We start from the raw sequence: 113,028 nt of genomic DNA on the forward strand, positions 1-113,028 counted from the left end.
TGAAATTCTTCACCCCGGCGCCCTGGCCGTCGTGGTTCATCCAGAAGTAGTCGTTGATCCCCTGTTGCGGGCGCTGGTGGAAGTCGCGGCCGGCCCAGATATAGGCGTTAGGGTTGGATTCGAGGACGTTGGTGACGCCGACGTAGGCTTTTTTCAGGTTAACCTCGTCGCTCCAGTGGTCAAACATGACGTTGAGATCCCAGATGGCCCCCTGCGCGCTTTTGAACGCTTTGCTGATCTGGAATTCGCCGCCGTTGCTTTCGTTACCGAGACGACCGATCGCCGAGGCGCCGTTATAGGAGCCGTCGACGCCGACATATTTCTGGTCGCCGGTCTGGAAGTGGGCGCCATAGCGGGCGTAACCGCTAAATTTCAGGCCGAATGGAATCGCCATATCCGGCGAAGCCGCGGTGGTTTGCGGGTTGGTAATAACATCGACCTTTTTATTGGCGGCGGCGTCGATTTTAGCCTGGCGGTCGGCCAGCGCTTTATCGACGGCTTTCGCGACGATGGCGTCGATCTGCTCCTGGGTAAACTCCTGCGCCAGTACGGAAATTGGGCACAGCGCGGCGATAACCGCCATGGCCAATGGCAGCTTTTTAACTGTATTCATGGTTATCTCACTTTAATAATTAATATATGCAGACAATAACCGCCCCATTCTGGTTAAAATAAAAATAACCAAAATAAGCTGATTTGTTTTTTTTAGGGTACAGCTACGCCGGAGAATAAATATCTTATTCCCAGTGGCGAAAATTAACGACTAATACAGATGGCTTAATTTATTAGAAAATAGATCATAATATTTCCTGAGGTTATTGAGTTTATAATCAGGTCAGTTGGTGAAAATCCCTTTTCCGCATAAATTCATATTTCAGGTAAGACAATAATTACTGGCTAACGGCTCCGGCGACTGGTGCCACGCTTTTCGCCTTTTCGACTTCATTCTTTATTAATGAACGCTCATAGGCGCGCAGGAATGGCAGATAAATCACCGCCGACATCACCATGCAGATAACGCACATCACCACCGGGCTTAAGGTCCAGTTAGCCGCCCACGAGGCGCCAATCGGCGCGGGCGTCGTCCACGGCGTCAGCGACACCACCTGGCTCAGCCAGCCAAGGCGGGTTGCGCCGTAAGCCAGCACCGCGTTGACCATCGGCACGCAGACGAAGGGAATAAACATCATTGGGTTCATGATGATCGGCGCGCCGAACAGAATCGGTTCGTTGATATTAAAGAAGCTCGGCACGATGCCCATTTTGCCGATAGTCCGCAGATGCGTGACCCGGCTACGCAGCAGCAGGAAGGCCAGCGGCAGGGTCGAACCGACGCCGCCAATCAGCAAATAGTGATCCCAGAAGCCCTGCAGGTAGACGTGCGGCAGCGCCGCGCCGGCCGCCAGCGCCGCCTGGTTTGCCGACAGGTTGGCCATCCAGAACGGGTTCATAATCCCGGTGACGATAAGCGAGCCGTGAATACCGGCGAACCAGAAAATCTGGCACATCAGCACCGACAGCAGAATCGCCGGCAGCGAATCGGAGGCGGAGACCAGCGGTTCCAGCAGATGCATAATCGCCTGCGGCAGGATCATGCCGGTTTGCGCTTCAATGAACAGGTTGAGCGGATGCAGAGTACCGATGACCACCAGTACCGGAATGAGGATCTCAAATGAACGGGCGACGCCGGTCGGCACCTCTTTCGGCAGGCGGATGGTCACATTGTTTTGCTTAAGCCAGGCGTAAACGCGGGTGGAGTAAATGGCAGTGATCAGCGCGGTGAAAATGCCCTGGCCGGATAAATACTGAGTAGAAATTTTGCCATCGGCATAGGGCGCGGCGACCAGCAGGAAGGCCATAAACGCCAGCAGGCCTGACATGACCGGATCGAGCTGGAACTGGCGTCCGAGGCTGGCGCCGATGCCGACTGAGATAAAAAAGGTCATCACGCCCATGCTGAGGTTAAACGGCAGCATCAGCTGTTCACGGTACTGCTGGGAAAAATCCAGCCAGCCGCGGGCAAAGCCGTTAGTGGTCTCCGGCGAGAAAGGCGGAAAGATAAATACCAGCATGAAAGAGCCGATGATCATGAACGGCAATGCGGCGGTAAAGCCATCGCGGATGGCGATTACATATTTCTGTTGCCCAAGGCGTCCTGCCAGCGGAGTAATAGACTGCTCGATCACGGCAATCATCGACTGATACAGAGAACTCATTTGAACACCTCTTAGTGCGCCGCGGCGATCAGCGACAGGGCATAATTCAGAACGTTATCTCCCCGCTGCATTCCGTAATCCATCGTATCGATAGGCTGGACGGGAATATTCAGGGGAGCGGCTTTCTCGCTAAGCATTTTCAGCATGTATTTGACCTGGGGGCCAAGCAGCACCACCTGGTATTGCGGAAACTGCATATCAAATTCGGCAACGCCATAGGCGTCAATCTGCACCGGCAGGTCGCGTTCCTTTGCGGCATCCACCATTTTCCTCACCAGCAGGCTGGTGGACATCCCGGCGGAGCAACACAGCATAATCTTGTACATCGACGGCTTTCCTCATATGTAAAAAGTTATTGCGAGGATGATTTGATATCAGACGGAAACCGGTTTCCATTTATAAAAAACAGAACTGTGAGCGCGGTCAATAACTCACCGTTAGCGGCCTTACTAATTAGATTTCGCTCACAAAATAATGTCGATTTGGCGTGGTTTTTTGCCTAAATGGAAAATCGGTTTCCAAATAAAAAAGGAAACGGCTATACTGCCGCTGGTTATAATTGAAGCGATTCAGGACACAGCGTTACAGGGGCTAAGCCGCACCTGCCAGGGGAAAAAAGATGTCGACAATCAATGATGTATCACGGTTAGCCGGGGTATCGAAAGCCACGGTTTCGCGCGTGCTGAGCGGTTCGCGCGGGGTAAAAGAGGCCAGCCGCCAGGCGGTGCTTCAGGCGGCGGAAACGCTGAACTACCGGCCCAATATGATTGCCCAATCCTTACTGAGCCAGTCGACGGGCTGTATCGGCGTGATTTGCGCGCAGGACAACATCAATCAGACCACCAGCTATCTCTACGCCCTGGAAAAACAGCTCAGCCAGCATCAGAAGCATCTACTGCTGCGCTTCGCCAATAACCGCGGCGATGTATTAAGCGCGCTGGATGAACTCACCTGTGGACTGTGCGATGACGTGCTGATCATCGGCGCGCGCTTTCCGCTGCAGATCGAGCGCCCCGATGTGGTGCTGATTGATTGTCTGGAAAGCGATGGCGAGAACAGTATTCAGTTTGATCACGCCTTCGCCGCGGAAACCGCGTGTCATTATCTGATTAATCAGGGGCGGCGGCAGATTGCGCTAATCCATCCGCAGGGGAGCGGCTTTGCCGACCAGGTGCTGCTGGGCTATAAGCATGCGCTGGAGAAGAACTTCCTGCCGTTTAATCGCAACCTGGTCTTCCTGGACTGTGCCTCGTCGTCGGTGGCGGTGCAGGAGCTGATGAATAACGCCACTACCCTGAACTTTAATGCGCTGTTGGTGAGCGATGAACTGCAGGCGCAGCGGGTAGTGCCGCAGCTGCAGGCGTTTAACCGCGCGGTGCCGGAAAAGGTGATGGTCTTCAGTCTCGCGGGTTCGCTGCAGATGCCGGGTATTCCAACCATCCCGGCGATTGAGTATTCGATGGATGCGATGGCTTCGCGGATCGTCAACTGGCTGATCGGCAAAAGCCCGCAGCCCGGCGGCAGCCTGCTGCGCGGCGACTTAATTATTCCCGAGCGTTGGGGGAAATAAAAAAAACCGTCGCGGCAGGCAACGGTTTTCCTGATAATTCAGCCCGTTATTTACCCGGGCAGCGAATTTTATCAATGGCGGCCAGATAGCCTTTTTGATTATTGCGCTCTTTCGCCAGCGTCGCTTCGCGAACGTAACTCTGGTTGTCTTTCGAGGCGAGGATTTTATTGGCGAAATCGGTATCGCTGAGGGTGCTCGCCGGAGCGCATTTTTCCTTCACCGCTTTCAACACCTGCTGTTTTTGCTGCTCAAACTGCAGGCTTTGCAGTGGCGATTCGGCCCACACCGCGCTGGCGCTAAGGGCAGTAACCAGACACAACATCCAACACGCTTTCATGGCGCTTCTCCTTCACTTTTCGCTTCAGTCAACTATATGCGCAGCAGGTGAATTGCGCAAATGTTAGACATTTTTTGTTGTTTAAAATCAGACGATTGCTATTACGCCGCGCGTACCCGCCGCCGGGAATCCACCGCGATAAGAATGACCGAAGAGAGAATCAACAGCGTCCCCAGCCAGTCCGGCAGGGTAAAGGTAATACCCAACAGCAAGAGAGAGAGCAAGGCGCTGCTCAGCGGCTCGGCGCAGCTGAGGATCCCGGCTTTCGCGCCGCCAATCTGCTGGGCGCCGTTGAGATACAGGCTGAAGGTCAGCGAGGTACCGATCACCACGAGATAGAAAAACGCCAGCAGCAGACGGCCGTTCACCACAAAGTTCGCGCTTTGGCTGCCATAAAACGGCAACAGCATCGCCCCGCCAATCAGCATGCTCCAGCCGACGATCGGCAGCGTGCCGTAGCGGGCGATAAGCGTTGAGGGATAGGTGGTATAAAACGCCGCCGCGAAGGCTGAGGCGATCCCCCAGAACAGCGCCGCCGGCGAGATGGAGAGCGAGGTCGGGTTGCCGTGGGTGACCAGCAGGAAGGTGCCGGCAAGCGAGGTGCCAATCGCCAGCAGCACAAAGGGACTGGGCCGCGCTTTACGCGCCAGCGCGAACCAGGCGACGATAATCGTCGGCGACAAAAACTGTAGCACCGTGGCGGTGGCGGCGTTCGACTTCTCGATGGTCATCAGGAAGGTGTACTGCACGGTTAACGCGCCGACCAGCGAGAAAAACAGCAGGCTAAGGGCATCTTTGCGGTTTTGCATGACGCGGAAAATTTTGTCGCCGTGAACGAAGGCGAGCATCAGCAAAATCAGCCCGGCGAACAGCAGGCGGATCATGGTCAGATAAGGCGATGACATCTGACTTTGCTGCATAATGTACTGCGCGCAGACCCCGGAACTGCCCCACAGGACGGCGGCGATCAATACGTTCAACATCCCTCTTTTGCTGGAACCCATTTTTCCCTCGCGTGAAATAGCGCAAAGCAGGAATCATAGCACGGCGGCGACGCGGCGCGTGTTTTACTGCCGACGCCACTCGCCCGGCGTCATGCCGTAGTGTTTTTTAAAGGTTTTCGCAAACGAAGCCTGTGATTGAAAACCGCAGCGTTCGGCAATCACTTCCAGCCGCGTCTGGCGATCGAGATGCAGCAGGCGAGCGGCCATCGCCATCCGCAGCTGCGACAGCCACGCCTGCGGCGTCAGATGATAGACGCGGGCAAAATGGCGGGCGAAGGTGGCGCGCGATAAAAACGCCCGCGCCGCCATGCTCTCGATAGTCCACGGCTGTTCCGGCGCGGCCAGTACCGCGAGAACGGCCGGCATCAGCCGCGCATCGCTCATCAGGCGCAGCAGGCCGCCCGGCGGCTCCTGTGCGCCGAGCAGGGTACGTAACAGCAGTACCAGCAGCGTATCGCCAAGGCTGCGCACGATAGCGCTGCCGCCGGGATGTTCCGCCAGGCTTTCGCGCACCAGCACGTTAAGCAAAATATCCAGTTCCGGGCAATCTTCGCGCTCATCGGTATGTAAATGGATCAGCGCCGACTCTTCGGCGAACAGCCAGTTGACGTGCGGGCCGAAGTAAAACTCGCCGCACAGCATCTCCAGCGCATCGCTCTCTTCGGCGGTGCGGACTTCCGTCAGCGTGCCGTTAAAGCGGTGGGCGACGGGCAGTACCTGGCCCCACTCCACCAGGCTCTCCATCAGATGCGGCGAACCGTGCGGCAGCAGGATCACGTCGCCGGCGCGCATGTGGCGGGTTTGATGACCGACGGTTAGGCGCCCTTCGCCGCGCAACACAAAGTGCCACGGCACCACGCCTGCGCGCATTTGATCGTGTCCGGCCTGCCAGCGGCCGCCGAAACGGCAATGCAGATTCACTTCGCAACGCGGGGCCAGCAGCGTCAACAGATGGCTCAAACTATCCATGCGACTCCTGAGACGATAAGACAAAAAAATGAGACGAAGAGCGCCAGTCTAGCACGTCGCCGACCACTAAGATGTCTCCATTGCCACAACTACCCACCAATAACAGGAGTACACCATGAGCCGTTTAGCCGATATCCGTGAACAAGATGCCACCGGGAAAGCCGCCGATATTTTCGCCGGAATTAAAAAAGCGATGGGTAAAGTACCGAATGCCTATCTGACCATCGGCGGCCACTCGCCGGCGGCGCTGCAGCAGGCGCTGGCGCACAACGCGATGCTGCATAAAAGCAGCCTCAGCGCGCAGGAGCTGGAAGCGATTAATTTATCGGTCAGCGAAGCGACCGGCTGTGATTACTGCCTGGCCGCCCATACCCTGATGGCCAAAAAAGCGGGCTTCAGCGGCGAGCAAATCCACGCCCTGCGCCGCGGCGAGTATACGGAAGATGCGCGCCTGGACGCGCTGGTGAAATTCGCCCAAACGCTGGTGACCACCACCGGTACGCTGCCGGAAGCGGACGTCGCCGCGCTGCGTCACGCCGGTTTTAGCGACCAGCAGGTGATTGAGATCATCAGCGCCGTCAGCGCTATCCTGTTCACCAACATGGTGAACCGGGTTAACGACACGGTAGTGGACTTCCCGAAAGCCGATTAACCCGTCGTCGCGCGCCTGTTTACAGTCCCAGTTCGCTTAGCCCCGGATGATCGTCAGGGCGGCGACCCTGGGGCCAGTGGAACAGGCGCTCGCTTTCCGCGATCGGCAAATCGTTAATGCAGGCGTAGCGTGTGGACATTAGGCCGTGCTCATCAAACTGCCAGTTTTCATTGCCGTACGAACGAAACCAGTTGCCGCTGTCGTCGCACCACTCATAGGCGAAGCGTACGGCGATGCGATTCTCCTGCCACGCCCATAGCTCCTTAATCAGCCGGTATTGCAGCTCTTTACGCCATTTTCGCTGCAGAAACTCCACGATTTGCCCCCGTCCGTGGACAAATTCGCTGCGGTTGCGCCATTCGCTATCCACGGTATAAGCCAGCGCGACTTTTTGCGCATCGCGGCTGTTCCAGCCATCTTCTGCGGCGCGCACCTTCTGCACTGCACTGTCGCGGGTGAACGGCGGTAACGGGGGACGTTGTTCGCTCATCAGGACTCTCCTTTTGGGGATAATTGATGCTGCAGGCGCTGATTCTCCTGCTCCAGTTCATGAATACGCTCTTGCAGGCTCTGGCTGTATTCCGCGACCTGCTGTGCGCTGTAGCGCGGCGTAATGTGCTGCGGGCAGTTCCAGTCAAAAGCCTGCAGATGAAAACGAAACAGGCGTTCGATGCGGGCGCGATAGTTTGCCGGCGTCACTAACGCCAGCAGCTCAGGCTGCTCTTCCGCCGCCAGCACCTCGACGGTAGCGTAGATTTTCAGCCTGGCACGGCGCGGGTAATCCATCAAAAACAGGCAGGCCCGGTCGCTGCCGCGCAGGTTGCCGGTGGTGATGTACTGGCGATTACCGCCGAAATCGGCCATGGCCAGCGTGGTGTCATCCAGCAGGCGCAGAAAACCCGGCGGGCCGCCGCGATGCTGAATGTAGGGCCAGCCGCTTTGCGACACCGTCGCCAGATAAAAACTGTCGCGGGTAGCGATCATCCCTTCTTCGCTGGCGCCGAAGCGATCCGCCTGACGGCGGCTGTGCGGCGTTTGCCACAGCTGGTCGCTGCCCATTTCATGTTGCACATCCATGACATCCGGGGTGATAGCGATATCGAGAAAGGTTGCTGCCATAACGCCTCCTGAAGGTAGGGGGCTATCATGGACTGTGCTGTGAAAAATGATAATACTGCTTATCTGGTAATCATATTTCCAGATAACGGGAGAATAATGGACCGATTAAGCGCTATGGCGCTGCTGGTGAAAGTCACTGAACTGGGCAGTATGTCGGCGGCGGCGCGGGCGATGAATACGCCGTTGACTACCGTGAGCCGTAATATCGGCGAGCTGGAGAGCGCGCTGGGAGTCCGTTTATTGACGCGCACTACCCGTAAACTCACCCTCACTGATGTCGGCGTCGATTATGTCGCCGCTGCGCGGCGGATCCTCGAAGAGGTGGAAAACGCCGAACGCCGGGCAACGGGTGAATACCAGGAGCCGAAGGGCGAGCTGGTGATCTCCGCGCCGACGATGTTTGGTCGCCAGCACGTTCTGCCAATCATTAGTGAATTTATCTCCCGTTATCCGCAAATTCGCGTACGTTTGTTACTTAGCGACAGTAATGCCGATCTGGTCGGCGACCATATCGATCTGGCGGTACGGATTGGTGAACTGGCTGATAGCAGCATGGTGGCGACCCGGCTGGGCGCGATGCGTATTGTGGCCTGCGCCCATCCCGCGCTGTTGGCCAAATACGGCGAACCGCAGCGTCCGCGCGATCTGGCGGCGTTGCCGATCATCCGTATTGAATCGCCGATGCCCTATCGTGGCTGGCGCTTTCGCGCCGTTGAACGGGAAGATCAGCTGATTAATCTGCCGCCGGTGTTGGCCGTCACCACGCCGGAGAGCGCCGCCGATGCCGCCCGACTGGGCGTTGGGGTGGCCCGCTTGCTGCACTATCAGGCGTTGGATGGTCTGCGCTGTGGGGAACTGCGTCTGCTGCTGGAAAGCGTCGAGCCGGAGCCCGCGCCGGTTCATTTGTTATATATCGCGCGGGAGCTGGCTCCGCTTAAGCTGCGGAAATTTATCGATTTTGCCGCGCCGGCGCTGCGCCAGTCCTTGCTACGCATTGCCGGGGCCGCTTAATGCGCCGCGCTTTTCAGCGGCGCCTCCTTCAATAGCCAGGAAAGGACAAACGCGACGGCCATAATGCAGGCCGCCATCAGGAATGCCGCATGGATCGCCGCGCCGAAGGCGTCGAGATAATCGAGACGGATCGCCGCTGGCAGATGCTGTACCGCCACCGGATTCATGGCTGGCGGCAGCACCGCGCCCTCAGGCAGCAGTTTCTGCAGGTTATTTTGCAGCACATGGGTAAAGACCGCGCCGAACAATGCCACGCCGATGGAGCCGCCAATCGAGCGGAACAGGGTCACGCCGGAAGTGGCAACACCGTACATCTGCGCCGGCATCGCGTTCTGTACCGCCAGCACCAGTACCTGCATCACCAGCCCCAGACCCGCGCCGAGCACGCCGGTAAACAGATAAAGCTGCCACATCGGCGAATGAATGGTGATGCGGGTCAGCAGCACCATGCCGGTCACGCCGAGCAGGGTACCGATAATCGGGAAAATCCGGTATTTCCCGGTGTGGCTAATCACCCGGCCGCTGATGATGGAGGTCAGCAGCAGGCCGCCCATCAGCGGGATTAACTGTAACCCGGCCTCGGTTGGCGTCGCCTCTTTCACCACCTGCAGATAGAGCGGCAGGAAAGTGACCGAACCGAACAGCGACATGCCGATAACAAAGCCAATCAGGCTGCACAGCAGGAAGCTACGGTTGCGGAACAGCGACAGCGGAATAATCGGCTCGGCGGCAATCCGTTCTTCGTAGATAAAACCGATGATCCCCACGATGCCGAAGGCCAGAATGCACCACAGCTGCGGGTCATTCCACGCATGGACGCTGCCGCCTTCCGAGGTAAACAGGATGATGCATAACAGCGCCATGCTGAGGTAAATCGCCCCCAGCCAGTCAATCTGATGCTGGCTGCGTTTGTTGCTGCTGTGGAATACCGCGCCGATAACCAGCAGCGCGAACAGACCCAGCGGCAGGTTGATATAGAAAATCCAGCGCCACGAGGCGTGCTGTACCAGGAAACCGCCGATCAGCGGGCCGATAACCGTCGCCAGGCCGAAGACGCCGCCGAACAACCCCTGATAGCGCCCACGATTGGCGGGTGGGATAACGTCGGCGACCGCCGCCATGCTGATCACCATCAGGCCGCCGCCGCCGAGCCCCTGCAGCGCGCGCATCAGTACTAATTGCGTCATGTTTTGCGCCAGCCCGCAGAGCGCGGAACCGGCAAGAAACAGCACGATCGCCACCTGCAGCACGATTTTGCGCCCGAAAAGATCGCCGAATTTACCGTACAGCGGCACTACGATGGTCGAGCTGAGGATATAGGCGGTGACCACCCACGAAAGTTTATCCAGCCCGCCGAGCTCGCCAACGATAGTAGGCAAGGCGGTGGAGACAATGGTCTGGTCCAGCGCCGACAGCAGCATCACCAGCAGCAGGGCGCTGAACAGCAGGCGGATTGAGGGCGCCGGTTGGTTTGCGACTTCAGATGTCATTGCATCACTCGCTTGAAATTAATTAAATGCATAATTAATATTTAGGGAAATGATGAATCGGGTCAAGAGATCGCCAGCATATGCCAGCACTAAAAGCTAATGAAGCGCCGCGCCGCCCCGGTCGGCCACGCGGTAAAAAGCCGGGAACCGCTAACCGCGAGCAGTTGATAGATATCGCCCTGGCGCTGTTTGCTCGTCACGGCGCGGCCCGCGTGTCGCTAAATGCCATTGCCAAAGAGGCCGGGGTGACGCCGGCGATGCTGAATTACTATTTTACGTCGCGGGAAGCGCTGATTGAGAATTTGCTGGAAGAGCGCTTTATGCCGCTGCGTAACGATATCAGCCGCATTTTTGTCGACCATCCGCAGGATCCGGTGACGGCGTTGACGATGATGGTTGAGACGCTGGCGGACATGGCGGAGCAAAATGCCTGGTTCGCGCCGCTGTGGATGCAGGAGATCATCGGCGAGATGCCGATGCTGCGCCAGCACATGGATGCGCGCTTCGGCGAGGAGCGTTTTCAGGTGATGCTGGAGACGGTTCGCCGCTGGCAGCAGGAGGGGAAAATTAACCCGGCGCTGGCGCCGGAACTGCTGTTTACCACGGTGATTAGCCTGGTGCTGGTGCCATTCTCGCGCATCCATAGCGACCCGCGTTTACAGGCGGTAACCCGGCAGACCATTGTTAGCCACGCGCTGGCGTTAATGGGCCACGGGGTCGGCGGTTAAGGTATGATTTTGTGTTAATTCAGATACCGACACTGCTTCTGCGTTATGGCTCTCCTGGCACAGGGATTTTCCCGGAGGCGGCGCGTTGCGCCTTGTCCGGGCTACCAAAGAACTGTAGGCCGGATAAGGCGTAGCCGCCATCCGGCGCAAAAGTCGCGCCTTATCCACGGTTATCGTTACAGCGTTTTCGATAAATAGTGGCGTTGCATACCCGCGTGCGGGAAATCGGGCAGCGACATCTGCAACTGATAGCCTAATTTCTGATAAAACGGCAGCGCCTGGAAGCTAAAGGTATCGACCAGCAAATGACTGCAGCCCAACGCCTGCGCCTGCTGTTCCGCTTCCTGCATAAGCTCGCGGCCCAGGCCGTTGCCGCGCATCTCTTCGCTCACCCACAAGTATTCGATACACAGCCAGTTGCCTTTGCGTTTGGCGATAAGCCCGCCACGCATCACCGCTTGCTCATCGCGGGAGTAAATGCCCAGATCGCCAAACTGCGTCGGGTCGAGGTAGCGTGAATTGTATTCACGCAGGCCTGCCAGCAATTCTTGTTGATCGTCGGGATTAATGCTTTTTGTAATTATTAGAGCCATTAAGTTTCTCCAGTTGCACAGGCTATCGTTATATTTTCCTCTCCTGACTTTCACAAAATATTCTTATTTTCTCCATTATTTTTTGTCTTAATTTTGTCGTTCAAAGTAAGCGAAATAACCTTTCCATGACTTTCGAAAGGGCGGGCTGAGAATCCCCACAATAATAATAGTGTTAAGGAACATCTACGCTCCATTTCGATATTTTCATTGAGACGAAAATGTCGCAGCGCCCCTCTTTTCCTCGCGATTTAATTCACGGGGGGACGTCTTACATCTTGAGAAAATAAAATGAAACACATCATAGCCCCCATCGCGACAGCATTATTTCTCCTGAGCGGATGCGATAATGCGCAGACAACTGCACCGCAACAACCCACGCCGGAGGTGGGAATTGTAACGCTGCAAGCCCAGCCGGTGCCGGTTGTCAGTCAACTGACTGGCCGCACGACCGCCTCGCTCAGCGCCGAAGTGCGTCCGCAGGTCGGCGGTATCATTCAGAAGCGCCTGTTTACCGAAGGCGATATGGTGAAGGCCGGGCAGGCCCTTTACCAGATCGATCCCTCCAGTTATCGCGCCGCCTGGAACGAAGCGGCGGCCGCGTTGAAGCAGGCACAGGCGCTGGTGGTCTCTGATTGCCAGAAAGCTCAGCGCTACGCGTCGTTGGTCAGAGATAACGGCGTCTCTCGCCAGGATGCCGACGACGCTGCCTCCGCCTGCGCCCAGGACAAGGCCAGTGTGGAGTCGAAAAAAGCGGCGCTTGAGAGCGCGCGCATCAACCTGAACTGGACCACCGTCACCGCGCCGATTGCCGGGCGCATCGGCATCTCCTCGGTCACGCCGGGAGCGCTGGTCTCTGCAGACCAGGATACCGCGCTGGCGACGATCCGCGGCCTCGACACCATGTATGTCGATCTGACGCGATCCAGTGTCGATCTCCTGCGTTTACGCAGGCAGAGCCTGGCCAGCAACAGCGATACCCTCAGCGTGACGTTAACCCTTGAAGATGGCAGTACCTATCCCGAAAAAGGGCATTTGGCGCTCACCGAAGTCGCCGTCGATGAATCCACTGGCTCGGTGACCCTGCGCGCCATCTTCCCCAACCCGCAGCACGTCCTGCTGCCGGGAATGTTTGTCCGCGCGCGTATCGATGAAGGCATCATGAACGACGCGATCCTCGCGCCGCAGCAGGGTATCACCCGCGATGCCAAAGGCGACGCCACGGCGCTGGTTGTCGATGCCGACAACAACGTTGAGCAGCGTACCGTGCAAACCGGAGATACCTACGGCGATAAATGGCTGGTGCTGAGCGGTCTGAAAGCGGGCGACAAGCTGATTGTCGAAGGCACCGGTAAAGTGTCCCCCGGACAAGCGGTGAAGGCCGTTGCCGTCAAAAATAACGGAGGCAATGCCTGATGTTCTCCCGTTTCTTCGTGCGTCGCCCGGTCTTTGCCTGGGTGATCGCTATCCTTATCATGCTTGCCGGGGCGCTGGCGATCCGCACGCTGCCGGTGGGACAATATCCGGACGTCGCCCCGCCGGCAGTAAAAATATCCGCGACCTATACTGGAGCTTCCGCAGAAACCCTGGAAAACAGCGTCACCCAGGTTATCGAGCAGCAGCTCACCGGGCTGGATAACTTACTTTATTTCACCTCCACCAGCAGTTCGGATGGTACGGTAAGTATTACCGTCACCTTTGAGCAGGGAACCGATCCGGATACCGCTCAGGTACAGGTGCAAAACAAAGTGCAGCAGGCGGAATCGCGTCTGCCGAGTGAAGTACAGCAATCTGGCGTAACGGTAGAAAAATCGCAAAGCAGTTTCCTGTTAATCCTCGCGGTGTATGACAAAACCAACCGCGCCACCAGTTCTGATATCTCCGACTGGCTGGTCAGCAATATGCAGGACCCGCTGGCGCGCGTGGAGGGCGTCGGCAGCCTGCAGGTATTCGGCGCCGAATACGCGATGCGCATCTGGATGGATCCGACCAAACTCGCCTCTTATTCGTTGATGCCTTCCGACGTACAGTCGGCGATTGAGGCGCAGAACGTGCAGGTCTCCGCGGGTAAAATCGGCGCGCTACCGTCGTCCAATGCCCAGCAATTGACCGCTACCGTGCGCGCGCAGTCGCGGCTGCAAACACCTGACCAGTTCAAAGCGATCATTGTAAAGAGCCAGTCAGACGGTTCAGTGGTGCGCCTGAGCGATGTCGCGCGGGTGGAAATGGGCAGCGAGGATTACACCGCTACCGCTAATCTGAACGGCCACCCCGCCGCCGGGATTGCGGTAATGATGGCGCCCGGCGCCAACGCGCTGGATACCGCGACGCTGGTGAAAAGCAAAATCGCTGAATTCCAGCGTCAGATGCCGCAGGGCTACGATATCGCCTACCCGAAAGACAGCACCGAGTTCATCAAAATCTCGGTCGAGGACGTCATTCAGACCCTGTTTGAGGCGATTATCCTCGTGGTCTGCGTAATGTATCTGTTCCTGCAGAACTTCCGCGCGACGCTCATTCCGGCGGTAGCGGTACCGGTCGTGTTACTTGGCACCTTTGGGGTGCTGGCGCTGTTCGGCTACTCCATTAATACCCTGACGCTGTTTGCCATGGTGCTGGCGATCGGCCTGCTGGTGGATGATGCCATTGTGGTGGTGGAAAACGTCGAACGGATTATGCGCGACGAAGCGCTGCCCGCCCGCGAAGCCACCGAAAAATCGATGGGCGAAATCTCCGGCGCGCTGGTGGCGATCGCCCTGGTGCTGTCGGCGGTATTCCTGCCAATGGCCTTTTTCGGCGGTTCGACCGGGGTAATCTATCGCCAGTTCTCGGTGACGATTATCTCGGCGATGATGCTGTCGGTGGTCGTAGCGTTAACCCTCACTCCGGCGCTGTGCGGCGCGCTGCTAAGCCACTCCAAACCTCATGACAAAGGTTTCTTCGGCGCCTTTAATCGCCTGTGGGGGCGTACGGAAGATGGCTACCAGCGTCGTGTACTCGGCGGCCTACGCCGCGGCGCGGTGATGATGGGCGCTTACGCCTTGATTTGCGGGGCGATGGCGTTGGCGATGTGGAAACTGCCGGGCAGCTTCCTGCCGGTGGAGGATCAGGGCGAAATCATGGTCCAGTACACCTTGCCTGCCGGGGCGACGGCGGTGCGTACCGCCGAGGTGCGCCGTCAGGTGACCGACTGGTTCCTCACCAAAGAGAAAGCCAATACCGAGGTTATCTTCACCGTCGACGGCTTCAGTTTCAGCGGCAGCGGTCAGAACGCCGGAATGGCCTTCGTCTCATTGAAAAACTGGTCGCAGCGCAAAGGCGACGAAAATACCGCGCAAGCCATTGCGCTGCGCGCCAACAAAGAGCTGGGCGCGATCCGCGACGCCACCCTGTTCGCCATGACGCCGCCATCGGTGGACGGCCTTGGGCAAAGTAACGGCTTCACTTTCGAGCTGATGGCCAGCGGGGGTACCGATCGCGATAGCCTGATGAAGCTGCGCAGCCAACTGCTGGCCGCAGCCAATCAGAGCGGCGAACTGCAGTCGGTTCGCGCCAACGATCTGCCACAAATGCCACAGCTGCAGGTGGATATCGATAACAATAAAGCCGTCTCGCTGGGGCTGTCGCTCAGCGACGTGACCGATACGCTCTCCAGCGCCTGGGGCGGCACGTACGTCAACGACTTTATCGATCGCGGCCGGGTGAAAAAGGTCTACATCCAGGGCGAGAGCGACGCGCGCGCCGTGCCGTCCGATCTTGGTAAATGGTTTGTCCGCGGCAGCGATAACAGCATGACGCCGTTCACCGCGTTCGCCACCACCCATTGGGAATACGGCCCGGAAAGCCTGGTACGTTACAACGGCTCGGCCGCCTTTGAGATCCAGGGGGAAAACGCCGCGGGCTTCAGCTCAGGGGCGGCAATGGACAAAATGGAAAAACTGGCCAATAGCCTGCCGGCGGGTTCCACCTGGGCATGGAGCGGTATTTCGCTACAGGAAAAACTGGCCAGCGGCCAGGCGATGAGCCTGTACGCCATTTCGATTCTGGTGGTGTTCCTGTGCCTGGCGGCGCTGTATGAAAGCTGGTCGGTGCCGTTCTCGGTGATCATGGTCATCCCGTTAGGCCTGCTTGGCGCGGCGCTGGCGGCCACGCTGCGCGGCTTAAGTAACGACGTCTATTTCCAGGTGGCGCTGTTGACGACTATTGGCCTGTCGTCGAAGAACGCCATCCTTATCGTTGAATTCGCTGAATCCGCGGTGGATGAGGGCTATTCGCTCTCGCGGGCGGCGATCCGCGCCGCGCAGACCCGTCTGCGCCCGATTGTCATGACCTCGCTGGCATTTATCGCCGGAGTACTGCCGCTGGCCATTGCTACCGGCGCCGGGGCCAACAGCCGCGTGGCGATTGGTACCGGGATTATCGGCGGCACCCTGACGGCGACGCTGCTGGCGGTGTTCTTCGTCCCGCTGTTCTTTGTGCTGGTGAAGCGTCTCTTTACCCGCCCACGTCCTTCTCAGGAGTAAGTTATGTTTCGTTTGAGTTTAATGTTTATCGCGCTCCTGACCGCGGGCTGTGTCTCTCTTGACCCGCACTACGAGCGCCCGGCCGCGCCGGTGCCGGCGACCCTTCCCGGCGCGCACGGCGAATCAACGGCGGTGGTCGGCGACTGGCAAAAAGTGGTCAATGATGCGCGGTTAAAAAAAGTGGTCAGCATCGCGCTTAATAGCAACCGCGATGTGCAAAAGGCATTGGCCGATATTGAAGCCGCTCGCGCCCAGTATGGCGAAACGCGCGCATCGTTGTTTCCCACCGTCGATGCCGAGCTGAGCCATACCCGCAGCAAAACGATCGCCAGCGGCCTAAGTTCTACCTCGCAGGCTGACGGCGCGGTCTCGAGCTTCGAACTGGACTTGTTCGGCAAGAACCAGAGCCTGTCGCGCGCGGCGCGAGAAAGCTGGCTTGCCAGCGAATTCACCGCGCAAAATACCCGACTGACGATGATTGCCGATTTGACCACCGCCTGGGTGACGCTGGCGACGGATAATAGCAATCTGGCGCTGGCGCAGCAGACGATGGATAGCGCAGAGAACTCGCGCAAAATCGTCGCTCGCCAGATGGCGGTGGGCACCGCCTCCGCCGGTGATTTAAGTTCGGCGGAAAGCGTCTATCAGCAGGCGCGAGCCAGCGTCGCCAGCTATCGTACGCTGGTGGCGCAGGATAAAAACGCCATTAACCTACTGGCCGGGGAAACCGTGCCGGAGAGCCTGCTGCCCGGCACGCTGGAAAGTCTGGGCGCCAACAGCATTGCACTGGTGCCGGCGGGTGTGTCTTCATCGGTGCTGCTGCGCCGGCCGGATATTCAGGAGGCGGAACATAATCTCAAGAGCGCTAATGCCGATATCGGCGCGGCGCGAGCGAACTTTTTCCCGTCCATTTCGCTGACCGCCAGCGCCGGGGTCGGCAGCGACTCGCTATCGTCGCTGTTCAGCCACGGCATGCAGGTGTGGTCGTTTGCGCCCTCTATCAGCCTGCCGCTGTTCACCGGCGGCAGTAATCTGGCCCAGCTACGCTATGCGCAAGCGGAGAAAAAGGGGCTGATTGCCACCTACGAGAAATCCATTCAGAGCGCCTTTAAGGACGTTGCCGATGCGCTGGCGCGCCGGGAAACGCTGAGTGAACAGCTCGATGCCCAGCAGCAGTATGTTGCCGCCGAGCAGAAGTCGCTGGATATCGCGATGAAGAGTTACCAGGCCGGGGTTGGCGATTATCTGTCGGTGCTGACCGCCCAGCGGACGCTGTGGTCGGCGAAGGCGACGCTGCTGTCGCTGCAGCAGACCGACCTCAATAACCGCATTACGCTCTGGCAATCGCTGGGCGGCGGCGCCAGTTAATGTTCCTCTTCGGAGGCGTTATAGCACCTTAATCACTCCTGGCACATGCGTTAACTCCAGGTTGCGGTAATAAAATATTCCACCTTTATTACCGCAATATCTCTGGCTATACCTACAATTCTCCTATTATCCCAAGCGTATTAATCGTGATACTCTTCACATGAATGGAATAAAAAATTCCTTATACTGCGCGCAACTGAGAATAACGAGGTTTTTATGAGTATCGACCTGAGCAAACTGCTGACCGAGCGACGCAACGCCAACAGCGCCAACATTGACACCCTCTCCACCGTCGACATGCTGACGGTGATAAACCAGGAAGATCAGCAAGTGGCGCAGGCGATAACGCCTTATTTGCCGCAGATAGCGGAAGTCGTGGATAAAGTGGCGGCGGCGCTGCGGGCCGGGGGACGGCTGATTTACATCGGCGCCGGTACGTCGGGACGTTTGGGTATCCTGGACGCCAGTGAATGCCCGCCGACCTTTGGCACCCGTCCGGAGCAGGTGGTGGGGATTATCGCCGGCGGACATAAAGCGATTCTGAGCGCCGTGGAAAACGTGGAAGACAATAAAGCGCAAGGGGCGATGGATCTGCAGAACCTTAACTTCAGCAACCGCGATGTGCTGGTGGGGCTGGCGGCCAGCGGGCGTACGCCGTACGTCATTGGCGCGATGGAATACGCCCATAGCCAGAATGCGTTTGTCGCTATCGTCAGCTGTAACCCGCACGGTGAAATGGCGCAGCTGGCGGACGTGGCGATTACCCCGGTGGTCGGCCCGGAAGTGGTTACCGGATCGACCCGCCTGAAAGCCGGCACCGCGCAGAAACTGGTGCTGAATATGATCTCCACCGGGGCGATGATCCGCATCGGTAAGGTCTACAGCAACCTGATGGTGGATGTCGAAGCGACCAATGCCAAGCTGATTGAGCGCCAGGTGTCTATCGTGATGGAAGCGACCGACTGCGATCGCGCCACCGCGCAGAATGCGCTGGATGCCTGTGGCCGCCACTGTAAGACGGCGATTGTGATGGTGTTGGCTGACTTAAGCGCCGCAGAAGCGCAGTCGCTGCTGGCGAAAAACAACGGTTATATCCGCAAGGCGCTAAGCAACACCTGAGCGCCGACAGACAGGTAACAGGCAATGGCAAAAATAACTAAAGAGATGATAGCGCGGATCCTGGCTCACGTCGGCGGGGCCGCAAACGTGGCGCAGGCGGGTAACTGCATGACGCGCCTGCGCTTGACCCTGCGCGATGAAAGCCTGGCCGATAGCGCCGCCATTCGCCAGATTGACGGCGTGATGGGGGTTATCGTCAGCGATGAACAGTTCCAGGTGGTATTAGGGCCCGGCAAGGCGCAGACCGCCGCGGAAATGATGAACGGCCTGATGGAAGCGGCGCCGCAGGCAGCCGCCTCGCTGGCGGATGTGGCAGCGGAGAAAAAGCAGGCGCTGAAGAGCAAGCAGACCAGCGGGGTACAGAAATTTCTCGCGAAGTTCGCCACTATTTTTACGCCGCTGATCCCCGGCTTTATCGCCGTCGGGCTGTTGTTAGGCTTCGCCACACTGGCGGAACAAATCTTCGTGCTGGAGAACGCGCATCCTAACGCCAGTCTGGTGGCGCTGATTGGTTATATGAAGGTATTCAGCAAAGGGATGTTTACCTTCCTGAGTATCCTGATTGGCTATAACGCTCAGAAAGCCTTCGGCGGTTCGGGCGTGAACGGCGCGATTATCGCCTCGCTGTTCGTGCTGGGCTACAACCCGGAAGCGACCAGCGGATTCTACGCCGGAATTTCGACCTTCTTCGGTCATGGTATCGACCCGCGCGGCAATATTATCGGCGTGCTAATCGCCTCGATTCTTGGCGCGTGGGTGGAGCGTCAGGTGCGGCGGATAATGCCCGCTAACCTCGATATGATCCTTACCTCGGCGGTGACGCTGCTGATTATGGGCGCGGTGACCTTTACGGTGATTATGCCGATTGGCGGCTGGCTGTTTACCGGTATGTCGTGGCTGTTCCTGCATCTTAACGGCAATCCGTTTGGCTCGGCGGTGCTGGCAGGGCTGTTCCTGCTGGCGGTGATGTTCGGCGTGCATCAGGGGTTTGTACCGGTCTATTTTGCGCTGGTGGATGCGCAGGGCTTTAACTCGCTGTTCCCGATCCTGGCGATGGCCGGGGCCGGGCAGGTGGGCGCGGCGCTGGCGCTGTTCTGGCGCGCAAAGCGCGATTCGCTGCTGCGAACCCAGATCAAAGGGGCGATTATTCCGGGCTTCCTCGGCATTGGCGAACCGCTGATTTACGGCGTGACCCTGCCGCGTATGAAACCATTTATCACCGCCTGTATCGGCGGCGCCTGCGGCGGTTTCTTCGTGGGCCTGATCGCCTGGCTGGGGCTGCCGGTCGGCCTGAACACGGTGTTCGGACCGTCGGGGCTGGTGGCGCTGCCGCTGATGACCTCCGGAAGCGGAATTTATGCCGGGATGGCGGTGTACGCCGGCGGTCTGGTGGTTTCGTATCTATGCGGTTTTGTGCTCACCTGGCTGTTCGCCAGCAAAAACGTTGACCTGAGTTAAGCGTATTTCCCCGGCCACGGTTGGGTATTCGGTTAGTAGCCCCGGTAAGCGTAAGCGCCACCGGGGAAGGCGCTTAGACGATTTTCATCTTATTGATACCTTTTCGTGTTTAAAAATCGAGCACAAAATCGTTATAGTTTTGCTCGAAAAATAATAATGATTTTCCATGGACTGATGGGGTACTAACGATGAAATTGCGTTTACGCACGGCGGCGGCAGTGATGCTGGCAGGCCTGCTGTTAGTGGGCTGTGACCAGAAGAATGACAATGCCAAACACATAAAAGTCGGCGTGATTAACGGCGCGGAACAGGATGTGGCGGAAGTGGCGAAGAAGGTGGCGAAAGAAAAGTATGGCCTCGACGTCGAGCTGGTGGGCTTTAGCGGCTCGCTGTTGCCGAACGATGCTACCAACGCCGGGGAGCTGGATGCCAACGTCTTCCAGCATCGTCCCTATCTGGAACAAGACAACAAAGCGCACGGCTACCACCTGGTGGCCATCGGCAATACTTTCGTCTTTCCCATGGCCGGCTATTCGCGCAAGATTAAATCCGTTGCCGATATTAAAGATGGCGCGACTATCGCCATTCCCAACGACCCGACCAACCTCGGCCGCGCGCTATTGTTATTGCAAAAAGAGCAGCTGATTACCCTCAACGCGGGTACCGGCCTGCTGCCGACGGCGGTGGATATCACCAGTAACCCGCGTAATCTGAAAATTATGGAGCTGGAAGGGGCGCAACTGCCGCGGGTGCTGGACGATCCGAAGGTCGATGTCGCTATTATCAGTACCACCTACCTGCAGCAAACCGGGTTATCGCCGGTGCGCGACGGCATCTTTATTGAAGACAAAAACTCGCCGTACGTGAACATCATTGTGGCGCGTGAAGACAATAAAGATGCCGAAAACGTGAAAGAGTTTATGCAGTCGTACCAGTCGCCGGAAGTGGCGAAGGCGGCAGAAACCATCTTCAACGGCGGCGCGGTACCGGGCTGGTAATCATCTACGCTGCGCCATCAGGTGCAGCAGCGGCACCAGAGACAGCCCGTCCGGCATTTCGCCGCGGGCGATCAGCTGGTTTATCTCCTCGAAGGTAAACCAGCCGGTTTCCATCACTTCATCCTGATCTGCGTCCATGCCAACCCAGCTTAAATCGGTGGCGAGCCAGGTGATAAACAGCTGGTCGCTGCTGCCGTATGACGGGTTGTAGCGGATGATTTCCTCTGCGTGTAGCGCCTGCCAGCCGGTCTCTTCGCGCAGTTCGCGCAGCGCGGCGACGGCGGGCTCTTCCCCTTCATCGACGCCGCCAGAGGGAATGGCCCACACCACCTTATCGATCAGATAACGGTAGTGGCGAATCAGCAGCACTTTGTCGTCCTGGAGCGCCACAATCCCGACCGCCGGGCGTGGGTAGTGAATGGAATAAAAGTCGCGCCGCTCGCCGGGGGCGACATCAATACCTACCTTGCGCATGCTGAACCACGGCGTCTCGGCGATGACCTGCGGATTATGCATATCGGCGGCGGTTAGTTTCTTTTTCATCCTGCCATTCCTGTAGAAAGTCTAACCTTCAGAACAACATAGCCGGCTGTGATTGGCAACCGTCGCAGGTTGGCCCGATTCCATCGATCATTGCCCAAACGCCCATATTGCGCCAGGCTGGTACTCAGTACGATGTTCGTCAGATTACCCCACAGAGGAACGCTAACATGAACATCACTCATATCCGTAATGCTACACAGGTTATTGAATACGCAGGTAAAAAATTCCTGATCGATCCCATGCTGGCGGACAAAGGCGCCTGGCCGGGATTCCCTGGAACCGCGCGCAGCGAGCTGCGCAATCCGCTGGTGGCGCTGCCGTTTTCCCGTGAAAAAATTATCGACGTTGACGCGGTTATCGTCACCCATACCCATGACGATCATTGGGACGAGGCGGCGATCGCGGCGATCCCGAAAACTCTGCCGGTTTTCGTCCAGCATGAGGCCGACGCCGCGCTGCTGCGCAGCCAGGGATTTCAGGATATCCGCCTGCTGTCGGCAGATAGTGAATTTGCCGGCGTTAGTCTGCAGAAAACCACTTCCGGGCAACATGGCAGCGACCGTACCTACGCGGTACCGGCGATGGCTGAACGTCTGGGCGAGGCCTGCGGCGTGGTGTTCCGTCATCCGCAGGAGAAGACGCTGTGGCTGGTTGGCGATACCATCTGGCGCGATGAGATTGAAGCCGACATGCTGAAGCTGCGCCCGGATGTGGTGGTGTTGAACGCCGGCTACGCTCACGTTATCGGCTTTGGCCCGATCATCATGGGTAAAGAGGACCTGTTGAAGGCGCATTTCGCCCTGCCGGAAGCGAAAATCATGGCCATCCACCTGGAGGCGGTCAACCATTGTCTGGTGAGCCGCGAAGAGATGCGCCAGTACGTCGCGGATAATCAGATTGCCGGGGTAGTCAGTATTCCGCAGGATGGGGAAACCGTTGTTTATTAATCTGCTCAAGGGGAAGGGATGATGAAATTAACCGACGTGGCGATTGTCGCCGTAGAGGGCTTTAGCCCGTTTCATTATGCCGTCCCCTGTATGCTGTTTGGCGATACGGTCTCGGAAACCAAACGTTTTAATCTGCAGATTTGCGCCGAACAGCCGGGATTACTCAGCGCCCGCGACGGCTTTGCGTTGTACGCCAGCGGTGATTTTACCGCGATGGAACAGGCGGATATCGTGGTGGTGCCCTACTGGGGCGAGGTCAATCAGTGCCCGCCGCAGGCGTTGATCGCGAGCCTGATTCGGGCGCGGGATAACGGCGCGGAAATCGTCGGCCTGTGCCTCGGCGCATTTGTCCTTGGCTACGCCGGGCTGCTCGACGGTAAGCGGGCGGCGACCCACTGGGAGTTCGAGCAGGATTTCCAGCGCCTGTTTCCGCAGGTGCAGCTCGATATCAACGCCCTGTACGTCGATGACCAGAAGGTAATTACCTCGGCGGGTACCGCGGCGGCGCTAGATTGCTGCCTGTATATCATTCGCCAGCGTTTTGGCAGCCTCGCCGCCAACCAGATCGCCCGGCGGATGATCGTGCCGCCGCACCGCGAGGGCGGCCAGGCGCAGTTTATCGCCCAGCCGGTGCCGTGCAACACCCGCGATGCGCGGATTAACTGCTTGCTGGATTATCTGCAGCAGCATATTGCCGAACCGCATAATCTTGATTCGCTGGCCGAGGTGGTGGCGATGAGCCGCCGTACCCTGACCCGCCACTTCGCCCGGGCGACCGGGATGAGCATTGCCGACTGGTTGACCGCCGAGCGCCTGCGCCGTAGCCAGAGCCTGCTCGAAGCGGGGGATTTGCCGGTCGAGCAGGTGGCGGAAGCGGTGGGCTATCTTTCCGCCGTGACCTGGCGCCAGCAGTTTAAAGCGCGTTTTGGCGTTAGCCCGACGGAGTGGCGGCGGACTTTCCGCCGCGGCGTTTAGCCGGCGAGAGTCGAACTGTCGATCACGAAGCGATATTTCACGTCGCCCTTGACCATTCTTTCCCATGCTTCGTTGATCTGATCGGCGCGAATCAGCTCGATATCGGCGACGATGCCGTGTTCGGCGCAGAAGTCGAGCATCTCCTGGGTTTCCGGGATACCGCCGATCATCGAGCCGGCAATCGAGCGGCGGCGGAAGATCAGATTGAACACTTCCGGCGATGGATGCGGCGTAGCCGGGGCGCCAACCAGCGTCATGGTACCATCGCGTTTCAGCAGCGTGGTGAAGGCATCGAGATTGTGCGGCGCCGCCACGGTGTTGAGGATGAAATCGAAGCTTTTGACGTGGGCCGCCATTTCGTCTTCGTTGCGCGACACCACGACCTCATCCGCGCCCAACGCTCTGGCCGCGTCACGCTTGGATTCCGAGGTGGTAAAGGCCACCACGTGGGCCCCCATGGCGTGGGCCAACTTGATCCCCATATGCCCCAACCCGCCGATGCCGACGACGCCGACTTTTTTACCCGGCCCGGCGTGCCAGTGGCGCAGCGGAGAATAGGTAGTGATCCCGGCGCACAAGAGCGGCGCGACGGCGGCGAGCTGGGCTTCGGGATGATTTATCCGCAATACGTAGCGTTCATTGACCACGATCTGCTGTGAATAACCGCCAAGCGTGTGTCCCGGCGCGTCCTGGGTCGGCCCGTTATAGGTCAGCACCATATGGTCGCAGTAGTTCTCCAGTCCCTCAGCGCACTCCTCGCACTTCTTACAGCTATCCACCATACAGCCGACGCCCACCAGATCGCCAACGGCGTAACCTGAGACGGCATCGCCGACCGCCGTCACCCGGCCAACGATTTCATGCCCCGGCACGCAGGGATACAGCGTCCCGGCCCATTCCGCTCGCGCCTGATGAAGATCGGAATGGCAGACGCCGCAGTATGCAATGGCGATCTGCACATCCTGTGGGCCGGGTTCGCGGCGGGTGATAGACATCGATTCGAGCGGCTGGCTGGCGGAGTACGTACCTATAGCGTTGATCTGCATAGCATTACCTCTTGTGCAATAGCGTGATAAATCAAGCGGAAGGGAGTGAACGTTTTTTGCGCGGCAAGGGTAAGCGTAGCCTGGTTAGGGCAGGATGAGAAAAGCGCAGCTCGAAGGGTTAAAAAAGGCGCCTCACCGAGGTGAGACGCTCGTGATATCAAGGCGCGATGGGCGAAATGGCCTCATCGCGCATTTAAAAACCCTCCAGCACGATTTTGCCGACCGAGCGCCCGGTTTCCAGCTTAGCGTGGGCTTTTTGCAGGTTGGCGGCGTTGATGGTTCCGTAGTGCTCGCCAAGGGTGGTGCGCAGCGTGTTATCGTCAATCAACGCGGCGACGCGGGTCAGTAGCTGATGTTGGGCGATCATGTCATGCGTCTCAAACATTGAGCGGGTGAACATAAATTCCCAGTGCAGCGAAATGCTTTTCGCTTTCAGCGGCACCACGTCCAGGCTCTCCGGGTCATCAATCAGCGCCAGCTTACCCTGCGGGGCGAGCGCGGCGATCAGTTCGTTAAAGTGCTGATCGGTATTGGTCAGGCTGGCGACGTGGGTCACGGCATGAATGCCGATTTTCGCCAGTTCTTCACTGAGCGGTTGGCTGTGGTCAATGACGTGATGCGCCCCGGCCTCGCGTACCCACTTCTGGCTTTCCGGGCGCGATGCGGTGCCAATTACCGTCATATTGGTGAGTTTGCTGGCCAACTGGGTGAGGATAGAGCCAACGCCGCCCGCCGCGCCGACAATCAGCAGCGTATCGCCGGCGTTACCGCCTTCCTGCACGCCAAGGCGGTGGAACAGTAATTCCCAGGCGGTGATAGCGGTCAGAGGCAGCGCGGCGGCGGCGGCATTCTCCAGCGAGCGCGGCTTCAGCGCCACGATGCGTTCATCAACCAGCTGCAGTTCGCTGTTACTGCCGGGGCGGCCCAGCGCGCCGGCGTACCACACTTCATCGCCCGGCATGAATAGCGTCACCGCATCGCCAACGGCTTTCACCACGCCAACCGCATCCCAGCCCAGCACCCGCGGGGTATCGGCATTAAAACCGGCGCGCACTTTGGTGTCGACCGGGTTCACCGAAATGGCTTTGACCTCGACCAGCAGATCGTGGCCCTGCGCCTGCGGATCCGGCAGATCGATATCGCGTAAAAAGGGAATGTTGTTGCCGTCGGCGGCGGCCTGGGTAATAGCAATGGCTTTCATAGGTTCTCCGGTCTACAAAAAGGATTCATGGTGCGAATGCGTCGAGGATAGACCGGTCTAGCGTCGGGAAAAACGGCCCGGCGGCGATAACAGTTATATAAAAAAAGTGAAAATCGGCGACACCACCCATCCTGCGCCCGCCTGTCACTACAGATAAACAGTGCGATGGTCAGGTACCAGGACCATGATGGTTCAACAATATAAATTATCACAAGCATAGCGTTTCATATTTGAGAAAGTTTCCTCCTCCATGTCGCAAATATTAATATCACTCCGGAAGAATAATAAGATTGCGTTATGGCTCAAGGTTTATACCTTGACGCCCGACATCCTGCGTGCGATTTTTCTTCTATCAAATAATAAACAGAGTTTCATATTTGGAACAAAAATAAAATCATCGTGCTATTTAATTAAGAGTTTCACCGCTGAGACACAATAATAAGTCGATATTAATCGACGGTCTTTTATCGCTTATAAAAATAAAGTGAGGGATGTGCTATGCGTAAAATACTCCTTTCTCTGCTGCTGGCTGCCGCGACCAGTGGGCTGGCGCTGGCGGACGACGGCAAGCCGTTCCCGCATATCGGCTGGCGCAGCGCGGATAATCTCGCCGGGCTAGATTTCGGCGGCGCGCTGCGGGCGAACTATCGCTATGAGGACTGGAAAGGCAGTAATTACCGCAACCCGCCGCATCTGCGTTTTGATACCTTCCGTATCGACAGCAGCGGCTTCTATGATAATTATTTCTTTGATGCCGGGTTCTGGTTTCAGGATCACCGTAAATACGCCATCGACCGCGCTTACGTAGGGTATCGCTTCGACAACAATAATAATATTCAGCTGGGGATCCCCGGCAAACCATTTGGCCTTGAGCCTTATCCGCAATTTGGCTGGTCCTACGGTATTCCGTTTTATTTAGGCTTTGGCGTGAGCGCCGGGAGCGGCGTGAACTATCAATATCATGATAATAACTGGTCGCTGGATGTGGCCTATTTCCCGTGGATGGAACCGGAGAATTTGCGCTATGCGCCGGACGTTGGCGATTACGATCGGCTGAAAAACACTATCTATCCGACTCAGCATCAACAGCATAATGAAAAGCGCGACCAGGTGAACGTGCGTATTGCGCGGGATTTTCACGGCGGCGGCTGGAATAACGAGCTGGGCGGCTCGCTGGCGCTGGCGCGGTTGCACAACCGCGAGACCGACGACGACGGCACCTTCTGGGCAGCAGGCGTGCACGGCATGTTGCATAACGGGCCGTGGCAGCTGACTTCGCAGCTGATTCGCTACCAATACGATCCGAAGAACCCGGCGGGCGTCAGCGACGATACGATTCTGATGGGCGGCAACGGCCTGACGCCGGCCTACCTGATCCCGGCGAAAGCGACGACCGCGTCGCTGAACGTCGCCCGCGATGTTGATGTGAAGTGGGGCGGCGTGTCGAAGCTGCGTTTTTACAACGACTACAGCGTGCTGTGGAAAGATAAAAGCGGCTGGAGCGATTCGCAGATGAACACCCTTGGCGTACAGGTCTTTGCGCTGCCGGTGATGTTCTGGGTCGATCTCAGCTGGGCGAAGAATGTTAATCCGTGGGGCGGCGCGCTGAACGCCACCGGCTGGACCAGCACCCAGTCCGAGGGCAGCGGCAAATGGTACTTCCGCACTAACGTTAATATTGGCTATTACTTCTGAGGCGGGAATTTTCCCTGCTCGCGCTGCGCTCAGCAGGGCTACTGTTCTGCGCCCTTTGGTAGCCCGGGTAAGGCGCTAGCCGCCACCCGGGGGTTAGCTCGCGCTATCATACCGTAGGCCGGATAAGGCGCAGCCGCCATCCGGCGCAAAAGCGGCTCTTTACCCGCGGTTATTGCCCGGCGGCGCTACGCTTGCGCGGGCCTACAGATCACATGCCGGGCGTAGGGCGTAGCCCGGGTAAGGCGTCAGCCGCCACCCGGGGACTTGCTCGCGCTATCAGGCATCCTGAGCTACTTTTTAGGCTCTGTTTTCCACTGTAGCAAACCGGCGATATCCTTTTCACCTTCGGCTTCCTTTAAGCGCCGCTGTTGCTCAGCAAACTGACTATATTCCGCCTGCGCTTTTTCATCGGCCATTTTCTTACTGACTTTACCTGCGCCTTGCAAAACCTCACGGTCGTTAAATTGCAGGAACTGATCCAGCTTATCCTGCCAGTCGCGTAAAAAGACCTGCTGACGACGACGGGCCTGATCCTCGGCAAAATCCAGCCACATGTTAACTACGCGGTTAAGCTCGTTGACTTCATCCTGAGTGAGATAATTTTTTGCCACCGTCACGTCACACTTATGCACCTCTTCACCTTTATAGCTGGTCAGCCCCATATGCGGCAGACTGGTGTCAGCACGCTGATGAATGAGTTCAGCGGCGGTATGCCCGGTACAGGCAAAATGTAATTTGTTCTGGATAGTTTGAAAAAACTGCGTGGTTTCTTTTAACGACGGTTGATAGTCAGCCGCTAATGCAAAAATCTCTCGCACCCGCAAATAAACGCGGCGTTCGCTGGCGCGAATATCGCGGATACGCTCCAGCATCTCATCGAAATAGTCGGGTACTGCCGATGAACCCACAGGCGGATTCTTCAGCCGCTCATCGTCCATCACAAAACCTTTGATCAGGTATTCCTGGAGCGTCTGGGTTGCCCACTGACGGAACTGCGTGCCGCGAGAGGAGCGAACGCGATAGCCAACAGCGAGTATGGCTTCAAGGTTGTAATGGTCTATCTCTCTGGAAACCTGGCGTTTTCCTTCCTGGCGAACTATCCGGAATTTCCGGATAGTTGAATTTTGAGCAAGTTCACCTTCAGAGAAGATATTAATTAAATGCTCATTAATAGTCCGAACGTCTTTATCGTACAGTTCAGCCATTGTCGCCTGGGATAACCAGATTGTGTCTGACTCAAAGCGGCATTCAACGCGCACTTTCCCATCACCGCTGGCAAACATAATGAACTCACCTGCTGGGGACGACGTTATATTTTCCTTTGCCATATAGTCTCCGGGTCAACCTGTTCACAACGGTAGAGTATGTCAGAAGCGGCGCATAAATTTCATTAGACGAACGATTAATCTGGCGCGTTTGCGAGCGGTTATCCGGAAAGTGAAGGTATTAAGACGCGGGGATTTCCCTGCTCGCGCTGCGCTCAGCAGGGCTACGGTTCTGCGCCGTCTGGTAACCCGGGTAAGGCGTTAGCCGCCACCCGGGGATTTTTCTTGCTCGCGCTATCAGGTATGTTGCAGCGTGCCGTTGACGCTTTTCAGCGATTGTTGAATATGCCGTAATTCGGCTGTTAATTTCTCTTCTTTATCGCTGAGCGGCAGCAACACAATGCAGCCATCCATCACCTTAACCGTGACCGGCTTCCCGGTATCGAATCCCGCTTCACGCAGCCACTTGCCGGAAAGGGTAAGACTTGGTGTACTGGTATCCCGGCCATTGGGTCGATAGCTAACCAGCAGCCGACGCTCGGTTCCGCTAGCGGTGATATCTGGGGTAGAATGCAAATCAGCCATAATCAACTCCTTGATAGTTGGTGAGGTTAGACGCTCATAAGTGTTGCCGCACTTTTGGGCGCGATTACTTTAAGCTTTCATGTGGTAGGTACCGCGTGAAGATAATTTAACCATAGTGGTACCTACCATGCAAGATAAAAAGAAACCAAATTTCGATCGCAGCAAAAGCACGATGAAGAACATCCGTTTTGAAGATGAGCTTTTGGAACAGATTGAGAAAGCTGCCGGAAAGGGCAATTTCAGTAAGTGGGTGAAAGAAGCGTGCAGAACACGTTTACTTTTAGGTAAAACTCAATAAAAATTTCGTGAAGAGTTTATAATGAATCTTTTGATAAAAAATGATAGACATCGAAAATCAAGCGCGGATCATAATTCTTTATTGGCTGCAACGCAAAGTGATCGTGCAAGACTTATTTATTCAGCTGCATTTCGGCGATTACAGCAAAAGGCACAAGTTTTTTCTTTAGAAAGCAATTCATCAGTACGTTCAAGACTAACTCACTCGATTGAGGTTTCTCATATCGGTAGATATTTAGTTGGGGCCATATTCGAAAAAATAACAGAAAGCAAACATTTTCACTCAGATATAAAAGACTATTGGATTAAAAATAATTTATCCATTTCTAATATTGTTGAAACAGCTTGCTTAATGCATGATATTGGAAATCCTCCTTTCGGCCATTTTGGAGAAGCTGCAATAATTAACTGGGGGAAATCTAACGAAATTATAAAAGCTATTAAAGAGGCATTGGGTTCAGAAATATCTGAGGGGGATGTTAAGGATTTATTATGCGATATTCAAAATTTTGATGGTAATCCGCAAGGGTTTAGGGTTATTACTAGGCTACAAGGAGATGATGGTTTTTATGGATTAAATCTGACCTATACGCAGTTATCTGTGTTTCTTAAATATACATGTAGCCCAGAGGATAAGAGAAATGACAAAGCTTTCTGCAAAAAAATTGGATATTTTTGTAGCGAGAAGGAAATAATAAAATCTGCTTGGGACAATTTGGGGATGCCTGAACATTCTCGCCATCCTTTAGGATTTTTAATGGAAGCATCTGATGATATATCCTATTGTATTAGTGATATTGAGGATGGATTAGAAAAGCAAATAATAGTTTTTGAGAATTTCAAGCAATTTACAATCGATGGTTTAGAGCATCTCAAAATTGATTTTAAGAAAAATAAAACAATCTGCGATGAACTTATATATAGCTTGAGTAAAGACAACTCGTCACCGATAGGTAACTTTCTAGCTTTTAAAACACGACTATCAAACTTTCTGGTTGAAAGCGTCTCAAATCGTTTTGTTTATAACTATGAGCGCTTTGTTAATTTTGAGTATAATAATGAACTGATTGCCGAAGGTGATTTTTAATTCCAACTATTAAAAATACTAAAAGACTATACATCAAAAAATCTTTTTACCTCTGATGAAGCTGAAAGGATGGAGTTATCTGGTTTTTATATAATTAAAGGGATCTTAGATGAATATATTAAGTTATTATGTTTGACAAAAGATGATTTTTCCCTGTTAATTAACAAAGATAATAAAAATATAAGAAAGAAAGATTTAGATATACAAAGACGGCTTTTTAATAGATTACCATCAAAGCACTTAAATGCATATAAAACATCTGTAATCAATCTGCCTATAAATCATCCTGACTTTTCTGAAACCGCAGTCTCTGATAAACTAAAAAGTATTGATGAAAAAAGAGAGTGGCTTCTTCGGGTGCATCTCATTGTAGATTTTGTGTCGGGAATGACAGATCAATTTGCAATGGATATGTATCAGATGTTAAAGGGCATAAAGGTGATGTGATGAATTATCTGAGAGCTGCGCATCAATTATCTCATAGGCATCCTGTTTCATGGGTCAGACGGGTTTTATCTGAACATGTTAATGAGGGTTATATATCTAATAGTTCTTCCTTTACATTCAGCAAATATACATACTTGCCGCAGAGTTTCATAGACGAAAGAAATGTCTTTACTGTGAATAGTTGGTATTTGAATGATGAAAATTTGATGAATATAATAAATAGCTTAGGTCAAGGGGAAGAGCTTGCTTTTCATTCACAGATTTTTGATTTCGGGAAACAATATCATCTCCCTTTGATAGATTTCGGTAATGTCGATCGAGGTATTATTGATAGCAGTGTCTTGCGTGATTTGGCATCTCATTGGAATTTATCATTTAATATTTATAATAGCGGGAGATCTTACCATGCATATGGCAATAGGCTGGTCAGTAATGATGAATGGTTAAAGTTCATGGGTAGTCTGCTTCTTTTAAACAAACCTAGTGGATTCAAGCTAATTGATGAGAGATGGGTAGGCCATCGTATTATGGCTGGTTATTCGGCATTACGATGGTCGTTAAATACTTCACAATATAAGAAAATTCCAGAACTCGTAGGTTATCTAAATCCATATGGCCTGTTTATGGAATAGTTAGTCATATATATAAAAGTATTTACGGAAGAATACAGGAACCGATATTGGCGGGTATCCAACTAATATATATGGTTTTATCAGGGGGTAACCGCCATATTATACACTTCTATATACATATGGAAAAACTAGATTGCGATGAAATTGCAGATTGTTTCAATATGGTGTTCCATCGAAAATTGCTTGACTTGGCCAAGCCCAGGGTAATGTCTACGTGAATGAAGTGCTTTAAACTCACGTAGGCCTAATGTGTTATCAAAGAAACCGGGATAAGTTTGATCATGCACGATAAGCTTTTCTAAAGCTTGCTGGAATTTTCCTGATGGATTCGAGGGTGTGCCATCATCGATTGATGAAAAATGTTTAACGGACATTGCATCAAATTCATCACTATCCAAATAGCTAGCATGAATTGTCACCACGTATGCAGGGCCGCCAGATTCTGCATAATCTGAACCCGCAATATTGAAATCTCCAAAACCAATTACTGAATTGTGGACACCTTTATAACGGACATGCAAATCTGAGAAATATGAATTTGATGGATAATCAGCATTCCTTTTTTTCTTTTTAAACGGGTCATCCATCAAGACAATGTTTGATAATTGCTGTAGCACAATGTTAGGTGATCCTTCAGGAATAATATTAATTGTAAATGTTTTTAAGCGAGATACCAAATCTCGGGTGACACCACTTTCAACATATGATGCTTTTTCTCCCTTTATAAGACCATTTAATCTATCAAACTCTCGAATGTTATCTATATATTTAATACAAGGGGTGAATGATATGCCTTTGATTTTATATAGTTCATTAATGAATTGATCAGTCTTTCCTTTGAGTTCTCCTATCTCCGAATTGACAATAATAAGTGGCGTAATATTGTTTTTGTTCAATGAGTTAATCGTAGTTTCGAGCTGCTTTGTGTTTTCTCTTACGGGCTCAATAACTGGTTTAAAAAGGCTATTGGGCACAATAGCCGATAGTTCTCTTAACGCTGTAAACTCGAACTGTTTACCTCTGAGCAAAGGGAAGTACATATATCATCCTTTTCAATGTAGCTTGATAGTATTTTGGTCAGTGATCTCTGACGAGACTGATTAATACTAAAACTAATTGCTGATGATTTTAGTGATCTAGGTAACGTATTAATAAAGCTAATGTTGTTTGCTCTATGTATCTTGAGTGAGTCACGGAAGTGCTTTCTTAGAGTTTGAGAGTCTATGTTCTCGAATATTTCTAGGCAAAAAGAATATACATCCATGTTTGGGAGGTCGATTCTCACCCCAGATATTTTTTCGGCCATATGTTTATACTCTGCAATTCGCATAGAACTAATCATTAATTTCGGATTAATTTCCGAATCGATGATTGATGCAGGTTTTATTTCATCCAACTTATTTTTTTCTGTTAGTTCAATGATGCCAACAGTTTCTGGAATTATAAGCTTGATTTTTTCTATATGAGTCTTAGCCGCTACGACATATACCTTATCAAATAAATTAGTATAGGAATCTAATTGTTCTGGTAATCTTTTTAAATTATCTAGCTCTGTTTTTATCTCATAGCAAGTCGATAATCCATTTAATATTACACAATCTGCTTTGTTTGTACCAACTCTAAATTCAGAGAGCATTACCGCTTCATTTTTTTTATGTTTTTTCAAAAACACTTCGTTTACTATAATATTTTTGAAAAAATACTCTGATTTATATTCGTGAGACAGTTTTTTAAAAGCTATCTCGAATATTTCGGAAACCTTAATAGGGAAAAATTTAGGGGTTAGAGCAGTCGACGCCAATTCGTGAAGTAACGAAAAATCACCATCTGCAACGGCATTGATAGCTTGGCTTGTAAATAATTGTCCAATATTTTTATTATTCATCATTTTAACATCAATCTCATTCTGCACCTTTAGCCAAAAATCAGCATTAGTAAACGTTAAGATTAGCTTGATTTCCCTGATCCTCTCAACATTATTAGAGAATTTTAAATTTTTGATGAGTAATGATAGGTCGGCTGATATGAATTAATACTATATATATCAATGTGATATTTAGATTTTTCATTGAATGCGCAATCATCTTAGACTGACTTCTGCTCGCTTCAGTCGCACAGGAGTCACTCTGAACGTTTTTTGTTTTTAACTGTTTAGATTACTATTTTATGTAAAATTTTCAAAATGTTAAGATTTTTTTAGACAGTCAGTGGTGAATAGTCGATTGTTAGCATCGCGGGACTAGTCAGGCAGAAAAGGCCGGCGGTCGTCGGTCTGAGTGGGTTATGTCGCTGTTGATTCATCATATGCCAGAAGTCAATCGCCGATGCTGTCCTCCCTGAGCATCAGGTTGGTCTGTTCCCTATTGATGTACCGCTTCACGTAGTTCATCCCATACTTTTTCAGCATCATCGGCAGCACCAGCCCCAACATTTTCAGGCTCAGCATATGCTTGTAACCATTGTGCGATGTGAATAAATCAAGAATGTATATTCGTTCTATACATTTTTCCATGTATTCACGGAGATTTTGTCAGACTGTTACGAATGAACAATCCACTGTATTTATTGAAAAGAAGTTTTTTAGAAGTCTTCGGATGAGCTTGGAGAGAAACTTTGGCGGAAGATCACAGGAGTTGAACCTGCCCGGGACCGCTGGCGGCCCCAACTGGATTTGAAGTCCAGCCACCTCACCGGAGATGACGATCTTCCGCGCCTCGATTGCTACATGGAGGCGGGCGCATTATAGCTACTTTCAGGCATTTACCACATACCTAAACGCACTTTTTTACTGTTAAAACTGGACTTTGCAGAACAGTCTGAGACAAATCCGTTCAAAATCCATGGGTTACACTTTTTCACACTCTTTCGGGCTACCGCGATCACAGAAAACAAGAAACGTAATTTGATAACGAGATATCGCAATTCATCTTACCGCGCCAAAGGTTTAAAAAAACCGTAACCGGTACCAATCCGCGGTGCCGCTAAGGGAATAGTGCGCAAATGAAAGATCATATTCTGTCCGTCAAAGAGAAAATCGGCTACGGTATGGGTGACGCCGCCAGCCACATTATTTTTGATAACGTCATGTTATACATGATGTTTTTCTACACCGATATTTTCGGTATCCCCGCCGGATTTGTCGGCACCATGTTCCTGCTGGCGCGGGCGCTGGATGCGATTTCCGACCCGTGCATGGGCCTGCTTGCCGACCGTACCCGCAGCCGCTGGGGTAAGTTCCGCCCGTGGATACTCTTCGGCGCTATTCCGTTCGGTCTCGTCTGCGTACTGGCCTACAGTTCGCCGGATTTAAGCCACAACGGCAAGCTGATCTACGCCGCCGTGACCTACACGCTGCTGACCCTGCTCTACACCGTGGTGAATATCCCCTACTGCGCGCTCGGCGGCGTGATCACCGATAACCCGACGCAGCGCATCTCGCTGCAGTCCTGGCGCTTCGTGCTGGCGACGGCGGGGGGCATGCTCTCCACCGTGCTGATGATGCCGCTGGTCAACTTTATCGGCGGCGAAAATAAAGCGCTGGGCTTCCAGGGTGGCATTGCGGTGCTCTCGGTGGTCGCCTTCCTGATGCTGGCCTTCTGTTTTTTCACCACCAAAGAGCGTGTCGAAGCGCCGCCGAGCAGTACCTCGATGCGTGAAGACCTGCGCGATATCTGGCGCAATGACCAGTGGCGGGTGGTCGGCGTGCTCACCATCCTCAATATCCTCGCGGTCTGCGTTCGCGGTGGCGCGATGATGTACTACACCACCTGGATCATGGGCTCGGCGGCGCTGTTCACCGTCTTCCTCACCACCTACTGCGTCGGCAACCTGATTGGCTCGGCGCTGGCGAAGCCGCTGACCGATTGGAAATGCAAAGTCAGCGTCTTCTGGTGGACTAACGCCCTCCTGGCGGTGCTCAGCGTGGCGATGTTCTTCGTACCGATGGACGCCGAAATCACCATGTTTGCCTTTATCTTCGTCATTGGCGTACTGCACCAGCTGGTGACGCCAATCCAGTGGGTGATGATGTCCGACACCGTCGACTACGGCGAATGGTGCAACGGCAAACGCCTGACCGGCATCAGCTTCGCCGGCACCCTGTTTGTGCTCAAGTTGGGGCTGGCGCTGGGCGGCGCGCTGATCGGCTGGATGCTGGCCGGCGGCGGCTATGACGCCGCCGCTAAAACCCAGAACAGCGCCACCCTCACCATCATTATCGCCTTGTTCACCCTCGTTCCGGCGGTGTGCTACCTGCTGAGCGCGGTAATCGCCAAACGCTACTACACGCTAAAAACGCCGTTCCTGAAAAAAATGATGGCCGAGCTGGCCCAGGGCGCGCGTCGCAACGAACAAGAATTCACGGCAGCCCCGATCGACAAAGAATGGCAAAACTAAGAGGACGTTTTAATGAAAATCAGTGATGGAAACTGGCTCATTCAACCAGGGCTCAACCTGATCCAACCCGTACAGGTTTACGAGGTGGAGCAGCAGGGGAATGAAATGGTGGTTTATGCCGCGCCGCGCGATGTCCGCGAACGCGCCTGGCAGCTGGATACGCCATTGTTCACCCTGCGCTTTTTCTCGCCTCAGGAAGGGATAATCGGCGTGCGCATGGAGCACTTTCAGGGCGCGCTGGATAACGGTCCGCACTATCCGCTGAGCGTGCAGAAAGACGTCCATGTCGAAATAGAAAATACGGCAGAGTTCGCCGAGCTGAAAAGCGGCAGCCTCAGCGTGCGGGTGACTAAAGGCGAATTCTGGTCGCTGGATTTTCTGCGCGACGGCGTGCGTATCACCGGTAGCCAGCTGAAAAACAACGGCTACGTGCAGGATAGCAAGACCCAACGCAACTACATGTTCGAGCGCCTCGACCTCGGCGTCGGCGAAACCGTCTACGGCCTCGGCGAGCGCTTTACCGCGCTGGTGCGCAACGGCCAGACGGTAGAAACCTGGAACGAAGACGGCGGCACCAGCACTGAGCAATCCTACAAAAACATTCCGTTCTACCTGACCAACCGCGGCTACGGCGTGCTGGTGAATCACCCGCAGCGCGTCTCCTTCGAGGTGGGCTCGGAGAAAGTCTCTAAAGTCCAGTTCAGCGTTGAAGGCGAATATCTCGAGTACTTCGTGATCGACGGCCCGACGCCGAAAGCGGTGCTTAACCGCTATACGCAGTTCACCGGCCGCCCGGCGCTGCCGCCGGCATGGTCGTTCGGTCTGTGGCTGACGACCTCGTTCACTACCAACTATGACGAAGCGACGGTAAATAGCTTTATCGACGGCATGGCCGAGCGCCATCTGCCGCTGCACGTCTTCCACTTCGACTGCTTCTGGATGAAGGCCTTCCAGTGGTGCGATTTTGAATGGGATCCGCTAACTTTCCCGGACCCGGAAGGGATGATCAAGCGCCTGAAGGCGAAAGGGCTGAAGGTCTGCGTGTGGATCAACCCGTACATCGGCCAGCGCTCGCCGGTGTTCAAGGAGCTGAAAGAGAAGGGCTATCTGCTTAAGCGCCCGGACGGTTCGCTGTGGCAGTGGGATAAGTGGCAGCCGGGGCTGGCGATTTATGACTTCACCAACCCGGAAGCCTGCCAGTGGTACGCCAGCAAGTTAAAAGGTCTGGTAGCGATGGGGGTCGATTGCTTCAAGACCGACTTCGGCGAGCGTATCCCGACCGACGTGCAGTGGTTTGACGGTTCCGATCCGCAGAAAATGCACAACCACTACGCATTCATCTATAACGAGCTGGTGTGGAAGGTGCTGAAAGAGACCGTCGGCGAGCAGGAGGCGGTGCTGTTCGCCCGCTCCGCCTCGGTGGGCGCGCAGCAGTTCCCGGTGCACTGGGGCGGCGACTGCTATGCCAACTACGAATCGATGGCGGAAAGCCTGCGCGGCGGGCTGTCGATCGGCATGTCCGGCTTCGGTTTCTGGAGCCACGATATCGGCGGTTTCGAAAACACCGCGCCGGCCCACGTTTATAAACGCTGGTGCGCCTTTGGCCTGCTCTCCAGCCACAGCCGCCTGCACGGCAGTAAATCCTACCGTGTGCCGTGGGCCTACGACGATGAGTCCTGTGACGTGGTGCGTCATTTTACGCAGCTGAAATGCCGCATGATGCCGTATCTCTATCGCCAGGCGGCGCTGGCCCACGAGTTCGGCACTCCGATGCTGCGCTCGATGATGCTCGAATTCCCGGACGATCCGGCCTGCGACTATCTCGACCGTCAGTATATGCTCGGCGATTCGGTCCTGGTGGCGCCGGTGTTCTCTGAGGCGGGCGAGGTGCAGTTTTATCTGCCGGAAGGGCGCTGGACGCATCTGTGGCATAACGATGAATTGCCGGGTAGCCGCTGGCATAAGCAGCATCACGATGCGCTGAGCCTGCCGGTCTACGTTCGCGACAACACCCTGCTGGCGCTGGGCAACAACGACCAGAAACCCGATTATACCTGGCATGAAGGCACCGCCTTCCAGCTGTTCCAGCTCGACGATGGCCGCGAAGCGCTGTGCCAGGTTCCGGCGGCCGACGGTTCCGTGATTTTCACCCTGAAGGCGAAGCGCCAGGGGAACACCATCGCCGTGAGCGGCGAAGGCGAAGCCCGCGGCTGGACGCTGTGTCTGCGTAATATCCCGCGGATAGCGGGTGTGCAGGGTGGGACTCAGGCCGGCAGCGAACGGGGCGTGGTAGTGAGCGCTGAGGGTAATGCGCTGACGATTACGCTGTAAGTTAATACAACCCTCTCCGCCAGCGGCGAGGTTTTTTTTATTCCATTTATTGCACAATTCGTAACGTTCATTTCATTCTGGTGACTCATCCCACAGACCGATTTGCCCTCCGGTGGTAGCGTAATCTGCCGCTGAGAGGAGCCCGTAATGGACTTAGAAAATATCTTTCGTGACGTGAAGTTGAGTAAAACCGAAATGACCGTGCTGCGTTTTATTCAGAATGACCCGCAGCTGTGTATCCGCGAAGGGATCCGCACCGTCGCGGAGCGCTGCTACAGTAATCCTTCTTCGCTGGTGCGGCTGGCGAAGAAGCTTAAGTTCAGCGGCTGGCTGGAGCTGGTCTATTTCATCAAGTTCAATATCACCATGCCAAAGCTCGATGTCACCAACGATATCGATTATATGAGCATTCAGCCGGCAGAAGCGCTGACGCCGCTGCTGGCAGGCCTTGAGCAGCAGCGTATTTTGATCCACGGCAGCGGCTTTTCGCAGCTGATCGCCCAGTATATTTATAATAAGTTTCTCGTCACCGGCGTTAACGCCAGCCTGGCGCTGTGGCCCGATTACGAAATCCTTGAACAAAAAAACGCTGCCCGCTTTGATTCTATCTGGATCATTTCTAAATCCGGACGCAGCAGTTCGGCGTTAAATTGGGTTAAGGCGCTGGAAGGCAAGGAGATAAACCTGGTTTGCTTTACCGGCGATTATCAAAGCCCGCTGGCGCAGGCCGCGAATACGGCGTTTATTATTCATGACCCGCAGAAGTTCGACGATGATATTTACTGGAGCAACCCGTTTTTTGGCTACTGTATATTGGGCTTTGAGCGGCTGTTAAAAATGTGGTTTACCAGCGTACGTAGCAATAGGTAGCCCCGCTAAGCGTAGCGCGAGCGGGGGAAGTGCCCGGATAGCGGCTGGCGCTTTATCCGGGCTACTCAATCGAGCGTGAACTCGTTACCGCCACCCGGCGAACTGTTCATCGTCGAGATAGGCCGCAACCAGCCTCTTCGCCAGCGAATATGAACCGACCAGCGGATGAGCCATCAACGCCTGTACCGCCAGCGATTTGTCCTGCTGTAGAATTGCTGCCACCGCCAGCCGCTCATACTCCTTCACGCTGGCAATCATATTTTTCTGCGCCGTCGGCACGTTAACCGGCGTCACCGGCTTAAGACCCTCCTTGCTCAGATCGCAGCTGATTTCAATTACATCGTCGGGGCGTAAAAAATCGAGCGTGCCGTTATTCTGTATCGACACCACGATGCGTTTGGTGGTGGTGCTGTTGACCGCCTCCAGAATATCCAGCGCCACCCCGGCGTAGCCGCCGGTATCCGGCTCTTCGATAAACTGCCGCAGCGTTAACGGCTCGCGGGTATGGAATTTTTCCTGCTGCGACTCGTTCTGCATATAGCTGTTTTCGCGGCGCAGGTAGTGTTTCATCCAGATGGTAAAGGCCGCCTGCGGATCCGCTTTAACATCCACGCCGCTGAGCTCCTGACGCATATCGTGGTTGATACGTGCAATCTGCTCGCCGCGGGTCTCCGGCGCCTGTTGAATCGCCCGTAGCGCCACTTCGCGATAGTAGTAGTAATAGAGATACTCGTTGAGCAACTGGTTATCGCACAGTTTCACCAGCTCCGGCGAGAAGTACTGCATCGCCGTTTTACGGTACAAATCCGGGTTGGCGACCAGCTGCGCGGTAACATCTTCCCCGCGCACGGTGAAGTGCGTAAACCAGGAAAAGTGGTTTAAGCCGTAGCATTCCACGCTCAGGTCGTGCGGGTCGCAGCCGAGGATCTCCGGCAGTTCGCGAATCAGCTCCGACGGCGCATCGCAAATCCCGTATACCCGGCGTTTGAAACCGGATTTGATAATCGCCTCGGTGACCAGCCCGGACGGATTGGTAAAGTTAAACAGGATCGCGTCTTTGTCGGCATGTTCCTCGATCAGCCGACAGTAGCGCAGGATCGCCGGGATCGAGCGCATCGCCATGGCAAAACCGCCCGCGCCGGTGGTCTCCTGGCCCAGCGTGTTATGCTCCAGCGCAATCCGCTCGTCGCGGATGCGGCTCTCATCGCCGCCGACGCGCAGCGTGGTAATCACATAATGGGTACCCTGCAGCGCGGCAACCGGATCGCTGGTGGTAGTAAAATGAATATCCGGGCGAATGGTATTAAATACATAGCGGGCGATTTCACCAAATAGCGATAAATTATCTGCTGAGCTATCCTGAAATACCACTTCCGTTAAACCAATGCGGTGCGCGTTATAAGCCAGCGACTTCGCCAGAAATGCAGAGCGTACACCGCCCCCGCCTAATACGGTTAATTTCATACATCACTCCCAATTAATTTTCTGCTAGCCAGCTATCAACCCGGGAACGGACTTGCCCGACTTTGACGCCATAAATAACCTGAACTTCATTACGATTGCGTACTACGCCATTTGCGCCAGTGCTTTTTAATATTTCATCATCAACTAATGCCATATTATGGACGGCCACCCGCAGGCGTGTGAAACAGTTATCAACGGAGATAATATTGGCTTTACCGCCTAAGCCATTAATAATTTCATCCGTCATCGACTGCGGGCCGCTGACTTTTTTACGGTAGTCCGCCTTACTGTATAACTTGACGTTATCGTCATCCTCGCGGCCCGGCGTTTTCAGATTTAACTTCACCACCAGCGTGCGGAATATCGCGTAATAAACGATAAATTGACCAATACCGATCAGCACGTACCCCGGCCAGCGGGTTAACGACACCGGCAGCGGTAGGTTGTAGATCAGAAACTCAATCAGGCCGGAGGCGCCCCACGGCCGCACGGTGAAGATGTCGCAAATTGCCTGTGAAGCAGCGGTTAACGTCGCATGGATCACCCATAGCAGCGGCGAGACAAATAAGAAGGTGAACTCAATGGGTTCGGTGATGCCGGTCAGCATCGAGGTGATAATCGCCGGCAGTAGAATCGCCTTCGCCATCGCTTTCTTCTCCGGCTTCGCGGTGTGATAAAACGCCAGCGATGCGCCCGCCAGGCCAAAGATGGTGGTCATCCCCTGTTGCGAGAAACGTAATGCGTCGTTCATCACCGGCGTCAGATCGGGATGGCGCATATAGGCGAGGAAAATCGCCTGGGTGCCGGAGACGACCTGGCCATCGACATTCAGCGTGCCGCCGATTTGTGTAAGCTGGAAAGGCGACCACACGAAATGGTGCAAGCCGGTGGGAATAAGGAATTTTTCAAAGAAGCCGTAGACGAACACTCCCGCAACGCCGGCATTCTTCATAAACCCGGTCAGGGCGCTAATGCCGTGGGTCATAAACGGCCAAATCCAGGTAAAAGCAATGGCGTAGCAGATAATGACCGGCGTCATGGCGACCAGCGTCAGCTTCGCCCCGCCGTACATCGATAGCGCGCCGGGCAGCTCAATATTGGAGACTTTATTATGTACCCAGGCAATGGTGCAGCCAAGGATGATTCCGAGGAATACTCCCATATCGACGACCACAAAGCCTAATAACTGCGTTTGTCCGGTGCCGTAATATTCGCCGTTAATTTTTTCCGCCACCGCATGTGTATGTTCCAGCCATGAATGGTTGGCGCCGAGAAACATGATAAAACACATCACCGAGACAAGTGCGACCTCCGTTTTTTTATCTTTTGCCAGGCCGTAACTTATTCCCACGCAAAACAATAATCCAAGGTTGCCGAATAATGGCCAGAAGGTATCGCCAAGCAGTTGCCCTAATTGATGAAGGAAACTGGTTTCAGCAATAAGAGTTGGGTTAGTTAAGACGGAACTGAGAGCCAGAATTAATCCAATGACCGGCAAGAACAATACTGCGCCGATCATGGCTCTGGAGAATTTTTGCATATTCTCCAGAATACGTTGACGTATTACAGACATGGTTGTTCCTTTTATTTTTGTAGGTACAGGGGAGCATTATTTTTATCAACTTCCAGTATTTTGGTTATAGCAATTCTGATATTTGAAAGGAACCTGTTGCGGGAAATAGGTACAAATAGCCGCTAATTGCGCACAGGTTTCAGGACCCGCACCCCAACCCTCTCCCTTTTAGGGAGAGGGAGCGGTCAGAGCTGAGTTTTGGGGGGAGGGGGACTTTACTGCGGCGCGGCGGGCGCGTTGCTAACCTCGCCGTTGCGCATCACCTGCGCCGCCTGCTGCTTATCCATATTGGTGGCGCTGAGCTGAGCATTAACGCTCGGTTTCAGCGGCGCATTGGCCTGCACGCTACCGTTCGCGGTTAGCTGGAAATTGCCGTCGCCGCTAATCGGCAGCGCAGGCCAGCCCCAGGCCTGCAGAATATTCAGCGGCACGCCGCGGCCGTTCAAGCTCAGATTGACCTGGCGCTGCGGCAATTGTGACACCGCGGCGGTCGCCTGCAGAATACCGCGCTCGGTAAAGGCGCTCAGCTCGCTGATGTTGACCGTAGAAGCGTTCGCGCTCAGCTTCAGCGACGGGCGGCGCACGTCGATGCGGTTGAAGGTCGCGGCGGCGGCATTGAGGGTGGCGCTGCCGTTCCACACGTCCCACTGGCCATCTTTCACCAGCTGTAATTCGCCGCCGTAACCGTCCAGCGCGGTGATCTGCCATGGGAAGGCTGGGTCGATATCGATAATCAGATTTCGGCTGGCGCTGAATTTCTTCAGCGTCAGGCTTTGCAGCCAGCCCGGCATCGGCTCCATCCACAGCTGTTTCCAGTTGGACGGTAGCGTATATTCCAGCCCGGCGAAGACGGCATCGTCGAGCACCAGCGCATTACCGGCGCGCAGCCAGTTGCCGGAGGTACGCACCATGCCGCCCTCCCAGCGGGAGCTGAACTGGCGTAGCGCAATGCCCTGCGGCGAGAATTCGGCATTAACGATGGGATCGAGGAAGTTCAGCGAACCGTAGATAAACTCGCTGGCGTTCATCGATAGCGTCCCGTCGTCGCTCTGCCAGCCGTTATGGCTCAAGGTCAGATTGCGCAAGTTGAGGTCGAGGTCGGTCACCGCCCAGCCTGGCCCCTGCAAACGAGCATCGGTCACATCCAGCCAGCCAATCTGCAGCGACGGCACCGAGGTGAGCGGCGCAAGGAACTCATTCAGCGGTTTGGCGCTCTGCAGACGAATTTCATTCAGGCGCAGGTTATCAACCAGCCAGCTACCGTCGGCGCGGCGTTTGGCGTTGCCGGTCAGCGTGCCGCGCGCGATATCGGCGCCAAGGGTGCTCAGGGTCACCTCGCCGTTATCAATCGCACCCTGGATCAGGACGTTGCTGGCTTCGACGCCGTTAAGATTCATCGAGCCCGCGCTCATCTGAATTTGCGCTTTCCTGCCCAGCACATCGCCCGCTTCCGGCTGCCACGGCATCACGCCGCCGGTCACCCGCTGGGCGCTCAGGTTCCACTCGCTGTCCGGGCTGTTAAAGGCCATATCGCGTAGCTGCAGGCGGTCGGCGGCGAATGGCATTGCCGCGGAAGCCGGAGAGAGATTCAGCGTGCCGTCGCTGAGGACGATTTCATCAGCGTGCAGCGGGTCGCTGAACTGGCGGGTACTAAAACCGACATCCACCGTTCTGGCAACCAGCGTCGGCGGCTTGCCGTCGCGGCCAAAGGTGACATTTTGCAACTGCAGATGTAGCGGAGAAGAGAAGTCATGCGCCATCTTATCGAAGGCGATTTTCCAGCCGGTGCTTTCGCTTAACCAACTGCTCGCCTGGCGCGCCCCCCAGCGGGTCTGCAGCGCAAAGTAAGCGGCGACGATAACGACCAGCAGGGCGATCAGCAGCCAGAGAACCAGCTTTCCAAGAAATTTCATGATCTTCCATCCTGATAAGTACACATCACCGTGTTATGCACGATTTATGCGCAATCCTCAAGGCGGGAATAGTGAAATGAGATGAAGTGAGGTGAAGAGATGTTACAGCCGGCGCGCTCCCTGGTCGCCGTGGCGATACCGGGGAGCGCAACTTCAATGCTTTAGTTCTTCTCAGGCGGGAAGATTAAATTCAGAACAATCGCCGTGATACCGCCAGCGGCAATACCGGAAGAGAGCAGGTTTTTCAGCCAGTCCGGCGCGAACTGCAGGATCAGCGGCTGCTGCGATACGCCGAGACCCACCGCCAGAGAGAGGGCGATAATCAGAATGGCGCGGCGATTCAGCGGCTCGCGGGAGACGATGCGCACGCCGGATGCGGCAATGGTGCCGAACATCACCAGCGTCGCGCCGCCAAGTACCGGCTCAGGAATATGCTGCACAAAGCCGCTTACCGCCGGGAACAGGCCGAGCACAATCAGCATCAGCGCCACCACAAAGCCCACATAGCGGCTGGCGACGCCAGTCAGCTGGATCACGCCGTTGTTCTGGCCGAAGCAGGAGTTCGGGAAGGTATTGAAAACTGCGGAAACAAATGAGTTCAGGCCGTTCGCCAGTACGCCGCCTTTCAGACGTTTCATATACAGCGGGCCGGAGACCGGTTGCTCAGAAACGTCGGAGGTGGCGGTGATATCGCCGATCGTTTCCAGCGAGGTAATCATAAAGACCAGCATCAGCGGCAGCAGCAGGCTCCAGTCGATGCCCAGGCCGTAATAGAGCGGCGTAGGGATAGTGATCAGGCTGCTGTTGGTAGGCGCGGTGTTAGCCGGCAGCATATCGAGGAACCACGCCGCCAGATAACCGGCAGCCATCGCGATCACCAGCGAGGCGATGCGCAGGTACGGGTTGCGCTGGCGGTTGAGGATAATAATCAGCGCCAGCACGATGCCCGCCAACAGCAGGTTTTTCGGCGCGCCGAAGGTATGGTCGGCCATCGCCGCATAGCCGCCGCCGATAGAAGTCAGGCCAACCTGAATCAGCGACAGGCCGATAATCATCACCACCACGCCGGAGACCAGCGGCGTAATAATGCGGCGCGCCAGATGCAGAACCCGCGAGAGGACCATTTCGGTGCAGCTCGCCAGCATCAGGGTGCCGAACAGCGCGGCCATCATCGTCGGCACGTCGGCGCCGCCGGTTTTCAGCGCGGTGCCGCCCATAATCAACGGGGCGACGAAGTTGAAGCTGGTGCCCTGGATGGAGAGCAGGCCGGAGCCTACAGGCCCCCAGGCTTTAATCTGGATAATGGATGCCACGCCGGAGGCGAACAGCGACATGCTGATGATGTGTTGCGTATCTTCGGCCGGAAGGCCGAGCGCCTGACAGATGAGCAGCGCCGGGGTGATGACCGCGACAAACATCGCCAGCAGGTGCTGGAATGCGGCAAACAGCGTTTGCGGAAGCGGCGGACGGTCTTCGAGGCGATAGATTAATTCGCTGGCTGGTTTATGCGCAACCGGTTGCGCATTTTCTGACTCTGCGGTCGTAACGGACATCACAAACAATCCCAAGGTGGCAAAGCGGGAATTTTATCGGACTGTAGACCAAAAGCAAACGTTTGCCACGATTTGGCGCAAAAAATATCCTCACTGAATAGATGTAACAAATTAATTAACATTTTGTATGCTTGATCGCATCAACGCTAATACAAAATATCTTTTTCTGTCATTTTTTGCGCACTTCTGCTTAAAATCGCTCTTCGACTCCTCAAGATGAGAAGTAATCGACACCGGGAATACCGTCGCGTGTGAATGAATCATGCGCCCATAAGGAGCTCTTTTTTATGTTGCATCTCGATACCTTATCGACGCTCGTTGCCGCAACCATGGTGTTGCTTTTAGGGCGAAAGCTCGTTCAGAACGTCCCATTCCTCAAAAAATATACCATTCCTGAACCCGTCGCCGGCGGCCTGCTGGTGGCGCTGGCGCTGCTGGTTTTGAAAAAAAGCATGGATATCGAAATCGATTTCGATATGAGCCTGAAGGACCCGCTGATGCTGGCGTTCTTCGCCACTATCGGCCTTAACGCTAACCTTGCCAGCCTGCGGGCGGGCGGCAAAGTGCTTGGCACTTTCCTGATTGTGGTGGTGGGCCTGCTGCTGCTGCAGAACGCTCTCGGTATCGGCATGGCGAAGCTGCTGGGGCTGGATCCGCTGATGGGTCTGCTGGCCGGTTCTATCACACTTTCCGGCGGTCACGGCACCGGGGCGGCGTGGAGTAAATTGTTCGTTGAGCGCTACGGTTTTGCGAATGCCACCGAGGTCGCCATGGCTTGCGCAACCTTCGGCCTGGTGCTCGGCGGCCTAATCGGCGGGCCGGTGGCGCGTTATCTGGTGAAGCACTCTTCCTCGCCGGACGGTACGCCGGACGACCAGCTGGCGCCGACGGCGTTTGAGAAGCCGGATATGGGCCGCATGATCACCTCGCTGGTGCTGATTGAAAGTATTGCGTTAATCGCTATCTGCCTGACCGTAGGGAAGGTGGTTGCGCAACTGCTGGCAGGCACCGTGTTTGAATTGCCGACCTTCGTCTGCGTGCTGTTTATCGGCGTGATCCTCAGCAATGGCCTGGCGCTGGCTGGGCTGTATCGCGTGTTTGACCGCGCGGTATCGGTACTGGGCAACGTCAGCCTGTCGCTGTTCCTCGCGATGGCGCTGATGAGTCTCAAGCTGTGGGAACTGGCGTCGCTGGCGCTGCCGATGATTATTATTCTGGCGGTACAGGCGGTGGCGATGGCGCTGTATGCGGTGTTTGTGACTTACCGGATGATGGGCAAGAACTATGATGCCGCCGTGCTGGCAGCCGGTCATTGCGGGTTCGGGCTTGGCGCGACGCCGACGGCGATTGCCAATATGCAGGCGATTACCGACCGTTTTGGCCCATCGCATATGGCTTTCCTGGTGGTGCCGATGGTGGGGGCGTTCTTTATCGACATCGTCAACGCGCTGGTGATTAAGCTGTACCTGCTGTTGCCGATATTTGGCTGATACAAAAATGCCGGAGTTAATCTCCGGCATTTTTTTGCCTGATGGCGCTGCGCTTATCAGGCCTACGGGCAACGCCCTGGCATCGTCATCCGGCGCGATACCGAGGTTTACTCGTCGTGCTCTTCCCACGCTAACGCGCGTTTCACCGCTTTCTTCCAGCCGCTGTAGCGGAAATTACGCTCGGTGGTTTCAATACCCGGGCGGAACTCACGTTCAATCACCGCTTTCTCCTGCAGCTCGTCGAGATTTTGCCAGAAGCCGACTGCCAGACCTGCCAGATAGGCGGCGCCTAGCGCCGTGACTTCACGCACTTCCGGGCGTTCCACGCGGGTGCCGAGAATATCGGACTGGAACTGCATCAGGAAGTTGTTGGCGACCGCGCCGCCGTCCACGCGCAGGGCGTGCAGACGGATACCGGAGTCGGCCTGCATCGCTTCCAGAACGTCACGCGTCTGATAGGCGATAGATTCCAGCGTGGCGCGGATAATATGGTTGGCGTTCACCCCGCGGGTCAGGCCGAAAATCGCGCCGCGCGCATACGGATCCCAGTACGGCGCGCCAAGACCGGTAAAGGCCGGCACCACATACACGCCGTTGGTGTCTTTCACCTTAGTGGCGAAGTATTCAGAATCGAAGGCATCGTTGATGAGTTTCATTTCATCACGCAGCCACTGAATCGACGCTCCGGCCATAAACACCGCGCCTTCCAGCGCGTAGTTCACTTCGCCGGTCGGGCCGCAGGCGATGGTGGTCAGCAGGCCGTGGGTTGAGGTCACCGCCTTTTCACCGGTGTTCATCAACATGAAGCAGCCGGTACCGTAGGTGTTTTTCGCCATCCCTTCTTTCACACACAGCTGGCCAAACAGCGCCGCCTGCTGGTCGCCGGCGATGCCGGAGATAGGAATACGGGTACCGCCTTTACCGCCGATGTTGGTCTGGCCGTACACTTCAGAAGACTTACGTACTTCCGGTAGCATGGCGCGCGGGATATCCAGCGCGTCGAGCATTTTGTCGTCCCAGTCCAGTTCATGGATGTTGAACAACATGGTACGCGAGGCGTTGGTGTAGTCGGTGACGTGCACGCGCCCCTGGGTCATTTTCCAGATAAGCCAGGTATCAACGGTACCGAACAGCAGTTCGCCGCGCTTGGCGCGCTCGCGGGCGCCTTCGACATGGTCAAGGATCCACTTCACTTTGGTACCGGAGAAGTACGGGTCCACCACCAGGCCGGTGGCTTTGCGGATGTACTCTTCCATGCCGTCGCGCTTGAGCTGCTCGCAAATATCCGCGGTGCGGCGGCACTGCCAGACGATAGCGTTGTAAATAGGCTTGCCGGTCTCACGCTCCCATACGATGGCGGTTTCACGCTGGTTGGTGATGCCGATGGCGGCAATTTCGTCGGAGTTGATATCGGCTTTTGCCAACACTTCGACCAGCGTAGAGCTCTGCGAGGCCCAAATCTCCATCGGGTCGTGCTCAACCCAGCCTGGCTTCGGATAAATTTGTTCGAATTCACGCTGTGACACGCTGACGATATTGGCGTCGTGATCCATCACGACGGCGCGGGAGCTGGTAGTGCCCTGGTCGAGCGCAACGATATATTTTTTCTCGGTCATAATTGGTGTCCCGTAGTCAGATTACAGCGAAGCTTTTTGTTGCGACGCGGAAGAAGCGGATTCTTTTTCTTCCTCGACGCAGGTGTCGCAAGGCAGATGGCGGCCAATGAATTTGCGGTAGCTGAATGCGCCCAGCGCCGCGCCGACCACCGGTGCGCACAGCGGCACCAGGAAATAAGGAATATCTTTGCCGCCGGTGAAGGCGACGTTGCCCCAGCCTGCCAGCCAGGCGAAGGCTTTCGGTCCGATATCACGCGCCGGGTTCATCGCGAAGCCGGTCAGCGGGCCCATGGAGGCGCCGATAACGGCAATCAGCAGGCCAATCAGCAGCGGCGCCAGCGGGCCGCGCGGCACGCCGTTGCCGTCGTCGGTCAGCGCTAAAATCACGCCCATCAGGATAGCGGTAATCACCATTTCTACCGCGAAGGCCTGCACAAAATTGATATGCGGGTTAGGGTAGGTCGAGAAGATACCGGCGAGCTCAAGGCTTTCCACGCTGCCGCGTACCATATTGTGGGTGTGTTCGAAATCGAAGAAAAGATTGTAATAAAGCCCGTAAACTAATGCCGCAGCGCAAAAGGCGCCAGCGAATTGCGAAATAATAAAAGGAACAACTTTGCGCCCATCAAAGCAGGCGAATAACCATAAGGCGATGGTGACCGCCGGATTAAGGTGCGCACCGGATACGCCCGCGGTCAGGTAGATAGCCATAGCCACCCCCAGACCCCAGATGATGCTGATTTCCCACTGACCGAAGCTGGCTCCTGCGACTTTGAGCGCAGCTACGCACCCAACGCCGAAAAAGATCAACAACCCGGTACCGAGAAACTCTGCGATGCACTGGCCTTTTAATGTTGATGTCTGGCTCATAATCGGATCCTGAAGCGAAGTGATTATTGTAAGTATGTTGGTCGTGGACGACCACGGTGCCTTGTAGGCATAGTGTTAATTTATCGTTAACGAGCATAAACGAGAAATATCGAAATTTAAATTTGTGTCCCTCGTCAAGAAAATGAGCGTTTTCGCGCCATAAACGCGTGTTGCGGCACATTTACCCACCTTTTTCTGCGTATTTTGTTATCTCATTGATTAACAATCGCCAGAGAAGTTCGGGGCAATTGCCGCGAACGCACCAGGTAAAGACTGAAAAGTGTTGCAAACCGCAATCTGCGCGGGTTGTCGCTGGACAGGTGAGGCGGGGATTCATACAATCGACGACAACACCGCTATTGTGCGCTAATTCGTTAAGGCGGGACCGCGTATACGAAACACGAGTTTCTATCAACGCCTTGCAAGATCAGGAGAGGTATGACGATGTCATTAGAAGTGTTTGAGAAATTAGAATCTAAAGTTCAGCAGGCGATTGATACCATCACTCTGTTGCAGATGGAAATCGAAGAGCTGAAAGAAAAGAACACCACGCTGGCGCAGGAAGTGCAGAGCGCGCAGCACGGTCGTGAAGAGCTGGAGCGTGAAAATAGCCAGCTGAGAGAACAACAGCAGGGCTGGCAGGATCGTCTGCAGGCGCTGCTGGGCCGCATGGAAGAAGTCTAATCGCTTCTCGCCCCTTCCCGTCCGGGAGGGGGTTTTCTTTATCCTCCGCTTTATATCTCCAGGTTATAGCCAATCTTTTTTTATTCTTTAATCATTGATCCGCTTTCTGGCACGCTTAGTTCATCACAACACGACATAAAGAGAGCGGTGCGATGAATAAGTGGGGCGTAGGGTTAACTCTGTTGCTGGCATCCGCCAGCGTGCTGGCAAAAGATTATCAGCTGTTAAACGTATCGTACGATCCGACGCGCGAGCTGTACGAACAGTATAATAAAGCGTTTAGCGCGCACTGGAAGCAGGAAACCGGCGATAACGTGGTGATTCGTCAGTCGCACGGCGGCTCCGGCAAACAGGCGACGTCAGTTATCAACGGGATTGAAGCGGATGTCGTCACCCTGGCGCTGGCCTACGACGTAGACGCCATTGCTGAACGTGGCCGTATCGATAAAAACTGGCTGAAGCGCCTGCCGGATAACTCCGCGCCGTATACCTCAACCATCGTGTTCCTCGTCCGTAAGGGCAACCCAAAACAGATCCATGACTGGAACGACCTGATTAAACCTGGCGTGTCGGTCATCACCCCGAACCCGAAAAGCTCCGGCGGCGCCCGCTGGAACTACCTGGCGGCATGGGGCTACGCCCTGCATCAGAATCACGGCGATCAAGCTAAAGCGCAGGAGTTCGTGAAGGCGCTGTATAAAAACGTGGAAGTGCTGGATTCCGGCGCGCGCGGTTCCACCAACACCTTCGTCGAACGCGGGATCGGCGATGTGCTGATTGCCTGGGAGAACGAAGCGCTGCTGGCGACGAAAGAGCTGGGCAAGGACAAGTTTGAAATCGTGACGCCGAGCGAGTCTATTCTGGCCGAGCCGACGGTTTCCGTCGTCGATAAAGTGGTGGATAAGAAAGGCACTCGTCAGGTGGCGGAAGCGTACCTGAAGTATCTCTACTCGCCGGAAGGCCAGGAGATTGCGGCGAAGAACTTCTATCGTCCGCGCGATCCTGATGTGGCGAAGAAATATGCCAACGAGTTCCCGAAATTGAAGCTGTTTACCATCGATCAGGAGTTCGGCGGCTGGACGAAAGCGCAGAAAGAGCACTTCTCTAACGGCGGCACCTTCGACCAGATTAGCCAGCGTTAATCCTCTTGGCCCTGCTTGCGCTACGCTTAGCAGGGCTACAGTTCTGCGCCATTTGGTATCCCGGGTAAGGCGACAGCCGCCACCCGGGGTAACTCCCCGCCCGCCATCTGTTTTTATTTAGTCATCAAATTACGTTACTCTTCCGGTTCAGGCTTAACAGGGAACAATAATGAGAAGAGTAAGATACCTTTTATGGGCGCTGCTGGTGGTTATTCTGGCGGCGCTGGCTGGCGGCTACTATTGGCTGCATTCCGGCAACCCGAACGCGTTACGTCATATTGTCCTGCAGCAGTGCGTACCCAATCAGCAGCAACATCAAAATCCGTCGCCGTGCGCGGAAGTGAACCTGAAAGGCGGCTACGTGTTGTTTAAAGATCGCAACGGCCCGCTGCAATATCTGCTGATGCCGACCTACCGTATTAACGGTACCGAAAGTCCGCTGCTGTTGGATCCGCTGACGCCGAATTTCTTCTGGCAGGCGTGGCAGGGGCGCGAAATTATGAGCCAGCGCCGCGGCGCGCCAATTGATGATAACGCGGTATCGCTGGCGATTAACTCGCGCAGCGGGCGCACGCAAAACCACTTCCATATTCATATCTCCTGCCTGCGTCCCGATGTCCGCGCGCAGTTAGATAATGATGCGGCGACAATTAGCAGCCGCTGGCTACCCTTGCCGGGCGGTCTGCAGGGCCATCAATATCTGGCGCGTCGGGTAACGGAAACCGAGCTGGCTCAGCGCAGCCCGTTCCTGATGCTGGCGGAAGAGGTACCGGAAGCGCGCGAACATATGGGGCGTTATGCGTTAGCGATGGCGCGTCAAAGCGACGGCTCGCTGGTGCTGTTGGCGACAGAACGTAACCTGCTGACTTTGAACCGTGCTTCGGCGGAAGAAATTCAGGATCATAGCTGCGCAATTCTTAACGCAAACCACTAGTTCTGGCGTTTACCTGTCTTTCCTGTCGTCGTATTCTTGCTGAAAAAAACGACAGGAGACAGGCATGTCGCTCTGGCTAACCCACCCGCTGTTCCTCCCTTCGCTGATCGTCGGCATCACCATTGTGCTCTGGGCGACTTCACTGTTACCGGAATTTATCACCGCGCTGCTGTTCTTCGCGGCGGCGATGATGACCAAAATCGCTCCGCCGGAGGTGATCTTCGGCGGTTTTGCTTCCTCGGCGTTCTGGCTAGTATTCAGCGGCTTTGTGTTGGGGATCGCCATCCGTAAGACCGGACTGGCGGATAGAGCGGCGCAGGCGCTATCGGCGCGGCTCACCGACTCCTGGCCGCGGATGGTCGGCAGCGTCGTATTACTGAGTTATGCGTTGGCGTTCGTGATGCCGTCAAACATGGGGCGCATCGCGCTGTTGATGCCGATCGTGGCGGCGATGGCCCGGCGCGCGGGGATCGCCGACGGCACGCGCAGCTGGTACGGCCTGGCGCTGGCGGTGGGCTTTGGCACCTTCCAGCTTTCTGCGACCATTTTGCCCGCTAACGTGCCGAATCTGGTGATGAGCGGGGCGGCGGAAGGCTCTTACGGGATCCATCTGAATTACGTTCCCTATTTACTGCTGCATACGCCGGTGCTTGGCTGGCTGAAAGGGGCGGTGCTGGTGGCGTTGATCTGCTGGCTGTTTCCCGGCAAGCCGCATCCGCCGCGCGAGCTGGCGTCGCTGGCGCCAATGAGCCGCGATGAAAAGCGTCTGGCGTGGCTACTGGCGGTGGTGTTGACGTTATGGGTGACAGAGAGCTGGCACGGCGTCGGCTCGGCGTGGACCGGCCTGGCGGCAGCGGTGGTCACGCTGCTGCCGCGAGTGGGATTTATCAGCGGCGAGGAGTTCGCCAGCGGGGTGAATATGCGCACCTGCATTTATGTTGCCGGCATTTTGGGACTGGCGATTACCGTGACCCAAACCGGGATTGGCGGCGCGGTGGGTAACGCGCTGCTGCAGGTGATGCCGCTGGATAAAGATAATCCGTTCACCAGCTTCCTGGCGCTGACCGGAATTACCAGCGCGCTGAACTTTATTATGACCGCTAACGGCGTCCCGGCGCTGTATACGACTTTTGCGCAGAGCTTTGCCGACGCGACCGGCTTTCCGCTGCTGAGCGTGATTATGATTCAGGTGCTGGGTTATTCCACGCCGCTGCTGCCGTACCAGGCGTCGCCGATCGTGGTGGCGATGGGATTAGGTAAAGTCCCGGCGAGAGCGGGGATGTTGCTATGTCTGGCGCTGGCGGCGGTGAGCTATTTGATTTTGCTGCCGTTGGATTACGCGTGGTATCAGCTATTGGGGAAATTGTAGCGATAATATAAAACCCGGCTCGCGCTGCGCTAAGCCGGGTTATTACTCGTGCGAATTTGTCAGCAACCCCGGCGGCGTTTCACCACCGGGAAAGCGAATTACGCTTTTTTCGCCGCTTCTGCAGCTTTAACGATCACCGCGAAAGCGTCTGCTTTCAGGGATGCGCCGCCAACCAGCGCGCCGTCGATGTCCGGCTGGGTGAACAGCTCTGCGGCGTTGCCGGCGTTAACGGAACCGCCGTACTGGATGATGACCTGCTCAGCGATTTTAGCGTCAGCTTTAGCAATGTGGTCACGGATAAATTTGTGCACCGCCTGAGCCTGCGCTGGGGTAGCGGATTTACCGGTACCGATGGCCCATACGGGTTCGTAAGCGATAACCACGCCTTCAAAAGCGGCTGCGCCCTGAGTTTTCAGCACGGCGTCGATCTGACGCGCGCAAACTTCTTCAGTTTTGCCCGCTTCGTTTTCAGCTTCGGTTTCACCGATGCACAGAACCGGCGTCAGACCCTGCTCTTTCAGTACAGCGAATTTCTTCGCGATCAGCTCGTCGGATTCTTTGTGGTAGGTACGGCGTTCGGAGTGGCCGATGATGATGTACTGCGCGCCGATATCTTTCAGCATTTCAGCGGAGGTTTCACCGGTGAATGCGCCGGACAGGTTCACGTCAACGTTCTGCGCGCCCAGGTGGATGTGGCTGCCTTCTGCCGCACGCTTAGCCAGGTCGAGATACATTTCCGGCGGTGCGATTGCCACTGCACAGCCGCTTACGCCGGCCAGTTCAGTACGCAGGTTAGCAACCAGTTCGTTTACCATGTGGCGGCTGCCGTTCAGTTTCCAGTTACCCATCACTAAAGGATGTCGCATTTTAATTCTCCACGCTACTAAGCGAATTAAGGAATATAGCCGCCCCAGAGGGCAGCATGGTCTGTGAAACAGTATAGAGACTCGTCACTGGAAAGGCTTTGCTTTTTGTCATTTATTGTTGTCTTCCAGCGTTTCAGATAGCGCCAGCTTAATCGGTTCAATGGCGAAAGTTAGCCCCTTTTCCCCGTGATCTGCCACCACATAGCGCACCGCGCCTTCGGTTTCGGTGTAGTAGCGTTTGCCTTTGCCGGCGGTCAGCAGTTTTTGCAGCTTTTGCTGGCTCTGCAGTGGGCTTAGGGTCGGCACAAAGGCGCGAAGAATGGCGCTCATATACTCCTGCGCTTTCGCTTTCGCCGCCTTTTGTTCCGGCCCCTGAATCGGCAGCCAGGTTATCTGCATTGATTTAATCTTCAGCGTGCCGCGCTCCAGCGCGGTAGAGGCATACAGATTCTCGTTAATCTTGGTGGCGGCGCGGGTCAGGTTGGCTTTATCGCGGCTGGAGGCGATAGAACGGAACTCGTTTAGCGGCAGTTTCGGATTATCGGCATTAAATTTCTCGCGGAACTCGCTGATGCTGACATCAAAAATCGGCGCGCTGGGTAGCAAATAGGGGGCGGTGGCGGCGGATTCCGTTTCTGCGGACAACGCCATCGGGCCGACAGATAACGCTGTCAGCCCAATTAAACTTAAGATTGCCCACTTCTTCATGCCCATCTTTCCTTTTTTTGCCTGCCGACGATTAAAACGGGAACCGTCACGCTTGTCAAAAAGTGACGCCTTCAGGGTAAACTACGCGAATGATGATGATAAGGAATAAAACATGACCCTACAGCAGTGGTTATTCTCAATTAAAGGCCGTATTGGCCGCCGGGATTTCTGGATTTGGATCGTTATCTGGGTGTTGACCATGAGCGCGCTGTTTACCCTCGCGGGCAGCAATTTGCTGAGTTTACAGACCGCGGCGTTTATTCTCGTCTGCCTGCTCTGGCCGACGGCGGCGGTCGTGGTGAAGCGTCTGCACGATCGCGGGAGATCCGGCCTCTGGGCGCTGCTGATGATTCTGGCGTGGATGCTGCTGGCGGGCAACTGGGCGATGTTGCCGCAGGTCTGGCAGTGGGGCGTTGGGCGCTTTGTACCGACGCTGATTATCGTCATGATGTTGATCGACCTGGGCGCGTTCGTCGGCACCCAGGGCGAAAATAAGTTTGGCAAAGAGACGCAGGATGTCCGCTGGAAAGCGGACGCCTGATTACCAGTAGTGCTCTGCCGTCATATGGCCCGGTCGGCGACGCAGATGTTTGGTCATCTGCCGGGTCTCTTTCAGCAACTGCTGGGTATCACGCACCATCTGCGGGTTACCGCACAGCATCACGTGGCTGGTATCGGCGGTCATCGGCAGGCCGACCGCCTCTTCCAGCGCGCCGGTTTCAATCAGGAACGGCACCCGGCCCGTCAGCGAACCTTCCGCTGTCTCTCGGCTGACCACGGTCTGGATACGCAATTTGCCGGCGTAGCGCTGCTCCAGCTCGCGCATTTGCGGTAAATAGCTGAGGTCGGCGGCATAGCGCGCCGCATGCACCAGCACCAGATTCTTGAAGCGATCCAGGTCTTTCCCTTCTTCCAGAATCGACAGATAGGGGCCGATGGCTGTGCCGGTGGCGAGCATCCACAACGTGTCGCAGTCTGGCACCTCTTCCAGCACGAAGAAACCGGCGGCTTCGCTGACAATCTGAACGTCGTCGCCGGGTTTCAGCGCGGCCAGTCGCGGGCTGAGTTTACCCTCCGGAACGGTGACCAGGTAGAACTCGAGATCGGGATTGCTGGGGGCGTTGACGTAGGAGTAGGCGCGCTGCACGCGCTCGCCGTCAACATCCAGGCCCAGTTTAGCAAACTGCCCTGCGGTGAACGGCTCAACGGGCGCGTGAATGGTGAGGCTAAACAGTGCATCGGTCCAGTTTTGCACTTTTACAACTTTACCTGTAACCCAGTTTGCCATTGCGTCTCTCCTTTCAATCTCGTCAGTCTATCTTCACCGCGACGGGAGAAGATTTCCAGCCCGAAAAGGCTGGAAAGCTCGATTGATCAAATGTTTTACAGGATGTGTTGCTGGACGTCCGGGTCTTTTCGGTCGAGGTAATGAATCGACTGAATACGGCGGATAGTCCGCGATTTACCGCGGATTAGCAGCGTTTCGGTGGTCGCCATGTTGCCCTTGCGGGTGATGCCGTCCAGCAGATCGCCTTTGGTAATCCCGGTGGCGGAGAAGATGACGTTATCACTGCGCGCCATCTCATCAAGACGCAGCACTTTACCCGCTTCGATACCCATGGTTTTGCAGCGCGCCAGTTCGTTTTCACCGATACGGCGGTTCTCTTCGCTATCGCCCTTCACGTGGTGACGAGCCAGCAGGCGGCTCTGCATATCGCCGTCAAGCGCGCGGATCACTGCCGCCGAAACCACACCTTCCGGCGCGCCTCCGATGCCGTACAGCACGTCGACTTCGCTATCCGGCATACAGGTCAGGATAGAGGCCGCCACGTCGCCATCGGGGATCGCGAACACGCGCACGCCCAACTGCTGCAGTTGCGCAATGACCGCGTCGTGGCGGGGTTTTGCCAGCACGGTGACGGTCAGCTCGTCGAGCGGTTTATTCAACGCGCGGGCGATGTTGCGCAGGTTCTCTTCCAGCGGCAGATTGAGATCGATGGCGCCTTTAGCGCTGGGGCCGACAATCAGCTTTTCCATATACATATCCGGCGCGTTGAGGAAGCAGCCTTTATCGCCAACCGCCATCACCGCCAGCGCGTTGGCCTGGCCCATGGCCGTCATGCGGGTACCTTCAATCGGATCGACGGCGATATCTACCGCGTCGCCTTTGCCGGTACCCACTTTTTCGCCGATATAGAGCATCGGCGCTTCATCGATTTCGCCCTCGCCGATGACGATGGTGCCGTCGATATTGACGAGGTTAAGCATAATGCGCATGGCGTTAACCGCTGCGCCGTCGGCGGTATTTTTATCGCCGCGGCCCAGCCATTTATAGCCCGCCAGCGCGGCGGCTTCGGTGACACGCGAAAATTCGATGGCCAGTTCTCGTTTCATAATCCACTCATTGTGTAGAAAAGTTGCCCGTAGCGCGGCAAGAAGGACGCGCTACGCGTTGGAATAGCGTTCGGTTTCCGGCATCCAGCGCTCAATCAGCGCCTGTGCCTGCAGCGGATAGCGTTCGTGAATATGGCGAGCAATGCGCTGAACCTCGGGGATCATGGCCTGATCGCGCAGCAAGTCCGCTACTTTAAATTCGGCGTTGCCGGTCTGGCGGGTGCCGAGAAGCTCGCCGGGGCCGCGGATTTCAAGGTCTTTCTGGGCGATGACGAAACCGTCGTTGCTGTCGCGCAGCACCTGCAGGCGCTTCTGCGCCGTTTTGGAGAGCGGCGATTTATAGAGTAGCACGCAGTGGGAGGCGGCGGCGCCGCGCCCGACGCGCCCGCGTAGCTGGTGCAGCTGCGCCAGACCCAGACGCTCCGGGTTTTCGATAATCATCAGGCTTGAGTTAGGGACGTCAACGCCGACTTCAATCACCGTGGTGGCGACCAGCAGGTGCATCTCGCCCTGCTTGAAGGCCTGCATCACTGCCTGCTTTTCCGCTGGTTTCATCCGCCCGTGGACGAGGCCGATATTAAGTTCCGGCAGCGCCAGTTTGAGCTCTTCCCAGGTGGCTTCCGCCGCCTGGGCTTCCAGCAGATCGGACTCTTCAATCAGCGTACAGACCCAATAGGCCTGACGACCTTCCTGGGTGCAGGCGTTGCGCACGCGGTCGATAATGTCGCTGCGGCGGGTATCCGGGATAGCGACGGTCGTTACCGGGGTACGACCCGGCGGCAGCTCGTCGATAACCGAGGTATCGAGATCGGCATAGGCGGTCATCGCCAGGGTGCGTGGAATCGGCGTAGCGGTCATGATCAACTGATGCGGGTGGAAGCCCTGCTGCTGGCCCTTTTCCCACAGCGCCAGGCGTTGATGAACGCCAAAACGGTGCTGTTCGTCGATAATCACTAGCGCCAGGCCGTTAAACTGTACCTGCTCCTGGAAAATGGCGTGGGTGCCGACAATCATCTGCACTTCGCCGTTGGCGATGGCCTCCTGCTGCGCCTGGCGCGCTTTGCCTTTCTGCTTGCCCGCCAGCCAGCCGACTTCAATGCCCAGCGGCGCGAACCAGCTGCGGAAATTATTGGCGTGCTGCTCGGCGAGCAGTTCGGTCGGCGCCATCAGCGCCACCTGTTTGCCATGGGCGATAGCGCGCAAGGCGGCCAGCGCGGCGACCAGCGTTTTGCCGGATCCGACGTCGCCCTGCACCAGGCGCATCATCGGCACGTCCAGCGCCATATCGCGTTCGATCTCAGCGGTGACGCGCGCCTGCGCGCCCGTTGGTTTAAAGGGCAGGGAAGCCAGAAGCTGGGTTTTCAGCGTGTCGTTGGCGCTGAGCGGCAGAGCATGATAGCGCTGGGCGCCGGCGCGGAGCGCCAGCATGCTGAGATTATGCGCTAACAACTCTTCCAGGATAAGACGCTGCTGTGCCGGATGTTTACCGCTCTCCAGCTCGCTGAGTTGTAGCGACGGCGGCGGGCGATGCAGCGTGCGTAGCGCCTCCGGCAGGCTCATCATCCCCTGCGCCAGCTCCGGCGGCAGCAGTTCGCTAATCGCGCAGGTGTCCAGCAGCTCAAGCGCCTGATCGGTGAGTTTGCGCAGCGTCGCCTGCTTAATGCCTTCAGTGGTCGGGTAGACCGGAGTCAGGGTTTCCTGCAGCTCCGGGGTACTCATATCGCCCTGCACGCGATATTCCGGGTGGATCATCTCGGCGCCAAACTTGCCGCGTTTAGCTTCGCCGTAGGCCAGCACGCGACGACCGGTCGCCAGGCTGTTTTTCATCGCCGCGTTGAAGTTGAAAAAACGCATGGTCAGGATGCCGGAACCGTCACTTATCTGACAGGTCATCATCCGGCGGCCGCCGAAGGTGATATTGCTGTTGAGCACTTCCCCCTCTACGGTTGCGTAGACTCCCGGCAGCAGTTCGCCGATTTGGTACAGGTGAGTCCGGTCTTCATAGCGCAGTGGCAGATGAAGTAGCAGGTCCTGAACCGTATGCAGACCGATTTTCGCCAGTTTGCTGCTCTGTGCGGCGCCAACGCCGGTCAGCGAGTTGAGCGGGACGGCATCTAACAGGCGGCCTGACATCGGATTTACCTCGCCGCCTGCATCGTTGCCCACCACGAGGCATCGGCTTCTACTTCGCCCTGCTCGTTGACGTGGGGATAAGGCAGACCTTTTTGTTTGGCGACGCGCGCCAGCACCGGGTAACCGCCTTCAAATAACAGCCGCTGCTGCTCTTCAGGCGGCAGCATGCTATTGGCGCGTTGGTACATTCCGGCGTTCTGCCGCTGACGCTGCGCTTCGTAAAGGATCAGCGCGGAGGCGACGGAGACGTTCAGCGACTGCACCATACCGACCATAGGGATAATGATGTCCTGGTCTGCCAGCGCTAGCGCTTCCTGGGTGATGCCGGTTTTCTCCTGGCCCATCAGGATACAGGTCGGGCGCGTATAATCGATTTCGCGAAAATCGATGGCTTTGTCGGAAAGGTGTGTCGCGAGGATTTGCATGCCCCGGCCTTTTAAGTGGCTGACGGCATCGCCGATAGTGCGGTGCGTTTTTACCTGCACCCAACTATTGCTGCCGGCGGCGGCAGAGGCCATGGTGCGCATACGGCTGCCAGGCCAGATGGCGTGTACTTCGTGTACGCCGATGGCGTCTGCGGTGCGGATGACCGCAGAGACGTTATGGGGTTTATGGACCTGCTCCATGCAGACCGTCAGATCAGGCTGACGCCTGGCGAGCATCTCGCAGATACGCGCATAACGCTGTGAATTCATTCTACTTAATCCTTCGAACTGCCTCGGCGTTAGCTGCACTCACTCACCCCAGTCACGTACTTCAGTACCTTCCTGGGGATTCGATTTTTGTAAAAGCTAATTTCGGTTACGAGTGACTTTAATCACGTCCGGCATGACGCGAATTTTGCGCATGATATTCGCCAGATGCACGCGGTCGCGCGCGGTCAGGCGGATAAAGGCGCTGTAAACGCGGCCATCTTTTTCTTCCGTATTCAGGCTCTGAATATTGGAAGACGCGGTGTTGATTGCGGCCGTCAGGTTAGCCAGCGCGCCCTGGTGGTTGAACATATCCACCTTAATTTCGGCGATAAATTCCTGCGCAGTTTCTTTATCCCACTCGACCGCCATAAACTTCTCAGGCTCTTTCTGGTAGCCGCGGATGTTACGACAGGATTCATGGTGGATAACCAACCCTTTGCCTGGGCTGACGTGGGCGATGATCGGATCGCCTGGAATCGGACGACAGCACTTGGCGAAAGTAATCAGTACGCCGTCGGCGCCTTTAATCGGCAGATGGCCGTGATTCGACGCGTTGGCCGGCACCGGTGCGGCAGAGGCCTCGCCCTGCTGCAGATTTTTAGCTACCACGACGCTCATTGCGTTACCGAGACCGATTTCCGCCAGCAGATCGTCAAGCGTGGCCAGCTTCATGCGGTCAAGTTCGCGCTGGATGTTCTCCTGCGGGATCTCTGCCAGCTTGCGGCTGCCGCCTAACGCGTGGTTGAGCAATCGGCGGCCAAGGCTGACCGAATCGTCGCGCTTAAGGTTCTTCAGCAGTTGGCGGATTTTGGCGCGCGCTTTCGAGCTAACGACAAAGTTCAGCCATGCGGCATTCGGGCGTGCGCCCGGCGCGGTAATGATTTCGACAGTCTGACCGCTGGAGAGCGGCTGCGACAGCGGATAGGGCTGGCGGTCGACGCGCGCGCCGACGCAGGCATGGCCGATATCGGTATGCACCGCGTAGGCGAAGTCCACCGGCGTGGCACCGGCAGGCAGTTCGACAATGCGCCCTTCCGGGGTGAAAACGTAAATCTCATCCGGGAACAGATCGGATTTAACGCTCTCGATAAATTCAAACGAACTACCGGCGCTCTGCTGCAGTTCCAGCAGGCTTTGCATCCAGCGCTGGGCGCGGATTTGCGCGGTCGTGCTGCTTTCGCCGCCGTGCTCTTTATAAGCCCAGTGCGCCGCTACCCCCATCTCCGCCATCTGGTCCATATCTTCGGTACGGATTTGCACCTCGACCGGGACGCCGTGGGGGCCAATCATCGAGGTGTGCAAAGATTGATAGCCGTTCGCTTTTGGAATGGCGATGTAATCTTTGAAACGACCTGGACGCGGCTTGTAGAGGCTGTGCATTTGGCCCAGCACACGATAGCAAATATCAGGATCGTGAACGATAACGCGGAAGGCGTAGATGTCCATGATCGAGTGAAAACGCTGCTCTTTGAGCACCATTTTGCAATAAATGGAGTACAGATGCTTTTCGCGACCGCTAACGCGGCAGGGGATCCCCGCTTCCTGTAAACGCCCTTCGATCTCAGAGAGGATCTTCTGAATCATCTCTTTTCGGTTGCCGCGCGCTGCTTTGACCACTTCTTTAATGACGCGGTAGCGGTTAGGGTACAGCGCTTCAAAGCCCAGCTCTTCGAGCTCGGTTTTGATGTGATGGATACCTAAACGATGCGCCAGAGGGCTATAAATTTCCAGCGTTTCGCGGGCGATGCGGCGGCGTTTATCCGGGCGTAGTGAGCCCAGGGTGCGCATGTTGTGGGTGCGGTCGGCAAGCTTGATGAGGATGACGCGGATATCCTGCACCATCGCCATGATCATTTTGCGGAAGTTTTCGGCTTGCGCCTCTTTCTTATCGCGGAACTTGAGCTTATCAAGTTTCGACACCCCCTCTACCAGTTCGGCGACGCTTTTACCAAAAAGCTGTTCCATGTCCTGGTAGGTGGCAGGGGTATCTTCAATCACATCATGCAGCAGCGCGGCCATCAGCGTTTCGTAGTCGAGTTTCATCTCGGCCAGAATGCAGGCCACCGCTACCGGGTGCGTGATATAGGGTTCACCGCTTGAACGTGTCTGACCCTCGTGAGCGTCACGTGCAACGAGATACGCCTGCCGAAGGCGCTTGATTTGCTCTTCCGGCAGGTAGTTTTGAATCAGCTGATTCAGGCTTTCAAACAGATACAAGGGCGACCCGCTGTGTGATTAACGACGACCTTCAGCAATCGCGGTAACGGCTTGTAATTCAGCGGCTTCCTGCTCTTGCTGTTCCTGGCGCTCACGTACGTCGAGGATCTGGTTGTTGATCAGACCTTCTTCGATTTCGCGCAGTGCGATAACGGTGGTTTTATCGTTTTCTTCCGGTACCAGCGGATCCTTTCCGCCTACCTGCATCTGACGAGCGCGACGCGCGGCGACCAGTACCAGGTCAAAACGGTTACCAATTTTCTCTACAGCGTCCTGAACAGTTACGCGTGCCATACTTAAAATGCTCCACAGGTGAAGAAATGACTGGGCATGATACTGAATGTGGGTTCAGTCTGCCAATAGTTTGGTGATTAAAGCGCCATGTCGCTGCTTTTGGCGGCTCATGCGCAGACGTTCAGCGCGGATAATGTTTTTCAGATCGCCTAAAGCGGTATCAAAATCATCATTCACAATGAGGTAATCATATTCCGCGTAATGGCTCATTTCTGCAACTGCCTGCGCCATACGTTTTGCGATGACTTCTTCGCTGTCCTGGCCGCGGCCGCGCAGGCGGCGGTCAAGCTCGTCTTTTGACGGCGGCAGAATAAAGATACTGCGCGCGCCGGGCATTTTATTACGAATTTGCTGGGCGCCCTGCCAGTCGATATCGAGGAAAACATCGACGCCAGTCGCCAGAACCTGCTCGATAGCTTCACGAGAGGTGCCGTAATAGTTGCCGAAAACCTCTGCATGCTCAAGGAAAGCGTCTTCGCTAATCATCGATCTGAATTTATCGTGATCCACAAAGAAATAGTGTTCACCGTGAACTTCACCCGGGCGCGGATCGCGCGTGGTATGCGAAACAGAAACCTGGGAATCGTACAACGGTTGGGTTTTCAATAAAGCCTGAATCAGGCTGGATTTACCCGCGCCGCTAGGGGCGGAAACAATATAAAGCGTGCCTTGAGCCATGAGTGTCTTTTGTATGTGATTGTCGAAAGAGATGCTACATACGAGCCTATTATACACGCCGCCGCTGCGTGACGCAGTCATTGTCACACTTTTTGCCGCTGTTTCTTTCATTTTGCCTGCCGCTTTCCTGATTTCTTAAGCAGTTGCAGCAACGATGCGTAAATCCTGGAAAGCCGCTCGCAGCATAATGATTTGCCTGTCGCCGCGGCTTCGGTCTTTAGCGCACTATGCCGCAAGGTAAAACAAGGAGGTAAAGGCATGTGCAAATGGCTGATAGCGGCAGCGTTATGGATGGCGGCGGCACTGGCAACGGCGGCCTGCCCGGCGTGGTCTTCGCAACGAGCCGGGCAGGAGATAGACCGCCTGAGCCTGCAGATTGCCGACTGGAAAGCGGCCTACTGGCAGCAGGGCAGTAGCGGAGTCAGCGACGAAGTCTACGACATGCTTTCGGCCCGGTTGGCGCAGTGGCGGCGCTGCTTCGGTGAGGAGACGCCGACTGAAGACGATCTGCCGCCGCCGCGCGGCGAAGTCAAGCACCCCATCGCGCATACCGGCGTGCGCAAGCTGCCTGACGCCATGAGCGTCGGGCGCTGGATGCGCGATAAAACAGACCTGTGGCTACAACCAAAAGTCGACGGTGTAGCGGTGACGCTGGTATATCGCGGCGGCAGGTTAATACGGGCGATTAGCCGCGGTGACGGTCTGGCAGGGGAAGACTGGACGGCAAAAGTGCGCCAGATCCCCGGCGTACCGCAAACTACCGCAGGAGCGCTGGCAAACAGTGTGTTACAGGGAGAAATTTTTCAGCTGCAAGAGGGACATATACAAAAACAGGCGGGCGGTATGAATTCACGGGCGAAAGTGGCCGGGATACTGATGCGCAAAGCGTCGTCGGCTGAGCTGAAAACGCTGGGGCTGTTTATCTGGGCCTGGCCTGATGGCCCGGCCCAGATGCCTTCTCGTCTGGCGCTGCTTGCCGCTGGCGGGTTTCCTCTGGCGCAGCGCTATTCCCATCCGGTTAAAGATTGGCAGCAGGCTGCCGCCTGGCGGGAGCGCTGGTTTAGCTCGCCGCTGCCCTTTGTCACCGACGGCATTGTGATCCGTGCGGAAAAAGAACCCGCCGGGGGCAGTTGGCTTCCCGGACAGGGGTTCTGGGTGGCGGCCTGGAAATATCTACCGTTTTCGCAGGTGGCGGAAGTGACCACTATCCAGTTTGCCATCGGGCGTAGCGGTAAAATAGCCGTTGTGGCGCATCTCGAACCGGTAAAACTGGACGACAAGCTGGTGCGGCGGGTCAATATTGGTTCGGTGTCCCGCTGGCGGCAGTTAGACATCGTCGCCGGAGACCAGGTGTTAATAAGCCTGGCCGGACAGGGGATCCCGCGTCTGGATAGCGTGGTCTGGCGGGCCAGCCAACGCGATGCGCCACAACCGCCTTCGCCTCGCTTTCATTCCTTAACTTGTTATTTTGCGACGCCCGAGTGCGCCGGGCAGTTTCTCTCCCGCCTTGTTTGGCTATCGTCTAAGCCAGTTCTGGATATTGCAGGCGCAGGAGAGGCGCTTTGGCGCACATTAATGGAAGATCGCCACATGACACATCTTTTCTCATGGTTGGCTTTGACGCCTGAACAACTACAGAGCGTGCCAGGAATTAGCGGCGAGCGTGGCCTGCGTCTGTGGCATCAGTTCAATTTGACCCGTGAGCAGCCGTTTATTCGTTGGGTGTTGGCGCTGGGGGTACCGATACCTCAGGCCGCGCAGGCAAGCGTTGCGGCAGAAAACTGGCGGCAGCTGCGGGAGCGCAATGAGTCTCAGTGGCGACGATTACCGGGAGTGGGGCAGGAAAGGGCACGCCAGCTGGTCGTCTTTTTGCAAAACCCGGATATTGCCGTGCTGGCGCAGTGGCTCAGCGGGCAACGTATCCCGGGTTTCTGAGGAATTAATGAGCGTCGTGCTTGTAGTAGAAGACCGGCAGGCCGAGCTTCCAGCGCAGGGCGAGCATACGCGCGGTAAAGCCGAAGAGCAGCGTGGCGATGACCACGACGTCGTGGCTGCTGACGTAGTGCTGTAATGCGATATAGAGCACCGCGGCGGCAAAAGAGATGCCAGCGTACAGTTCTTTCTGAAACACCAGCGGGATACGCTTACAGAACATATCGCGTAGCACGCCGCCAAAGACGCCGGTGATCACAGCGGCAATAGACGCGATTATTGGCCCTTCGCCCATATCCAGCGCGATTTGCGCGCCGATAATCGAGAACACGATCAGGCCCAGGGCATCCAGCACCAGGAACAGGCGGCGCAGGTGCGGCATCACCGGCGCTGCGATGGTAGTGAGAACGGCGGCAACCGCCACAATGATGACGTATTCCGGATGCTTCACCCAACCGAGCGGATAATGGCCGAGCAGGATGTCCCGCACGGAGCCCCCGCCGAGCGCGGTGGCGGTAGCGATAATAATTACCCCAAAAGTGTCCATCCGACGACGCCCGGCCGCTAAGGCGCCGGTCATCGCTTCCGCCGTAATACCAATCAGATAAAGAACATGAAGCAGCATAAATCCCCCACAATGATGGGCAAAGGGTAGCGATTTGTGCGGCAGATCACGATTGAGTTTTTCTAAAGTGAGCTGATTTTCATGAAAAAAGCTAATGATGAATGATTGATATGGTCAATCACTATGGGGAGCTTGGCTTTTGCTCTTCAAAAATGAATAAGAAAAAGTAATGCTGGCCCGCGGAGCAGGCCAGCCGGGGAAGAGATTACTCGATGTTTTGGATCTGCTCGCGCATCTGCTCGATCAGCACCTTCAGCTCAATCGCTGAATTGGTCACTTCGGCATTGATGGATTTGGAGGCCAGAGTGTTCGACTCGCGGTTGAATTCCTGCATCATGAAGTCGAGGCGGCGACCGACGGCTTCTTTCTTCTTCAGAATGTTGTAGGTCTCTTTAACGTGCGCTTCCAGGCGATCGAGCTCTTCGGCGACGTCGATACGCTGCGCCATCAACACCAGCTCTTGCTCGAGGCGGTTGTTTTCCAGCTGCACTTCGGCGTCTTCAAGCTTGGCGACCAGGCGCTCGCGCTGCCACTGCAGGATTTCCGGCATATGGGCGCGGACTTTGCTGACTTCGGCGCTGACGCCTTCCAGACGCTGTTCGATCAGCGTTTTCAATGCCTGGCCTTCGGTCTCGCGAGCGACAATAAAATCATCCAGCGCGCCATTCAGGGCGTTGAGGATTTCAGCGGCGATGGCATCAAGGTCTTGCTCCTGAGCGGCCATCACGCCAGGCCAGCGCAGGATATCAACCGGGTTGATTTCGCCTTCATCGCTCTGCATTTTTACCCAGTTAGCGGCGTTAACCAGCTGCTTGGCCAGGTTTTCGTTAAGAATCAGCTCACCCTGGGCGCTGGGATCCTGCTCAAAACGCAGGGTACATTCGATTTTGCCGCGAGTCAGGCGAGAGCGGATGCGCTCGCGAACCACGGGTTCCAGGCTCCGGAACTGTTCCGGCAGGCGGAAGTAGGTTTCCAGATAGCGTTGGTTTACCGAGCGCAGTTCCCACGCGGCGCTACCCCAGTCACCCTTGATTTCACGCCGGGCATAGGCGGTCATACTGCGGATCATAGACGTTCCTGTTTTTAAAGGAGAGTGGGGAGGATTATAGCTTTCGAGGCCCTTTCAGGATAGGAATAAGCGCGCATTATCCACATTGGCTGGCGCGTGTCGTCGCGATGCAACTTGGCCGAATTTGTGTATAATGCGCAGCCACATTCGTTTCAAGCCGGAGAGTAATCATGCGTCCAGCAGGCCGTAGCGCTAATCAGGTGCGTCCAGTAACCCTGACCCGTAACTATACAAAACACGCTGAAGGCTCCGTGCTGGTCGAATTTGGCGACACCAAAGTGCTGTGCACCGCCTCCATCGACGAAGGCGTGCCGCGCTTCCTGAAAGGTCAGGGCCAGGGCTGGATCACCGCCGAATATGGCATGCTGCCGCGTTCCACCCATACCCGTAACGCTCGCGAAGCCGCAAAAGGCAAGCAGGGCGGCCGCACTATGGAAATCCAGCGTCTGATCGCTCGCGCGCTGCGCGCCGCGGTGGATCTGAAAGCGCTGGGCGAGTTCACCATTACGCTCGATTGCGACGTGCTGCAGGCCGATGGCGGTACCCGTACCGCATCCATTACCGGTGCCTGCGTTGCGCTGGCCGATGCGCTGAACAAGCTGGTGGCTGCCGGTAAACTGAAAACCAACCCGATGAAGGGCATGGTAGCTGCCGTTTCCGTTGGTATCGTTAATGGCGAAGCCATTTGCGATCTGGAGTACGTGGAAGATTCTGCCGCGGAAACCGATATGAATGTGGTCATGACCGAAGACGGCCGCATTATTGAGGTGCAGGGCACGGCGGAAGGCGAGCCGTTCACCCATGAAGAGCTCCTCACTCTCCTGGCGCTAGCGCGAGGGGGAATCGAATCCATTATTGCGACGCAGAAAGCGGCGTTAGAAAATTAATGATTAAGGCGACTGAGAAGTCGCCTTTTTTTTGCGCTTTATCCCTCATGACACCTGTGAAGGATAGGGCGCGTAGTCCGACAATGATGACAGTACTAAAAGGAGCGAATCCATGAAGCCGTATCAGCGCCAGTTTATTGAGTTTGCGCTTAGCAAGCAGGTTCTTAAATTTGGCGAATTTACGCTGAAATCCGGGCGTAAGAGCCCTTATTTCTTCAACGCCGGCCTGTTTAATACCGGGCGCGATCTGGCTCTGCTGGGCCGTTTCTACGCCGAGGCGCTGGTGGATTCCGGGATCGAGTTCGACCTGCTGTTCGGCCCGGCTTATAAAGGTATCCCTATCGCCACCACCACCGCCGTCGCGCTGGCTGAACATCATGACCGTGACCTGCCGTACTGCTTCAACCGTAAAGAAGCGAAGACCCACGGTGAAGGCGGCAACCTGGTCGGTAGCCCGCCACAGGGCCGCGTGATGCTGGTGGACGACGTGATTACCGCCGGTACCGCAATTCGTGAATCAATGGAAATTATTCAGGCTAATGGCGCGGAGCTGGCTGGCGTACTCATTTCGCTCGATCGCCAGGAACGCGGCCGCGGCGAGATCTCTGCGATTCAGGAAGTGGAACGTGATTATGGCTGCAAAGTGATTTCTATTGTCACTCTGAAAGATCTTATCGCCTATCTGGAAGAAAAGCCTGAGATGGCTGAGCATTTGGCATCGGTACGCGCTTACCGCGAAGCCTACGGCGTCTGATGATGAGCCCGGCAGCCAGCGGCTGCCGGTATAGCCAGAGCACGCTGAGAATGTGAATGATGAGTCATGCAGCCTTGCGGCTGCATATAAAGCTTTACTGCAGTTGCGCCGCGACCAGCGGCCAGCGGGCATCGAAATCATCCGTTGGGCGGTACTTGAACTCGCTACGCACAAAACGCGACAGCATGCCTTCGCAAAATGCCAGCAGCTGGCTTGCCAGTAGCGTCTCGTCGAGGGTGTAGCCCTCTCCCTCACGCATTTTCTTTTCACGCATCACCTGACGTAATTGAACTTCGATGCGTTCAAATAGCTGGTTAATACGGCCCTGCAGACGGTCCTGTTCGAACATTAAGGCGTGGCCGGTGAGGATACGCGTCAGCCCAGGATTACGCTCGCCAAACCCAAGAATCAGCAGAACAATCAGGCGCAGACGAGCCGTGGTGTCCTTTTCATCTTTCAAAATCAAATTGATGCGCGTAATCAGACTGTCTTCAATGAACTCGATCAGGCTGTCAAACATGCGGGTTTTACTGGGAAAATGACGGTATAACGCCGCTTCGGAAACACCGACGGAGGCCGCCAGCTTCGCCGTGGTAATACGTTGGCTACCATCGCTGGATTCAAGCATCAGCGCCAGAGACTGAAGTATTTCTTCGCGACGATTCCTTTTCGCAGTTTGTTTTTCTGCCATGTTTTAAAATACCCCTGAAAATAAGCACTTGTCAGGCAGGCATCCACAAAGCGACCGCAAACCTTAGTTTGCGGTGATGTTATTGCATTATGCGCTTTGGGATGCGGGTTCCGTATAGCCGGGCTTATTTGCGCCCTGAGTGGCCGAATCCGCCTTCGCCGCGGTCGGTGGCGTCAAACTCTTCCACCAGATTAAATTCCGCCTGTACCACCGGCACAAAGACCATCTGCGCGATGCGCTCGCCTGGTTCGATAGTAAAGCTCTGTTGGCCGCGGTTCCACACGGAAACCATCAGCTGCCCCTGGTAGTCGGAGTCGATAAGGCCGACCAGGTTGCCCAGCACCACGCCATGTTTATGGCCCAGACCAGAACGCGGCAGAATCACCGCCGCCAGAGACGGATCGGCGATATGAATCGCAAGGCCTGTTGGCAACAGGGTAGTTGCGCCCGGCGCCAGCTCTACGGCGTCGTCAAGACAGGCGCGCAGGTCAAGTCCGGCCGAGCCGGAGGTGGCATAAGTCGGCAATGGGAACTGCTTGCCAACACGCGGGTCCAGAATCTTAACGTCGATTTTTTTCATCATAACGGGTAACGATCTCGTCGAGTAATAATTGGCCCAGGAATTCCTTGCGCTCAAGTGGTAAGCGCTTATCCCCATCCTGCCAGAAAAGGTGTAATGCGTTGTTATCGCTATTAAAACCTTGATTTGGCTGAGAAACATCATTGGCGCAAATCAGGTCGAGATTTTTGCGGGCACGTTTTTGCCGGGCGTATTCTTCCACATTATTCGTTTCGGCGGCAAATCCAACAACGTACGGGCGGTGATTTTTTAGTGCGGCCACCCCGGCGACGATATCCGGATTTTTGACCATTTTTATTGTTAATTCATCACCTTGTTTTTTGATTTTCTCGTCGGCGACAATCGCTGCGCGGTAGTCGGCAACGGCGGCGCAGCCGATGAAAATATGCTGCTGTTGCACGCCATTCTGCACCGCAGCTTCCATTTCCAGCGCGGTACCCACATCTATACGTTGCACAAACGGCGGCGTCGGCAGCGTCACCGGGCCGCTAACCAGCGTGACGTTCGCACCGCGTTGTGCGGCGGCGGCGGCAATCGCGAAGCCCATTTTGCCGGAGCTATGGTTGGTGATGTAGCGCACTGGGTCCAGCGGCTCGCGGGTTGGGCCCGCGGTAATCATGATGTTGAGATGTTGCAAATCTTTGACAGGCGAGAAATGCTGCGCTGCCATTTCCACGATAGTCAGCGGATCGAGCATGCGGCCCGGGCCGACGTCGCCGCAGGCCTGGCTGCCGCTATCCGGGCCCCATACCAGCAGGCCGCGTGCGGCAATAGTGGCAAGATTATCTTGGGTGGCGGCGGCGCGATACATCTGTTGGTTCATCGCCGGGACGACGGCCACCGGCGAGGGCGTAGCCAGGCAAATCGTGGAGACCAGATCGTTCGCCATACCGGCGGCGACGCGGGCGATTAAATCGGCGGTTGCCGGGGCAAGGATAACCAGATCGGCCCACTTGCCCAGTTCAATATGGCCCATTGCCGCTTCGGCGGCCGGATCCAGCAGGCTATCGGAGACCGGATAACCGGAAACCGCCTGCAGGCTCAACGGAGTAATAAAGGCCTTGGCGGCTTCGGTCATGGCGACGCGAACATCCGCGCCGCGTTCTCGCAGTCGGCGCACCAGTTCCGGCGTTTTATAGGCGGCGATGCCGCCGCTCACGCCAAGAACGATTTTTTTACCAGCCAGACTCATCATGATTTTGTCCTGTTGAAATACACCAGAATCCGCGCATCTTATCACAATCCCGGTGGCATCGTGCGTATGCCGGGCACTCACTTTGCGAGCGGCTACGCAGGCCCTGAAATCACCGGTCGGCAGCGCGGAAAGGGTATGCCAGGATGGGTGATGGACGGATAAGGAGACAGGGTAATGGATATACAGGAATCATTGATGCCGCGGGAAAAAATGCTGCGCGACGGCATTGAAACGTTGAGCGACGTTGAGCTGCTGGCGTTGTTTCTGCGTACCGGTACACGTACTCAGGATGTGCTGGCTTTTTCACACAGCTTGCTACAGCGCTTCGGTTCGCTGTACGGGCTGTTATCGGCTGAGATAGAACAATTTGCAGATATCGACGGTATCGGTATAGCGAAATATGCGCAACTTAAAGGTATTGCCGAGCTGGCGCGGCGCTATTTTAGCCTGCGGATGAGAGAAGAACCGTCGCTGGTGACGCCGCTCATGACGCGAGAATTTTTACAAAGCCAGCTCGCCGATGAAGAGCGGGAGATCTTTATGGCGATCTTTTTAGATAATCAGAACCGGGTATTGAAACATAGCCGCCTTTTTTCTGGTACTCTTAGCCACGTAGAGGTGCATCCGCGAGAAATTGTACGCGAAGCAATCAAAGTGAACGCCGCCGCGGTGATCCTTGCCCATAATCATCCTTCAGGTAGTCCTGAACCGAGTAAGTCGGATAAGTTGATGACCGACAGGGTGGTTAAGTGTTGTAGATTCATGGAGATACGCGTGCTTGATCATCTGATTATTGGCCGCGGCGCGTACGTCTCTTTTGCCGAACGTGGCTGGATTTAGCCCCGATCATGCGATCTATCGGGATCTTTGTCTGTTCGGGACTTGAGCACACCGCCGAGTCAGCGTATACTACGCCACCTTTGAGAATCTCGGGTTTGGCATTTGGGCCTGGCAATCGAGAGTTCAATAGAACTATGCGATGACCGGGCTGTAAAGCCTGACGAGGCGCCAATACCCCATACGAAGCTCGAGCTAATTTGATTTTTGGAGAATAGACATGTCCCGAGTCTGCCAAGTTACTGGCAAGCGTCCGGTGACCGGTAACAACCGTTCCCACGCACTGAACGCGACTAAACGCCGTTTCCTGCCGAACCTGCACTCTCACCGTTTCTGGGTTGAGAGCGAGAAGCGTTTTGTCACCCTGCGCGTATCTGCTAAAGGTATGCGTGTAATCGATAAGAAAGGCATCGATACAGTTCTGTCTGAACTGCGTGCCCGTGGCGAAAAGTACTAAGTACTTAGAGGAAATAAATCATGGCTAAAGGTATTCGTGAGAAAATCAAGCTGGTTTCTTCCGCTGGTACTGGTCACTTCTATACCACCACGAAGAACAAGCGTACCAAACCGGAAAAAATGGAACTGAAAAAGTACGATCCGGTTGTACGTCAGCACGTTATCTACAAAGAAGCTAAAATCAAATAATTTTAGTCTCCTTGTACTAAAACCCCGCCCCGGCGGGGTTTTTTGTTTTATGCTTCATCCTTCGAGCTACAGGTGCGTTGGCTGCATGCGTACAGCCTGGCCGCTTGCTTCGTTAAGCCTCCCGGCCACTCTTCCCGTCGCCTCCCTGTCACCCGAAACTGTGTGGTTAAGAGGAAAAAAATGCCTGAATTACCTGAAGTCGAAACCAGCCGTCGCGGCATTGAGCCACATCTGGTAGGCGCTAACATCCTGCATGCCGTGGTACGCAACGGGCGTCTGCGTTGGCCGGTATCCGAAGAGATTTACCGCCTGAGCGACGAACCGGTGCTGAGCGTGCGCCGACGCGCCAAATACCTGCTGCTGGAGCTGCGCCACGGCTGGATCATTATTCATCTTGGCATGTCCGGTAGCCTGCGCATCCTCAGTGACGAGCAGCCGGCTGAAAAACACGACCACGTCGACCTGGTGCTGAGTAACGGTAAAGTGCTGCGCTATACCGATCCCCGCCGCTTTGGCGCCTGGCTATGGACCAAAGAGCTGGATGGCCACCCGGTGCTGGCGCATCTCGGCCCGGAACCGCTAAGCGATGAATTCAACGCCGACTATCTCCAGCAGCGTTGCGCGAAGAAGAAAACCGCCATTAAACCCTGGCTGATGGATAACAAGCTGGTGGTGGGCGTGGGGAATATCTACGCCAGCGAATCGCTGTTTTCCGCCGGGATCCATCCCGATCGGCTGGCCTCGTCGCTCTCGCATCAAGAGTGCGAGTGGTTAGTGAAGATGATTAAGCTGGTGCTGCTACGCTCAATTGAGCAAGGTGGAACGACGCTGAAGGATTTCCTGCAAAGCGACGGCAAACCGGGATATTTCGCCCAGGAGCTACAGGTTTATGGCCGCAAAGGCGAGCCGTGCCGGATCTGCGGTACGCCGATTATCGCCAGCAAACACGCTCAGCGAGCGACCTTTTATTGCCGCCAGTGTCAGAAGTAGTGGAGAGGGTTGGGGATTATGCCAGGCCGGGTAAGCTGGTAGCCCCGCTACGTGCAGCGCGAGCGGGGCAGGAAATGCCTACTTCAGCTTATTTAACAACGCCTGATGTACGTTAGGCGGCAGGAAGTGGGAGACGTCGCCCTGGTGGCGCGCCACTTCCTTAACCAGCGATGAAGAGATAAACGACCACTCTTTGCACGGCATCAGGAACACGCTTTCCAGCGTGGGCATCAGATGGCGGTTCATGTGCGCCAGCTGCATTTCATATTCGAAATCCGCCACTGCCCGCAGGCCGCGGATTAAAATATTCGCCTGCTGCGCGCGGGCGAAATTGGCCATCAAATCGCTAAAGCCAATCACCTCAACGTTGACCAGATGCGCCGTTGCCTGCTCCGCCAGCGCAATTCGTTCATCGAGGCTGAACATCGGTTTTTTGCTCGGGCTGGCGGCGATGGCCAGCAAAACCTTATCAAACATGCCTGCCGCGCGGGTGACGATATCGATATGGCCGTTGGTGATAGGGTCAAAGGTGCCCGGATAGATCGCTTTTGTGCCCATAATTACACTTTCTCCGAGTAGCCGCGGCTGAGTGCCCACAGCTCGGTGTATTTATTAAACGTGTATTGCGCATTGACTACCGCCAGCAGCCAACCCTGTTTTCCATCCAGCACGCCGCCGCGCAGCAGCAGCGTTTTGACGAAGGCGCCCAGCGTATGGCTGAAAATCCCCGCCATCGAGGTCTTCTTGCCCTTCTGATGGCGCTCAAGCGCCCAGGCCGCGGCATAAGCGAGCTGTTTCTGCTGGAAGCCGGAGAAATCGCGGCAGGTCAGGTGCAGCAGATCGCCGCTGAGCGGCACCACTTCGGCCCCAAGGCTATCCAAAGATTCATGCACCAGATTATCGTTATAGCGGTAACGCGCGCGTTCGTACAGGCGCATCACCCGATCGGGATACCAGCCGCTGTGGCGCATAAAGCGTCCGAGGAAGTAGTTACGCCGGGCGATACTGTAGATAACGCCGCGCTGCGGCGCGTCCAGTACCTTGAGGATAGCCTCTTTTAGTTCCGGCGTAACGCGCTCGTCGGTATCAATCATCAGCACCCAGTCGTGGGTGGCGAAGTCTTGCGCGCGCTGGCGCTGAATGCCGTAGCCTTGCCAGTCGGTATTGCTATAGACCTGGGCGCCGAGGCTACGGGCCAGTTCGACGGTATTGTCGGTACTGCCGGAGTCCAGTACCACCACTTCATCCGCCCAGCTTACCGATGCCAGGCAATCGGCGAGCAGGTCGGCGGCGTTTTTGGCGATCATCACGACGGAGAGTCGGGTCGACATTAGTGGCTCCGCTGCGGCAGGTAGGGTTGCAGTAACTGTAGCAGACGCGACAGCGCGCCCTGGTTTTGATGCAGCACTTCCACCGCGTGGCGGCCGTACCACAGTCGATAATCTTCGTCGGTCAGCAGGGTAGAAACCTCTCTGACCAGCGAGTCGGCGTCCGTGACGGTGATCAGGCCATCGTCCTGCTGCAGCTTGGCGCAGATATCTTTAAAGTTGAAGGTGTGCGGGCCCATCAGCACCGGAATAGCATGGGCGGCGGGTTCGAGCGGATTATGCCCGCCGCGTTCTACCAGGCTGCCGCCGACGAATGCCAGGTCGGCAATGCCGTAGAGCAGCATCAGTTCGCCCATGGTATCGCCAATCACCACCTGGGTGCTGTTAGACGGAATTTCACCGGTGCTGCGCATGGTGAAGCTCATACCGGCCTTTTGCACCATATCGCGAGCGTCGCCGAAGCGTTCCGGATGGCGCGGTACGAGGATTAATAGCAGGTCGGGGAAGGTTTCCAGCAGTTTTTTATGCGCCTGCAGGATGATTTGTTCTTCGCCATCGTGGGTACTGGTGGCTATCCACACTTTACGGTGCGGCGCCCACTGGCGACGCAGGGTAACGGCGCGGGCCGCCAGTTCAGGGGTGACGGAGATATCGAATTTCAAGCTGCCGGTGACCGCCAGTTGGTTACGTTTAAGGCCGAGCGCGAGGAAGCGGTTGCCGTCTTCTTCATTCTGCGCGGCGATAAGCGTGATACGGCTGAGCAGGCGGCGCATGAAGCCGCCGAGTTTGGCATAGCCTTTCGCGGAACGTTCTGACAGGCGCGCGTTGGCGATCACCAGCGGAATTTTACGCTTATGTAGCGCGCTGACCATATTCGGCCACAGCTCGGTTTCCATCACGATGACCAGTTTCGGCTGCACGCTGTTGAGGAAACGGTTCATGGCGCAGGGGAGGTCATACGGCAGATAGACGTGGTGAACATCTTTGCCAAAAGCGGACATGGCGCGTTCAGAACCGGTCGGCGTCATGGTCGTGACGGTGATCGGCAGTGACGGATAACGATGGCGTAGCGCGCGCACCAGCGGGATAGCCGCCAGCGTTTCACCGACGGAAACGGAGTGCAGCAGAATGCCATCCGGCACTACCTTGTTTTGACAGAAGCCATAACGTTCAGCCCAGCGTTTACGGTAGGCCGGCGCCTTACGGCTGCGCAGCAGCAGTCGCAGCCATACCAGCGGCTGAATGAGGTAGAGTAGGGTGGTATAAAGCAATTCCAAACTATTTATCCGTTTTAGGTTTTTTGCGGGCAAATTCTAAGCATTTAACCCGCGTAAAGCTATCTCTTTGGCGGAAACCGAGGGATTTCGGCCTATGCGGCGTTGAGATAGCGCTTAATGCGCAAATAGCGGCGTCCCAGACGCCAGCGTAAACGGAACGTGCAGGCGTTAGTCCAGATCAGGCGCCAGATGCCGCGTTCGAAGAATTCTTTGATGATAATATGCTTTTTCGACTCATCTTTCATGCAGTCGAAGGTATGAATAATCCCCAACCCCTCTTTGGCTATCTGCCAGCGGCAGGCGGAAATGTGCCGTACCTTGTCCGGATAGCGTTGGTTGATGGCGCTGAGCATCTCGAGGATCTTCATATAATGGCGCGCTGAGCGCATCAGCGTATCGTCGTTGTCTGGCTTATGCGACACCGATTCCGAGTGAATGTAATAGTCGTAAAATTGCTCGCTGGTGTACTGCACGCGTTCGGCGGCCAGCAATGCTTCCGTCGTCCAGGGAATATCCTGATGGCGCAGGCCCGGCTCAAAGTGGAAATGGTGCTGGTTAATAAAATCACGGCGATAGATGTTCAGCCAGGTGACGTGCAGGAACTTACGCGAGTCGAGCGCCTGCTTTAGCCAGACGTAACCCGGCAGGACGCCAGTGGACTGCAGGCGTTCCGGCGGGAAAATTGGGTGGATATCGTCGCGGCTTTCGTACACATAGCGGCCATTACAGGTCGCGACATCGAGATTGCCCTTCTCGGCCATTTCCAGCAGCGTGCGGTACATGCCGGGATAGAACTTATCGTCAATATCCGGGAAGGCGAGGTATTTACCCCTTGCCGCCGCCATACCGGTATTACGCGCTACCGAGACGCCCTGATTCTCCTGCTCCAGCACGGTCACGTTCTGCAGCCTGTCTTTCCATTGGTCGATAACCGCCAGGCTACCGTCGGTAGAACCGTCGTTCACCAGGATCAGCTCATAGCTTGCCAACTGCTGTTGTTCGAGGCATTCAAAGAATTGCGCAAGGAATTTTTCACCGTTATACACGGCGGCCACGATGCTCAATAAAGGCGTTTGACTCATAACTCATTCGATCCTGGTTAAAAAACGACGTCAGGCGCTACGCAGCTGACGGTACTGTTGGCAAATCGACTCTACGCTGAATTTTTCCAGCGCGGCGGAATCAATGGCCGGCGGGCTATGGTAAATGCTTTGCATCGTCTGGGCTAGCGCAGAACTGTTGAGATCGGCCAGACCGCGGGACAACTCGCCGCTGAGGATCTCGCTGACCCCGCCAGGACAGCGGGTGCTGGCAACCGGCGTATTCAGCAGTAGCGCTTCAACAATGACGTTGCCAAACCCTTCGCTGTCGGAGCTGAGCGTTAGCATTCTCGCATGTTTAATCCACGGCAGCGGGTTGGGCTGAAAGCCTTTAAACAGCACCCGATCGCCGACCTGCAGCTGCTGGGCCAGTTGACGAAGCCGCTGTTCCTGCTCCGGTTTTCCCTGACCGAGCAGGACCAGCGGCGCGTCGATACCGCTTTGGGCGTAGGCTTCAATCAGCCGGTCATGGCGTTTACCCGGATGGAAGCGGCCGACGTGGATAATATAGTCCCCTTGAGGAATATCGGCCGGCGCCTCTGCCGCCGCGCGAATGGCGGCGATATCGAACGGGTTATAGATGGTTTTAAGCTGTGCCGGGCGCAGTGCGAACTGCTCAACTAAATCCTTTCCAACCGCATCGGAAACGGCCACCACGTTGCGTCCCTGGTATACCCGCTTGATTTTCTGCTGCTTCATCCTGCGGTCAAAACCGCTGCGATGGCCAAGATAAGAGGTAGAGAAAACGCCGTGCAGACAGAACCAGACGTTTCGCCCCTGCAATGCCCGGCTGCGGGCGACGATGCGATCGGTTTTGTGCAGATTTGACAGTACCAGGTCGAAGCGACCATGCTGTTCTGCTTGTTCAATCGCGCGATCAAGCTGGCGCGCGCGGCGGGAGAGTTCCGTTAGCTTGCGCCACGGTTTGCGGCAGCGGTCGGCGATAATCTGATAATCGAGCCCTTCCGGCAGCGGATAATCGCAGACGTCGCGCAGCGAAAACAGCGATACCTGTTCGCCCTGGCTAAGAAAATGTTCCGCCAGCGTGAGCACGACTTTTTCCGCGCCGCCGCCCGGCAGACCGTCGATAACAAACAATATACGCATCGTTATTTCACCAGATCCTGATAGAGGGAAAGCAGCTGCGTCGACAGTCGCTCGCTAGTGCAATCCATAATACGTTCGCGGGCGCGTGCGCCTTCAGCGGAGCCCAGCGCGCGCGCGGGCAGCGCCATAACCGCCTGCTGTAACGCGGCAATATCCAGCGCGTCGCAAACGTAGCCGTTATCGCCCTCGGTGATGAACTCCGCGCCGCCGCAGCCGGTGGTGGTGATAACCGGCAGACCGCAGGCCATCGCCTCAAGGATCACATTCGGGAACGGGTCGTATAGCGTTGGCAGCAGTAGACCATCGGCCATCTGATAGAACGGTAGCGTTTCGGACTGCATGCCGAAGAAGCGCACGCGATCTTCGCAGTTCAGCGATTTTGCTAGCTGTTGATAGCGGTTCTGTTCTTTATCTTTGCCGACCACCAACAGATAACGATCGGTGGGGGCGATGGCGCGGATTGCCGCATCCAGCCCTTTTCGTTCAAATCCGGAACCGACATAAATCAGGCAGCTTGCCTGCAGCGGTAGCTGCAATTTGGCGCGTAAAGCGGCAAAGGTTTCTTCGCCTGGCGGCAGAAACCGCTGGTTATCAATAGCGTTGTAGATGACGTGGATTTTGTCAGCCGGCAGGCCGAAGTCTTCAATGATTTCCTGCTTAATCATCTCCGCATTGCAAATCACCCCGCGCAGGTGCGCGTCCTGATACATCTCGCGTTCCGCCTGCATCACATAACGGTGGTAGCGGTCGGCGAACAGCAGGCGGCTTTTCCAGGCCGGTAAAATGCGCGAGCGCTGCTGCAGCCAGCGGCGATGGACGCCGTCGCCGGCGCGGTAGAGATCGCAACCCGGAATACGCTCATGGCTTTGCACCAGGTCGAATGATTCACTCTGCCAGAGCGCGCGCGCGGCGTTGGCGAAACCGCGTTCCCGGCTGATGCGCCCCCATTTGCGCGGGTTGCAGATGTGAATATGCCAGTCCGGTTTGACAGGCCCTTGCCACTCGCGGGTGATGACGTTCAGTTCCAGATTACTGCTGTCGAGGGCTTCCAGCGCGCGGGAGACAAAGCGCTCCGCGCCGCCGTCAGGGCGATACTTTTGCCGTACCAGAGCCAGCCGGAATTTACTCATGCCAGTACCTTTTTCGCCGCCGCGATGACCGCGTCGGTAGGGATTAAATCAAGATAGCGTTCTTCGGTGTTGGTGTTGATGTCGTCAGGGTCGGGCAGCGGGCCGAAGTCGCCTGCCCAAATAACCTCGCCTTTCGCCTGCCACGGCCGCCAGAAGGTCAGCTTTGATGGGCCAAATAACGCGACGAGCGGCGTACCCAGGGCTGCCGCCATATGCATCGGCACCGAATCTACGCCGATAAACAGGCGGGCGTGATCGATAACCGCGGCCAGTTGGCGGAGCGTCAACTGGCCGGCTAACGAGTGCAGTCGCGCCTGCGGGCAGCCGCTGATGATGTTCTCTACCATCTGCTTTTCTTTGGCGTCAGGGCCAGAGGTAAGCACCACCGCGTAGCCTTCTGCTGACAGCGCATTAATCAGCGCGCTCATGCGCTCTTCGCGCCAGCATTTAAAGAACCAGCGCGAAGTCGGCTGAATCACGATGTAATTTTCCTGGAAGCCATCCGGCAGCAGCGCGCGGCTGGAGGCCCAGTCAGATTCGCTGTAGCCCATCCGCGCCGGCGCATCGTTTATCTCAAGCCCCAGCGGCGCCAGAATAGAGAGGTTTTGCTGCACCGTATGCAGCTGATTGTGCTGCTGGGTAGAAGCAAGCGCGGTGTGGCAGTAACGCCAGAACGGATGACGGCGCTTAGGGAAATCGAAACCGATGCGCGTCGGCGCGCCGGTTAATTTGCTAATGATCGCGCTGGGCCATTGATCGGCAAGGTTGAGCACCATGTCGTAGCGCTGCTGGCGCAGGCTGCGAATGAGCTGCCATTCCATCTTAAGCTGATGCCGCTTGCCCTGCTTTTTCCAGCTGCGATCGATCGCGTAAATCTGGTTAATCTCCGGGTTTGCCGCCAGCATATCCCTGGTCTCAGCATACAGCAGTACATCGACGCGAGCGGCGGGATACTGCTGTTTTAACGCGTTTACAAGCGGGGTGATCAGCAACATGTCGCCGTGGTGGCGCAGCTTAATGACCAGGATCCGCGCCGGGTTCTGCTGGCCGGGGGAGAGGGTTTCAGGCGTCATACTCTGTTCTTCATCCAGGATAAGGGTTCCGATTCTAGGGGATCGCGTAGATTGAGAGAAGCGTTGTATTGCTCTACCATGGACCGATACGTATGGCCTGAGGACGTTTTCGTGCACAATCCCGCATTTCTCATCACGATTGATACAGAGGGTGATAACCTCTGGCAAAAACATGACAGCATCACCACGGAGAATGCGCGCTATCTTCCGCGTTTTCAGCAGCTTTGCGAAAAGTATGGTTTCAAACCGGTCTATTTGACCAATTATGAAATGGCCATCGACCCTTTTTATATCGAATTTGCTAAAGATGTGATTGCGCGCGGCACCGCGGAAATCGGTATGCATCTGCACGCCTGGAACAGCCCGCCAACCGAGCCGCTGACCGCGGATGACTGGCGTCATAAGCCTTATCTCATCGAGTACAGCGATGCCGCCATGCGTGAAAAGGTCGACTATATGACTCATCTACTGGAAGATACCTTCCAGACCAAAATGGTGAGCCATCGCGCCGGGCGCTGGGCGTTTGACGAGCGCTACGCGCGCCTGCTGGTGGAGTACGGTTATCAGGTGGATTGCTCGGTGACGCCGCGGGTGAACTGGAAAACCGCTAAGGGCGCGCCGCAGGGCGATGGCGGTACGGATTATCGCCGCTTCCCGCAACATGCTTATTTTCTCGATGAAAATGATATCAGCCGCGAAGGGCATTCCCCGCTGCTGGAAGTGCCGATGAGCATTCAGTATAAGCACTCGGCGTGGATGAATAGCGTGAAGCAGGGTTACGATAGACTACGCGGTAAAGTTCGTTCGCCGTCCGTGCACTGGCTGCGTCCAATGGGCGGCAACGTCGAAACCATGAAAAAAGTAGTTCAGCAGACGCTGGCGCAGGGTAATGATTATGTTGAGTATATGCTGCATTCATCGGAGTATATGCCAGGCGGTAGCCCGACCTTTAAGAATGAACAAGATATTGAACGTTTATATGCCGATCTGGAAGCGTTCTTTAGCTGGCTTGCGCCGCAGGTCCGCGGAATGTCTTTAGCAGAATATTATAATTTCAAGAGAAATCTTACATAAAACAATCATTACTGATAGAGGTGCGGCGTTAATCTGGTGTAATATCATCAGTCTAATGAATAATTAACGCCTGAATTATTAAGATACTGAGGTTTTATGAAGATAGCAACCGTACTACGCTCTGGCGGTGATTATAACCAAAGCCATGTGCAGTGGTTATACAAACAATTGCCAGCAGACATCGAGAAAGTGTGCTTTACCGATTTAACTATTCCTGGCGTTAACACCATTAAACTAACTGAAGATTTGCCAGGTTGGTGGTCAAAAATCGAGATGTTTAATCCGGATTCGGTTGCCGAAGATATTTTTTATCTCGATTTAGATGTCGTCGTTGTCGGTGATATTAGCGATATTCTGGCAAATAAACAGCTGACCATGCTGAGTGATTTTTTCTTTCCTCAGAAAACGAAAAACTCTGCCATCATGCGCGTTCCGCATGAGGAAAAGTACAAGGTCTGGGAAGCGTTTAAGCGCTATCCTGAGCTATTCATGACGCGCTATCAGAGCGGTGGCGACCAGGAGTTTATCAGCAAAATCTATCCACACGCCGCTATCTGGCAGGACATTTTACCCGGACAGATCGTTAGCTATAAAAAGCATGTCATTCATAAGAAGAAGAATGAACATGCCACCGGTGATGGCACCGTGCCTGCGGGGACGCGAATTGTCTGTTTCCATGGAAAACCACGTCCTTGGGACTGCGGTGAAGCCTGGGTGCCACCATTTGAGAAAGCTTAATTATTTATGAGTAAAGTGATGTCGCCTGTGACAATATTGCTTCTGGCAATATTGTCATGTGTTTTTGTGATGCCGGAGAAAATCATGGGTAGGAATCTTTTTTACCTATCTTCGGTGATTACCTTAATTTATGCCGTAATTAACAGAAAGCGTCTTACTTTTAAAAAAGAGGAGATATTTCTGTCTCTGACGTTATTGATGTTAGGGGCCTCACAGCTTATTTGGTCATATCGCTTTCCGGGTAATCCGTCTGAAATTTATATGGCTGATGTTAGCTATCCTCGCTCAGGCGCTTATTTGATGATCGGCTCGGTGATGATGCTACTCTTGCCAGCGGTATTACGGACAACAACAATACAATATGGAAAAAGCTTGAGTTACGCATTAGTCGCGGGCTTTTCAGTATTGACGTTGTACGCTTTACATTATCATTTTTTTGTTTCCGGCGATCGTCTGAGAATCGATAACTCCGCAACCTTAAGCGCCTATCTTTATACGATATACTCGTTATTGACGCTGTATGCTTTAGCTTGCGTCAATATCCGCTATCGCAACTATATTGCCAGCGGTGTGATATTTTTCTCGCTGTGGATTATTTTTCTGACCGAAACTCGCTCGGCGCTGCTTATTTATCCGGCGGTACTGCTCTATGCCTTACTGACCGGTAACGTGATGTCGAAGAAAAAATCAGCGCTGGCGTGCCTGATGCTGTTGGTTGCTGGCCTGGCAGTGATTGAGTTGGCGTTTCCCTCGCTGAAAGATCGGGCGAGTGAAGCGGTCACCGAGATCTCGGATTATCAAAGCGATAACAATACCTCGATGGGTTCCCGGCTCAGTATGTGGCATACCGGGATCTATGAAATTATTGCTCATCCCGGTGGCGTAAGCTCGCAGCAGCGTTTCCAGATCCTCTCGCAATTGATGTATGAGAAAGAGCAGGGGAATCCCGAGGGGTTACGCAACATTGTTTATCATCTTCATAATGATTTGATCGAAACCATGTCGCTACAGGGCGTTATTGGCGGCCTCTTCCTGCTGGCATTGTATGGCGCGATGCTGCTCTATGTTTACAGAAAGGCGACGCTGAAATGTGCATTGGCGTTTATTGGCGCGCCGGTGATTCTTTTTGGCTGCGTCGATACTCTGTTTATCCACGACAGATTTATCATTATGTTTATTGTGGCGTTAGCCGTTTTCACGGCGTTATCGCCGGAAAAGTCTGCGGAAGAATCGTGATGGAATGATGAAGTGGCCGTTCAGGCCACTTCATGTAGCGCTTGAGATAACGGCATTTTAGGAAATACCTGTTCAGGAATTGCGCTATTAAGGGAAAGATTAATTACCGTAATACCCTTTGCCTGTAAATGACGGCTGGCGAGTTCAAAGGCGGGGAAAACCATACCATCTACTTTATCTGCGAGATAGGATGGGAGCTTATTGTCGCCGTTTTCATAAAATCGCGGTTGCTCAAAATTATTCATATCCAGACCGGCAATAATAATTCTGTTGAATCCCAGCCAGGCGATAATCTGCAGCGCCCAGTAAGCCACCGTTCCCGCATCAAATATCCCTTTGCGAATATCGGTTGAGAAACCAATATGGCTTAAGTGCTGGTGCAAAAGCGCACTTGGGGAGCGGCTAAAGGCCGTTGCGATATCGTTTCCGGGGATCTTCGGCTGGTAAATCTTATAACAGGCATCTTCAATCAGGGCGAGTCGACACTGAATATTGTTGAGCCCGATGCGCTCAATGATTTTGGCAATACCGTGGGTAGTGGTAAAAAAGAGGATTCGCGGATTACTGACAATACCGGCGATAACCTCAGGTTTACGATCAAAAAACTCCATATCAACGATCAGATACAGAGAAAACCCTAGCTTTCCTTCGAGAAAGTAAGCGCCGTTGACGCCCATTACCGGCAACGATGACGGGATAATCGAAAAATCGACATCGTTGATCGATGGGCCGGTCGCGGTGAGCAGCATTGGCCCGGAGAAAGCGTTTTTTAATTCACTTAGGCTACAGAGCGGTACCGATTCGCCCTTGTATTGTAAGGCACAAATTTCACCGCTTTCCGCCCGGCGGATCTTTACCCACGGCCACAGGTTTTCATTGTGGCGATAGGCGCGCGGGCGGGTATAGCGATAAATTTGCTTGAATAGCGATCCCATTAAACCAATCCCTGTGCTTGCAACAGTTGCTGAACATGCTCAGCGGTAATATCGCCGGTGCTGCTACCGTGCGGCGGGCGGACAATATGCTGGTTTTTACCATATCCGCCAATCAGTCCCGGATCGGTTGGGCCGTAGAGCGTGAAATTGGGTTTATCGAGCGCCGCGGTCAGATGGCTCAACCCGGTGTCGACGGAAACCACGCCGCGTGCGCCAGCCAGAATCTGCGCAACCTGCTCAAGGCTCATGCGCGGCAGTACATCGACGTTATCGCGTCCTTCCGCCAGCCGTTTTGCCCGCGCCTCTTCGTGCGGCGCGCCCCACGGCAGCTTAATACGTACGCCGCTACCTGCCAGTAGATCGAGAAGCGCTTGCCAGCATGCTTCCGGCCAGTGTTTATCATCGCGGGTGGTGGCGTGCAGGAAGACCAGATACGGCTCTGTTGCCGGTGCGTCAGGGCGAATAAAGTGGCGCGCGATGGCGTAATCACCCTGCGTTTGCGGCCTGGCATAGCCCAGGCTTTTGGCGAACAGTTCGCGCGTACGCTCTACTGCGTGCTGCTCGACAGCAATATGGTGGCGACGGTTATAAAACAGGCTTGCCAGCGGCTCGCGGGCGGACTGCCAGTCCATGCCATGTTTGACGCCGTGCGCCAGACGCGTTACCAGCGCGGCGCTTTTCACCAGCCCTTGCGCATCAATAATGGCATCGTAGTTGACGGCCTTTACGGCATCGCGAAAGGCTTTTCTTTCCGCTTTGATAGGCGCGGAAAACCAGGCTTTGCGCCAGCGGCGAATCGCCACCGGAATCACCCGCTCGACGGCGGCATGCCATGAAGGGATCTGCGCGAAGCCCTCTTCAACCACCCAATCAAAGCGGATGCCGGGAATGGCCTGGGCAGCGTCGGTCAGCGCGGGCAGCGTGTGCAGCACGTCGCCCATGGACGAGGTTTTTACGATCAATACCCGCATCCGTTACGCTTCCTCGTGCTCGGTTTTTTCCGTCAACAGTTCGTTCAGCTCTTGCAGGACGCGTTCTGGAGTGATGTCGATCAGGCTTTGATGATAGCCCTCAGCGGCATCGCCTTTGCGCACCTTGTGGTAGCCGCTAATCAGGCGAATAACCCGCGCTTTATGCGACAGGGGCGGGGTAAAGTCCGGGCTGCTCGGGCCGTAAAGCGCCACCAACGGGCGGTCCAGCGCGGCGGCGACGTGCATCAACCCCGAATCGTTGCTGACCACGGCCTGACAGGCGGCAATCAGAATCACGGCCTGTTCCAGCTGGGTTTCGCCAGCCAGGTTACGACACCAGGCCTGCTGCTCGCTGCTAAGCGCGGCGATGATCTCTTTGCCGGCATCGTTATCTTTCGCCGAGCCGAAGAGCGCAATCTGATAACCATCGTCAATGAGCTTTTTCGCCAGCGCGGCGTAGTGGTAATGCGGCCAGCGTTTGGCAGGGCCGAACTCTGCGCCGGGGCAGAAGCCGATAATGGGCCGATCGTTTGAAAGATTAAAGGCGTTGCAGGCCTGTGATTTTTCGCCGTCGTTGACCTGCAGCTGCGGCCATAGCAGCGGCTGCGGAAGGTCTTTAGCGCAGCGCATGACGCCGTTGTCGTAGGCCAGCGCCACGTAGCGCTCCACCATCAGCGGCCAGGCGTCTTTATCCAGCACGCGGGCGTCGTTAAGCAGGCCATAGCGCATCTCGCCGCGCCAGCCGGTGCGCAGCGGGATGTTGGCAAAGAATGGCACCAATGCCGATTTAAACGAGTTCGGCAGCACGTAAGCGCGATCGTAGCGACGATCGCGCAGACTGTGGCCGAGTTTGCGGCGTTCGCCGATAGCCAGCGCGCCGTGGCCGAGCGGCATGGCGATCGCTTCGTTGACTTCCGGCATGCGCGATAACAACGGACGGCACCATGCCGGCGCCATCACGTCGATAATCGCCTGGGGATAGCGCGCCCTGAGCGTACGATAAAGACTTTGCGACATCATCATGTCGCCCACCCAAGACGGGCCTATCACCAATATTTTCATGCTTGTTTCTTACGCGTCGCGGTTGAGCCAGGCCATATATTCCGTTACGCCTTCGGCAACGGTTTTGAACGGTTTGTCATAGCCCGCTTTACGCAGGTTAGTCAGGTCGGCCTGCGTGAATGCCTGATAGCGGCCTTTCAGTTTGTCCGGGAACGGGATGTATTCAATGCTGCCTTTCTTATGGTACGCCAGGGTCGCATCGGCGACGGCCTGGAAAGATTCCGCGCGGCCGGTACCGAGGTTGAAGATACCGGAAACGCCATTTTCCCAGAACCACAGGTTCACCGCGGCGACGTCGCCGACATAGACGAAGTCGCGTTTGAAGCCGTCGCTGCCTTCGAACAGTTTCGGACTTTCGCCATTATTCAGCTGGGTATTGAGGTGGAAGGCCACGCTCGCCATGCTGCCTTTGTGCCCTTCGCGCGGCCCGTAGACGTTGAAATAACGGAACCCGACGATCTGTGAATCCGCTTCCGGCAGGATCTGACGGACGTATTCGTCGAACAGGAATTTAGAGTAGCCGTAGACGTTCAGCGGTTTTTCAAATTCGCGGGACTCGATAAAGTCGCTGGTGCGCCCGCCGTAGGTGGCGGCGGAAGAGGCGTACAGGAACGGGATTTCGCGCTCCAGGCAGTAGTGCAGCACCTCTTTGGAGTACTGATAGTTGTTATCCATCACATACTTGCCGTCCCACTCGGTAGTGGAAGAGCAGGCGCCTTCGTGAAATACCGCTTCAATCTCGCCAAACTCTTCGCCGGCCATAATCTGGATCAGAAAATCTTCTTTATCCATGTAGTCAGCGATGTCCAGATCCACCAGGTTTACGAATTTGGTGCCGTCTTTCAGATTGTCTACAACCAGAATATCGGTGATGCCTTTGTCATTCAGGGCTTTAACGATGTTGCTGCCGATAAAGCCTGCGCCGCCGGTTACGATGATCATAACTGTACCTTTGAAGTAGAAAGCCCGGAAACAATCCGGACATGAATACTCCTATCATATCACTACATCCGAAAGGCTTCAGCCATTCGCCGAAAAGGTGCTGGCCGTGCGTGATTTATGCTGCAAATTATTCATTCAGGCATGCATCATCTCGTATCAACGTATAGCTTTGGGTAATATGTGCCAAATTTTGCCGAATCTGGAGAGTTGCAATGCGTGGTGATTTCTACAAACAGTTAACCAATGACCTGGATACCGCGCGCGCGGAAGGGTTGTTTAAAGAAGAGCGTATCATTACTTCGGCTCAGCAGGCGGACATCACCGTCGGCGACAGCCACGTCATTAACTTCTGCGCCAACAACTATCTGGGCCTGGCGAACCACCCGGAACTGATTGCCGCGGCGAAATCCGGCATGGACAGCCACGGCTTCGGGATGGCCTCGGTGCGCTTCATCTGCGGTACCCAGGACACACATAAGCAGCTCGAGAAGAAGCTGGCGGATTTCCTCGGTATGGAAGACGCGATTCTCTACTCCTCCTGCTTTGATGCCAACGGCGGCCTGTTTGAAACGCTGCTGGGGCCGGAAGATGCCATTATCTCTGATGCCCTGAACCACGCGTCGATCATCGACGGCGTGCGCCTGTGCAAAGCTAAGCGTTTCCGCTATGCCAACAACGATATGCAGGAGCTGGAAGCGCGTCTGAAAGAAGCGCGCGAAGCCGGCGCTCGCCACGTGCTGATCGCTACCGATGGCGTTTTCTCGATGGACGGCGTGATCGCCAACCTGAAAGGCGTCTGCGACCTGGCGGATAAATATGATGCGCTGGTGATGGTCGATGATTCTCACGCCGTGGGCTTTGTCGGCGAAAACGGCCGCGGTTCCCATGAATATTGCGACGTGATGGGCCGCGTCGACATCATCACCGGCACGTTGGGTAAAGCGCTGGGCGGCGCGTCAGGCGGTTACACCGCCGCGCGCAAAGAAGTCGTTGAGTGGCTGCGCCAGCGTTCTCGTCCCTATCTGTTCTCCAACTCCCTGGCGCCGGCCATTGTCGCCGCTTCCATCAAGGTGCTGGAGATGGTGGAAGCGGGCAGCGAACTGCGCGATCGCCTGTGGGCTAACGCGCGCCTGTTCCGCGAAAAAATGACCGCAGCAGGCTTTACCCTGGCAGGCGCCGACCACGCGATTATCCCGGTGATGCTCGGTGAAGCTACCGTCGCCCAGGAGTTCGCGCGCGAATTGCAAAAAGAAGGTATTTACGTCACCGGTTTCTTCTATCCGGTGGTTCCAAAAGGCCAGGCGCGTATTCGCACCCAGATGTCGGCGGCGCATACCCCTGAACAAATTGAACGTGCGGTGGAAGCCTTTACCCGCATCGGCAAACAACTGGGCGTCATCGCCTAATAAGGGTGTGAGATGAAAGCGTTATCCAAACTGAAAGCGGAAGAAGGCATCTGGATGACCGACGTACCGGAACCGGAAGTCGGCCATAACGATCTGCTGATTAAAATCCGTAAGACCGCGATTTGCGGTACCGACGTGCACATCTATAACTGGGACGAATGGTCGCAGAAAACCATCCCGGTACCAATGGTGGTGGGGCATGAGTATGTCGGCGAAGTCGTGGGTATCGGTCAGGAAGTTCGCGGCTTTAAGCTTGGCGATCGCGTTTCCGGCGAAGGGCATATCACCTGCGGACACTGCCGTAACTGTCGCGGCGGTCGCACGCATCTGTGCCGTAACACCATCGGCGTGGGGGTAAACCGCCCGGGCTGTTTCGCTGAATATCTGGTGATCCCGGCCTTCAACGCTTTCAAAATCCCGGACAATATCTCTGACGATCTGGCATCCATCTTCGACCCGTTCGGCAACGCTGTGCATACCGCGCTCTCCTTCGACCTGGTCGGTGAAGATGTTTTGGTTTCCGGCGCTGGCCCGATCGGGGTGATGGCCGCGGCGGTGGCGAAACATGTCGGCGCGCGTAACGTGGTGATTACCGATGTTAACGAATATCGCCTGGAGCTGGCGCGTAAAATGGGCGTCACCCGTGCGGTTAACGTCGCCAAAGAGAATCTGAACGATGTGATGGCGGAGCTGGGGATGACCGAAGGCTTCGACGTGGGTCTGGAGATGTCCGGCGCGCCGCCGGCGTTCCGCACCATGCTTGATACCATGAACCACGGCGGACGTATTGCGATGCTGGGTATTCCTCCGTCGGATATGTCTATCGACTGGACCAAGGTCATCTTCAAGGGGCTGTTTATCAAAGGGATTTACGGCCGCGAAATGTTTGAAACCTGGTATAAGATGGCGGCGCTGATCCAGTCTGGCCTCGATCTTTCGCCAATTATCACCCACCGTTTCGGTATTGATGACTTCCAGAAAGGCTTTGACGCGATGCGCTCCGGCCAGTCTGGCAAAGTGGTACTGAGCTGGGATTAAACTTATTATCGTCAGGATGACGCTAATAAGCATTCTTGCTGCCCATAGTTTATGGGCAGCATATTCTTCACATATATATTGATAATAAAGTTTTTGTTATTACCACAGCCACTATTGAACTGAACCCAGTTTTATTTATATTCTGCCATATCTTCATTTAACAAGGATGGTATATATGGCGCACCCTATTTTTATCAACCGTCTTTGGCAATTGAAGAGTATTGTTTTACCGGCGTTACTGTTTTTTATGAGTTTCAGCATCCTGGCTGAGCAAAGGCTTGAACATGGCGTGCTGCAAGCCTACTGGAAGGCGCAATGGAGCGATAATGTGACCATTAATGTTCCGGCCCTCGGATTTCGCTATTATTGGCTGGATGACCAGGGGAAATTTAAAAAAGTCATCAATATATATGTTAAGGGAACGCTGAAAGAACAGTTGCTGTTTATTCGGCAGAACTTTAGTGATATCCCAGAAAATTTTATCAGATTTCGCGAGTGGTACGTTAACCAGCAGGGCAGTCTGCTGGTTAATAATATCGCGCAGTATACTGAATGCAGCAGTGAGAATTATAGCGCCGTATTGCTTTCTTTTGTTCCTGCGCAAAATAAACCTGTATCCAATATCGACGATATGCATGCTCAGGTCCCCTGCGGCGGGGACGGACGCTATCCCTGGTTAACGACATATCATTTACAGCATGAATGGAATCAGCATTCATTCAAAGAATGGCCAGATGATAATGCGAATAATACATATTCCGTTATGGCTGATGACGTGGTGGTTAAAATACGCACTATTAACAAATACTGGATCTATGCCGCTCTTTACGATGACAGCAAAGCGGACCGTATGAGTGATAAACGGGGGTACATCAGGAGGGAGCATCTCAAACCCGATAACTGACACCTGGCGGTATCGGGCAAGGTGATGAAATTTATCTCAAGGTAGATTTATTTAGATTTGGATAACATTTCTAAAATAATACGTATCTACCGCACTATTTCCGCATCGATCTTTTGCCTATTCGTTTATACAGTTGGTTTACTCTTCGTTTAATCGCATAAACCCTATGTTTAAGCTCTCAGTATGCTTGCTTACCTGTAATTCGGCCCGCTTATTACGGGAAGTCTTGCCGCCGCTGTTGCGGGTGGCGGATGAGTTTATTGTCGTTGATTCAGGCAGTACGGATGAAACGCTGCAGATATGTCAGCAGTTTGGCATAACGGTTCATCACCACCCCTATGCCGCCCACGGCCTGCAGATGAACTATGCGACCTCGCTGGCGACCCATGACTGGGTGCTATGTATGGATAGCGATGAAATTCTGGATGAACAAGTGGTTGCGGCGATTCTGGCGCTTAAGGCGGGAGAGGAGCCGGACCCCAGTTGTGCATGGCGCCTGCCGCGCTACTGGTTCGTGCTTGGCGAACAGGTGCGGACTATTTATCCCATCTCATCGCCGGATTACCCGGTACGCCTGTTCAACCGCCAGCGGGCCAGTTTTAACCAGCGGCCGGTAGACGATCAGGTGGTCGGCCATCTGACCTCGATAAGGCTTCCGGGCTTTGTCCGCCACGACACCTTCTATTCACTGCATGAGGTGTTTAACAAGCTCAACAGCTATACCACCCGGCTGGTGAAGGCGCAGAAGGTCAGGCCGTCGCTCAGTCGCGGGATCATCAGCGCTATCGGCGCATTTTTTAAGTGGTATCTGTTCAGCGGCGCGTGGCGCAGCGGCAAAGTGGGGGCAGTAACCGGCTTGTACGCCACCTTGTACAGCTTCATGAAGTATTTTAAAGCCTGGTATGCTCACGACGGTAAGCGGCAGGGAACCGTGACGGAGAAGCGCACGGATCCCTGATGAAGATTAGTTGGTGGGGCTATCCCAGCCCTGCCATTTAAGCTGGTAATACTGGACCAGTGCGCTCTGGCTGATGCTTTCGCTCAGAATGCTAAAGAAGCGGCTGGCGTTCACCGGCTCCAGCGGACGCTTCGGTTTGCAGTACTTCACGCCGTGGAACGGGTTACGCGGCTTCTGCTGCTGCGGCACGTTTGGCTGGGCAGGCGTGTTCGGCGTCGAGTTGTCGACCTGCGGTTCGTTTAGCAGGCTGCTCGGGCGCACCAGCGTGATATCTGGCGGCAGGTTATAAACCATTTGCTGTAGTACCCGCACCGTTGAAGGATGGGGATGACCAATGGCGATAGCCGAACCGTTACGCCGCGCCAGCGCGATGGCGCGATTGAACTGAGTGCGGATGTCCGCCTCGTTCTGGGTGTCGTCGAGAAACACTTTGCGTTTAATTACCTTCACGCCGGTTCCCTGAGCGGCACGCATGGCCTGGGTGTTGCCGATAGTCACACTATCGAGAAAATAGAGATTGTAGCGTTCCAGCGCCTGCATCACCTTCTGCATGCCGAACAGGTTAGAAGTCATGGCGCTACCCATGTGGTTGTTCAACCCGACCGCGTAAGGCACTTTACCGTAAGCCTCACGAATAATACGTTCGATCTCATCGCTGCTCATATCCGGGCGCAGGGTGTCTTTTTCCAGCGGTTGCTTGCTGAGCGGCGCCATCGGCAGGTGGATCAATACTTCATGGCCCAGATTATGCGCTTTGGTGGCCATTTCCCGGGCGTGGGGGGCATTCGGCAGCACGGCAACGGAGATGGTGGGCGGCAGCGCCAGCACCTTATTTTCCGTCTGCGGACGGTAGCCGAAATCATCGATAACGATAGAGAGTTTACCGGCGAAAACCGGCGCAGCAATAGCCAGTGAACCGGCTACAGCAAGTGCAATCATGCGAAATTGAAGCAAAACTTATCTTCCCAACCACGGCTGTGGATTGACCGCCTGACCCTGGCGGCGAATTTCGAAATAGAGCGACGGACGACCCTGACCGCCGCTACTGCCTACCAGCGCGATAGCCTGGCCCGCGCGGACCTGGGTACCGACGCTGACCAGCGCGCTTTGGTTATAGCCGTAAAGACTCATGTCGCCTTTGCCGTGTTCAACGACGACCACCAGGCCGTAGCCCTGCAGCCAGTCGGCGAGGATCACCCGACCGTCGGCAATGGCTTTGACTTCGGTGCCCTCAGACGCAGCGATAACCATCCCTTTCCAACGTAGTTCACCTTGCAGCTGTTCGCCATAACGATGAAGAATTGTTCCGCGAACCGGCCAGAAGGCCTGACCGCGCGGCGCGCCGAGGCCGCCGGTTCGCGACATCAATGAACGTTCGCTTTCGGTTGGTTTATAGGTGGTGCCTTTGCGCGAGGCTTCCTGCTGACGGTCGCGTACCGCCTGGGCATCACGAGCCTCGCGATCGGCGCGGGCTTTGGCTGCCGCTTCCGCCTGGGCGATGCGGCCGCGCAGGCGCGATTCGTTAGCGCGCAGTTCGCTGAGCTGCTGTTGGCCTTTCTGAATGGAGGATTCGAGGCTGGAGAGCGTCTTTTTACGCTCGTTGCGCGCCTGCTCAAGCTTGGCCTGCTGCGCTTTTTGCTCGTAAACCAGCGTTTGCTGCTGGCTTTGTTTTTCTTCCAGCATCGATTTCTGTACCGCGACTTCTTCGCGCGTCTGCTTGAGCTGGGCGATGGTCTCCTGACGGGCCTGGTTAAAGTAACCAAAATAGGCCTGCAGGCGCTGGTTGCGCTGCCCCTCTTCGCCGCTGAGGATCATCTGCATGCCGGTATGCGGCCCCTGGCGGAAGGCGGCGTCAAGCTGCGCGGCGAGGTTACGTTCCTGGGAGGCACGCTGGCGCTCCAGCTTAGCGATAGACGCGTTCATCTCGTCGATCTGCTTATTGAGCTGGTTGAGGGTATCCTGAGTTTCACGCAGCTTACGCGCGGCGGCGGAGATCGCCTCTTCCTGCGCTTTTAGTTGGGCGAGCAGAGAGGAACGTTGCTGCTGCTGTTGCTGAATCGCGCGCTGTTTGGCGGCGATATCGGCCTGAATGGATTTCAGCTGGTCGCGGTCATCGGCGTGAGCGGATGCGGCGCACAGCAATACGCCAGCGCTAAGCGCGCTGGCGTAAAGAACGGATCGAACAGCCGTTGCGATCCATGTATTTGAATAAGTCGCCTTTCCCCTCATGGGGAAGGATTATTCCACGATGAACAGCGGCTTGCCAGTCATCTCTTGCGGGATTTCCATTCCCATCAGCGATAGCATGGTTGGCGCGATGTCGGAAAGCTTGCCGCCTTCGGCTACTTTCACGGTTTTGTCGCCAACGTAGATCAGCGGAACCGGCAGGTTAGTATGCGCGGTGTGCGCCTGTCCGGTCGCCGGATCGCGCATTTGCTCGGCGTTGCCGTGGTCGGCGGTGATCAGCAGCTGACCGCCGACGGATTCAACGGCCGCGGTCACTTGTTCGATACAGTGATCCAGCGCTTCAACCGCTTTCACCGCCGCTTCCATCACCCCGGTATGGCCAACCATATCGCCATTCGGGTAGTTACAGATGATGGTGTCATACTGGCCGCCTTTGATGGCCGCAACCAGTTTTTCGGTCAGCTCGGCAGAGCTCATTTCCGGCTGCAGGTCGTAAGTGGCAACCTTCGGCGAGTTAATCAGAATACGGTCTTCGCCTTTGAACGGATCTTCTACGCCGCCGTTAAAGAAGAAGGTCACGTGCGCATATTTCTCGGTTTCGGAGATGCGCAGCTGGGTTTTGTCGTGCTTCGCCATCCACTCGCCGAAAGTGTTAACCAGTGAAGCTGGTGGATAAGCGCAAGCGACTTTGATGTCGGCGGCGTATTCGGTCAGCATCACGAAATCGAGGTTAACGACTTTCTTACGCGCGAAGCCGTCGAAGTCGGCGTTAACGAAGGCGCGGGTGATTTCGCGCGCGCGGTCAGCGCGGAAGTTCATGAAGATCAGCGCGTCGCCGTCTTCCATCGCGGCATCGGCCTGGCCCGCGGCGCGGATAACGGTCGCTTTAACGAACTCGTCGTTTTCATCACGGGCGTAGGCTGCCTGCAGGCCCGCCACCGCGGTGTCGGCCTGGAATTCGCCTTTGGCCAGCGTCATCAGGTCATAGGCTTGTTCTACGCGATCCCAGCGGTTGTCGCGGTCCATGGCGTAGTAGCGGCCAATGATAGAGGCGATACGGCCTTTGCCCAGCGCGGTGAATTTAGCTTCGAATTTAGCCAGCGTCGCTTCAGCGCTGCGCGGCGGCGTGTCGCGGCCATCGAGGAAAGCGTGCAGATAGATTTTCTCTGCGCCGCGCTCGGCGGCCAGTTCTACCATCGCCATGATGTGGTCTTCGTGGCTGTGAACGCCGCCAGGCGACATCAGGCCCATGATATGTACCGCTTTACCTGCGGCGACGGCTTTGTCGACCGCGCCGGTCAGCACCGGGTTGGCGAAGAAGGTGCGTTCTTTGATTTCAACGTCCAGACGGGTCAGATCCTGATACACGATACGACCCGCGCCGAGGTTTACGTGACCCACTTCGGAGTTACCCATCTGGCGGTCAGGCAGCCCGACTTCCAGACCGGATGCGTCAATCAGGGTGTGCGGACGTTTTGCCCACAGCGCGTCCATTACCGGCGTTTTCGCGCTATAAATGGCGTTATCCTGTTGGTCTTCACGGTAGCCGTAGCCATCCAGAATCACCAGTACCATAGGTTTTTTAGTAACCGACATTGCGACAACCTCATGCTCAAAGACAGAAAATTTGCGTAATTTTACTACAGCTGAATCGATCAAATCACCGTAAAAGATCAAAGAAAGGGAAGAGGCGACGCCAGAGCTGATGGCGAAGTCGGCTTTTTTTTCGTGACGGGCCGCAGAAAATACATTACATCGCGCTCACTGGCTGTATTTGCCGCAATGCACAGGTATACTCCTTCCCTGGTTTTTTTATCACTTAGTCGGGAGTTGTAACCCCCCATGCAAGAAATTATGCAATTCATCGGCCGTCACCCGGTCCTGAGCATCGCGTGGATCGCGCTGCTGGGTGCGGTACTGTTCACCACCTTTAAAGGCTTGATGTCAAAAGTTAAAGTCATTACCCGTGGTGAAGCGACGCGTCTTATCAACAAAGAAGAAGCCGTTGTTGTCGACCTGCGTCAGCGTGACGACTTCCGTAAAGGCCATATCGCTGGCGCTATCAACCTGCTGCCTGCCGATATCAAAGCAAATAACGTCGGCGAGTTGGAAAAACACAAAGCACAACCCATTATTGTTGTGGATGGGTCCGGCATGCAGGCGCAAGAGCCTGCCAGCCTGCTGAATAAAGCCGGATTCGAAAAAGTCTTTGTACTGAAAGAAGGCATCGCAGGCTGGAGCGGCGAGAACCTTCCGCTGGTACGCGGCAAATAATTTACCCCCGCGTCGTTATGGCGCAGCGGTTCCCCCGATAACCACTCAGGCGGCGGGGGAGCCTCTGCGGCGTAAAATCACTCGGGGTAAAAACAGGAGTGAGTCATGGCCAATATTGAGATCTATACCAAAGCGACCTGCCCGTTCTGCATCCGCGCCAAAGCGCTGCTGAACAGCAAGGGCGTGACGTTCAACGAACTGCCTATCGATGGCGATGCCGCGAAGCGCGAAGAGATGATCCAGCGCAGCGGCCGGACGACGGTTCCGCAGATTTTTATTGATGCGCAGCACATTGGCGGCTGTGACGACTTGTATGCGCTTGATTCACGTGGTGGACTTGATCCCCTCTTGCGCTAATTTTTACGCTTTCCCCATTCAGGGGCGCGTATTTAAGGACAACACGAAAGGGTTTTACTATGTCAGAACAAAACAGCACCGAAATGACTTTCCAGATTCAGCGCATCTACACCAAAGACGTTTCCTTCGAAGCGCCAAATGCGCCGCAAGTTTTCCAGAAAGATTGGCAGCCTGAAGTTAAACTTGATCTGGATACCGCTTCCAGCCAGCTGGCTGAAGGCGTTTATGAAGTGGTGCTGCGTGTCACCGTAACTGCTTCGCTGGGCGAAGAAACCGCATTCCTGTGCGAAGTACAGCAGGGCGGCATCTTCTCCATCGACGGCATCGATGGCAACCAGATGGCGCACTGCCTCGGCGCGTACTGCCCGAACATTCTGTTCCCGTACGCTCGCGAGACCGTTACCAGCCTGGTTTCCCGCGGCACCTTCCCGCAACTGAACCTTGCGCCGGTGAACTTTGACGCGCTGTTTATGAACTATCTGCAACAGCAGGCTGGCGAAGGTGCTGAACAACATCAGGATGCCTGATGAACGCGCTTAATGCTGCAATGACTGTGATCGGTGCCGGCTCTTACGGCACCGCTCTTGCCATCACCCTGGCAAGAAATGGCCACGAGGTCGTCCTCTGGGGTCATGACCCGAAACATATCGCGACGCTGCAACACGATCGCTGCAACGCCGCGTTCCTTCCCGATGTGCCCTTCCCGGACACGCTGCGCCTTGAGAGCGATTTAGCGACGGCGCTGGCCTCCAGCCGCGATATCCTCGTGGTGGTGCCGAGCCATGTCTTCGGCCAGGTTCTGCGCCAGATTAAACCGCTGATGCGTTCCGATGCGCGTCTGGTGTGGGCGACGAAAGGTCTGGAGGCCGAAACCGGCCGTCTGCTGCAGGACGTGGCGCGTGAAGCGCTGGGCGATGACATCCCATTAGCGGTCATCTCCGGTCCGACTTTCGCCAAAGAGCTGGCCGCCGGCCTGCCGACGGCGATTTCGCTGGCGGCGACGGATCCGCAGTTTGCGGAAGACCTTCAGCGCCTGTTGCACTGCGGTAAAAGCTTCCGCGTCTACATCAACCCGGACTTTATCGGCGTACAGCTGGGCGGCGCGGTGAAAAACGTTATCGCCATCGGCGCCGGAATGTCTGACGGTATCGGCTTTGGCGCGAATGCGCGTACGGCGTTGATCACCCGTGGGCTGGTGGAAATGTCCCGTCTCGGCGCGGCGCTGGGCGCCGATCCGGAAACCTTCATGGGCATGGCCGGGTTGGGCGACCTGGTACTGACCTGTACCGATAACCAATCGCGAAACCGCCGTTTTGGCATGATGCTCGGACAGGGCATGGACGTGCAAAGCGCGCAGGACAAGATTGGCCAGGTGGTTGAAGGCTATCGCAATACCAAAGAGGTTCGCGTTCTGGCGCAGCGTTTAGGCGTCGAAATGCCAATAACCGAGGAAATTTATCAGGTATTGTATTGCGGAAAAATTGCGCGCGAGGCAGCATTGACCTTATTAGGTCGCGCACGCAAGGATGAACGCAGCGCCAACTAGCCGCAGGGAAAGTCTGTTACCTGTATGACCCGGTCAGCGAAGAACTGACCGGTCATAATTCTTACCGTCTGGAGTATGCAATGCCGTGTGAAGAACTGGATATCGTCTGGAACAATATTAAAGCCGAAGCCCGGGCTTTGGCCGACTGTGAGCCGATGCTCGCCAGTTTTTACCATGCAACGCTACTCAAGCACGAAAATCTGGGCAGCGCCCTGAGCTATATGCTGGCGAATAAGCTGGCCTCGCCGATTATGCCCGCTATCGCCATTCGCGAAGTGGTGGAAGAGGCCTATGCCGCTGACCCGGAGATGATCGCTTCCGCCGCCTGCGATATCCAGGCGGTACGTACCCGTGACCCTGCGGTCGATAAATACTCAACGCCGTTGCTCTACCTGAAAGGCTTCCATGCGCTGCAGGCCTACCGCATTGGCCACTGGCTGTGGAATCAGGGGCGTCGCGCGCTGGCTATTTTCCTGCAAAACCAGGTCTCCGTCTCTTTCCAGGTCGATATCCATCCGGCGGCGAAGATTGGCCGTGGGATCATGCTCGACCACGCCACCGGTATCGTGGTCGGTGAAACGGCGGTGATTGAAGACGACGTATCCATTCTGCAGTCCGTGACCCTCGGCGGTACCGGCAAAACTAGCGGCGACCGTCACCCGAAAATTCGCGAAGGCGTGATGATTGGCGCCGGGGCGAAGATCCTCGGCAATATCGAAGTCGGGCGCGGGGCGAAGATTGGTGCCGGTTCCGTGGTGCTGCAACCTGTGCCGCCGCATACCACCGCCGCAGGCGTACCGGCGCGCATCGTCGGCAAGCCGGAGAGCGACAAGCCGGCAATGGATATGGATCAGCATTTTAATGGCATCCACCATACCTTCGAGTACGGCGACGGGATTTGATTTATTGCCATTTGCCGCTGTTAAGCTCAGAGAGGTAGCCCGGATAAGGCGCAACGCGCCGCAATCCGGGAACCGCTCAGGTTAGCTGCGCAACACGGCTCCAGGGTATCCCAACTGACGCCAGGCTTCATACACCACCACCGACACCGCGTTTGACAGGTTCATGCTGCGGCTGTCCGGCATCATCGGAATACGGATTTTTTGCTCCGCCGGTAGGGCATCGAGAATGCTGGCCGGTAGGCCGCGCGTTTCCGGACCAAACATCAAGAAATCACCATCCTGATAGCTTACCGCGCTGTGGGCGGGCGTGCCTTTGGTGGTGAGGGCGAACAGCCGCTGCGGCTTCGCGCTGGCGACAAACGCCGCGTAATCCGCGTGGCGCTGTACGGCGGTGAACTCGTGATAATCCAACCCGGCGCGTCTCAGGCGTTTATCGTCCCAGGTAAAGCCCATCGGCTCAATGATATGTAAATTGAAGCCGGTGTTGGCGCACAGGCGGATGATATTGCCGGTGTTCGGCGGGATTTCTGGTTCGAATAATACGATGTTCAGCATACTGCCCCCTTAATTGCGGGGGGCAGAATAGCAGATATTTGTTGAACCCTCACCCTGACCCTCTCCCTGAGGGAGAGGGAGAAAACCGATTCCAGCAGGGGCGGTGTAAGGGAAAACGCGGGGAATTACGCGGCGTTGCCCTGCTTGAGCGCATCAAAGGTCTGCAGCGCTTCGGCATTCTGCACCAGCGAATCGCGGCTGATTTCGCTGATGGATTTCGCCCCGGTCAGCGTCATCGCCACTTTCATCTCTTTCTCGATAAGAGTGAGCAGATTCGCCACCCCTTGCTTGCCGTGGGTCGCCAGCGCGTACAGATACGCGCGGCCCAGCAGCACGCTGTCAGCGCCCAGGGCGATCATCCGCACCACGTCGAGACCGTTGCGGATGCCGCTGTCGGCGAGAATAGTGATGTCGCCTTTAACCGCATCGGCAATGGCGGGCAGGGCGCGGGCGGAAGAGAGCACGCCGTCAAGCTGACGGCCGCCGTGGTTAGAGACGACAATACCGTCAGCGCCGAAGCGCACCGCATCGCGGGCGTCCTCCGGGTCGAGGATCCCTTTGATCACCATCGGGCCGTCCCAGAAGTCGCGGATCCACTCCAGGTCTTTCCATGAAATCGACGGATCGAAATTATTCGCCAGCCAGCCGATGTAATCCTCAAGCCCGGTCGGTTTGCCGAGGTAGGCGGAGATATTGCCCAGATCGTGCGGGCGACCGTTGAGACCGACGTCCCATGCCCACTGCGGATGAGTGACGGCCTGCCAGTAGCGGCGCATGGCGGCGTTCGGACCGCTCATGCCAGAATGGGCGTCGCGATAGCGCGCGCCGGGGGTCGGCATATCCACGGTAAAGACCAGCGTGGAGCAGCCCGCAGCTTTGGCGCGCTCCAGCGCATTGCGCATAAATCCGCGATCGCGCAGGACATACAGCTGGAACCACATCGGGCGCTTGATGGTCGGGGCGACCTCTTCAATCGGGCAAACGGAAACGGTAGAGAGGGTAAACGGGATGCCTTTGTCGTCCGCCGCGCCCGCCGCCTGCACTTCGCCGCGGCGCGCGTACATGCCGCACAGTCCGACCGGCGCCAGCGCCGTCGGCATCGCTAGCTTCTCGTTGAATAACGTGGTCTCCAGGCTCAGATCCGACATATTGCGCAGAATGCGCTGACGGAGCGCCACGTCGGAGAGGTCTTCAACGTTGCGGCGCAGGGTATGTTCGGCGTAGGCGCCGCCGTCGATATAGTGGAACAGAAACGGTGGCAGGATACGCTGTGCGGCGGCGCGATAGTCGCTGGCGGCGGAAATAATCATCACGAGTTCTCCCTGGAATTTTCATTGTGGTCACCGGGCAGGCGGGTAATGCGCGCCTGGCGGGCCTGGTCTTCATCAAAACGTTTAATGGTGGCGTGGACAAAACCGAGGTGGGCCATCATCGCCTGGCGGGCGCCTTCCGCGTCGCCGGCGAAGATCGCTTCCATCACCGCTTGATGTTGTTCGGTCAGACGCGCGAACACCGGCGGCACCAGATACATGCGCTGACGGCTCTGCTTCACCGAGGATTGCAGAAGCTCGAAGAAACCGCGCATGGTTTGCAGCAGCACCACGTTATGCGAGGCTTCAGCGATCGCCAGGTGGAAGCGAACATCCGCCTGTGAGGCGAGATCCGGGTCATCGCTGAGGGTGGCTTCAAAACAGAGGCGGATTTTTTCTTTTTCGGCGTCGGTGGCCCGCATCGCCGCGTGCCAGGCGGTGCTGGCTTCAATGGCGTGGCGGGCTTCGAGAATATCAAAACTGTAGTCGGGGTCGTCGGCGAGCAGCGTTTTCAGCGGCTGGACGATGTTTTGCTCCGACCAGGGTTCATGCTGCCAGCGCACGAAGGTGCCGCCGCCGCGACGGCTAAGCAGCACCCCTTCGTTGACCAGCATCGCCAGCGCTTCACGTAGCGAATTGCGTGAAACACCGAGCTGGACGGCAAGCTGGCGCTCGGCGGGCAAACGCATGCCCGCCTCCAGCTGTTGTTCTTCTATCAGCGCCCGGACGCGGTTTGCGACGTCGTCAGCCAGGCGTTTTGGCATCACTTTCACGGAATCATCCAGGTTAAGACATAAGCCTGCAGGGTGGTAATCAGGCCCACCATGCAGGTGAATATCAGGCTGTGCTTGACGGTAAAGCGGAACAGGTCCGACTCTTTACCCACCAGGCCTACCGCAGCGCAGGCGATGGCGATCGACTGTGGCGAAATCATCTTGCCCGTCACCCCACCGGTGGTATTCGCGGCGACCAGCAGAATATCGGAAACGCCGATTTGCTGGGCTGCCGTCGCCTGCAGCGCGGCGAATAGCGCGTTAGACGAAGTATCCGAACCGGTCAGGAAGACCCCCAGCCAGCCGAGGAACGGCGAGAAGAAGGTAAACGCATGGCCGGTATGCGCCAGCGCCAACGCCAGCGTCGATGACAGCCCGGAGTAGTTTGAAATAAAGGCGAACGCCAGCACCATGCCGATGGAGTAAATCGGTAGCGCCAGCTCTTTCAACGTCCCGGCGAAGGTGGTCAGCGCATCCTTTGGCTTCATACGCAGCCAGACGATAGACAGTATAGCGGCGAACAGAATGGCGGTGCCGGTCGCCGACAGCCAGTCGAATTTATACACCGCGGCGTATGGCGTCGCGGCGCTCACCACCGGCGGCATGCGGGCGACCATTTTGTCGAGGAACGGTACCGGGATGTTAACCACGAAGTCATACATCGCCCCGCCCGGCGCAAACAGCGCTTTGAACGGCGGTACGCTCCACAGGGTGACGGTGGCGGTGAGGAACAGGAACGGCGACCAGGCGCGAATAACCTGACCGGCGGTGTAATGCGTACGCGCCAGGGTTTGATCAACCTGCGCTGCCCCCATGTCGCCAAAGCGGAAGATACGTACCGGCTGCCAGCGTTTGAGGAACAGCGTCAGGCATACCAGCGACACCAGCGAAGAGATGATGTCCGGCAGTTCCGGGCCGAGGAAGTTAGAGCTGAGGTACTGCGCGATAGCGAACGAGCCGCCTGCGACCATCACCGCAGGCCACGTCTCTTTCACCCCGCGCCAGCCGTCCATAATCGCCATGATCCAGAACAGCACGATAATGGTCAGGAACGGCAGTTGGCGGCCAACCATCTGGCCGATGGCGAAACTATCGATGCCGGTCACCTGACCGGCGACCAGAATCGGGATCCCCATGGCGCCGAAGGCCACCGGCGCGGTGTTAACAATCAGGCACAGCCCGGCGGCGTACAGCGGGTTGAAACCAAGCCCGACCAGCAGCGCGGCGGTGATCGCCACCGGCGCGCCGAAACCGGCGGCCCCTTCGAGGAAGGCGCCAAAGGAGAAGCCCACAATCAGCATCTGCAGGCGCTGGTCCGGCGTAATTGAAAGAATCGACGAGCGGATAATGTCGAACTGCCCGGTCTTCACCGAGATTTTATAGACGAAGACCGCGGCGATAATAATCCACGCGATAGGCCACAGGCCGTAGAAGAAGCCGTATACCACCGACGATAAGGCGCGATCGACCGGCATTTTGTAGAACAGCAGGGCGACAAGCAGCGCGATGGCTACGGTCCAGGTGGCGGCGACATAGCCTTTAAGCTTGAGCTTAATCAGGGCGAAAAAGAAAAACAGAATCGGTAGTGAGGCGATAAGGCTCGATAGCCAGATATTACCAGCCGGATCGTAATTTTGTTGCCAGAGGTTCATGCAGGTCTCCATCGGGCCACATCCAATGCGTCAGGTTGGGTCTGCGCCCATTGCCGATCACACTGTTTGTAAAATTGGCCCAGCCAAATTGCGATTGTAGGGTTAACGACAATTGATGGTTAACCAAATGTTATGGCATGGCAACGCGTTTGTGATGCAAAGTGATGGATATGTGAACCGATTGACGGTTTAAGAAATAATTGGTTGGGCCAATTTGGCGAGGAAGGGGGAATTGGCTGTGAGTTCACGGCCCGGTAGGGCTACCGGGTAATAGACGACGAACTCACAGCGGGCAAAAGATTAAAACTCGCTCTTCGCGAAGCCGGTCATCTCTTTAAGGCCCATTTCACGGCCCAGCGCGGTCATCGGGTGGACGACAACCAGTCCGCGCACGCTTTTCTTCAGCTTGCCCATATCGGCCTGCTCTTTCTTGGTAATGGCGCGACGATGCGGCATGCTCATCAGCTTCTGCGCTTCTTTGCTCAGCTTCTGCGACTGAACGGAACGCAGACGTTCGATTTCCGTTTCCAGGGTCGCTTTTTCTTTTTCCAGCTCCGCGTATTTATCGGCGGCTTCGACCAGCGACAGGTCGGCCTGCTGGTGGCGGATGGCGTCGAGACGGTCGCTCAAACGCTTGATTTCATTCTTTTCGACTTCTTTCATGGTAATTTTATCTGTGAATAAAAGGGCTTCGACGTTACATAGTATGGGCCGGGCGGGCCTTTGTTGATAGTTTTTTATCGAAATACTCGCGGCGACACGGCCATAAGCATAAGAATCAATATATTATAATTGACTGAATAATAATGATATTGTCGTTTTAACTCAGCTGTTTGTCATTTTTGTGAAGCCTGACGGCCATTCCGCACGTTTTCCTCAACTTGCTCCCTTTTTTTCGCCAATCCTTAATCAGATCCCCCTGAACAGAGGAGAGCGTGATGGCGAAAATCGGCGACGGCATCCCACGTATCATCGATAAAACGGTAGATTTCATGGCCTCGAGCCAGGCGTTTATGGAATATCTGAAAAAATGCCCGCGTTTACAGCGGATACCGCGCGATATTCCTGAGGATAAAAAAGCGCTATTTCTGAGTCGTCTGGAGTATTACCGGCAGCTGTACCGGCCGACGTGCGACCAGCAAGAAACGGAGTCAGAGCGTTGATTTCTGGAAGGCTTTTTTTAAGCTGATTCGGGAAATCAGCTCAGTCAGAGACAACACCATCGTAGAACGTACCATCTGCTGGTAGCGCAGTTTCTGCATTGCCAGCAGTTCCTTATCGCTCTCATCAAACAGCGGCGTCGGCGGAAGCGCGGCGACGCAGTGCAGCTCGCCTAACGGCCCGAGAATTTCATCGTCGGTGAAAGCGTACTCATTGCCGTCATGATTGAGCTCTTCACGCAGGGCCATCAATAGCTCGGCATCTTCGTATTCGGCGCGGCTTATCACCCCAAGGCCGTAGATAAGCTTCAGGCGTACGGAAAGGTCGCCCAGCGGCCCACTGCCGTCCAGCAATGGCTCCACTGCGTATTTCACCGCGTAATCGTCTTTGCGGAATACCTGAAGTACCAGAATATTGACCGCCTCCGTCAGGAGTTCGACGGCGGCTATCAGGAAACTTCTTACGGTCTTACCAGCATTTAAACGCTCAAGTACGCGGTTTTCAAATGCCTGTGTTTCTTCCATTATTGCCTGCATATCGGACAGGAGTGGTATTGGGCGCGGCATCGGCCGCGCCAGGTTGTACATCATTTTACCGCGTTGTAGTCGTTAACGGCTTCCGCCACTACAGCGCTTGCGGCATCCAGACCGGAAATCTGCGCCAGCGCGGCCTGTGGCCCTTTTTCGCTAATCAGCGCCGCCAGCTCCTGCGCCTGCGGATCGTCTTCGCTGCGGAAATGCATGGCCGCGGCAATTCCTTTCACCAAGTTCCGGTGCGGAAGGCCGTATTCCAGCGTGCCAAGCAGCGGCTTGATTAAACGATCGCCCGCGCTTAGTTTACGCAGCGGCTGACGGCCGACGCGCTCCACATCATCTTTCAGATACGGGTTCTCGAAACGACCGAGGATCTTCTGGATATAAGCCGCGTGTTTCTGCGCATCAAAGCTGTAGCGTTTGATCAGCACCGCGCCGCTCTCTTCCATCGCGCCTTTTACGACGGCGCGAATGCTCTCATCGAGAATCGCGTCGCGAATCGTTTGATGGCCCGCCAGTTTCCCGAGGTAGGCGGTTATAGCATGCCCGGTGTTTAAGGTGAATAGCTTACGTTCGACAAATGCCATCAGGTTATCGGTTAATTCCATTCCTGGGATGTTCGGCAGCTCGCCTTTAAACTGGGTTTTATCCACAATCCATTCGCTGAAGGTTTCAACGGTGACTTCCAGCGGATCGTGGGTAGCGGAAGCCGACGGCGGCACGATGCGGTCTACGGCGGAATCGACGAAGCCGATATGCGCTTCAACCCATGCTTTATCTTCTTCCGCCAGCGCGTTAAACACATGGCCTTTCAGCTGGGTGGTGCCGCGCACCATGTTTTCGCAGGCGATGATATTCAGCGGGCGTTCAATACCCTGCGCTTTGCGTTTCACCAGGCCTTTGGCGATGGCCGGAGCGATACGCTCCAGAACGACGGGACCGACGGCGGTGGTCACCAGGTCGACAGTGGCGATCAGATCCACCACTTCATCGCCAATGCTGCTGACGGCATTCACGCCGGAGACGGTGTCAACCTGTTCGTTTTCACCCACCACGTGAACCTGATAGCTATGACGGGCATTCAGGGCGTCAAGGACCACCTGATTAACATCGGCGAACGTGAGGGTGATACCGGCGTCAGCCAGCAGTTTGCCAATGAAGCCACGTCCAATATTACCTGCGCCAAAATGTAATGCTTTCATAGTATTAACCTTCAATTAATGTTTTTACCTGAGAGGGCTGGGGTGAGGCATTTCCCTCACCCCAACCCTCTCCCAGAGGGAGAGGGAATGGACCTCGCGGGTTATTTATTCAGCAGCGACAGGACTTCTTCGACGCTGGTGGTTTTCGCCAGCCGCTCAATCACGGTTTCGTCATCCAGCGCGTTGGTCAGGCTGGTGATAACGTGAATGTGTTCGTTGTTGCGGGCGGCGATACCAATGACCAGACGTGCGACTTCATCTTCTTCTTCACCGAAGCGCACGCCTTCCGGATACTGGCAGAAGACGACGCCGGTTTTCAGCACCCGGTCTTTCGCTTCGATGGTACCGTGCGGTACCGCGATGGATTCGCCAAGATAGGTCGAGGTCAGCTTCTCGCGGTCGAGCATCGCCTGCACATATTCCGGCTCAACGTATCCACCTTTCACCAGTTGTTCACCGGCGAAGCGAATCGCCTCTTCTTTGGTGGCCGCTTTGCGCCCAAGGAAGATGTTATCCGCGCCCAGCTGGAACAGGTTTTTGTCGTCATTATCAAAACTATCTTTCAGGCTATCGGTGACTTTCACTTCGTTGTCGATGTGGCGCTGCGCCGCCACCAGACGCTCAGTCAGGCTGGTGTACAGGCCGCTGTCGAGGAAGTTGGTCAGCGAAATGTGCTGCGCCTGTGGTACCTGGCGCATGGCGCGCTCGGTCAGATCGCGGTGGGTGATCACCAGGTCGACATCCGGCGGCAGGTTGTTAATCGCGCTGTTGGTAACCGAAATGTTGCTCAGTCCGGCATCCTGCACCTTCTTACGCAGTACCCCGGCGCCCATGGCGCTGGAACCCATACCGGCGTCGCAGGCAACGATGATTTTACGCACGTGGCTCAGGTCGTTAGCCACGTCGCCCGCCGCCAGCGGCGTCGCCGCGCCTTTGGACTCGGCCTTCATGTCGTGCATGCGACGAGTCGCCGCTTCGATATCGTCTTCTTCTTTCACTTTGCTGGTTTTCAGCAGGATGGCAGAGACAATAAAGGAGACCGCCATCGCCGCAATAATGGCCGCGATGTTAGCGAAGTAGGCGCCTTTTGGCGTCATCGCCAGTACCGCCAGAATGGAACCCGGGGAAGCAGGGGAAACCAGGCCGCCGTTGAGGATAGTCAGGGTGAAGACGCCGGTCATACCGCCGAGGATAACGGCCAGAATCAGACGCGGGTTCATCAGCACGTACGGGAAGTAAATTTCGTGAATACCGCCCAGGAAGTGGATGATTGCCGCACCGCCCGCAGACTGCTTCGCGCTGCCGCGGCCAAAGAACATGTACGCCAGCAGAACGCCCATCCCCGGACCCGGGTTAGCTTCAATCAAGAAGAAGATGGATTTGCCAAGCTCATGGGACTGCTGGATACCCAGCGGCGAGAAGATACCGTGGTTAATCGCGTTATTGAGGAACAGGATTTTAGCCGGTTCAACAAAGATAGACGCCAGCGGCAGCATGTCGTGCGCCACCATGAAGTTAACGCCGGCCGCCAGCAGTTTTGACAGCACTTCAACCGCCGGGCCGATGCCGAGGAACGCAAGAATGGCAAGGATCATCCCGATAATGCCGGCGGAGAAGTTATTCACCAGCATTTCGAAACCGGATTTGATCTTACCGTCTACCCAGGCGTCAAATTTCTTAATGCAGTAGCCGCCGAGCGGGCCGGCGATCATCGAGCCGAGGAACATCGGCATATCCGCACCAACGATAACGCCCATGGTGGTGATAGCGCCGACGACGCCGCCTCGTTCGCCGCCAACCAGCTTACCGCCGGTATAACCGATCAGCAGCGGCAGCAGGTAGGTGATCATCGGGCCGACCAGCTTCGCCAGCGTCTCGTTCGGCAACCACCCTGTTGGAATAAATAACGCGGTGATAATCCCCCACGCGATAAACGCGCCGATATTCGGCATCACCATATTGCTGAGGAAACGACCAAAGCTTTGCACTTTGATCTTGATATCGGATGACATAAAACACCCCTTCTTCTGTTTTGCTTATCGCGCAGGCTGAACGCCCGAGGTTTGTTGTTAATGTGGCGGCAGAGGTAGCCGGACCCTGATTGATAGTGCGAAATCTGGCACTGAATCGTTAAGCTGTCCAGCGAGCGACTTTTTATGTGATTTGCGTCACATGAATATAGGTGTCTGGTACTTATATGTAGTGATCTTCATCACAAAAATGATGTGTAAAAAAACAACAGCAGGAGATGAATGGCCATAAATCGCATATTTATGTGACGTTTATCACATTATGACTTTGTGTTTTTGTTATTTGTTTGTGATACATATCACAAAATATTTTGCACTCAATTCCGCTGTGTGTGATCCACCGCAGGTTCTGCTTTCCCCAGCGGCCAACGATGTAACTTTGCAACCCGTCTGGGCGAAGAACATTTTTTGCCGCTAATGGCGGAAATGAAAGCGGTGAATTATGCTCAAATTGTCAGTCAGGCGTCGCTTCAGCGACGCTCACAATTCCAATAATCTATTAGCGTGAATCGAGGAAATTATGTTTCTCAATTATTTTGCGCTGGGCGTTCTGATCTTCGTTTTCCTGGTTATTTTTTACGGGATTATAATTTTGCACGATATTCCGTATCTGATCGCGAAGAAACGTAATCACCCGCACTCTGATGCGATTCACGTCGCAGGGTGGGTTAGCCTGTTTACGCTGCACGTAATATGGCCATTTTTATGGATTTGGGCGACCCTTTATCAGCCGGAACGCGGCTGGGGAATGCAGCATAAGCCGAATGACGCAGAGCCTGATGGCACCGACAGCGAGCTGGCGCAGCTCAATCAGCGTATCGCGGAACTTGAACATAAAATCGCGCATTTGCAGCCGACAGCGCCGCCGTCCTCGCCGGAGAAATAATCATGGACCTGTTGATCATTTTGACGTACGTGGCCATTGCGTGGTCGGTATTTAAAATATTCCATATTCCGGTAAATAAATGGACAGTCCCGACAGCGGCCTTAGGCGGTGTATTTATTGTTAGCGCGCTTATTTTATTAATGAACTATAACCACCCTTATACTTTTACTGCGCAGAAAGCGGTTATTTCCATTCCTATTACGCCGCAGGTTACCGGCATTGTTAGCAGCGTGACCGATAAAGCCAACCAGCGGGTGAAAAAGGGCGAAGTACTATTTACTATCGACCCGGCGCGCTACCAGGCGCGTGTCGACAGGCTGCAGGCCGATCTGGTCACCGCGTTGCATAGTATCAATACCCTGAAAGCCCAACTGCAGGAAGCCCAGGCGAACACCGTGCGCGTCTCCGCCGAGCGCGACCGGTTGTATAAAGATTATCAGCGCTATTTGAAAGGCAGCCAGGCGCGGGTCAATCCGTTTTCGGAAAGCGATATCGATAATGCGCGGCAAAACTACCTTGCCCAGGATGCGTTGGTGAAAGCCTCGGTCGCCGAGCAGGCGCAGATTCAGAGCCAACTGGATAGTACGCTGAATGGCGAACAGTCGCAGGTGGTGAGCCTGCGCGCGCAGTTGGCGGAAGCGAAATATAACCTCGATCAGACCACCGTCCGCGCGCCGAGCGATGGTTACATTACCCAAGTCCTGATTCGCCCGGGAACCTACGCCGCGTCGTTGCCGCTGCGCCCGGTGATGGTCTTTATTCCGCAACAAAAACGGCTGATTGTCGCTCAGTTCCGCCAGAATTCGTTGCTCAGGCTGGAGGCTGGCGATGATGCCGAAGCGGTGTTTAACGCCCTGCCAGGGCAGGTGTTCCACGGTAAACTGGTCAACGTATTGCCGGTGGTGCCTGGCGGGACTTATCAGGCGCAGGGTTCGCTGCAGTCGCTGAGCGTCACGCCGGGTAGCGATGGCGTGCTGGCGACAATTGAGCTGGATCCGGATGCGCAGGTCGATGCGCTACCCGACGGCATCTATGCCCAGGTGGCGGTCTATTCCGACCATTTCACCCACGTGTCGGTGATGAGAAAAGTGCTGCTGCGCATGACCAGCTGGATGCACTACCTCTATCTCGATCATTAATGCGATCGGCGGCAGGTTGAGACAACGTCGCGCCTGCCATTTGCCTGCGCCTGAACCATACTGATCTTTTCGTTGGCGAAAGGAGCAGGCAATGAAACTTATCGGCAGCTACACCAGTCCTTTTGTACGCAAAATTTCTGTTATCTTGCTGGAAAAGGCGATCCCCTTCGAGTTTGTGAACGAATTCCCCTATAACGACGTCAACGGCGTGGCGCAGTACAACCCGCTGGGTAAAGTTCCGGCGCTGCTGACCGATGACGGCGCATGCTGGTTTGATTCGCCCATTATTGCGCAATATCTTGAACTGCTTAACGTCGCGCCGGCGATGCTGCCTACGGAACCTCTGGCGGCGCTGAAGATGCGGCAGCTTGAAGCCTTGTCTGACGGCATCATGGAGGCGGCGATCGCGCTGGTGCGGGAAAAAGCGCGTCCGGCGGCGCAGCAGTCAGAAACCGAACTGCTCCGCCAGCGGGAAAAAATCGCCCGCGGTCTTGATATGTTGGAAGGGTACGCCGCCGACGGCACCTTGCGTCACGGTGAGCTGAATCTGGCGACCATTACTGCCGCCTGCGCCATTGCTTATCTCAATTTCCGTCGCGTGGCGCCCGGCTGGTGCGCGACGCGGCCAAAACTGGTCAAACTGGTCGAGACGTTATTTCAGCGCGCCAGTTTTGCCCGTACCGAACCGCCAGGGAGTTGACCCAGGCAGGTAACAGTTTCCTCGCGCAGGCGTTACAATCGCCACTCATTGTTGACTCCCTCTCCCGTCGGGAGGGGGGAAAATAACTTATCGTCAGGTTCACTCATGTCTACCGATACTCGCGCGCTTTATACCCGGCTTCCGGCCATTGATCGTTTACTTCGCGATCCCGCTTTTGCTTTACTGCTCGATCGCCATGGCCATTCGCAAATCGTGGCGCTGCTGCGCCAGATGTTGGATGAGGCGCGGGAGCATATCCGCCAGGCGCAGGCATTGCCAGAGTGGTGCGACGACTGGCCGCAAGAGACCGCCAGCCGGCTGAACCATAGCCAGCAGAGCGCGCTGCGTCCGGTATTCAACCTGACGGGCACCGTGCTGCACACCAATCTGGGGAGAGCCATTCAGGCGGAAGCCGCGGTGCAGGCGGTGGCGCAGGCGATGCGCGCGCCGGTCACGCTGGAATACGATCTCGACGATGCCGGGCGCGGTCATCGCGACCGGGCGCTGGCCGATCTGCTGTGCCGGATCACCGGCGCGGAAGATGCCTGTATCGTCAATAACAACGCGGCGGCGGTGCTGCTGATGCTGGCGGCGACGGCCAGCGGGAAAGAAGTGGTGGTCTCGCGCGGCGAACTGGTCGAGATCGGCGGCGCATTTCGCATCCCCGATGTCATGCGCCAGGCCGGTTGTCTGCTACATGAAGTGGGCACCACTAACCGCACCCACGCCAAAGATTATCGTCAGGCTATCAATGAGCAGACCGCCCTGCTAATGAAAGTGCATACCAGCAACTACAGCATTGAAGGCTTTACCAAAGCGGTCGATGAGGCGGAGCTGGCGGAAATTGGCCGCGAACATGGCGTGCCGGTGGTGGCCGATCTCGGCAGCGGCTCGCTGGTGGATTTGAGCCAGTACGGCTTGCCGAAAGAACCGATGCCGCAGGAATTGATTGCGGCGGGCGTGAACCTGGTGAGCTTTTCCGGCGATAAGCTGCTTGGCGGGCCGCAGGCGGGGATTATCGTCGGCGATCGGGCGCTGATCGAGAAGTTACAGAGTCATCCGCTTAAGCGCGCGCTGCGGGCGGATAAAATGACGCTGGCGGCGCTGGAGGCGACTCTGCGGCTGTATCTGCATCCGGAAGCGCTGACCAACGATCTGCCGACGCTACGTCTGCTAACCCGCCGCGCCGAGGATATCCGCCAGCAGGGCGAGCGTATTCAGCCTGCGTTAGCGGCGCACTATAGCGATTTTGACGTGCGCGTCGAAGCGTGTTTGT

At 55.7% G+C, this 113,028-nt stretch carries 108 protein-coding genes, 1 tRNA gene and 2 pseudogenes (1 of these 111 only partly in view); 50 read left to right on the top strand and 61 right to left on the bottom strand.

Features of this window, described 5'->3' with window-relative positions:
• From ACSEMK_RS10530 to ACSEMK_RS10540, 3 genes are all read right to left on the bottom strand, one after another.
• On the bottom strand, positions 1-613 hold a 613-nt coding region (locus ACSEMK_RS10530), incomplete at its 3' end, for a carbohydrate porin (RefSeq protein ID WP_435336486.1).
• A gap of 277 nt (positions 614-890) precedes the next feature.
• Positions 891-2,216: a PTS cellobiose transporter subunit IIC gene (locus ACSEMK_RS10535; RefSeq protein WP_015703869.1), complete on the bottom strand. Its 1,326-nt coding sequence runs from the start codon at positions 2,214-2,216 to the stop codon at positions 891-893.
• Positions 2,217-2,227: 11 nt separating this feature from the next.
• Complete coding sequence (locus tag ACSEMK_RS10540; RefSeq protein ID WP_015369080.1) at positions 2,228-2,542, bottom strand: PTS sugar transporter subunit IIB; 315 nt, start codon at positions 2,540-2,542, stop codon at positions 2,228-2,230.
• Positions 2,543-2,835: 293 nt separating this feature from the next.
• Here ACSEMK_RS10540 and ACSEMK_RS10545 point away from each other — a divergent pair, with 293 nt between their 5' ends.
• Positions 2,836-3,786, top strand: a complete 951-nt coding sequence (locus ACSEMK_RS10545) for a LacI family DNA-binding transcriptional regulator (RefSeq protein WP_020077647.1) — start codon at positions 2,836-2,838, stop codon at positions 3,784-3,786.
• Between the two features lie 46 nt (positions 3,787-3,832).
• Here the strand turns inward: ACSEMK_RS10545 and ACSEMK_RS10550 are convergent, their stop codons facing one another.
• From ACSEMK_RS10550 to ACSEMK_RS10560, 3 genes are all read right to left on the bottom strand, one after another.
• On the bottom strand, positions 3,833-4,123 hold the full coding sequence (locus ACSEMK_RS10550; protein ID WP_430914944.1) for a YicS family protein: 291 nt from the start codon (positions 4,121-4,123) through the stop codon (positions 3,833-3,835).
• Positions 4,124-4,224: 101 nt separating this feature from the next.
• The gene (locus ACSEMK_RS10555) at positions 4,225-5,127 is read right to left on the bottom strand and encodes an EamA family transporter (protein WP_045375196.1); all 903 of its coding nucleotides are present in this window, start codon (positions 5,125-5,127) and stop codon (positions 4,225-4,227) included.
• A gap of 63 nt (positions 5,128-5,190) precedes the next feature.
• Positions 5,191-6,096, bottom strand: a complete 906-nt coding sequence (locus ACSEMK_RS10560) for an AraC family transcriptional regulator (protein ID WP_042893674.1) — start codon at positions 6,094-6,096, stop codon at positions 5,191-5,193.
• A 115-nt stretch (positions 6,097-6,211) separates the two neighbouring features.
• On the opposite strand from ACSEMK_RS10560, the gene ACSEMK_RS10565 reads away from it, so the two are divergent.
• Entirely contained in the window at positions 6,212-6,748 is a 537-nt protein-coding gene (locus ACSEMK_RS10565; protein WP_015369089.1) for a carboxymuconolactone decarboxylase family protein, read from the top strand.
• Positions 6,749-6,767: 19 nt separating this feature from the next.
• On the opposite strand, the gene ACSEMK_RS10570 is transcribed toward ACSEMK_RS10565, so the two are convergent.
• Together ACSEMK_RS10570 and ACSEMK_RS10575 are read right to left on the bottom strand one after the other, a co-directional pair.
• The gene (locus ACSEMK_RS10570; protein WP_087858902.1) at positions 6,768-7,238 is read right to left on the bottom strand and encodes a DUF1348 family protein; all 471 of its coding nucleotides are present in this window, start codon (positions 7,236-7,238) and stop codon (positions 6,768-6,770) included.
• A complete protein-coding gene (locus tag ACSEMK_RS10575) occupies positions 7,238-7,867 on the bottom strand; it encodes a pyridoxamine 5'-phosphate oxidase family protein (RefSeq protein ID WP_430914943.1) in 630 nt (209 codons plus the stop codon). Before ACSEMK_RS10575 ends, ACSEMK_RS10570 begins: the two co-directional genes overlap by 1 nt.
• Positions 7,868-7,906: 39 nt before the next feature.
• Here ACSEMK_RS10575 and ACSEMK_RS10580 point away from each other — a divergent pair, with 39 nt between their 5' ends.
• Positions 7,907-8,878 (top strand): LysR substrate-binding domain-containing protein, encoded by a 972-nt coding sequence (locus ACSEMK_RS10580; RefSeq protein ID WP_430914942.1) that lies wholly within the window; start codon positions 7,907-7,909, stop codon positions 8,876-8,878.
• Here the strand turns inward: ACSEMK_RS10580 and ACSEMK_RS10585 are convergent.
• Positions 8,875-10,368, bottom strand: coding sequence for an MDR family MFS transporter (locus ACSEMK_RS10585; protein ID WP_221695112.1), 1,494 nt, complete (start codon positions 10,366-10,368; stop codon positions 8,875-8,877). The genes ACSEMK_RS10580 and ACSEMK_RS10585 overlap by 4 nt on opposite strands.
• A gap of 80 nt (positions 10,369-10,448) precedes the next feature.
• Here ACSEMK_RS10585 and ACSEMK_RS10590 point away from each other — a divergent pair, with 80 nt between their 5' ends.
• On the top strand, positions 10,449-11,096 hold the full coding sequence (locus ACSEMK_RS10590; protein WP_045390522.1) for a TetR/AcrR family transcriptional regulator: 648 nt from the start codon (positions 10,449-10,451) through the stop codon (positions 11,094-11,096).
• Positions 11,097-11,272: 176 nt separating this feature from the next.
• Here ACSEMK_RS10590 and ACSEMK_RS10595 read toward each other — a convergent pair whose 3' ends face one another.
• On the bottom strand, positions 11,273-11,689 hold the full coding sequence (locus tag ACSEMK_RS10595) for a GNAT family N-acetyltransferase (protein ID WP_113374075.1): 417 nt from the start codon (positions 11,687-11,689) through the stop codon (positions 11,273-11,275).
• A gap of 288 nt (positions 11,690-11,977) precedes the next feature.
• Here ACSEMK_RS10595 and eefA point away from each other — a divergent pair, with 288 nt between their 5' ends.
• From eefA to nlpA, 6 genes are all read left to right on the top strand, one after another.
• Entirely contained in the window at positions 11,978-13,102 is a 1,125-nt protein-coding gene (gene eefA / locus ACSEMK_RS10600; RefSeq protein WP_113374074.1) for a multidrug efflux RND transporter periplasmic adaptor subunit EefA, read from the top strand.
• The gene (gene eefB / locus ACSEMK_RS10605; protein WP_163374212.1) at positions 13,102-16,209 is read left to right on the top strand and encodes a multidrug efflux RND transporter permease subunit EefB; all 3,108 of its coding nucleotides are present in this window, start codon (positions 13,102-13,104) and stop codon (positions 16,207-16,209) included. Before eefA ends, eefB begins: the two co-directional genes overlap by 1 nt.
• 3 nt (positions 16,210-16,212) lie before the next feature.
• Positions 16,213-17,577, top strand: a complete 1,365-nt coding sequence (gene eefC, locus ACSEMK_RS10610) for a multidrug efflux RND transporter outer membrane subunit EefC (protein WP_113374072.1) — start codon at positions 16,213-16,215, stop codon at positions 17,575-17,577.
• A 216-nt stretch (positions 17,578-17,793) separates the two neighbouring features.
• Positions 17,794-18,696: an N-acetylmuramic acid 6-phosphate etherase gene (gene murQ / locus ACSEMK_RS10615; RefSeq protein ID WP_015369100.1), complete on the top strand. Its 903-nt coding sequence runs from the start codon at positions 17,794-17,796 to the stop codon at positions 18,694-18,696.
• A 24-nt stretch (positions 18,697-18,720) separates the two neighbouring features.
• A complete protein-coding gene (gene murP / locus ACSEMK_RS10620; protein ID WP_213193596.1) occupies positions 18,721-20,154 on the top strand; it encodes a PTS N-acetylmuramic acid transporter subunit IIBC in 1,434 nt (477 codons plus the stop codon).
• A 188-nt stretch (positions 20,155-20,342) separates the two neighbouring features.
• Positions 20,343-21,152 carry a lipoprotein NlpA gene (nlpA, locus tag ACSEMK_RS10625; protein ID WP_430914941.1) on the top strand — a complete coding sequence of 270 codons (810 nt, stop codon included), beginning with the start codon at positions 20,343-20,345 and terminating at the stop codon, positions 21,150-21,152.
• Here nlpA and ACSEMK_RS10630 read toward each other — a convergent pair whose 3' ends face one another.
• Positions 21,153-21,695, bottom strand: a complete 543-nt coding sequence (locus ACSEMK_RS10630) for an NUDIX domain-containing protein (RefSeq protein ID WP_430914940.1) — start codon at positions 21,693-21,695, stop codon at positions 21,153-21,155.
• A 167-nt stretch (positions 21,696-21,862) separates the two neighbouring features.
• On the opposite strand from ACSEMK_RS10630, the gene ACSEMK_RS10635 reads away from it, so the two are divergent.
• Both ACSEMK_RS10635 and ACSEMK_RS10640 read left to right on the top strand, forming a co-directional pair.
• Positions 21,863-22,642, top strand: coding sequence for an MBL fold metallo-hydrolase (locus ACSEMK_RS10635; protein ID WP_045375223.1), 780 nt, complete (start codon positions 21,863-21,865; stop codon positions 22,640-22,642).
• A 21-nt stretch (positions 22,643-22,663) separates the two neighbouring features.
• Complete coding sequence (locus ACSEMK_RS10640) at positions 22,664-23,617, top strand: GlxA family transcriptional regulator (RefSeq protein ID WP_395226734.1); 954 nt, start codon at positions 22,664-22,666, stop codon at positions 23,615-23,617.
• Here the strand turns inward: ACSEMK_RS10640 and ACSEMK_RS10645 are convergent.
• Complete coding sequence (locus tag ACSEMK_RS10645; RefSeq protein WP_271032697.1) at positions 23,614-24,663, bottom strand: NAD(P)-dependent alcohol dehydrogenase; 1,050 nt, start codon at positions 24,661-24,663, stop codon at positions 23,614-23,616. The genes ACSEMK_RS10640 and ACSEMK_RS10645 overlap by 4 nt on opposite strands.
• 193 nt (positions 24,664-24,856) lie before the next feature.
• On the bottom strand, positions 24,857-25,864 hold the full coding sequence (locus ACSEMK_RS10650) for a zinc-binding alcohol dehydrogenase family protein (RefSeq protein ID WP_430914939.1): 1,008 nt from the start codon (positions 25,862-25,864) through the stop codon (positions 24,857-24,859).
• 498 nt (positions 25,865-26,362) lie between these two features.
• Between ACSEMK_RS10650 and ACSEMK_RS10655 the strand changes: the two genes are divergently transcribed.
• On the top strand, positions 26,363-27,559 hold the full coding sequence (locus ACSEMK_RS10655) for a hypothetical protein (protein ID WP_015703847.1): 1,197 nt from the start codon (positions 26,363-26,365) through the stop codon (positions 27,557-27,559).
• A gap of 290 nt (positions 27,560-27,849) precedes the next feature.
• On the opposite strand, the gene ACSEMK_RS10660 is transcribed toward ACSEMK_RS10655, so the two are convergent.
• Together ACSEMK_RS10660 and ACSEMK_RS10665 are read right to left on the bottom strand one after the other, a co-directional pair.
• Positions 27,850-28,887 (bottom strand): virulence RhuM family protein, encoded by a 1,038-nt coding sequence (locus tag ACSEMK_RS10660; protein ID WP_430914938.1) that lies wholly within the window; start codon positions 28,885-28,887, stop codon positions 27,850-27,852.
• 234 nt (positions 28,888-29,121) lie between these two features.
• A complete protein-coding gene (locus ACSEMK_RS10665) occupies positions 29,122-29,409 on the bottom strand; it encodes a SymE family type I addiction module toxin (protein ID WP_316425003.1) in 288 nt (95 codons plus the stop codon).
• Between the two features lie 127 nt (positions 29,410-29,536).
• On the opposite strand from ACSEMK_RS10665, the gene ACSEMK_RS10670 reads away from it, so the two are divergent.
• From ACSEMK_RS10670 to ACSEMK_RS10685, 4 genes and pseudogenes are all read left to right on the top strand, one after another.
• Positions 29,537-29,707, top strand: a complete 171-nt coding sequence (locus ACSEMK_RS10670; protein WP_200782394.1) for a YlcI/YnfO family protein — start codon at positions 29,537-29,539, stop codon at positions 29,705-29,707.
• Positions 29,708-29,800: 93 nt separating this feature from the next.
• Positions 29,801-30,793, top strand: a pseudogene (gene dgt, locus ACSEMK_RS10675) (dGTP triphosphohydrolase); the annotation flags it as partial.
• Positions 30,794-30,862: 69 nt separating this feature from the next.
• Complete coding sequence (locus tag ACSEMK_RS10680; protein ID WP_430914937.1) at positions 30,863-31,240, top strand: hypothetical protein; 378 nt, start codon at positions 30,863-30,865, stop codon at positions 31,238-31,240.
• Positions 31,240-31,872 (top strand): primase 1D-like protein, encoded by a 633-nt coding sequence (locus ACSEMK_RS10685; RefSeq protein ID WP_200782396.1) that lies wholly within the window; start codon positions 31,240-31,242, stop codon positions 31,870-31,872. The genes ACSEMK_RS10680 and ACSEMK_RS10685 overlap by 1 nt, the downstream gene beginning before the upstream one ends.
• 128 nt (positions 31,873-32,000) lie before the next feature.
• Here the strand turns inward: ACSEMK_RS10685 and ACSEMK_RS10690 are convergent, their stop codons facing one another.
• The 4 genes and pseudogenes from ACSEMK_RS10690 to ACSEMK_RS10705 all read right to left on the bottom strand — a co-directional run bounded on the left by ACSEMK_RS10690 (position 32,001) and on the right by ACSEMK_RS10705 (position 34,581).
• A complete protein-coding gene (locus ACSEMK_RS10690) occupies positions 32,001-32,912 on the bottom strand; it encodes a sce7725 family protein (protein WP_200782398.1) in 912 nt (303 codons plus the stop codon).
• Complete coding sequence (locus tag ACSEMK_RS10695) at positions 32,864-33,760, bottom strand: sce7726 family protein (RefSeq protein WP_316425004.1); 897 nt, start codon at positions 33,758-33,760, stop codon at positions 32,864-32,866. Before ACSEMK_RS10695 ends, ACSEMK_RS10690 begins: the two co-directional genes overlap by 49 nt.
• Before the next feature lie 426 nt (positions 33,761-34,186).
• Positions 34,187-34,333: pseudogene (locus tag ACSEMK_RS10700) on the bottom strand (hypothetical protein); the annotation flags it as partial.
• Positions 34,334-34,486: 153 nt separating this feature from the next.
• Positions 34,487-34,581 (bottom strand) — tRNA-Sec (locus ACSEMK_RS10705).
• Positions 34,582-34,872: 291 nt separating this feature from the next.
• On the opposite strand from ACSEMK_RS10705, the gene ACSEMK_RS10710 reads away from it, so the two are divergent.
• From ACSEMK_RS10710 to ACSEMK_RS10720, 3 genes are all read left to right on the top strand, one after another.
• Positions 34,873-36,267, top strand: a complete 1,395-nt coding sequence (locus tag ACSEMK_RS10710) for a glycoside-pentoside-hexuronide family transporter (protein WP_047066665.1) — start codon at positions 34,873-34,875, stop codon at positions 36,265-36,267.
• 12 nt (positions 36,268-36,279) lie between these two features.
• The gene (gene yicI, locus ACSEMK_RS10715; protein ID WP_430914936.1) at positions 36,280-38,598 is read left to right on the top strand and encodes an alpha-xylosidase; all 2,319 of its coding nucleotides are present in this window, start codon (positions 36,280-36,282) and stop codon (positions 38,596-38,598) included.
• Between the two features lie 147 nt (positions 38,599-38,745).
• Positions 38,746-39,468: a MurR/RpiR family transcriptional regulator gene (locus ACSEMK_RS10720; RefSeq protein ID WP_015369125.1), complete on the top strand. Its 723-nt coding sequence runs from the start codon at positions 38,746-38,748 to the stop codon at positions 39,466-39,468.
• An 84-nt stretch (positions 39,469-39,552) separates the two neighbouring features.
• Here the strand turns inward: ACSEMK_RS10720 and ACSEMK_RS10725 are convergent, their stop codons facing one another.
• The 4 genes from ACSEMK_RS10725 to ACSEMK_RS10740 form a co-directional block, all read right to left on the bottom strand.
• The gene (locus tag ACSEMK_RS10725; protein ID WP_411325304.1) at positions 39,553-40,932 is read right to left on the bottom strand and encodes a glycoside hydrolase; all 1,380 of its coding nucleotides are present in this window, start codon (positions 40,930-40,932) and stop codon (positions 39,553-39,555) included.
• A 13-nt stretch (positions 40,933-40,945) separates the two neighbouring features.
• On the bottom strand, positions 40,946-42,505 hold the full coding sequence (locus ACSEMK_RS10730) for a PTS transporter subunit EIIC (RefSeq protein ID WP_045390562.1): 1,560 nt from the start codon (positions 42,503-42,505) through the stop codon (positions 40,946-40,948).
• Positions 42,506-42,720: 215 nt separating this feature from the next.
• Positions 42,721-44,418: an AsmA family protein gene (locus ACSEMK_RS10735; RefSeq protein ID WP_435336490.1), complete on the bottom strand. Its 1,698-nt coding sequence runs from the start codon at positions 44,416-44,418 to the stop codon at positions 42,721-42,723.
• A 161-nt stretch (positions 44,419-44,579) separates the two neighbouring features.
• Positions 44,580-45,971 carry a nucleobase:cation symporter-2 family protein gene (locus tag ACSEMK_RS10740; protein ID WP_015369129.1) on the bottom strand — a complete coding sequence of 464 codons (1,392 nt, stop codon included), beginning with the start codon at positions 45,969-45,971 and terminating at the stop codon, positions 44,580-44,582.
• Positions 45,972-46,258: 287 nt separating this feature from the next.
• Here ACSEMK_RS10740 and gltS point away from each other — a divergent pair, with 287 nt between their 5' ends.
• On the top strand, positions 46,259-47,461 hold the full coding sequence (gltS, locus tag ACSEMK_RS10745; RefSeq protein WP_015703819.1) for a sodium/glutamate symporter: 1,203 nt from the start codon (positions 46,259-46,261) through the stop codon (positions 47,459-47,461).
• Between the two features lie 107 nt (positions 47,462-47,568).
• Here the strand turns inward: gltS and glpK are convergent, their stop codons facing one another.
• Positions 47,569-49,077: a glycerol kinase GlpK gene (glpK, locus tag ACSEMK_RS10750; RefSeq protein ID WP_047040291.1), complete on the bottom strand. Its 1,509-nt coding sequence runs from the start codon at positions 49,075-49,077 to the stop codon at positions 47,569-47,571.
• 21 nt (positions 49,078-49,098) lie between these two features.
• Positions 49,099-49,947 carry an MIP/aquaporin family protein gene (locus ACSEMK_RS10755; protein WP_015369132.1) on the bottom strand — a complete coding sequence of 283 codons (849 nt, stop codon included), beginning with the start codon at positions 49,945-49,947 and terminating at the stop codon, positions 49,099-49,101.
• A gap of 438 nt (positions 49,948-50,385) precedes the next feature.
• Between ACSEMK_RS10755 and zapB the strand changes: the two genes are divergently transcribed.
• From zapB to ACSEMK_RS10775, 4 genes are all read left to right on the top strand, one after another.
• Complete coding sequence (zapB, locus tag ACSEMK_RS10760) at positions 50,386-50,631, top strand: septal ring assembly protein ZapB (protein WP_020077673.1); 246 nt, start codon at positions 50,386-50,388, stop codon at positions 50,629-50,631.
• 152 nt (positions 50,632-50,783) lie between these two features.
• The gene (locus tag ACSEMK_RS10765) at positions 50,784-51,773 is read left to right on the top strand and encodes a sulfate ABC transporter substrate-binding protein (protein WP_015369134.1); all 990 of its coding nucleotides are present in this window, start codon (positions 50,784-50,786) and stop codon (positions 51,771-51,773) included.
• A gap of 169 nt (positions 51,774-51,942) precedes the next feature.
• Complete coding sequence (locus ACSEMK_RS10770; RefSeq protein WP_316425012.1) at positions 51,943-52,707, top strand: CDP-diacylglycerol diphosphatase; 765 nt, start codon at positions 51,943-51,945, stop codon at positions 52,705-52,707.
• Between the two features lie 64 nt (positions 52,708-52,771).
• Positions 52,772-54,076 carry an SLC13 family permease gene (locus tag ACSEMK_RS10775; RefSeq protein WP_430914934.1) on the top strand — a complete coding sequence of 435 codons (1,305 nt, stop codon included), beginning with the start codon at positions 52,772-52,774 and terminating at the stop codon, positions 54,074-54,076.
• A gap of 98 nt (positions 54,077-54,174) precedes the next feature.
• On the opposite strand, the gene tpiA is transcribed toward ACSEMK_RS10775, so the two are convergent.
• Both tpiA and ACSEMK_RS10785 read right to left on the bottom strand, forming a co-directional pair.
• Positions 54,175-54,942, bottom strand: a complete 768-nt coding sequence (gene tpiA, locus ACSEMK_RS10780) for a triose-phosphate isomerase (protein WP_002922909.1) — start codon at positions 54,940-54,942, stop codon at positions 54,175-54,177.
• 108 nt (positions 54,943-55,050) lie between these two features.
• Positions 55,051-55,650, bottom strand: a complete 600-nt coding sequence (locus ACSEMK_RS10785; RefSeq protein ID WP_015369137.1) for a DUF1454 family protein — start codon at positions 55,648-55,650, stop codon at positions 55,051-55,053.
• Between the two features lie 112 nt (positions 55,651-55,762).
• On the opposite strand from ACSEMK_RS10785, the gene ACSEMK_RS10790 reads away from it, so the two are divergent.
• The gene (locus ACSEMK_RS10790) at positions 55,763-56,191 is read left to right on the top strand and encodes a DUF805 domain-containing protein (RefSeq protein ID WP_015369138.1); all 429 of its coding nucleotides are present in this window, start codon (positions 55,763-55,765) and stop codon (positions 56,189-56,191) included.
• Here the strand turns inward: ACSEMK_RS10790 and fpr are convergent, their stop codons facing one another.
• The 7 genes from fpr to gmk all read right to left on the bottom strand — a co-directional run bounded on the left by fpr (position 56,192) and on the right by gmk (position 64,061).
• Complete coding sequence (fpr, locus tag ACSEMK_RS10795; RefSeq protein WP_032709404.1) at positions 56,192-56,938, bottom strand: ferredoxin--NADP(+) reductase; 747 nt, start codon at positions 56,936-56,938, stop codon at positions 56,192-56,194.
• 95 nt (positions 56,939-57,033) lie between these two features.
• Entirely contained in the window at positions 57,034-58,044 is a 1,011-nt protein-coding gene (gene glpX, locus ACSEMK_RS10800; RefSeq protein WP_430914933.1) for a class II fructose-bisphosphatase, read from the bottom strand.
• Between the two features lie 51 nt (positions 58,045-58,095).
• Complete coding sequence (recG, locus tag ACSEMK_RS10805) at positions 58,096-60,177, bottom strand: ATP-dependent DNA helicase RecG (protein ID WP_430914932.1); 2,082 nt, start codon at positions 60,175-60,177, stop codon at positions 58,096-58,098.
• Positions 60,178-60,182: 5 nt separating this feature from the next.
• Positions 60,183-60,872, bottom strand: coding sequence for a tRNA (guanosine(18)-2'-O)-methyltransferase TrmH (gene trmH, locus ACSEMK_RS10810; protein WP_015369142.1), 690 nt, complete (start codon positions 60,870-60,872; stop codon positions 60,183-60,185).
• Between the two features lie 96 nt (positions 60,873-60,968).
• Positions 60,969-63,089 (bottom strand): bifunctional GTP diphosphokinase/guanosine-3',5'-bis pyrophosphate 3'-pyrophosphohydrolase, encoded by a 2,121-nt coding sequence (gene spoT, locus ACSEMK_RS10815; protein ID WP_087858926.1) that lies wholly within the window; start codon positions 63,087-63,089, stop codon positions 60,969-60,971.
• 18 nt (positions 63,090-63,107) lie between these two features.
• The gene (gene rpoZ, locus ACSEMK_RS10820) at positions 63,108-63,383 is read right to left on the bottom strand and encodes a DNA-directed RNA polymerase subunit omega (protein ID WP_000135058.1); all 276 of its coding nucleotides are present in this window, start codon (positions 63,381-63,383) and stop codon (positions 63,108-63,110) included.
• A gap of 54 nt (positions 63,384-63,437) precedes the next feature.
• Complete coding sequence (gmk, locus tag ACSEMK_RS10825) at positions 63,438-64,061, bottom strand: guanylate kinase (RefSeq protein WP_045375273.1); 624 nt, start codon at positions 64,059-64,061, stop codon at positions 63,438-63,440.
• 258 nt (positions 64,062-64,319) lie between these two features.
• On the opposite strand from gmk, the gene ligB reads away from it, so the two are divergent.
• Complete coding sequence (ligB, locus tag ACSEMK_RS10830; protein ID WP_411325308.1) at positions 64,320-65,996, top strand: NAD-dependent DNA ligase LigB; 1,677 nt, start codon at positions 64,320-64,322, stop codon at positions 65,994-65,996.
• Positions 65,997-66,000: 4 nt separating this feature from the next.
• On the opposite strand, the gene ACSEMK_RS10835 is transcribed toward ligB, so the two are convergent.
• A complete protein-coding gene (locus ACSEMK_RS10835) occupies positions 66,001-66,618 on the bottom strand; it encodes a trimeric intracellular cation channel family protein (RefSeq protein ID WP_015703812.1) in 618 nt (205 codons plus the stop codon).
• Positions 66,619-66,823: 205 nt separating this feature from the next.
• Positions 66,824-67,687: a YicC/YloC family endoribonuclease gene (locus tag ACSEMK_RS10840; RefSeq protein ID WP_045390591.1), complete on the bottom strand. Its 864-nt coding sequence runs from the start codon at positions 67,685-67,687 to the stop codon at positions 66,824-66,826.
• Positions 67,688-67,857: 170 nt separating this feature from the next.
• Here ACSEMK_RS10840 and rph point away from each other — a divergent pair, with 170 nt between their 5' ends.
• Both rph and pyrE read left to right on the top strand, forming a co-directional pair.
• Positions 67,858-68,574, top strand: coding sequence for a ribonuclease PH (gene rph / locus ACSEMK_RS10845; RefSeq protein WP_015369149.1), 717 nt, complete (start codon positions 67,858-67,860; stop codon positions 68,572-68,574).
• 112 nt (positions 68,575-68,686) lie between these two features.
• A complete protein-coding gene (gene pyrE, locus ACSEMK_RS10850) occupies positions 68,687-69,328 on the top strand; it encodes an orotate phosphoribosyltransferase (RefSeq protein WP_430914931.1) in 642 nt (213 codons plus the stop codon).
• Between the two features lie 94 nt (positions 69,329-69,422).
• Here pyrE and slmA read toward each other — a convergent pair whose 3' ends face one another.
• The 3 genes from slmA to coaBC all read right to left on the bottom strand — a co-directional run bounded on the left by slmA (position 69,423) and on the right by coaBC (position 71,791).
• Positions 69,423-70,019 carry a nucleoid occlusion factor SlmA gene (gene slmA, locus ACSEMK_RS10855; RefSeq protein WP_015369151.1) on the bottom strand — a complete coding sequence of 199 codons (597 nt, stop codon included), beginning with the start codon at positions 70,017-70,019 and terminating at the stop codon, positions 69,423-69,425.
• Positions 70,020-70,143: 124 nt separating this feature from the next.
• Complete coding sequence (gene dut / locus ACSEMK_RS10860) at positions 70,144-70,602, bottom strand: dUTP diphosphatase (protein ID WP_020077682.1); 459 nt, start codon at positions 70,600-70,602, stop codon at positions 70,144-70,146.
• Complete coding sequence (coaBC, locus tag ACSEMK_RS10865) at positions 70,580-71,791, bottom strand: bifunctional phosphopantothenoylcysteine decarboxylase/phosphopantothenate--cysteine ligase CoaBC (protein WP_213794233.1); 1,212 nt, start codon at positions 71,789-71,791, stop codon at positions 70,580-70,582. Before coaBC ends, dut begins: the two co-directional genes overlap by 23 nt.
• Positions 71,792-71,968: 177 nt before the next feature.
• Between coaBC and radC the strand changes: the two genes are divergently transcribed.
• The 4 genes from radC to mutM all read left to right on the top strand — a co-directional run bounded on the left by radC (position 71,969) and on the right by mutM (position 74,266).
• Positions 71,969-72,634, top strand: a complete 666-nt coding sequence (gene radC / locus ACSEMK_RS10870; RefSeq protein WP_045390599.1) for a RadC family protein — start codon at positions 71,969-71,971, stop codon at positions 72,632-72,634.
• Positions 72,635-72,851: 217 nt separating this feature from the next.
• Positions 72,852-73,088 (top strand): 50S ribosomal protein L28, encoded by a 237-nt coding sequence (rpmB, locus tag ACSEMK_RS10875; RefSeq protein ID WP_002436699.1) that lies wholly within the window; start codon positions 72,852-72,854, stop codon positions 73,086-73,088.
• 20 nt (positions 73,089-73,108) lie between these two features.
• Positions 73,109-73,276 carry a 50S ribosomal protein L33 gene (rpmG, locus tag ACSEMK_RS10880; RefSeq protein WP_002922510.1) on the top strand — a complete coding sequence of 56 codons (168 nt, stop codon included), beginning with the start codon at positions 73,109-73,111 and terminating at the stop codon, positions 73,274-73,276.
• Positions 73,277-73,456: 180 nt separating this feature from the next.
• Positions 73,457-74,266, top strand: coding sequence for a bifunctional DNA-formamidopyrimidine glycosylase/DNA-(apurinic or apyrimidinic site) lyase (gene mutM / locus ACSEMK_RS10885; protein WP_113374048.1), 810 nt, complete (start codon positions 73,457-73,459; stop codon positions 74,264-74,266).
• A gap of 78 nt (positions 74,267-74,344) precedes the next feature.
• Here mutM and coaD read toward each other — a convergent pair whose 3' ends face one another.
• The 7 genes from coaD to rfaQ all read right to left on the bottom strand — a co-directional run bounded on the left by coaD (position 74,345) and on the right by rfaQ (position 81,281).
• The gene (coaD, locus tag ACSEMK_RS10890; RefSeq protein ID WP_015703808.1) at positions 74,345-74,824 is read right to left on the bottom strand and encodes a pantetheine-phosphate adenylyltransferase; all 480 of its coding nucleotides are present in this window, start codon (positions 74,822-74,824) and stop codon (positions 74,345-74,347) included.
• 2 nt (positions 74,825-74,826) lie between these two features.
• Entirely contained in the window at positions 74,827-75,597 is a 771-nt protein-coding gene (locus tag ACSEMK_RS10895; RefSeq protein ID WP_087858930.1) for a glycosyltransferase family 2 protein, read from the bottom strand.
• Entirely contained in the window at positions 75,597-76,871 is a 1,275-nt protein-coding gene (waaA, locus tag ACSEMK_RS10900) for a lipid IV(A) 3-deoxy-D-manno-octulosonic acid transferase (protein ID WP_087858931.1), read from the bottom strand. The genes ACSEMK_RS10895 and waaA overlap by 1 nt, the downstream gene beginning before the upstream one ends.
• 92 nt (positions 76,872-76,963) lie before the next feature.
• A complete protein-coding gene (locus tag ACSEMK_RS10905) occupies positions 76,964-77,953 on the bottom strand; it encodes a glycosyltransferase (RefSeq protein ID WP_087858932.1) in 990 nt (329 codons plus the stop codon).
• 30 nt (positions 77,954-77,983) lie between these two features.
• Positions 77,984-79,078, bottom strand: coding sequence for a glycosyltransferase (locus ACSEMK_RS10910; RefSeq protein ID WP_430914930.1), 1,095 nt, complete (start codon positions 79,076-79,078; stop codon positions 77,984-77,986).
• A gap of 2 nt (positions 79,079-79,080) precedes the next feature.
• Positions 79,081-80,208, bottom strand: coding sequence for a glycosyltransferase family 4 protein (locus tag ACSEMK_RS10915; RefSeq protein ID WP_430914929.1), 1,128 nt, complete (start codon positions 80,206-80,208; stop codon positions 79,081-79,083).
• Positions 80,205-81,281, bottom strand: a complete 1,077-nt coding sequence (gene rfaQ, locus ACSEMK_RS10920) for a putative lipopolysaccharide heptosyltransferase III (protein WP_113374044.1) — start codon at positions 81,279-81,281, stop codon at positions 80,205-80,207. The genes ACSEMK_RS10915 and rfaQ overlap by 4 nt, the downstream gene beginning before the upstream one ends.
• Positions 81,282-81,392: 111 nt before the next feature.
• Here rfaQ and ACSEMK_RS10925 point away from each other — a divergent pair, with 111 nt between their 5' ends.
• The 3 genes from ACSEMK_RS10925 (at position 81,393) to ACSEMK_RS10935 (ending at position 84,329) form a co-directional block, all read left to right on the top strand.
• Complete coding sequence (locus ACSEMK_RS10925; protein ID WP_045390617.1) at positions 81,393-82,355, top strand: polysaccharide deacetylase family protein; 963 nt, start codon at positions 81,393-81,395, stop codon at positions 82,353-82,355.
• Positions 82,356-82,451: 96 nt separating this feature from the next.
• The gene (locus tag ACSEMK_RS10930; protein WP_045386549.1) at positions 82,452-83,093 is read left to right on the top strand and encodes a hypothetical protein; all 642 of its coding nucleotides are present in this window, start codon (positions 82,452-82,454) and stop codon (positions 83,091-83,093) included.
• A gap of 6 nt (positions 83,094-83,099) precedes the next feature.
• Positions 83,100-84,329, top strand: coding sequence for an O-antigen ligase family protein (locus ACSEMK_RS10935; protein WP_430914928.1), 1,230 nt, complete (start codon positions 83,100-83,102; stop codon positions 84,327-84,329).
• A gap of 20 nt (positions 84,330-84,349) precedes the next feature.
• On the opposite strand, the gene ACSEMK_RS10940 is transcribed toward ACSEMK_RS10935, so the two are convergent.
• Genes ACSEMK_RS10940 through rfaD form a run of 4 tightly spaced genes read right to left on the bottom strand, consistent with a single transcriptional unit; the run spans position 84,350 to position 88,239 of the window.
• Positions 84,350-85,264, bottom strand: coding sequence for a sugar glycosyltransferase (locus ACSEMK_RS10940; RefSeq protein ID WP_087858937.1), 915 nt, complete (start codon positions 85,262-85,264; stop codon positions 84,350-84,352).
• Positions 85,264-86,235, bottom strand: a complete 972-nt coding sequence (gene rfaC, locus ACSEMK_RS10945; protein ID WP_087858938.1) for a lipopolysaccharide heptosyltransferase RfaC — start codon at positions 86,233-86,235, stop codon at positions 85,264-85,266. The genes ACSEMK_RS10940 and rfaC overlap by 1 nt, the downstream gene beginning before the upstream one ends.
• Before the next feature lie 3 nt (positions 86,236-86,238).
• Entirely contained in the window at positions 86,239-87,297 is a 1,059-nt protein-coding gene (rfaF, locus tag ACSEMK_RS10950; protein ID WP_271032710.1) for an ADP-heptose--LPS heptosyltransferase RfaF, read from the bottom strand.
• A gap of 9 nt (positions 87,298-87,306) precedes the next feature.
• Positions 87,307-88,239 carry an ADP-glyceromanno-heptose 6-epimerase gene (gene rfaD / locus ACSEMK_RS10955; RefSeq protein ID WP_045390625.1) on the bottom strand — a complete coding sequence of 311 codons (933 nt, stop codon included), beginning with the start codon at positions 88,237-88,239 and terminating at the stop codon, positions 87,307-87,309.
• 212 nt (positions 88,240-88,451) lie between these two features.
• Here rfaD and kbl point away from each other — a divergent pair, with 212 nt between their 5' ends.
• The 4 genes from kbl to ACSEMK_RS10975 all read left to right on the top strand — a co-directional run bounded on the left by kbl (position 88,452) and on the right by ACSEMK_RS10975 (position 92,545).
• Positions 88,452-89,645: a glycine C-acetyltransferase gene (gene kbl / locus ACSEMK_RS10960; protein ID WP_113374040.1), complete on the top strand. Its 1,194-nt coding sequence runs from the start codon at positions 88,452-88,454 to the stop codon at positions 89,643-89,645.
• A 12-nt stretch (positions 89,646-89,657) separates the two neighbouring features.
• Positions 89,658-90,683: an L-threonine 3-dehydrogenase gene (gene tdh / locus ACSEMK_RS10965; RefSeq protein WP_015369171.1), complete on the top strand. Its 1,026-nt coding sequence runs from the start codon at positions 89,658-89,660 to the stop codon at positions 90,681-90,683.
• Between the two features lie 175 nt (positions 90,684-90,858).
• A complete protein-coding gene (locus ACSEMK_RS10970; protein WP_430914927.1) occupies positions 90,859-91,587 on the top strand; it encodes a hypothetical protein in 729 nt (242 codons plus the stop codon).
• Positions 91,588-91,753: 166 nt separating this feature from the next.
• Positions 91,754-92,545, top strand: coding sequence for a glycosyltransferase family 2 protein (locus tag ACSEMK_RS10975; RefSeq protein ID WP_087858941.1), 792 nt, complete (start codon positions 91,754-91,756; stop codon positions 92,543-92,545).
• 6 nt (positions 92,546-92,551) lie between these two features.
• Here ACSEMK_RS10975 and ACSEMK_RS10980 read toward each other — a convergent pair whose 3' ends face one another.
• From ACSEMK_RS10980 to gpmM, 3 genes are read right to left on the bottom strand one after another with little or no spacing between them, the layout of a single operon-like run.
• Positions 92,552-93,499, bottom strand: a complete 948-nt coding sequence (locus tag ACSEMK_RS10980) for a divergent polysaccharide deacetylase family protein (protein ID WP_045390634.1) — start codon at positions 93,497-93,499, stop codon at positions 92,552-92,554.
• 3 nt (positions 93,500-93,502) lie between these two features.
• Positions 93,503-94,774, bottom strand: a complete 1,272-nt coding sequence (gene envC / locus ACSEMK_RS10985; protein ID WP_045390637.1) for a murein hydrolase activator EnvC — start codon at positions 94,772-94,774, stop codon at positions 93,503-93,505.
• Between the two features lie 9 nt (positions 94,775-94,783).
• Complete coding sequence (gpmM, locus tag ACSEMK_RS10990) at positions 94,784-96,328, bottom strand: 2,3-bisphosphoglycerate-independent phosphoglycerate mutase (RefSeq protein WP_430914926.1); 1,545 nt, start codon at positions 96,326-96,328, stop codon at positions 94,784-94,786.
• A 246-nt stretch (positions 96,329-96,574) separates the two neighbouring features.
• Here gpmM and ACSEMK_RS10995 point away from each other — a divergent pair, with 246 nt between their 5' ends.
• From ACSEMK_RS10995 to cysE, 5 genes are all read left to right on the top strand, one after another.
• Entirely contained in the window at positions 96,575-97,006 is a 432-nt protein-coding gene (locus ACSEMK_RS10995; RefSeq protein ID WP_015369178.1) for a rhodanese-like domain-containing protein, read from the top strand.
• A 105-nt stretch (positions 97,007-97,111) separates the two neighbouring features.
• The gene (gene grxC, locus ACSEMK_RS11000) at positions 97,112-97,363 is read left to right on the top strand and encodes a glutaredoxin 3 (RefSeq protein WP_015369179.1); all 252 of its coding nucleotides are present in this window, start codon (positions 97,112-97,114) and stop codon (positions 97,361-97,363) included.
• Between the two features lie 59 nt (positions 97,364-97,422).
• A complete protein-coding gene (gene secB / locus ACSEMK_RS11005) occupies positions 97,423-97,890 on the top strand; it encodes a protein-export chaperone SecB (RefSeq protein ID WP_015369180.1) in 468 nt (155 codons plus the stop codon).
• Positions 97,890-98,909, top strand: coding sequence for an NAD(P)H-dependent glycerol-3-phosphate dehydrogenase (gene gpsA, locus ACSEMK_RS11010; protein ID WP_430914925.1), 1,020 nt, complete (start codon positions 97,890-97,892; stop codon positions 98,907-98,909). Before secB ends, gpsA begins: the two co-directional genes overlap by 1 nt.
• A gap of 80 nt (positions 98,910-98,989) precedes the next feature.
• A complete protein-coding gene (gene cysE / locus ACSEMK_RS11015) occupies positions 98,990-99,811 on the top strand; it encodes a serine O-acetyltransferase (protein WP_004106845.1) in 822 nt (273 codons plus the stop codon).
• Between the two features lie 81 nt (positions 99,812-99,892).
• On the opposite strand, the gene trmL is transcribed toward cysE, so the two are convergent.
• The 5 genes from trmL to ACSEMK_RS11040 form a co-directional block, all read right to left on the bottom strand.
• A complete protein-coding gene (gene trmL / locus ACSEMK_RS11020; protein ID WP_015369182.1) occupies positions 99,893-100,366 on the bottom strand; it encodes a tRNA (uridine(34)/cytosine(34)/5-carboxymethylaminomethyluridine(34)-2'-O)-methyltransferase TrmL in 474 nt (157 codons plus the stop codon).
• Positions 100,367-100,491: 125 nt separating this feature from the next.
• Positions 100,492-101,676 (bottom strand): FMN-dependent L-lactate dehydrogenase LldD, encoded by a 1,185-nt coding sequence (lldD, locus tag ACSEMK_RS11025; protein ID WP_113374036.1) that lies wholly within the window; start codon positions 101,674-101,676, stop codon positions 100,492-100,494.
• Complete coding sequence (gene lldR / locus ACSEMK_RS11030) at positions 101,676-102,449, bottom strand: transcriptional regulator LldR (protein WP_015369184.1); 774 nt, start codon at positions 102,447-102,449, stop codon at positions 101,676-101,678. The genes lldD and lldR overlap by 1 nt, the downstream gene beginning before the upstream one ends.
• Positions 102,446-104,101 (bottom strand): L-lactate permease, encoded by a 1,656-nt coding sequence (gene lldP, locus ACSEMK_RS11035; RefSeq protein ID WP_047053583.1) that lies wholly within the window; start codon positions 104,099-104,101, stop codon positions 102,446-102,448. Before lldP ends, lldR begins: the two co-directional genes overlap by 4 nt.
• A gap of 300 nt (positions 104,102-104,401) precedes the next feature.
• Positions 104,402-104,764, bottom strand: a complete 363-nt coding sequence (locus ACSEMK_RS11040; protein ID WP_015369186.1) for a YibL family ribosome-associated protein — start codon at positions 104,762-104,764, stop codon at positions 104,402-104,404.
• A gap of 275 nt (positions 104,765-105,039) precedes the next feature.
• On the opposite strand from ACSEMK_RS11040, the gene ACSEMK_RS11045 reads away from it, so the two are divergent.
• The gene (locus tag ACSEMK_RS11045) at positions 105,040-105,264 is read left to right on the top strand and encodes a hypothetical protein (RefSeq protein WP_087858945.1); all 225 of its coding nucleotides are present in this window, start codon (positions 105,040-105,042) and stop codon (positions 105,262-105,264) included.
• Here ACSEMK_RS11045 and mtlR read toward each other — a convergent pair.
• From mtlR to mtlA, 3 genes are all read right to left on the bottom strand, one after another.
• The gene (gene mtlR, locus ACSEMK_RS11050; protein ID WP_020077694.1) at positions 105,253-105,849 is read right to left on the bottom strand and encodes a mannitol operon repressor MtlR; all 597 of its coding nucleotides are present in this window, start codon (positions 105,847-105,849) and stop codon (positions 105,253-105,255) included. The genes ACSEMK_RS11045 and mtlR overlap by 12 nt on opposite strands.
• Complete coding sequence (gene mtlD, locus ACSEMK_RS11055; RefSeq protein ID WP_113374035.1) at positions 105,849-106,997, bottom strand: mannitol-1-phosphate 5-dehydrogenase; 1,149 nt, start codon at positions 106,995-106,997, stop codon at positions 105,849-105,851. Before mtlD ends, mtlR begins: the two co-directional genes overlap by 1 nt.
• 101 nt (positions 106,998-107,098) lie before the next feature.
• Positions 107,099-109,009 (bottom strand): PTS mannitol transporter subunit IICBA, encoded by a 1,911-nt coding sequence (gene mtlA / locus ACSEMK_RS11060; protein WP_047047680.1) that lies wholly within the window; start codon positions 109,007-109,009, stop codon positions 107,099-107,101.
• Positions 109,010-109,547: 538 nt separating this feature from the next.
• Between mtlA and ACSEMK_RS11065 the strand changes: the two genes are divergently transcribed.
• From ACSEMK_RS11065 to selA, 4 genes are all read left to right on the top strand, one after another.
• Positions 109,548-109,913 (top strand): DUF3302 domain-containing protein, encoded by a 366-nt coding sequence (locus ACSEMK_RS11065; RefSeq protein ID WP_087858947.1) that lies wholly within the window; start codon positions 109,548-109,550, stop codon positions 109,911-109,913.
• Positions 109,914-109,915: 2 nt separating this feature from the next.
• Positions 109,916-111,052, top strand: coding sequence for an HlyD family secretion protein (locus ACSEMK_RS11070; protein WP_087858948.1), 1,137 nt, complete (start codon positions 109,916-109,918; stop codon positions 111,050-111,052).
• A 91-nt stretch (positions 111,053-111,143) separates the two neighbouring features.
• Positions 111,144-111,752, top strand: a complete 609-nt coding sequence (locus tag ACSEMK_RS11075) for a glutathione S-transferase (RefSeq protein ID WP_113374033.1) — start codon at positions 111,144-111,146, stop codon at positions 111,750-111,752.
• 105 nt (positions 111,753-111,857) lie between these two features.
• Positions 111,858-113,028 carry the 5' portion of an L-seryl-tRNA(Sec) selenium transferase gene (gene selA, locus ACSEMK_RS11080; RefSeq protein ID WP_430914924.1) on the top strand. It continues 218 nt past the right edge of the window, so 1,171 of the gene's 1,389 nt are visible here — the first part of the coding sequence; the start codon lies at positions 111,858-111,860; the stop codon falls past the right edge of the window.

Source organism: Klebsiella sp. K-3 (assembly GCF_051207495.1).
Lineage (GTDB): Bacteria > Pseudomonadota > Gammaproteobacteria > Enterobacterales > Enterobacteriaceae > Klebsiella > Klebsiella aerogenes.

Excerpts from the sequence above, each read along its gene's own strand:
- envC (WP_045390637.1), bottom strand. The coding sequence starts at position 94,774 with ATGAGGGGAAAGGCGACTTATTCAAATACATGGATCGCAACGGCTGTT.
- ACSEMK_RS10595 (WP_113374075.1), bottom strand. The coding sequence starts at position 11,689 with ATGGCTCTAATAATTACAAAAAGCATTAATCCCGACGATCAACAAGAA.
- ACSEMK_RS10735 (WP_435336490.1), bottom strand. The coding sequence starts at position 44,418 with ATGAAATTTCTTGGAAAGCTGGTTCTCTGGCTGCTGATCGCCCTGCTG.
- coaD (WP_015703808.1), bottom strand. The coding sequence starts at position 74,824 with ATGGGCACAAAAGCGATCTATCCGGGCACCTTTGACCCTATCACCAAC.
- ACSEMK_RS10895 (WP_087858930.1), bottom strand. The coding sequence starts at position 75,597 with ATGTCGACCCGACTCTCCGTCGTGATGATCGCCAAAAACGCCGCCGAC.
- rpoZ (WP_000135058.1), bottom strand. The coding sequence starts at position 63,383 with ATGGCACGCGTAACTGTTCAGGACGCTGTAGAGAAAATTGGTAACCGT.
- ACSEMK_RS10940 (WP_087858937.1), bottom strand. The coding sequence starts at position 85,264 with ATGGGATCGCTATTCAAGCAAATTTATCGCTATACCCGCCCGCGCGCC.
- rfaQ (WP_113374044.1), bottom strand. The coding sequence starts at position 81,281 with ATGACGCCTGAAACCCTCTCCCCCGGCCAGCAGAACCCGGCGCGGATC.
- ACSEMK_RS11070 (WP_087858948.1), top strand. The coding sequence starts at position 109,916 with ATGGACCTGTTGATCATTTTGACGTACGTGGCCATTGCGTGGTCGGTA.
- ACSEMK_RS10915 (WP_430914929.1), bottom strand. The coding sequence starts at position 80,208 with ATGAGTAAATTCCGGCTGGCTCTGGTACGGCAAAAGTATCGCCCTGAC.
- trmL (WP_015369182.1), bottom strand. The coding sequence starts at position 100,366 with ATGCTGAACATCGTATTATTCGAACCAGAAATCCCGCCGAACACCGGC.
- ACSEMK_RS10710 (WP_047066665.1), top strand. The coding sequence starts at position 34,873 with ATGAAAGATCATATTCTGTCCGTCAAAGAGAAAATCGGCTACGGTATG.
- nlpA (WP_430914941.1), top strand. The coding sequence starts at position 20,343 with ATGAAATTGCGTTTACGCACGGCGGCGGCAGTGATGCTGGCAGGCCTG.
- ACSEMK_RS10790 (WP_015369138.1), top strand. The coding sequence starts at position 55,763 with ATGACCCTACAGCAGTGGTTATTCTCAATTAAAGGCCGTATTGGCCGC.
- gmk (WP_045375273.1), bottom strand. The coding sequence starts at position 64,061 with ATGGCTCAAGGCACGCTTTATATTGTTTCCGCCCCTAGCGGCGCGGGT.
- ACSEMK_RS10585 (WP_221695112.1), bottom strand. The coding sequence starts at position 10,368 with ATGACATCTGAAGTCGCAAACCAACCGGCGCCCTCAATCCGCCTGCTG.
- ACSEMK_RS10720 (WP_015369125.1), top strand. The coding sequence starts at position 38,746 with ATGGACTTAGAAAATATCTTTCGTGACGTGAAGTTGAGTAAAACCGAA.
- eefC (WP_113374072.1), top strand. The coding sequence starts at position 16,213 with ATGTTTCGTTTGAGTTTAATGTTTATCGCGCTCCTGACCGCGGGCTGT.
- dut (WP_020077682.1), bottom strand. The coding sequence starts at position 70,602 with ATGATGAAAAAAATCGACGTTAAGATTCTGGACCCGCGTGTTGGCAAG.
- murP (WP_213193596.1), top strand. The coding sequence starts at position 18,721 with ATGGCAAAAATAACTAAAGAGATGATAGCGCGGATCCTGGCTCACGTC.
- gpmM (WP_430914926.1), bottom strand. The coding sequence starts at position 96,328 with ATGTCGGTTACTAAAAAACCTATGGTACTGGTGATTCTGGATGGCTAC.
- gltS (WP_015703819.1), top strand. The coding sequence starts at position 46,259 with ATGTTGCATCTCGATACCTTATCGACGCTCGTTGCCGCAACCATGGTG.
- radC (WP_045390599.1), top strand. The coding sequence starts at position 71,969 with ATGGATATACAGGAATCATTGATGCCGCGGGAAAAAATGCTGCGCGAC.
- ACSEMK_RS10840 (WP_045390591.1), bottom strand. The coding sequence starts at position 67,687 with ATGATCCGCAGTATGACCGCCTATGCCCGGCGTGAAATCAAGGGTGAC.
- ACSEMK_RS10640 (WP_395226734.1), top strand. The coding sequence starts at position 22,664 with ATGAAATTAACCGACGTGGCGATTGTCGCCGTAGAGGGCTTTAGCCCG.
- kbl (WP_113374040.1), top strand. The coding sequence starts at position 88,452 with ATGCGTGGTGATTTCTACAAACAGTTAACCAATGACCTGGATACCGCG.
- ACSEMK_RS10995 (WP_015369178.1), top strand. The coding sequence starts at position 96,575 with ATGCAAGAAATTATGCAATTCATCGGCCGTCACCCGGTCCTGAGCATC.
- ACSEMK_RS10575 (WP_430914943.1), bottom strand. The coding sequence starts at position 7,867 with ATGGCAGCAACCTTTCTCGATATCGCTATCACCCCGGATGTCATGGAT.
- ACSEMK_RS10730 (WP_045390562.1), bottom strand. The coding sequence starts at position 42,505 with ATGTCTGTAATACGTCAACGTATTCTGGAGAATATGCAAAAATTCTCC.
- ACSEMK_RS10535 (WP_015703869.1), bottom strand. The coding sequence starts at position 2,216 with ATGAGTTCTCTGTATCAGTCGATGATTGCCGTGATCGAGCAGTCTATT.
- ACSEMK_RS10570 (WP_087858902.1), bottom strand. The coding sequence starts at position 7,238 with ATGAGCGAACAACGTCCCCCGTTACCGCCGTTCACCCGCGACAGTGCA.
- ligB (WP_411325308.1), top strand. The coding sequence starts at position 64,320 with ATGTGCAAATGGCTGATAGCGGCAGCGTTATGGATGGCGGCGGCACTG.
- ACSEMK_RS10690 (WP_200782398.1), bottom strand. The coding sequence starts at position 32,912 with ATGTACTTCCCTTTGCTCAGAGGTAAACAGTTCGAGTTTACAGCGTTA.
- mtlD (WP_113374035.1), bottom strand. The coding sequence starts at position 106,997 with ATGAAAGCATTACATTTTGGCGCAGGTAATATTGGACGTGGCTTCATT.
- zapB (WP_020077673.1), top strand. The coding sequence starts at position 50,386 with ATGACGATGTCATTAGAAGTGTTTGAGAAATTAGAATCTAAAGTTCAG.
- ACSEMK_RS11075 (WP_113374033.1), top strand. The coding sequence starts at position 111,144 with ATGAAACTTATCGGCAGCTACACCAGTCCTTTTGTACGCAAAATTTCT.
- ACSEMK_RS10910 (WP_430914930.1), bottom strand. The coding sequence starts at position 79,078 with ATGCGTATATTGTTTGTTATCGACGGTCTGCCGGGCGGCGGCGCGGAA.
- ACSEMK_RS10725 (WP_411325304.1), bottom strand. The coding sequence starts at position 40,932 with ATGAAATTAACCGTATTAGGCGGGGGCGGTGTACGCTCTGCATTTCTG.
- ACSEMK_RS10655 (WP_015703847.1), top strand. The coding sequence starts at position 26,363 with ATGCGTAAAATACTCCTTTCTCTGCTGCTGGCTGCCGCGACCAGTGGG.
- tdh (WP_015369171.1), top strand. The coding sequence starts at position 89,658 with ATGAAAGCGTTATCCAAACTGAAAGCGGAAGAAGGCATCTGGATGACC.
- ACSEMK_RS10785 (WP_015369137.1), bottom strand. The coding sequence starts at position 55,650 with ATGAAGAAGTGGGCAATCTTAAGTTTAATTGGGCTGACAGCGTTATCT.
- rfaF (WP_271032710.1), bottom strand. The coding sequence starts at position 87,297 with ATGAAAATATTGGTGATAGGCCCGTCTTGGGTGGGCGACATGATGATG.
- grxC (WP_015369179.1), top strand. The coding sequence starts at position 97,112 with ATGGCCAATATTGAGATCTATACCAAAGCGACCTGCCCGTTCTGCATC.
- ACSEMK_RS10545 (WP_020077647.1), top strand. The coding sequence starts at position 2,836 with ATGTCGACAATCAATGATGTATCACGGTTAGCCGGGGTATCGAAAGCC.
- ACSEMK_RS10590 (WP_045390522.1), top strand. The coding sequence starts at position 10,449 with ATGCCAGCACTAAAAGCTAATGAAGCGCCGCGCCGCCCCGGTCGGCCA.
- secB (WP_015369180.1), top strand. The coding sequence starts at position 97,423 with ATGTCAGAACAAAACAGCACCGAAATGACTTTCCAGATTCAGCGCATC.
- mutM (WP_113374048.1), top strand. The coding sequence starts at position 73,457 with ATGCCTGAATTACCTGAAGTCGAAACCAGCCGTCGCGGCATTGAGCCA.
- ACSEMK_RS10635 (WP_045375223.1), top strand. The coding sequence starts at position 21,863 with ATGAACATCACTCATATCCGTAATGCTACACAGGTTATTGAATACGCA.
- ACSEMK_RS10905 (WP_087858932.1), bottom strand. The coding sequence starts at position 77,953 with ATGAGTCAAACGCCTTTATTGAGCATCGTGGCCGCCGTGTATAACGGT.
- rfaC (WP_087858938.1), bottom strand. The coding sequence starts at position 86,235 with ATGCGGGTATTGATCGTAAAAACCTCGTCCATGGGCGACGTGCTGCAC.
- lldD (WP_113374036.1), bottom strand. The coding sequence starts at position 101,676 with ATGATTATTTCCGCCGCCAGCGACTATCGCGCCGCCGCACAGCGTATC.
- yicI (WP_430914936.1), top strand. The coding sequence starts at position 36,280 with ATGAAAATCAGTGATGGAAACTGGCTCATTCAACCAGGGCTCAACCTG.
- coaBC (WP_213794233.1), bottom strand. The coding sequence starts at position 71,791 with ATGAGTCTGGCTGGTAAAAAAATCGTTCTTGGCGTGAGCGGCGGCATC.
- recG (WP_430914932.1), bottom strand. The coding sequence starts at position 60,177 with ATGTCAGGCCGCCTGTTAGATGCCGTCCCGCTCAACTCGCTGACCGGC.
- eefA (WP_113374074.1), top strand. The coding sequence starts at position 11,978 with ATGAAACACATCATAGCCCCCATCGCGACAGCATTATTTCTCCTGAGC.
- ACSEMK_RS10550 (WP_430914944.1), bottom strand. The coding sequence starts at position 4,123 with ATGAAAGCGTGTTGGATGTTGTGTCTGGTTACTGCCCTTAGCGCCAGC.
- ACSEMK_RS10975 (WP_087858941.1), top strand. The coding sequence starts at position 91,754 with ATGTTTAAGCTCTCAGTATGCTTGCTTACCTGTAATTCGGCCCGCTTA.
- cysE (WP_004106845.1), top strand. The coding sequence starts at position 98,990 with ATGCCGTGTGAAGAACTGGATATCGTCTGGAACAATATTAAAGCCGAA.
- ACSEMK_RS10565 (WP_015369089.1), top strand. The coding sequence starts at position 6,212 with ATGAGCCGTTTAGCCGATATCCGTGAACAAGATGCCACCGGGAAAGCC.
- ACSEMK_RS10835 (WP_015703812.1), bottom strand. The coding sequence starts at position 66,618 with ATGCTGCTTCATGTTCTTTATCTGATTGGTATTACGGCGGAAGCGATG.
- rpmB (WP_002436699.1), top strand. The coding sequence starts at position 72,852 with ATGTCCCGAGTCTGCCAAGTTACTGGCAAGCGTCCGGTGACCGGTAAC.
- glpX (WP_430914933.1), bottom strand. The coding sequence starts at position 58,044 with ATGAAACGAGAACTGGCCATCGAATTTTCGCGTGTCACCGAAGCCGCC.
- ACSEMK_RS10755 (WP_015369132.1), bottom strand. The coding sequence starts at position 49,947 with ATGAGCCAGACATCAACATTAAAAGGCCAGTGCATCGCAGAGTTTCTC.
- lldP (WP_047053583.1), bottom strand. The coding sequence starts at position 104,101 with ATGAACCTCTGGCAACAAAATTACGATCCGGCTGGTAATATCTGGCTA.
- ACSEMK_RS10645 (WP_271032697.1), bottom strand. The coding sequence starts at position 24,663 with ATGCAGATCAACGCTATAGGTACGTACTCCGCCAGCCAGCCGCTCGAA.
- ACSEMK_RS10665 (WP_316425003.1), bottom strand. The coding sequence starts at position 29,409 with ATGGCTGATTTGCATTCTACCCCAGATATCACCGCTAGCGGAACCGAG.
- fpr (WP_032709404.1), bottom strand. The coding sequence starts at position 56,938 with ATGGCAAACTGGGTTACAGGTAAAGTTGTAAAAGTGCAAAACTGGACC.
- slmA (WP_015369151.1), bottom strand. The coding sequence starts at position 70,019 with ATGGCAGAAAAACAAACTGCGAAAAGGAATCGTCGCGAAGAAATACTT.
- glpK (WP_047040291.1), bottom strand. The coding sequence starts at position 49,077 with ATGACCGAGAAAAAATATATCGTTGCGCTCGACCAGGGCACTACCAGC.
- ACSEMK_RS10555 (WP_045375196.1), bottom strand. The coding sequence starts at position 5,127 with ATGGGTTCCAGCAAAAGAGGGATGTTGAACGTATTGATCGCCGCCGTC.
- mtlR (WP_020077694.1), bottom strand. The coding sequence starts at position 105,849 with ATGTACAACCTGGCGCGGCCGATGCCGCGCCCAATACCACTCCTGTCC.
- rfaD (WP_045390625.1), bottom strand. The coding sequence starts at position 88,239 with ATGATCATCGTAACCGGCGGCGCAGGCTTTATCGGCAGCAACATCGTT.
- ACSEMK_RS10680 (WP_430914937.1), top strand. The coding sequence starts at position 30,863 with ATGGAGTTATCTGGTTTTTATATAATTAAAGGGATCTTAGATGAATAT.
- ACSEMK_RS10685 (WP_200782396.1), top strand. The coding sequence starts at position 31,240 with ATGAATTATCTGAGAGCTGCGCATCAATTATCTCATAGGCATCCTGTT.
- rpmG (WP_002922510.1), top strand. The coding sequence starts at position 73,109 with ATGGCTAAAGGTATTCGTGAGAAAATCAAGCTGGTTTCTTCCGCTGGT.
- ACSEMK_RS10765 (WP_015369134.1), top strand. The coding sequence starts at position 50,784 with ATGAATAAGTGGGGCGTAGGGTTAACTCTGTTGCTGGCATCCGCCAGC.
- ACSEMK_RS10630 (WP_430914940.1), bottom strand. The coding sequence starts at position 21,695 with ATGAAAAAGAAACTAACCGCCGCCGATATGCATAATCCGCAGGTCATC.
- ACSEMK_RS11065 (WP_087858947.1), top strand. The coding sequence starts at position 109,548 with ATGTTTCTCAATTATTTTGCGCTGGGCGTTCTGATCTTCGTTTTCCTG.
- mtlA (WP_047047680.1), bottom strand. The coding sequence starts at position 109,009 with ATGTCATCCGATATCAAGATCAAAGTGCAAAGCTTTGGTCGTTTCCTC.
- rph (WP_015369149.1), top strand. The coding sequence starts at position 67,858 with ATGCGTCCAGCAGGCCGTAGCGCTAATCAGGTGCGTCCAGTAACCCTG.
- ACSEMK_RS10560 (WP_042893674.1), bottom strand. The coding sequence starts at position 6,096 with ATGGATAGTTTGAGCCATCTGTTGACGCTGCTGGCCCCGCGTTGCGAA.
- murQ (WP_015369100.1), top strand. The coding sequence starts at position 17,794 with ATGAGTATCGACCTGAGCAAACTGCTGACCGAGCGACGCAACGCCAAC.
- eefB (WP_163374212.1), top strand. The coding sequence starts at position 13,102 with ATGTTCTCCCGTTTCTTCGTGCGTCGCCCGGTCTTTGCCTGGGTGATC.
- pyrE (WP_430914931.1), top strand. The coding sequence starts at position 68,687 with ATGAAGCCGTATCAGCGCCAGTTTATTGAGTTTGCGCTTAGCAAGCAG.
- ACSEMK_RS10695 (WP_316425004.1), bottom strand. The coding sequence starts at position 33,760 with ATGATGAATAATAAAAATATTGGACAATTATTTACAAGCCAAGCTATC.
- ACSEMK_RS10970 (WP_430914927.1), top strand. The coding sequence starts at position 90,859 with ATGGCGCACCCTATTTTTATCAACCGTCTTTGGCAATTGAAGAGTATT.
- ACSEMK_RS11040 (WP_015369186.1), bottom strand. The coding sequence starts at position 104,764 with ATGAAAGAAGTCGAAAAGAATGAAATCAAGCGTTTGAGCGACCGTCTC.
- trmH (WP_015369142.1), bottom strand. The coding sequence starts at position 60,872 with ATGAATTCACAGCGTTATGCGCGTATCTGCGAGATGCTCGCCAGGCGT.
- ACSEMK_RS11045 (WP_087858945.1), top strand. The coding sequence starts at position 105,040 with ATGGCGAAAATCGGCGACGGCATCCCACGTATCATCGATAAAACGGTA.
- ACSEMK_RS10770 (WP_316425012.1), top strand. The coding sequence starts at position 51,943 with ATGAGAAGAGTAAGATACCTTTTATGGGCGCTGCTGGTGGTTATTCTG.
- ACSEMK_RS10930 (WP_045386549.1), top strand. The coding sequence starts at position 82,452 with ATGAAGATAGCAACCGTACTACGCTCTGGCGGTGATTATAACCAAAGC.
- ACSEMK_RS10935 (WP_430914928.1), top strand. The coding sequence starts at position 83,100 with ATGAGTAAAGTGATGTCGCCTGTGACAATATTGCTTCTGGCAATATTG.
- gpsA (WP_430914925.1), top strand. The coding sequence starts at position 97,890 with ATGAACGCGCTTAATGCTGCAATGACTGTGATCGGTGCCGGCTCTTAC.
- ACSEMK_RS10660 (WP_430914938.1), bottom strand. The coding sequence starts at position 28,887 with ATGGCAAAGGAAAATATAACGTCGTCCCCAGCAGGTGAGTTCATTATG.
- ACSEMK_RS10540 (WP_015369080.1), bottom strand. The coding sequence starts at position 2,542 with ATGTACAAGATTATGCTGTGTTGCTCCGCCGGGATGTCCACCAGCCTG.
- tpiA (WP_002922909.1), bottom strand. The coding sequence starts at position 54,942 with ATGCGACATCCTTTAGTGATGGGTAACTGGAAACTGAACGGCAGCCGC.
- ACSEMK_RS10650 (WP_430914939.1), bottom strand. The coding sequence starts at position 25,864 with ATGAAAGCCATTGCTATTACCCAGGCCGCCGCCGACGGCAACAACATT.
- ACSEMK_RS10740 (WP_015369129.1), bottom strand. The coding sequence starts at position 45,971 with ATGTCCGTTACGACCGCAGAGTCAGAAAATGCGCAACCGGTTGCGCAT.
- ACSEMK_RS10670 (WP_200782394.1), top strand. The coding sequence starts at position 29,537 with ATGCAAGATAAAAAGAAACCAAATTTCGATCGCAGCAAAAGCACGATG.
- ACSEMK_RS10775 (WP_430914934.1), top strand. The coding sequence starts at position 52,772 with ATGTCGCTCTGGCTAACCCACCCGCTGTTCCTCCCTTCGCTGATCGTC.